Raw genomic sequence first — 115,343 nt, 5'->3', positions numbered from 1 at the left:
CCTGGGAATCGAGCAACGCATTTTTTAAATGGTGAAAGCGACGCTCATCGCTATTGGCGCAGAATAAATCCTCAGCAAAAATATCGTCTTTAACACTACAATTTAACTGCCAGGAGTGAATGAGTTCTTTTAATTCTTGTAATTGTTGATCAGTGCAACGAGAGGCTGGGGCGATTAATTCAACTAAATCACCAGGCTTGAGTATGGGTAAGCTGTTCATTTTTTATATCTGCTAGAAAGTCATCATACTATATTAAAAGCGTTTTACTTAACTTTCCAGGTTCTTCACAAACTAAGCGTGGTAATAAATAACCAGGCACCAATTGTTGTAATTGCTGGTAGATGGTCTGAGCTTTAGTAAATGGCATATCAAAATGAGCCGCACCTTTAACTTTATCTAAGGTGTGTAAATAATAAGGAATCACTCCATGGCTAAATAAGGACTGGCTTAAGGATGCCAAAACCTGCGCCTCATCATTAATTCCTGCCAACAATACTGACTGGTTCAATAAATGACACTCTGCTTGCCGTAAGTCACGAAGTGCCTGCGTTACCGTGTCATCGTGTAATTCCTGCGGGTGATTACAATGTAACACCATCACTTTTTTAAGTTGGGTCGTTGTTAATAAACGTAAAAAGTCTGCATCGATACGTTCGGGAAAGACCACAGGAATACGGGTATGAAAACGTAAGGTGTGCACATGCGGAATCTGTTCTAATTGTTGCACCAGATCAGCAATAACCACGTCAGCGGCTAAAAGTGGATCGCCTCCACTCAAAATGACTTCTGTAATACTTGCATCCTTCGCAATGTACTCACAAATGTCTTTAAAGCCCTGGCGCCCAGGATTATTCTCCTGATAAGGAAAGTGGCGTCGAAAACAAAATCGGCAATTAACCGCGCAAACCCCGGTTAAAGTGAGCAGCACGCGCCCATGATATTTATGAATTAAACCTCTTAAGGGATTGCTCTCTCGTTCTTGCAAAGGATCAACCCCATACTCCATTGGTGAGATCATTTCTTGGCTTGTCGCTAAAACTTGCAACAATAAAGGGTCTTGAGGATTCCCTTTTTGCATTCGCTGGGCAAATGCCATAGGAATACGGCTGGCAAATTGCTCTTCAGCGGATAAACATCCAGCAGATAAGGGTAATTCCAGGTAGGTTAATAAATCAGCAACAGAAGAAAAACCTTGTGCTAATTTTTTTTGCCAACTTAAAGAGGTATCTCGCATTAATTACACAGACTTGATAAACTGTGCGAACTTTAACTAAAACCAGCAAAAATCTCAACACTGTGGAGTCCTAATGGCAATTTATAGCACCAATGAATTAAAAAATGGCCTAAAAGTAATGGTCGATGATGCCCCATGCACCATCCTTGATTGTGAATTCGTAAAACCAGGAAAAGGCCAAGCCTTTACTCGCATTAAAATTCGTAACCTCAAAACGGGCCGAGTCGTAGAACGTACCTTCAAATCAAACGAGACCTTACCTTCTGCTGATGTTGTTGATATGGAAATGCAATATCTCTATGGTGACGGCGAGCACTGGCATTTCATGGTTCCCGATAATTTTGAACAATATGCGCTAACCAAAGAAATTCTTGATGACGCCGCACTATGGTTAAAAGAACAAGATATTTGTATCGTTACTCTGTGGAACAATGAACCCATTCAAGTGTTACCACCAACATTCGTTATTCTGGCAATCACCGAAACTGATCCTGGACTAAAAGGCGATACTTCCGGTGGCGGTGGAAAGCCTGCAATCCTGGAAACTGGCGCAGTAGTGCGTGTACCTTTATTCGTACAAACAGGCGAATTAATTAAAGTAGATACACGAAAAGGCGAATACGTTTCCCGTGCGAAAGAATAAGGATTATTCAAGCTACGCCGGGCTATCTGCGTGGCAAGAAAGCTTCGGCTCCCGCGATTAAGCCGCGGGAGTTCAAATACTCTTAAGTTAAGGTCATTAGCTGACACTCACTCAGCATGATGTACTTAGCTAAAGTAAAAATACCTAAGCCTATAGACTCAATAAACATTATAAGAGTCATACATACCCCAGTACCCCACATCACCTAAGTCATCATAACCGTAGTAATACGCGTCATTCCAATAGGGTCCACCATAATTACCCACGGTATAAACAGTACGAGTAGGATATGCACGCGTATAGTAAACCGTTTCTGTTGTAACACAGCTTGTTACTAAGAGCATTGGTGCTACCATAACTAAAGCAATGATTAATTTTTTCATGGTTCCATCCTATTTCTATGATTCTACACCTAATTAATACTAGTAACGATGATGATGGTGGCGATTATGATGCCAGCGATCCCAATGTCGGTGATGTCTATGATCCCAATGCCTATAATGCCCATGACGATACCCATGGTTATGATGCCAATAAGCGTAATGAGTACCCTCTACTGCTCCCTTATTGTAGTTAACAGAGCGCAATTCGGGATTAGGAATAAAGGAACTAGACGCAGCGAATCCTGGAGTAACAAACAGCAGTAATGAACTAATAACAAAAGAGAAAATAAGCTTTTTCATAATAACCTCCAAGTCAATTAGCACTCCCTCTTTGTGTATTATAATTATACAACTAGATTCCATGTTTAGCAAAAAAGGTTGCATCATTCAGGATACGAATACAGATAGGGAGGAAAAAACGTAATTCCAAAACTGTTCATAAAAGAAATACAGGTAACGACTTACCGAATTCTGAGCCGCTACTGAATGAACGTTGGAGGTTTATGCTGAGCTTAAGGCGTCCTACTATGGCTCATGTAGGCTGGCACACCACTCATCAAACTAACCTTCCTATCTGAAACTATTTAATGGTTCAGTTAGGTCCAGTCATTACCCATATGTTTAATACTAGACCAATATCGAGGGCATTGTAAAATTTTTGTGCAATAAACGACCCGCGACTTGTTCTTAATGAGGGAGCAGCAACCCGTATTAGGCGACACGAATACGGGCTCCGTTGCAATTTATTCTGGATGTCTGAATAGGTGATTGGCAGATGCTTGTACCGTTGGCATGATAATCATTTGTTCTATATCAACATGTTGCGGCCGGGTAATGCAATAAAGAATGGCATCCGCCACATCTTCTGCTACCAGCGGATGGAAGCTACCGTAAAAGTCTTTGGCTCTTTGTTTATCATTCCAGCGCACCTCACTAAATTCAGTTTCCACCGCTCCTGGAGCAATTTCCGTAACCCGAATCGAGCTTCCCAACAAATCAAGCCGCATCGATTTTGAAATGGCATGTACGGCATGCTTTGTCGCGGCATAAACATTGCCATTAGGATAGCATTCATGGCCTGCAATAGAGCCTATATTGACTATATGCCCTCTGCCACGAGCCATCATCACCGGAATAATGGCACGACTGACATAAAGTAATCCTTTAATATTCGTATCAATCATCGTATCCCAATGTGCTTCAATCCCTTGCTGCAATGGTAAGGTATCAAGGGCTAAACCGGCATTATTGATTAAAACATCAATTCCTTTCCATTGGCTGGGTAAGGAAGACAATTGTTTGATTACTTGCTCATGATCACTTACATCCAAGGTTAACACATAATGCTCTTTACCTGATTCTTGAGTTAATTGCTGCGCTAACTCCTGTAAACGCTCTGTGCGCCGAGCAGCCAAAATCAATTGAGCTCCTTGCCCTGCACAATAATGAGCACAAGCTTGACCAATGCCACTCGATGCACCGGTGATTAAAATAATTTTATTTTCTAATAAATTCATTAGTTATGATCCTTACACTGCATATTTTTGAAATGTCTATTAGCTTTTATTAGAGTTCTCAATGGGTAGAACTTAATGTAGTCATCAAATGCATGACCTCCTCATCAGAAGTCTGGCTAAAATCATCATACCATAACCCAACAGCATAAAAATTAGCGGGCTGTAATGGACAAATTATTTTATTAACCAAGTCGGCCATCTCAGCACAGGTAGACCTCGCTGCAACGGGAACCGCAACAATAAGTTCCGCAGGATTTTGTTGTTTTAATGCTGCAATTGCTGCGCGCATGGTATATCCCGTAGCAATCCCGTCATCAACCAGAATAACCGTTTTTTCACTAAGCTGCAGCATAGCTTTATTCGCCCGATAAACCTGCTCTCGACGCTCTAACTCTCGCTCTTCTTTCTGCAATACGTCCTCAATTGCGTCGCTGTTGATATGCAATCCCTGAACTACTTCCTCATTAAAAACCACCACACCTCCAGAGGCAATCGCCCCCATGGCATATTCCTCATGCCCCGGAACCCCTAATTTGCGCACAATAAAAATGTCCATTGGTAAGGAAAGTTTTACGGCAATTTCATAGGCAACGGGCACCCCTCCACGAGGCAATGCCAAAATAATACTGTGCTCTTTTCCGGCATAGTCATGCAACAAGTCAGCGAGAACCTGTCCGGCTTGCTGCCTATTCGCATAGTTCACCTTCTACCTCCGGGAAATTATTCCTTAATTCAAAGTTTAGTATATGCGAACGCGCGAACCCTTTCTGTGCTATATTTGATCAATAGATTGGTGGCAAGGAAAGCTCAAACTATGAACATCACTGAAAAGATTATCCATGCGCACCTGCTGGATGGAACAATGGAAGCAGGCAAAGAAATTGCCCTAAAAATGGATCAAACCTTGTGCCAAGATGCCACGGGTACTCTCGTCATGCTTGAATTAGAAGCCATCGGCCTGAAGCGCACGAAAGCAGAAGTTTCCGTACAATATGTCGACCACAATTTGATTCAAGAAGATAATAAAAATCCTGATGATCATCTGTTCCTAGAAAGTGCTGCCAGACGTTATGGCATTTACTTTAGCCGCCCAGGAAATGGCATCAGTCATGCTCTACACATGCAAAACTTTGGTCTTCCAGGAAAAACCCTAACCGGTTCTGACAGCCATACTTGTGCCGCAGGCTCTATGGCGATGTTGGCCATCGGTTCAGGAGGGCTGGAGGTTGCCATGGCGATTGCCGGCTACCCTCTTTACATTAAAATGCCTAAGGTCCTTGGTGTTAAATTATCTGGGAAACTGCCCGATTGGGTCAGCGCCAAAGACGTAATTCTGGAAATGCTGCGCCGCTACGATGTTAAAGGTGGTGTGGGTTACGTTATTGAATACTATGGCGAAGGAGTCAAACATCTTAGCGCAATGGACAGACACGTCATTGCCAACATGGGGGCTGAGCTGGGAGCAACATCAACCTTGTTTCCTTCCGATGAAATAACTAAAGAATTTTTAAAAAGCCAAGGACGTGAGCAGGACTGGGCTGAACTAAATGCCGATGAAGATGCCACTTATGATAAAGATGATGAAATCGATTTATCATCACTAGTCCCTCTCATCGCCAAACCAACTAGTCCCGGTAATGTCGTTCCAGTTGCAGAAATAGCGGGAGAAGAAATTTATCAAGCCTATATAGGTTCCTCAGCAAATCCTGGTTATCGTGACTTTGCCATTGCCGCACAAATAGTAAAAGGGAAAACCTTAAAACCAAATATTTCTCTCGATATTAATCCCAGTTCCCGTACGATTTTAGAAGAGCTAGTCCAAGAAGGACATTTAGGAAGTCTAATCCATGCAGGTGCCCGCATTCACCAAGCAGGGTGTAATGGCTGTATTGGTATGGGACAAGCGCCTGCTACCGATAAAAACAGTTTGCGTACCGTGCCACGTAATTTTCCAGGTCGTTCGGGAACGATGGAGGATAAAGTCTTTCTTTGTAGCCCAGAGACCGCTGCCGCTTCGGCATTAATGGGCGTTATTACCGACCCAAGCACCTTAGACATGACTTACCCTCAAGTAAAGGTACCTCATAAAACGGTGATAAATCGCGCCTGTATTGAAAAGCCGTTAGCCTTAGCCGAAGCCCAAAAGGTTAAGCTCATCAAAGGACCTAATATTGTGTCTTTGCCCGAGCTAGCCCCTTTACCCAACTACTTAAAAATCCCGGTATTGTTGATTGTGGGGGATAATATTTCGACCGATGAGATATCGCCAGCCGGAGCCAAGGTACTGCCTTATCGCAGTAATATTCCTAAAATTAGCGAATATACTTATACGCATGTCGATGCGGACTATGTGGGCCGAGCCCAGAACCACCAACAAGGTCATGTAATTATTGGTGGGGAAAATTACGGTCAGGGCTCGAGTAGAGAACATGCGGCTTTAGCACCTCGTTATTTAGGCTTGCGTGCCGTGATTGCTAAGAGCTTTGCGCGAATCCATTGGCAAAATTTAATTAATTTTGGCATCTTGCCTTTAGTATTTAAAAATCCTAAAGATTATGACGCCATTAAATTAGAGGATGTGGTCGAAATTAGGGGCCTGCCTGAGCTTCTGGATAAAGAGGAATTCACCATAAAAATTAATGGGCGGGAGATTAAAGTGCAGCAAAGTATTTCTGCTCGACAGAAAGAATTATTGCAGTTGGGGGGATTAATTAATTGGGTGAAACAGGATTTGCAGAAAAAATAGCAAACATCAGCCCACTGCAATCCGATTTGCTTGCTGTTTAAAGAAACCCCTCATGTGAACAACTGACTATTGGTCACATCTTCCCTACGCCGCAGGATGCACTAATTCAGCACCGCTCCGGCAAAGATGTCTAGAAGAGTCAGTTGCCTGCAAGCAGACTCATTTAAATTATGGCTCCATTAATCAAATGCCAATTTAGGTCCTAAAGGGACTATTTGCGTTGGGTTAATGGTTTTATGGCTGTAATAATAGTGTTGCTTAATTTGTAAAAAATTAACCGTTTCACGTACTCCAGGATGATGATACAAACGCTCTAGATAGGATTGAATGGCATTGTAATCGCTAATGCGTTGCTTGTTCGTTTTGAAATGGCTGTAATATACCGCATCAAAACGAATTAAGGTGGTAAAAAAGCGCCAATCGGCTTCAGTTAACTGATCAGCAATCAGATATTGATGTTTGGTTAAGTGCCGCTCAAGTTCATCGAGCAAAGTAAATAATTCATGATAGGCAAGCTCATAAGCCTCTTGCGTAGTCGCAAAACCACATTTATAAACGCCATTATTAATGCTGTTATAGATACGCTCATTTAATGCATCAATTTCGGGTCGTAGATGCTTAGGGTAAAAATCCTGGGTATCACCCGTCAGAGGGTTAAAAGCTTCATTAAATTGGCGAATAATTTCTGCCGATTCATTATTTATAATCGTTTGCTCTTTTTTATCCCATAAGACCGGGACCGTAACCCGTCCGGTGTAATCCGGATGTGCTTTCAGATAAATCTCATATAAATAACACAATCCATAAAGCTTATCGCCGGTAGCATCCATTCCGGATTTAAACTCCCATCCATTCTCCAGCATGTGTGGATGGACAATCGAAACATCGATGTATTCATCAAGTTTTTTGAGCTTGCGGAAAATTAAGGTGCGATGAGCCCAGGGGCAGGCTAAAGACACATACAAATGATAACGTCCCTTTTCTGCAGGAAAACGGGCATTAGGCTCATGACTAATTGCGGAACGAAACTGCGTTGGCTCACGTTTAAATGCGCCTTTAGTTTTATCGGTATCATACCAAACATCCTGCCATTTTCCCTCAACCAAAAGTCCCATGATTTATTCCTTATACAGTCCGTAAAATAATATTTAGATAGTATAGTTTGATTTCAGTTCCTTAGTTAGCCTGCTCTTGCTCATTTACTTATACTGCTGCTAATATCATTATTTCCGCGGATGCCCTTCGGTAAGATACAACTACCATATCCCTTTCTGTTACAGCAGCATCATACCAACACAGCTAACTAAGGATAGATAGATGAATAAGATTTCATTCAAAAAAATGATATTAATGGCTCTGATTTTTGTCGCAAACGCCGAAGCTTGGGCACAAGAACTCGTTGAAATATCAATTGATGCGATTAGCGTGAACAATGGTACAGTTGCCACCCGCCCATGCCCCAAAAAGATACAAGGTAATTGCCCAGCCGGTGTCCCCAGTTCGTGTATGATGGTTTTTACCCCCTCGGTTTTTGCCGGAACATTAACTATTACCAATAACTCAGGAAGAACCGCCTTAAATGTCACAACGAATCAAGATTTTATTAGTTCTTATGACATTTTCCAATCCCCACAAACCGGACTTGCCAGTATCGCCCCGCACTCCTCAGGGACCTTAAACTTTTACGCGAGTGGTTTCCCGATAGATCCACCAATCGAAATCGAGGTTAAGGGCAGTAATACGGCATCAGCATGCTTTAGTATCCAAGTTATTTCCTGATTTTATCTCACCAATCCCAGCTCTAATGAGCTGGAGGTTGGCTCTTTAGATTCAACGGATTAATTCCTCCCGAGGCCATGCATGCGCCGATAGTATCGCTAGCTCGCTCAGAACTATGAATGCAACCCGATTCGTTGGATGTATAATGCATATCGACCGGATTACCAATAATAGCGCGAATAACCCGGTCCCCCATTCCTGGCATCCCAGCATGCATTACTTTGCGGTTATCGATCACCATCATATCGCCTTTTTTCCACAAACATGAGGAATAATTAGTGCGCATCAATTCAGCAAGCTCCTTGACTTCTTGCTGAGTGAAACAACTTCCGACTTTAATTTCATCAATACCGGATAAATCCGTTTTCCTTTTGGCCATAAACTCTACGGCTTTATTCCTCACGATTTGATAGGAATTCTTAGGAGATTTGGCCAAAGCGATCGCTCCCATAGCCACAGATTCGATTGCCTGAAAAACCGGGCTCGGTAATTTCCAAAAAAAGCGATGCCAAAACCATTCCTTGCCTTGATAATCATTCATAAAACGTTTGCGCAATTCATCGTTAAGGGTGGGCAATTCAAACAAATTAAGCTGCATGGCTTTTTCTTTGGTCAGCGGATGTTCAAACACACTGGGTTTATACATTAAAACAAAACGCTCCTCTCCTGCTCCAGCTACCGGAAGCTCGAAATAGGCACAAATTTCCTCTACTTTTTCTGCCGTAATGTGGTAACGTTCGGCAACCTCGGAAACTAACCACTTAGATACAAAATAGGCATGCTCTTCCAATTTATTTTTTAAGCCCTCAGACAACTGGCGGTAAATTTTTTCTGTATTGATGATGCCGGTTTCCCCTCCTAAAGTAGAGGGCTCCATGCAAAAAAAGCCAATATAGCCAGGCACATCTGCGGAATAATAATTCTCCGTGTGAAAGCCGCCCAGATATAAGGTGCCTCCCGTTTTATAAACTGAATTCGTATGCAAAACATACTTGAGATCACCAACATGCGTACGCCCATTTTCTGACATAAAGGCTTCGCTTATCCCATGAAAATTGGGAAAACTCGTCATTGCTTTTTCAAAATCCTGGTCGGAGTTAATATCAAAGCCACGAAAAAGTATCGCCCCATACTTGGCAATGTCCACCCCTAATTGCTCCGCATTCGCCGCCAAAAACTGCTGTAAAAACCCAGCCGTTTTTATATCCTGTGCCTCAATCACTAAAGGCATTTCCTTCTCATCAGACAAAATAAAACGCTCATCATCCCGAAGAAATCGGGTACATACACCTGTATATTCATACATTAGCAACCCCCTATGACTATCCCTATAAAAAAAATATAGCACAAAAATAGAAGCTAACTTTTTGAAAAATAGTAGCTAAAATCTTATGGCGCTGGTCCCTAAACAGTAAATATCCTGACTGCTAAGGTAGACCTGGGGTTGATTTATCAAAATTTTTAGGGGATCCTTATCGCCCAACTTACGTCAATATGGTATGGAGAGAACAATGACTCAAGCTATTCCAAATGGATTTCACACACTGACACCTTCTTTTATGTTTAAAAATAGCAAAGCCGCTATTGAGTTTTACCAAAAAGCCTTTAATGCACAAACAATAAGCTTTATGCCCAGTATTGATGGTGATGGAACAATGCATGCCCAACTGAAGATTGGCAACTCCATGATCATGATGGGCGATGAGATGCCCAGTAATGAACAATGTAGCAAAAGTGCGGAGACACTGGGTCAGACTCCTATCAGTATGTATGTCTATGTGGATGATGTTGATAGTGCCTTTAAACAAGCAGTTGATGCTGGGGCTCAAGTAACCATGCCTATAGCTGACATGTTTTGGGGGGACCGCGTAGGCCAAGTAAAAGACCCATTTGGCTACAGTTGGATGATAGCAACCCATACGGTTGATCTAAACAATGAGCAACTTAAACAGCGTGCCGATGAGTTTTTCGCTGCTTGGCAAAATAAAAAATAGAGTAACGATGAATTACACTGATTATGGTTATAGAATAAATCAAATTACCTCCGGTTCAGGACCTAACTGGCTCTTTTTGCCAGGAGGCCCTGGTTTGGGTTCAGAATATTTGACCGAGTTTTGTAAAAAACTACAACTACCCGGAGCTATTTTTGTATTGGACTTCCCTCAAGATGGAACCAATACCGCTCATGGTGAATTAGACCTGGAACGCTGGAAATCTGGGCTTAAAGATCTACTGCAATCCTTTACTAATCCCATTCTGGTTACTCATAGTTTTTCAGGAATGCTCGTCATGATGATGCCTGAGCTGGAGGAGTTATTGTCAGGTTTAGTGCTCATGAACACCACGACGCAAAATACTTTTTTTCCGCAAATTAGCGCCATGCAGGAAAAGCATAACTTGCCTGATCTAGTACCCGCAGCAAGTCAGTATCATTTAGAACCCTCCGATGAAACGTATAAAGAGTTTTGGCATACTTATAAGCATTATTGTTTTACAGCAGACGAGCTCTCTGAGGGCGAAAAAATGCTCCCTTTGTTTGCCTTCAATAATGCCGCCTATCACTATGCAGTGGAGCATTTTTATACTGATTATGCATGTAAGTGGAGCCCTCAAAGCATCCCGGCTATGACCCTTGCTAGTGAAGAAGATTATATTTGCCCACCACAAATTTTTCTTAATGATGAGCGCTTTCAACGCCCTAACATTATGAACAAACTGATTCCCCATGCAGGTCACTGCCCCTGGGTTATTTGTTTTGAGCAAGTCCAGCATTGTTTTGATGATTTTGTTACCACGCTGGGCCCTTTAAATGCTTAAAGGGCATAACGTATTTTGCTGACAGTTGGATCAAAACCATATACCGACCTATATCCCGCGGACGAACCGCGGGGACGTAGAGCCAGCCGAATTAAAACAGCAACCAAGTCAGGTTATTTACCTAATACATAAGGGCGATAAACCGGTTCCCAAATGTTTGCAGCAAGTTCTTTTTCAAATTCGGTTTCATTAATACCTGTTAACCCCTCAGCAATCGCTTGCTTGCCTACTGCTTTTGCTACCTCATAGCTAATAGATCGCAAAGCCGATAATGGAGGTAAGAGATTTGCCGTCTTATCGTTCCGTGCTGGAGAACATTCAGCAAGCGCAAGCGCCGCCGCTTTAATCATGCCATCAGACACATGTTTTGCCTGGGACGACATTATCCCCAAAGCCAAACCAGGAAAAACATAGGAATTATTCGTCTGGTCAATGTGATACTCTTTGCCCTGGAACGTAACCGGGGCAAAAGGACTACCGGTGCCTATTAAGGCGCGACCATCAGTCCAATGCAACAAATCCTCAGGTGTTGCTTCACAGTGTGAGGTAGGGTTAGAAAGCGGGAAAATAACTGGACGTTCGGTATTTTGCGCCATGGCTCTTACTATTTCTTCAGTAAATGCGCCAAACTGGGTAGAAACACCAATCAAAGCAGTTGGCTTCACATTACGAATCACATCAAGCAATCCGATTTCATCGCGATTAGCGAGCTGCCATTCATCAATTTCCGTGCGTTGACGTACAAAGGATTCTTGAGATGGACTTTGACCTTTGCCTCCTTCAACCAACAGGCCGTAACGATCTACCGCATAGATGTGTTTACTCGCCTCTTGCTCGGTTAAGCCCGCTTCAACCATGGCCGCACGAATCAACTGGGCGATTCCCTGCCCAGTCCCCCCAAACCCAAAGAAGACAACCCGTTGTTCGCGCAAAGGAATACCGGTGACATTAATCGCCGACAATAAGGTTCCAGTTGCCATAGCAGCAGTACCTTGAATGTCATCATTGAAAGTACAGAGCTGATTGCGATAATGAGCTAAAATCTTCGCAGCATTGCCACCAGCAAAATCTTCCCATTGCAGCAGAATGTGTGGCCAACGCCGTTTTACTGCCGCAACAAAGGTATCAATAAATTCGTCATACTCAGCCCCGCGAACTCGCTTGCTTCGCCAACCAATATACAAGGGGTCATTTAGACGTTCCTCATTATCAGTTCCTACATCAAGGAGAATAGGCAAACAATACTTTGGATGAATGCCTGCTAAAGCCGTGTACAAGGCCATCTTACCGATAGGAATACCCATTCCACCGGCCCCTTGGTCCCCGAGCCCTAAAATGCGCTCTCCGTCACTTACTACAATGCATTTAATCGAGTCATAACGCGGATGTGCGAAAATTTGGTCAATCTTATCTTTATTGGGGTAACTAATAAAAAGACCTCGGGGTTTACGAAAAACTTCACTAAACTTTTGACAACCTTCGCCAACCGTCGGTGTATATACAATCGGAAGCATTTCTTCAATATGATGAGCAATTAAAGAATAAAATAAGGTTTCATTGGTATCTTGAAGATCACGTAAAAAACTGTACTTTTCCAATTGGGTTGGCAACTCGGAAAGTACGGCATAACGGCGACTCTCTTGATCTCCCAAAGACCCCACATGAGGTGGCAACAAACCATGCAAAGAAAAGATATCTCGTTCTTCCTGGGTAAATGCGGTGCCTTTATTTAACAAAGAGTTATTCAATAAATCGTATGCGGTTAATTTGGTTTCAATGCACGCTTTTGAAGCATGTTTTTCTTGATCTGGAGTGCTCATGTCTAAAGTCCTTTTATAGATAATCTTTTCTCGATAATGTGTACTCATTCCAGAATAAGCATAGCTCAAATTTTAACCTCTATCCCACCAATTAGCGGAAGTATCTTGGCTTGAAATTGAACAAACCCAACCCCCTTCTCTACTTAACCTTATGTGAATCACTAAATTAAGGTGATTACCTTGGGGAATGACATGACGGATGAAAAAACTGAGCCGCCGAAAAACTTAAGACACAGGGGCCTACTCAATTCGCTACTCCCGCAAAAAACAACAGGACACTTAGGCTATGACTTCATAAAATGATCATAAATGGCTCGGCTGGCTAAAGCGATTGCCCGGCTTCTAGGGTAATCGCTAGCAGAGCGTGATTTGACATAAACCGCGATGGCAATATGCCCTTTATTATGAGGTAAAGTAATAATCCCCACGTCGCTCACAAAACGATAAAGCTTCTTAGAACCTGAATAATTTAAATATTTAGGTTCATAGATAGACCAAGTACCGGTTTTATGTGCCACTTTAATTCCAGGAGGTAACAAGCCTCTAATGCGGCTTCTACCAGTTCGACATTGCTCCATGATCTTCATCAGCAATTGAGTGCTCGATGCGGAGAGCGCTTGGTTTTTATAGACTTTCACCAAGAGTTTAGCCATATCATTTGGCGTCGTTGTATCCCGAGTATCTTTTTGAAAACGCTGCCAAGCCTTCTGTTTGTCTTTAAGGGAGACACGATTAAAAGCACGCTCCCAAGTCACAACAGGTGGACGTTGTTTTAGCAGGGCATGATCCACATGATTGGTATCTACAAACATTTCCATGATGGAGCGATTAACATAGATGTCTTTAAAGCCGAGAGCAGCCATACGTTTTTTTACGGCCTCAGGCCCCTTCGCGGCATGTAACAATGAATCACTAGCACTATTATCACTGTTGATCAGAGTGTATTTTAATATTTGTTGCAAAGAAATATTAATTTGTTTCTTTTCAAACATATGATGTAAATAGCCTGAGCCTGGAACTGAGTTTTTAGAATTCAGTTTAATCGTCCGACTTAATGATTCCTTTTTCTCATCCACCAGATGTAAAAAGGCTAAGGCAATGGGTAATTTAATGGTGCTTGCCATAAAAAAGCGCTGATTACTATTGTGCGCAATCATCCTATTTTTCTCGATGTGAATGGCGGTGATCCCCATTACTAAATTAGATTGTTTCTCAATATCCTTAATTTTTTTGGTCAGTGTTGCCTCTGCATTTACCGCCCAGCAATTCACAGAAAACAACAGGGCACAAAATCCATATAAGCTATTCTTTAGCTTTAAAATCTCAAATAATTTGATTTTCATACAGTAGTTAATCCATTTGTCATTATTTAATTATTTTTACTCTCTATTCATGCATATTTAAACATTCTTAACAAGAGTCTGCTTACTTTATACACTTTTAACAGACGCAATATTTACTCTTGTATTTTTATTGCAAATTGCGGAGAATAGCGCGCCTTTTTGACTAATGTTTTATACATGCATTAAGAACCATTTAGGCTCTAAGTTACTTGATTACAGGGTATTTTGGCAATTGATTTTATTAGCCCTACTATTCTTGCCAATAGTTTTAATATGTGCTTTTTAATTAAATAGGATGTTGTTATGAAAGAACAAGTAATTCTTACGCAGCTCAGTGAAATTCAAGAGAAATTAGATAAAATCACCCAATTAAAAAAAACGCTCGAATCTCGTTTTTGGGACAATTCTGAAGTATGCCACGATGTTAACGGTCTTCCCCTTTCAAATGAAAATATTCAAAAAGCAGTGGAACGGCTTGCAGATCAATTAATAGAAAAACATCCTGATGCATTCCCTACCTTAGTAGGTTTAATGGACGGAGCGCATCCGTTTTTTGCGGCATTACATATGGAGTTAACCAAACGCCATTACCATTTCCAATACACAACCATGCAAACTACCAGTTACGAAGGAATGCAGTCTGGTGCATTGAGCTTTACTGAGCCTAAGGGTATTTTAACTAACCGCTTAGTTATCATTGTTGATGATGTTTGCGATAAAGGTAAAACCGCTGAAGCAGTGAAGAAACGACTTGGTGATGAGTATCCGAAACAAGTACAGCTCATGGTTCTGGTTGATAAAAAACAATCAAGAGACATAGAGCCAGACTTCGTTGGATTTACCGTTTCTAAAGATGCCTTTATTATCGGCTACGGGTTGGATTTTGATGGTTTAACACGTAATACCGACTGTATTAAAACCATGAATCAAACGATGTTACCTACGGAACTAGAGAACGAACATTTAAAAGAAGAAAAAAACCTCTGCGCTCAAATTAAAACATTGCATAAACAATTAAAAGAACTACGTGAAGAGAACAACAAAGCCTCTTCCTCCAAGCCAGGCTTCTTTGCTACAACCGAGATTACGCCACCTACTGATAATGCGGTAACCGAACAAAGCACCTTCGCCGTGTAAAAAAGCTTTTTTCCGGATTATCGCCACTACAGCCATAATCCGGAAATAATTCCTGAAGATCCACTTATAATGAGAATACTTTGTTGAGGGACAACGCGACCTCATGGCTAACAAGGCTTTGGCGGCTATGAAAACTCAAGGTACCTGAATTAAAGCCTTGGTTCATTTTGGGTGCAAAAGCAACGGTTTTTTCTATTGTATAATTTCCGGTGAACGCACAGCTATAATTTAACTTAAAGAACCAGGAAGAGTTAACATAATAAGCCATCCCTGCCTGTACTGCCCCGCCCCATATCCATTTATTTTTAAAAATACCCTCACTACTACCAAGATAATAGGCAGAGTCCGTATCCCCAATGTCGCTGATTTTTTGTTGGGTATTAAGTAATGTAGGGCCGATACCTACATAAATAAAACTGTTTTTATAAGAGCGTCCAATAAAGGCTGGCAACCTTAAGGTATCATTCACTTTAGCCTCGATGGCAGCAAAGCTTATGGTATCGGTCGTACTTGCCGCAGGATCAGTTAAATCAATCGCCTGTATAGAGCCCGGCGCTCGAATGTTTAAATTAGTGTATTGGTATAAAAACTCCAGTCCCCACAACCATTCACTACCAGGGAAATGTTTAAAATAACCAGCGTGGGCTTCAAGGGCAAAATCTTCCGCACTATTATGGAACGACTCCCTCGCTCCAGCAAACACCCCCAGGGGTGGCAACCCTCCCGTTACATTAAGCGTTCCTAATAAATCTGCATTCAAGCGCACCACGTTATAACTGCCACCAAGCCCAATAAAAAGCCCCGTGTGAGCCGACGCTGCAGAAACCGCTCCTAAAGTACCTGCAAACGCTAATGAACTCATTAACCCCCAAACCAACAAACATAACTTAAGCTTCACATTAATCTCCAGAAAAATTGCGGCAACCTGCGGCGGTTTCATTTATATGGTTTTAGAAATAACAGTTATTGCCCTTATTATTCGGGCAGTTACATTTACCAGAAAAGGTAATTTGTTGGGACGTATTAATCGATTGCACCGTACTGGTACAAGAAGGATTACCTCTAATGGTGATTTTTGCCCCAGGAAATACTAGATATTCAGGCCAGGGAGCATCTGCTAATGGGCCTTGATTGCCAGTACTGCTCATCACCATATTGGCATTTTTACCGGTAACGGGATTAGTTTGTGTGATAATGAGCGTATAAGGATTGCCAAAACCAACGATGGTAAGCAAAGCGCCGCCAGAAAAGCCTTTGCAACCAGGGTCAGCAACCATCACGTTATTCGGAACTAAACCCGCCGCCTTTTGGTTGCAGTTGGTATCAAAAAGGCCATAATGCCCCTCAGCCGAACTCACTCCTTTAACGGGTTCATCATAGGCTTCAAATGCCAAAACACCGATGGGATACCCTGAGTTGGCGACAAAACTGCTACTCGTTCGTTGATAAAGTGCTTGATAATAAGTCACCGCATTAGCAACCGATGGTGCACAAGGACCAGGGCTATTGCATGCATAAATTGATGTACTGCCCTGAGTTGCCCACCCGGTTTCCGCCGATAAAAGTGCTCGCCCTAATGGGGTATAAAACGGTTGTGGTGGTGCGGTTGGGTTTGCCGGCGGGTTCGTTGAACCAACAACACGAAGATAATCCCAAGCTAATGAGTTATTTAACTGGGTTGTCGTTAAGGGCTGGGTCCAGACCGCTGATGCCGGTGTAAGCCCCCATTGAAAAGGATAAGGATCAAAGGATAAGGGGGCCGTGGCTGAATAACTGTTAACTAAAGTGAGCATGTCTTGCGAAATCGCAGAACTGGGAGTAGTCAAATTACCACTTACCAAAGCAGAGCCCACAGGAGTAGTGAGTCCTGCGGCTGTTAAAGTACTTTGCAACGCGCTAACCGCGGAAGTAAGGTAGCTCACGTTTGAGCTCGTGGGATTATTGCAAGGTGCAGTTGTATTCCCTGCCTCACAATAATTTTCGTGCCCTGCAAAAACCAGAATCACCGTATTTTGGAACACTTGGGTACCCACGCTATTAATTACCGTATTCAGTTCGCTCTGCGCGCAAGGAATATAATTTTGCGCCGCAGGGGCTGTAGGGCAACCGCCAGTATACGCCGAATCCGTCGCTTGCTGCGGAATCACTGCTTCGTAAATGACCTTCATGCCTAAAGCATTGGCCTGGGTGATAATATCCACCCAAGAATAATCCGTTGTTTGATAGGAGCGAACCGTGGTAAATCCAGCCGCTTTTAATTGAGAAAGCTCCGCATAAACATTGGTAATTGCTTTACCCGCGGTATTCGTACCCACATAAAATACATCATGATAATTAAGCAGGTTCCCATTAGGATAATGATTGGGTTGATAATCCACCCCCACTAAACCAGAAAATGAAGTGGCTGACGCATAAGTTACAGCAAAAATAAGCGAGACACAGAGTAATGCCTTTTTACCCACATGCAGCATGTTGTTCGTCCTTGTAATAACCTGGTGACTATTACCAGGATGCTTTTTATTGAAAACCTGATTGCAAGCAACCAGGTCACATTCTATGTACTCTTTTTTAGCAATACTCCTGTAGCTATTTTATTAATTCTTTATAGTACTCTTCACCAAAACCCAATGCGACTATTTTGCCATCTCTTTCCAAAACAGGTCTTTTGATTAATGAGACATTAGCGATAATAAACGCTATTTTTTCGTCTAAATCCAAGGCTTCGTATTCCTCTTTATATTTTCGGTAAGTGCTCCCTCGTTTATTAACCGGAAGCTCACCGGCAAAAGTGCTCCAGTGTTTTATTTGCTCGGCTGTAGGCGGTGTTTTTTTGAAATCGATAAACTCATACGCAACTTGGTTTTTTTCGAGAAAATTACGCGCTTTTTTTACCGTATCACAATTAGGAATTGCAAACATCGAAATCATTATTCAAAATCCTGCTATTTTTATATGGCGCTAATATTATAACGTTGGGCTCACTTCTTCTAGAACAATTTAATCGCAAATTGCCAGCACGAGTATTGAGTAAACTATAACTTGGGTGTATAATTTTGAGCCAATTCCAGCCATGAACATGCTATGTCCAATATCTATCACCGCGGAAATTGTGTTTACCCAGGGGCTCCCCAATTAGAAAAACCTTTGCGGGACACCCAAAATTACTTTCGCCGCTCCAATTTCATCCTGAAAGTCGAATCACTGGTGCCAAGCGCTAAGGTTTTTCTATGACATCAAGTATTATCAAACATCCTGCACTTACTTACTCTCAAGATATTCAAGATATTTGCAGCCCTCTACACCATCTCGATATAACCTATTTCGGCCACGCCCAGCTTACGGAAAATAATCAATTTTCAGCAGCAAGTACTAATCCTGATTTTTTTGAGCATTATCTGAAACACGAATACTACAATGCGGATCTACACACCATCGATTTAGGACAACAGCATAATTTTATTACTTGGGATACGATCGAACTGAATGGCTTGTGTAAAATGATGGAAGAAGAATCTTTAGCTTTTGGTGTTTTTCATACCTTCACCATTATTGAAAACACAGCCAACCTACGAAATTATTATCATTTTGCAACGCACCTCCCGAAGCCAGAAATAAATCAATCCTATTTTTCTAATCTGGACCTACTGCAAAAATTTATTACCCACTACAAAGAACAAATTAGTCATTCAAAAACCTTATCCAGCATTTATCAGGTCCAATATGAACTTGACTGCCCAGTTTATGACACGCCACACGATGACCTATATGATGAGCAAAGAAAAATCTTTCTTAATGCCATCACCCCTAATAACAAAAAAAATTTTCAACACAGCCTCTCGCTAATTGAAGAAAGAAAACTAGCAGCCCATTTCTTGAAAGCACATAACATTACCCTAACCAATCGTGAATGCGATTGTCTATTCCCCAGTCTAACGGGAAAATCTGCCAAACAAGTTGCCTATCAACTAAGTATTTCTGCACGCACCGTTGAGGAACATTTAAATAACATAAAACTGAAATTTGGCGTATTTTCTAAGACCCAATTAATCGAAACAGTTATTGCTTATTTATCCAAGATGAAGATTTAAACTAGACTTCACTCAAAATAAAGAGCGCTCGCTGGGCACCTTGGTGAAACCAGACATTCAGCTAAATATTCGGTCACTTAACCCCAGAAAGCGACATTTCTAGGGAAGAGGTTCACTAAACCAGAGAGACCTAATTTTTATGCGGCATAATCCCGCAAAAGTACACAGTGACTTGTAACCATCATCTTGTATTTTCATTTGAGCGGCGACTAATAAACTCATTTAACAGAGCAACAAAACGCTCAGGCTCCTCTAAATGAGGATAATGAGCGGATTTATAAAAAGTTGTTATGTTTTGTTCGTGGGACACCGTCATGTCATTCCCATTAATAACCAGGTCATGAAATCCATTTATCCATAAAGTAGGCACTTCAAGCTTAGCAATATCAACTGAAAAATTAGACTCGTTTGCATAAAGGTCCTCTCTTACGCTACTAAACGTTTCTGTATTCAGAGGTAAATCAATCTTTTTTTGCGCGTCTTGGGCTTGGCTATAACATTGCAAATTAGCCCAGTATAAATAAGGTCTATTCTTATTTTCTTGAAACACGGGAGCAAGTTGTTCTGAAATATCCCAAAGATTACTAACATCAAAGTTATCCAGGTTATGGAACACTTCGTTATATAAGTCCAAGTTGCGTTGCTTCAAATAGGCGAGATCAAGCATTAAGTTATTCAGGCGAGGAGTTAATATAGATTTAGCCGTAGAAATAAAAATACCAGGAATAAAAGATCCCTTACTTTGATAGTAATCACAAAGTAATTTAGCTCCATAGCTATGACCAATTAAGGCAGAGATACTTATATTGTATTGTTTCGCAAGATATAGAATTATTTGGTGTAAATCATTGAGATTGTCTTGATGCAACATTTGCTTAATAGAGTGAGCTGACCTTCCACAATTACGTTGATCATACACAATAATGTTATAGCACAAAGAGTTAAATAAATTATGGTGCTCAATAAAATACTCAATGATTCCACAATTAAGGCCAGGCCCCCCATGGATAAAAAAAACATAGGGCAACTCAGGAGCTTGAGTAAATCTAGCGATATAAAACTCAGGATGGGATAAAATATCTTTACTATAAACGTTCACTATCAGCCTATTACAATTGTGTACAAGATGAAGCATATGATACCTTCGCGGGCAGCAAATGCGCATCCAGCCAGCCTGATTTAAAATAAAGGAATACATTATCATGTTTTTTCACACATCCCAGAAATTGCCTCGGGGAATTTTTAAAGCCTGTGTTGTACCCAGGCCTATTGCCTGGATCAGCTCCAAGGATACTGAAGGTAATCATAATTTATCTCCTTTTAGTTATTTTAATATTGTCTGTGAGGACCCACCGATGATTATGTTTGCGACCACTGGTTCGCATAACGATGGTGGAGCCAAGGATACGCTAAAAAATGTGGAAGAGACTAAAGAGTTCACCGTAAATCTAGTCAGTTATACCCATAAAGAGGCAATGAATATTACTTCACAGGATTTTTCGCGAGAAACGAATGAATTTGAGGTCGCAGGGATAAAACATTTGCCAGGAGAACTCATTAAAACACGTAGAGTCAAAGAATCTCCAATTAGTCTGGAATGTGTATATCATGAGTCAATTCAATTACCAACACCAGCTGATTCGAACTTAATTAATCGCATGGTTATTGGTAAAGTAGTTGGGATCCACCTTAATCCTGAAATTTTAACTCAGAATCAGCGAATTGATACCAATAAACTTAATCTTATCGCTCGATTAGGATACAACGCCTATTCCAAGGTCGAGGCGGATTTTGAGTTAATAAGGCCTTGTGAGTTGTGATTCACTAAAGGATTAAAGATAATGACAAACGATTTTTCAGATAATGACTATGCTCCTATAAAACTAACTAACCAAACCCATCCACGAATCAGAGTATACCCGCAATATTACAAATTGGGATTTAGTGGTGTTCCTCATGTTTATGGGCGTAGGGCGGTTCTGCTGCGGTTACTCAATGTGCTTGAGCTACTTCCTGCCGAATATGGTCTGCTTATCTGGGATGTGTATCGTCCCCGAGAAGTACAAGGTGCTTTATTTACGTGGATGAGGAATGAAATTAGGAAAAAAAATCCGCAGTTGAGTGATGAAGAAAATTATGCCGAAACCAAGAAATATATGTCGCCCTCATCACAGAGAGGTGATTCATACTGCCCTCCTCACTTAAGTGGCGGTGCCATAGATCTGACCTTATATGATGTTGCTACGGGCATCGAATTGGAGATGGGAACCGCCTTTGATGATTGCAGTGAAAAGGCTGATCGCGACTATTTCAATCAACAAATCAATTTATCTGCTGCAGAAGTGAGTATCAAAAAACAGCGCAATCTGCTGAGAGGTTTAATGGAAAAAGCCGGTTTTACTTCTTATCAGCATGAATGGTGGCATTTTGATCTTGGGACTATTTTTTGGAGTAAAGAAACCGGGAATGCTCCTCTTTTTGGGCCATTATTTGGCGATGAAGAATGGCCCAGCAATTAAACACCCTGTATGTCTTTGATGACTGAGCAAGAGCCTATATAATCCTGGTACTAACTCAACCCTAGCCAGGCACAAGGATACACATGTTTCAATCAGCTCTCATAATTGCCCTCATGATGTTTAGCATCGTTACGCAAGCAGCCCTGCCTGCTGATCCCATCCAGCGTTGTTTGGATGTTAGACGCTTCGCGGACTTTACTACTCGGCAAAAAATGGCCGCCAAGGAGCCTGGGGTGTTGCGCTTTAAGTTTCATAAAATTTCCGTATCCGAACTCCCATTAGATAATCCTGTGGGCAATATGAATGAAATCATTGATGCCTTAAATCATCAGATTGCCAATTGCACTAAAAATCGGGGCGAATATCAGACGGTGGCGATTGCAGGCCATCGCTTTACCCGTCAAGAATGGTGTATTAATACCAATAAAAAGCTCCTCACTTTTGCCAAGGCGGCTCGAGGGGATTTTCAAAAATATTTAACCAACCTTAAAACCGAGTTTGACTGGTATAAAAGTGAGGGCTGGCCAGAAAACCATGCAGGCTTTAAAAGGGGTGAGTTTCAATTTACTGCTTATTACGCGCCAGCCGCGGTGGAAGCGCGGAGTAAACGTGGAGGTGCGTTTTTATATCCACTCTATGGCAATCCAGGAATAGTCAATGCAGCAGCCGAGAGCAAGAGACTTAAGTTAAAAGGCCCTCTATGTGGTGTGGACCCACTCACCAAAATACCGCGTGGATTTTGTATGAAAAATGCCAATGGCACCTACTCAATTATTCCAGACCGCGAAGAAATTGAGCATGGCGCCTTACCCGCCAAACACATCCTTGGTTATGTTAAAGATGCAAATGACCCAGCATTTTTAATGCTTGAAGGCTCCGGTTCATTAATACTTGATGGCAAGTTAATTCATATCAATTACGATGGCTTCAATGGCAGACCGCGCACGATGTTAGGCCGTATAGTCCAATGCGCCCAAGACCCAACCTGTGGTGGTAACCTCGATAACATCGAACGTTGTGCTAAAGATCCTAAGTGCCATGATGAAGCCAAATTACGTTGTAATGTATCTAAAGAAATCAAACAAAGTGCCGCCTCAGAAAAGCAAATTCGCCAATATCTGGATAACCCACGTAACCGTGCCAAAGCAGATAACTTGCGCAATCGTGATCAAAGCTATGTTTTCTTTGTTAAAGAAGAGGGCGGACCTTATGGCTCAGAAAATATTTCGCTAACAGCCCATGCTTCCTGTGCAACCGATCATAGAGTCATTCCGGTAGGTATGAACTTTATTTATAACTGCAAAAAAACCACCTCCTGGTGTGTAGCTCAAGATACTGGTGGCGCCATTGTCGGAGCTCATGTGGACGTCTACAAGGGTGAAGGGGATCGCGCTGGTGTGGAAGCAAATGAATTGAATCACACCGGCTCATTGTATGTGGCCTTACCAAAACGTAAATAAGGAAATGGGTAAATTGGGGCTATTTTATAGCCCTGCTGCTCCCCACTGCAAAATTTAACTAGAGTAACGTATGACACGGAAAGACGTGGCATCTTGAACTTTCTAGTTTCCTAAAAATGATGCGTGCAGCATATCCAGGATAAAGCGCTCACACTGCTCTAATTGTGCTAAGGCCACAAATTCATCGGCACGATGTGCTTGTTCAATACTTCCAGGACCACAGACAATCGTTGGTATCTGCGCTTGTTGAAATAATCCCGCTTCAGTGGCATAAGCAACCTTTAATATTTCAGAGCGATTACTGACGGCTTGAGCAGCGCGTACCAGTGCTTCCGTAGGCGAAGTATCTAAACCAGGAGCATTCGCAATAGTATCCACCACAACCTTAGCCTGCGATTGCTCTTCACGCATAGCGGGTTCTAACTGCTCTGCAACGTATGCCAAAATAGTATTATGGAGTACGTCCGGATTGTCTTGTGCCAAGTTCCTAAACTCAAAAACAAACTCACATAAACCGGGAATAGTATTATAAGCATTTCCACCTTTAACCAAATTAGTAGTTACGGTCGTATAAGGCACATCATAGGCATGATCTTTAGCCCCTGTACTTTTGAAACGCTGAGCGATGGAACGAAGATAGCTAATGAGGCTTGCCGCATGCTCAATGGCATTACATCCTTGAGCAGTCAATGATGAATGAGCGGCAACACCATGAACTTGGCACCGATAAACGCGTATTCCCTTATGACCTATAACTGGCAACATGAGCGTTGGCTCACCCACAATACAGGCTTTAGGTTGATAATTCAGTGCCCGCATTTTGTCAATTAAATGCGGTGCCCCCAGGCAACCCACTTCCTCATCATAAGAAAAGGCAAAATGAATAGGGAAAAGAAAGTTTTGCGCTTTCAATTTAGGAATAAGCGCCATAACAACCGCAATAAAGCCTTTCATGTCGCAAGCACCACGCCCATAGACTTTATCGCCAATGACAGTTGCTTTAAAGGGATCCGTTGCCCAATCCTGCCCATCCACCGGAACTACATCTGTGTGGCCGGACAAGACAATGCCCCCCTCGCGGCAGCCATTTTTTCCCGGTAAAGTCGCCAATAAATTAGCTTTGGGCTCTTTAGCATCATGAATCAAAATCGGCTCAAGATGCAGCTCATTAAAGGCATTCGCTACATAATCAATGAGTGGTATATTTGAATTACGTGACGTTGTATCAAAAGCAATGAGTTTCGTTAACCATTCTAATGTTGTCATAATAACTCTTTGTTTTGGCAATATACCAAGCAGCAAGAAGCTTAGACTTATTGCGACGAAGTTAAGTAAGGGTCAGTAACCGAAGCGGAGCATCATCTCAATTCCCAGAATCCACAGAGATTCATCTTAAAGTAAAAAAGTATAAGCGTGCAATGATGTTGTTACCTGAAAGGCATCGCTTCCAGAGTACAGGGCGCGAAACAGGCTACCATGTTTAGGCAGAAACAGCATTTTCTAAACGAGCTCTATATCTTTTATCTTCTTGATATATTTTTACAATTCGCCAACTATGGTAGAGTGTAAACGCATATTTCCTAACTAAGGGACTGGTATTAATTTATGACTCAATTAAATGATTTGATCAAACCAACTTGGAGTGCAGAAAGAGCCTTAAACAAGGCATGGTCTATCCTCACCGCAGAGGAAAAAGAAACCATCCAAAATCGCATTGATAAGATATTTTATAATGAAATACCATTTCAACTAGAGCATGATAAACTTATCTACATTCATTTATTCTCATTATTTGCCCAATTAGAAACCATTGGTTTAAGAGGCCTAATCAGATCCCTTGACAAACTTCAAGGCACTGAGTTGTATCAACAAATGCGCCAGCAAATTACAGATGAGATTTTTCATGCGACGATGTTTACCCGCCTGGCCTTCCAGCTATCGGCACCTTATGCATTACCCCTAGGACATCAAAAGAGCATCAATCATTTTATATCCTCCATGGACAGCGAAGAGGATTTAGCAACCTCTTTAACTTTAGTCAATCTAGTTGGAGAAGGTTGGGTCGAAGAGTTATGCGTTGCGATGACTGAGAAAAATATTGCTGTTAGCGTTTTTGAGGCAGTGCTGGCCGATGAAAGCAGGCATATGGATGAATATGATTTATACCGCCAGATTGGCTTGCCTAATAAAGACTATTTAAAGAAAAAATTAGCTATTTTTGAAAATGAATTAATTAATACCGTATTCGCACATGAACAGTATGTTACCACCCTTGGTATTCTTTTAGGCAAGGAGGGTTCATTGAAGTTGATGAATAATATTAATCAAAAACAACACACCATGCTGAAGCAGATAGGCATCACCCCCTCTACCCATTGGCAATTGTTTATGGAGAGTATGCCCTTATTGTTGCAAAACTTATCCCATGATTATGAAAAAGACACGCCGGTGGAATTGACCAATGTGCGTAAGTTATTGTCAGCCTTATGGAATGATCCCGAACTACCAACTGAGTCAGCCATTTTTAGCATTAATGTGAGCCCGGTTTGTTTCTTCGAAAAAAAATTTAAACCAGAAACCATCACTTGCCTGATGTTACAAGCATTAAGCAAGGCCTGTTATGATAACCCGCAGGCAAGAAATTATATTTTCAACCATAAACTGTATAACTCACACGACAGCCATGTAGCGCTTGCAGTAAAGATTCCCGGCAGTGAGCAATTAGGCGCGATTGAGTTTACCAATTGTCATGAAATGACGATGGCGGAATTAGCACAGCATATTCAGCATGACATGACCATCATGACCTATTGCTATAAAAAAACCCAAGCCCTACAAAAAGAACATCCCTTTTTAAATGAGGTAGTAAACCGTTTGCTGACTCCTCGCCATGAACGCACTTATCGTGATTTCTTATTTGCAAGACCCGCTATTTCATTAAGTAACATTGGTCATTGGGGTTATCAAGCAGCTATTTCGCCCTTGTTTCCCAGTGAAACCTTTAAATTAACCTTAACCGAAATTGAAAAGAAACAGGTTTGGAATAAAGCAACGCAGCAATTTGAAGCACAAGACATATTGCCTGTTGGTTTAAGCGTTGACCATCGCGTGTTTGATGGCAATATCCCTCTGCCCCATTACATGCAAGATGCCTTTGATCTGATGTTTGCTGATATGGAACAGGCTAAACCCAAGCCTTTATCCCGGCCATTTGCCAACTTAGATAAGTTTATCAAGTACAGTAATACACTCTTGGAAAATGATTTGGAGTTTGGATTCCTTTATTTATTTTCGCTCATGCATGTATGGAAAAACGATATTTCCTATGATGAATTGGCAAAAAGGATTGAGGAGAGTTATCGCAGGATAAGAAAGAACCTACCGCAAAGTGAAGGACAAGTTGGTTAAGACCTTATGCAACCGTTTTCTTTTTATCATCAGCACTTAGAACGTGTAAGCAGAAGTTTCAGCTTTTGTATTAGCCAATTAACTTCTCCGACTAAAGAATGGGTGGCATTGTGTTATTTGTTTTTGCGTGTCGTCGACAGCATCGAGGATGCAAACTGGGAGGATAGGCAAGAACAAAATAAATCGTTTGCGGTATTCAAATCATTTCTAACAGAAAAGCCATCTAATGAACAATTCATTAAATGGCTTGCTAGTTTTCCAGCGCAATTACCAGCGGAAGAGAAGCAACTCCTTTGCGATCTTCCCCTCTTATTGGCGGATAAAGATAAATTACCCGCGCCCGTAAGCAGCGCATTGATCCATACGATGGTGCAAATGATGGAGGGAATGCAACACTTTCTGCATCATTATAGGGTTGAAGACAAAATTCTCTTTCCATCGCTCGTGACCACTAACCAGTATTGCTTTTTTGTTGCAGGAATCGTTGGCAAATTACTGTCACAAATTTTTACTTACGCCATTGCTGATTTTCAATGGACGACCAAGCTATTGAATCAATCATTTCATTTTGGCCTGTTTTTACAAAAAGTTAATATCTTAAAAGATAAAATAGAAGATGAGGCCTGCGGGCGTTATTTTGTTGCGCCGGGGACCAATTTACAAGAGAGTATGGGCATCAATGCCCAGCATGCGCTTGCCTACCTCAAAAGTATTCCCATCATTGTCGGACGCCCCTACCGTTTATTCTGTGCCTGGTCTCTGTTTATTGGTTTAGCCTCTTTACGCTGGCTAGCTCAAAAAGGTAGCAAGATTAAACCGCGCGAAACTTATTATGTAGTGAATCAGGTTGCCCTGTTAATTGATGATAATCAGGCGCTAGAGAAATTGTTTTATAGTTATTTACCAAAGCAAGAAAGCTTGGAAAACAATTCGCCATCTACGGCATCGATGCCCTCTTGGTTTACTCATATTTATACTGAAGAGCAAGAACCTATTGCTTGGTTTGAGCTTGGGGTCCTTGCTTAATGATGTCTTTATGCGGCATCGTGGCCCCCTGGTTGCTTGCTATTGCCGCTTAGACACATCAACCCGGAGATCCGGAGACGAAGGAGTAGAGTCAGTTGCGTGCTACCAGGACTATCTTTACTTTGCCTTATTCTTTGGGTGCTGCTGCTACAGCAGATAAATGCTTACGGCGCATAAAAAGACCCAAGGCGACAATGGCAATAATTAAAATTGGCACAATTAAAAGAAAGATATGGGTTTCCATCCAGGCAATACAGATAGCAAATAAACCCAGTACAATTCCTATAAACAGAAAAGTTGATTCAATATAAATACCTGCCAAAAAAACCGCTTGCGCAATGAGGGTCATTACTCCTAAGGTTCCGAGAAATGGGCTGATAATTCCTATGTCAACATAAATTGACATGATATAAACCGAACCAATTAGTCCCAACCAATGCAAAATTTCATGCCACAGCAGAGCGGGTGTTGAAATAGCATTCATACGCTTAAGATAAAAACTCAATCCCAAGGCCAGTAGCGCAATAATAACGGTGGCGACTTGCCAAAACTGCCAGGCACCTGATGCTTTCATATTGGTCAGAATCAATCCGATAAATGTGAGCAGAAGTATGATGATTCCCACAACAAATCGAGCGGTCCATGGGTGTAGCGAATTATTATTTTCCATTAGAATAACTTCTCCTATAAGTCTTAACCTGTCGTGTTAAAGGGGGAGATAGAAAGAGTAAGCCAACTATTCCATCCTGAGGCTCTGGCCTGTGCATCAAACTCTTTATAACCTTTGATATTAAGCAAAACCTGTACCTGTTTAAATACTTTTAAATACCCAATTTGGGGGCCGGCACTAAATACGCGCGATTTAAAACACCCCACAAAATTACGATTCCCCCGATCACAAGACAATTGTTGGTAGATATACCCCACTGCGCCTACTTGCGTTTTTTTAGCAAAAAATTTAGAGGCACTAAAATCCCAGTGCATATCAACACCATTTTGATAATGGGTACGCTTATTTTCAAAATTATAAGTCCAGCCTGCTACCGAAGAAAACTCATACCCGGATTCAGGGTTAAAATAGGTATAGCCCATACCGCCATCAAGACTGGGATGATTCGAGCCCAAATTCGCCAGTCTTTTGGCATCATAAGCCCCAACTGGCACACTCTCGGCAATGTAAATCATGAAATTATGAACCTGATGATTCCAGCGCAAACTAGCTAAAGGCGCTAAATCGCCAACTGAAGTTACCGAATCAGTGCGCGACTTTCCCAAAACAAAACCGGAGCCAAACCCCAGATTTCCCAGAAAAGTACCATTGACGGTGGCTTGACTGCGGCCATAAGGGACCGCCATGGCGATCATTGCCTGCCCGTTTAATATTTTCTTTTTAAAGGTATAGCTGGGAATAGCAAAATATAAATCCACCTCCGCATTGAGATCAACATTCAACTTTCCGGTAAATCGCTGACGAATATTGCCTAAAGTGACCTGACGGGCAAACGCAACTTCAGAGCCTGCACTCACCGAAGAATGGTAATACACTGATGCCAGGGAAAGTCCAGGCTGTAATGGCGCCGCTGCCAAAGTTCCAAAATACCCAGGAACCCAAAAACTAATTCCCCCCTCATCAGCATATAAGCTTGGGCCATATAAGCCCAAGAGCATAAAATAAAGGAACAGGGCGTATTTTTTATTTCTCATACCAAAATCCATTTTATTTATAAAGTTAAACACCTCGTTGTGAGGTGATGGCTATTTTTTAGGCTCGCTCATGCTGATTGCACAACGAAATCCTATATGCTCCATGCTCGTATCCGGAGAGGATTTCATGCGTGCAGCAACCCGATATCCAGAACAATAGGACTCATTGCATAAATAAGAACCTCCACGTAATACGCGTTTCGGCATCGTGGGCTCATCAGGATCATAACTCTTTTCCGGCCCCTGAGGATCAACTACTTTCTGGGAGACGATTGTTTGGTAATAATTTACATGATACCAATCAGCGACCCATTCCCAAACATTTCCAGCCATGTCATACAAGCCATAAGCATTAGGAGCAAAAGAACCAACGGGCGCTGCATAATAATATTTATCACGTAGCGTATTTTTATAAGGAAACTCCCCTTGCCAGGTATTTGCTTTAACCTCACCTTCATCGATGGGTTCATTACCCCACGGATAAATTTTATTTTTTAAGCCTCCACGCGCAGCCCATTCCCATTCTGCTTCACGTGGTAAGCGTTTACCAACCCAACGACAATAGGCAAGTGCATCATCCCAAGAAACATGAACTACAGGCTGTTTTAATTCTTCTATTTTACTGTCTGGCCCATGCGGGTGACGCCAATCAGCTCCGGGCATCCAGGTCCACCATTGGGCAAAATTATCCAGCGGCACAGGATGATTAGGCGGAGAAAAAACTAAAGATGCAGGTACTAACACACTCTCATCCGGTTTAGGTGTATCAGGAGGAAGCTGTTTTTTTAAAAGCTCCCAATCGGGTTTGGTTTCCGCAGTGGTAATATAATGCGTTTTATTAACAAACTCCGTAAATTGGGCATTAGTAACTTCATATTGATCGAGCCAAAAACTACTGACACTTACCTGATGCTTAGGTAACTCATCCCTTCTGGCCTGATGATTGTCACCTCCCATCATAAAAGTCCCTGCAGGAATTTTTACCATCCCTTTTAGTAGAGCATGCTTTGCTTCGGTAATTGCCGGTGTTTTATTGGCATTCGCTGCAAAACGAGCAGGCGTTTTATTGCATGAACAGGGAGATGCTTCAGATTGAGCCATCAGCACTTCAGGAAATAACAGGCCACTTTGGAGTAGCAGAAAGAAAAAACTCTTTTGGATCAAGGAAGACATAAATAAAGACCTTAGTAAACACAACAAAGCCCGAGCAGCAAACTCAAGCTTTGTTCTTTAAAGACTACTTAAATTCATCAGGAATAATTTTCGCAAGCCCTTCACCCCAAGGGTTATAAGGAACGTTAGGATGCGTTTTCAACTCATCAAAAAAGTTAATCAGGACAGGATTAATATAGACTCCAATCCAACCACTATCTTGGCCGGAGTTACGGCCAGGCGAGGTTTGATTACCGCCAGTGGGTGCAGCCCCGTTAAAGACCACATCATATTGCTCCGCAGGATCCCACCATAGGTTATATAAAGCCCCAATCTTTAATGGTTTTTCTGGGCCTAACCAAGTGTCTTTGGCGGAAAAGACCATTTTGAAATTTTTAACCCGAATACCACCAAATTGTAATCCATTAAAGTAAATGAAGCTGTCGCGTTTGCCCGGACCTTTACTTAATAATGAATCACTTAAATCAATTCCATCAAAAATAATCGGCTTATTATTGTTATCTTTCCACTCATGGGTAGGTGGTTCAAGGCCGGCTAGTTTGGCAAAGGTTGGCCACCAATCCATATGGGAAAACATGTCCATATTTACCAGACCTGGTTTGATATGTCCTGGCCACCAAGCAATAGCAGGAACTCGGAATCCCCCTTCAAAGGTAGAGCCCTTCATACCACGAAATGGCGTATAACCGGCATCAGGCCATGCATCAATCCAAGCCCCATTATCGGTAGTCCACACAATCAAGGTATTTTCTGCAATACCCAAATCTCTAATAGCCTGAATGATTTGCCCACTATTGTCATCCAGCTCCATTAACGAATCCAAGTAATTGCCCCCCCCAGGAGATTTGCCTTTCCAACGTGGAGAAGGATTATTGGGGTTGTGAACTTTTTGGAAGTTTAAATAAACAAAAAATGGATTGGCATCATGAGCATGCGACTGAATCCACTTAATGGCATCAGCACGCATCGTATCATCGCCGGTAGCCAAATCATTAAAATCAAATTTTTCTCTAACTACTTTAGGTGCTTGCCCTGCTTTCCCTTCAAATTCGGAGAGTACCGCCAACTGGCCCCAAGTTTTTTGAAATTGCGGATCATGGATGGGAAAATTAGGATGTAAATCAAGATTATCATAAGCATAGACCCCCGCATAATACGGAAGCATATGATACATTTCATCAAAGCCATTAGCCGTGGGGAAATTTTCTGGTTTGTCGCCCAAGTGCCATTTACCAAACTGCACGGTAGTATAGTTTGCTTGCTTTAAAAACTGCGCAATAGTAGGAGTTTCTTTAGTTAACCCATTGGGATCTCCTGGGGCTAACACACCAGAGAGAGCAGTTCTAATGGGTATACGCCCCGTAATGAAAGAAGCCCGCCCCGCAGTACAACTTGCCTGGCCGTAATAATTAACAAAGCGCATCCCTTCTGCCGCCATGCGATCGAGATTAGGCGTAGGAGCTCCACGCATCGCGCCGCCACCATATGAACCTAAATCACCCCAGCCCACATCATCAGTCATAATGACAATAAAATTAGGCTTTTTCGTCTCTGGTGGCGCAGCATAAATAGGAGTACCAATAATAAATAACAACGAAGAACCACACAAAAATTTAATTAGGTGTCGGCATCTATTCGCTCGGTCGCATCCAATCATAAAATTTAATCCTTCCTTTGATTAAAATATTAAAATGGCTTTATTTTATTATTTTGTCAAATTAAAAATCCCAGCTTATTAATATTTATCTCTGCGCTGAGTTTAATAATAAAACAGGTATTTCAACAGACATGGAAAAAGATATGCGAATGTCATCATTGCCCTCACGGGAATGATGACATCCAACCCGTTTAAGCTATTTTTTTGCTAAGTTCAGCAACATGGCGCCCTTGGGAACGAGCAATTTTCTTTTCAATTTCTAAGGGAGTACGGCTGCCATCTGCGCCGGCAATGGTGCCTGCACCGTAAGGTGAGCTTCCACGCATTTCACTCAACTCAAACAAGCTTGATTCACTATAAGGAACCCCGGTTATCAACATCCCATGATGGGCAAGCGTATTCCAAAAAGAGGTAATCGTAGTTTCATTTCCGCCCCCGGTACCGGTAGACACAAAAACGCTTCCTATTTTACCAATTAATTTCCCTTGCACCCATAAGCTGCCCGTTTGATCAAGAAAGTTACGCATTTGTGCAGCCATATTACCAAAACGAGTAGGTGTGCCAAAAATAATGGCATCATAATCAGCTAACTCTGCAGGACTTGCGATTGGGGCTTGTTGATCAAACTTTACCCCTGCCTTTTTGGCAATTTCATCAGGCATGGTTTCGGGTACGCGCTTAACCACCACCTCAACCCCAGGAACTTCTTTGGCCCCTTCTGCCACCGCATAAGCCATTGTCTCAACGTGACCATAGCTTGAATAATACAATACTAGTACTTTACTCATATTAAATTCCTTTTACTCATAAAAATGCAATTAGCAGAATAGCCGATACTGACTTTGATGTCTTGTAGGAAATTATTTTTTTCCCACATCTTTTTTTTCGCACTCATCAACTGCTTCATAAATAAACTATAGTGGTGCAGTCGAAGGTTGCGATAAAGGTGTTTTTTCGTCTATTTTTTCACTTAAGGGCAAAGTAAAAAATCGAGGGGAAGCGGTATTTTTTATGTTTCCATAAGATCCCGTACCGGCCATAATACCTCCATCAATATTATATTGTGAGCCAGTAATAAACAAAGAATCATCGGAGGCTAAAAATACCGCAAGGCTTGCAACCTCACTGGCTTGCCCCATCCGTTTTAACGGAATGCTATCCGCATATGCTTTTATACGTTGCTCACGCCCCTCATCTAGACCAAATTCCGCATCCCACATTTCCGTCAGAATAGCAGCAGGGACAATAACATTGCAGCGAACCGGATATCCCTTCTTTGCACAATGGATAGCTACGGTTCTAGTAAGATTCAAAATAGCGGCCTTACTTGAGGCATATGCCACATTTGAGGGAATCCCAACTAAACCCGAGCGCGACCCCATGTTAATAATTGACGCGTTGGCGCTGTTTTTCAAAAGTGGCATCATCGTTTTACAACCGAGAAACGCTCCATCTAAATTAACCGCATGCACCGTGCGCCAATCATCAAGAGAACAATTTTCTATATCTTGAGGCTGCGCTGATTGAGGAGCAGAATCAATACCGGCATTGTTAACTAATACATCAAGCCGTTGGTATTTGTTTTTAATATATTCAGCGACTTTTTGCCAATTTTGTTCGGAGCTAACATCCAAGCTTAAATAATCACTTGCTCCAATTGATTGAGCAAATTTCTCCCCTTCAGCCGATGATAACCTGCCGGTGACAATGACTTGAGCACCTTTCTTACAAAAAGACTCAGCAACAGCAAGACCAATTGATTTTGTACTACCCGTAATTAAAACTATTTTATTTTTTAATTTTGGCATCGTTATCAATCCATGATTTGTTCAATTAGACAAATCATCTTAGCAATAAGTGTATGCTCTTTCCACTCGCATGATACGTAAAAATAAGGGATAATCACCCACTTCTTTTACTTGAATTTTTGAGGTTCAGGATGCCTTTTATTAGTAGTAGCACTGAGAGATTCAATGATGAAGCCAGTCAAACCGCATATAACGACTATAAAAAATCCCTCTATGCCCAATCGTAAGATAAATTATCCTGGATAAATCTATTAGACACCGTTGTTTCTCCCAAACTCAAAAACAATGACATTCATTACGATGCATTAGTTGCATTTACCAAGTCAATGAAGGCCAAGGGACTTTTAGTCACAGAAGCATTATTACCGATTCAGCTCGAGTTATTTGAATATACGATTAAACAATACCCGCTAGTAACCGAAGAAAAGAGAAAAGCAGCCATCCAGCTCATAGGCCACCTCAATAATATACTCTTCAATAGCGTTCTTGAAAATCATATCGTAACGATGGAAGATGAAGCACTAATGCTTGCTTTTATCACTGTTCCTGCGAAAAGTATTGAAAATAAACTAAGGGAAGAACACATTATAATCGATGAAATATTGCTGTCCGGCCTCATGGCATGCCGCCAGCGTTATGTCGATTTATTAAGCGAGCACCTGCTGCATTTGGAAAATACCAAAAAAATTGCTTCACACTTCACCCTAGAAGAACAATGCTCGCTTATCGCAAGGCTTGATGGTATTAAACTCGTTCAAGAGAAATCAAAAGCCGTTTCCGATTTGGAGAAAACAGTGGCTGGATTGCCAACTCCCCACCTCATATTTGCCCCACAACTAAAGAAAGGGCTTATGGAGGCGACGCTCGATTTGAACTTAGCCTTAACAGCGGTATTTTCTGAAGAGTTTTTGCTGGAAGAAAACTTAAACAACTTAAGTATGACACCTTAATTATTGCATCGCTCATACCCATCAATACCCCTCCCGCCCACAGGAGAGGGTTATTCCTTTAAATTTGATTTAAATACTATAACGTAGACCTACCGCTCCTAAGTTGTAGTTTTGCGAACCGAATTTCACTAACCAGCTGCTTGTCGCTGCGTGGGTGGGATAAACCGTTGACCCGAAGGTATAGTGGCTGCTTGCAAGATAAAGCCAGCGATATTCACCAAATATATCTATATGGGAAGTTAGCTGGGCACTTAAACCCGCTTTTACCTGAGCAGCAAAGGTAGTATTCGAACTATTTCTATTGGAGTTATAATGATTAATACCAGGCTCACGCGGGGAAACTTGCAGAGAATCTGCGTCTGCAATAGATAAAACGCCAGCACCAATACCAGCTCCCACATAAGGATAGAAAATAGCCTGGTTTGCAAGATGAATGTTTGCCACAGCATTGATAAGGAATACACCAGTGTTCACCGGATAGGTTGCTAAAAAATCACGCTCCAAACGTTGAAGCGTATTGTAATTTACTGCATGACCAGTGAACGTAGCTTTGCCAAGGTAATATCCTTCTAATTCAGTCGCAGGTGAGATTCCTATTCGTGAATTGAATAAGTTTATCGCAGACCATTGATATCCTACATGTCCACCAACCAGCCCGACAGTTCCACTATCAGCTCTACCAAACGCATCAACTGCCAAGGGACCGCCGACTGCTTCGGGGAAAAAAACGGTTCCAAACTGCTTAATACTCACTTTATCTGCAGCACCAGCACCACCAAAAGCGCTCACATATATTTTTCCTGGAGTAAGCACAGTAGCCCCCATGGTACCAGCATATCCTTGGTAACTGCTTATAAACAATACCGCCATTATTGCGCCAGTGATTTTATTTAATGTCATGCAAAACTCCATGCAAATAGTTATAAGTCCGTTTATATGAATAAGACAGTGGATGAACTTTTCAATAAAAATGCTACGGATTTTTTATATCATTGTCAATTTTGCATCCCATTTTTGATGGAATCGGCCAATCAGAGTAAAATAGGCGCTGACTGAGCTTAATTTGGCAAACTATGGTGCAGGAGATGGCAGACTTTCCTGCATGAGCTCATCTCGTTCAACAGCATCATTATTCCAGCAATTTATAGCGGCATGATATCCATATAAAGGGAATGCAAGCGCCAGCATTAGCGCTAATCCAACAGCCAATTTGCTTAATAAATAGTTGGAATTTTGACCAACTTTTACCACACAAGATATATTTAGGTCAAAAGAAAACAGCGTAGGAGAGAGTAACAATAGCTCTAAGTAATAGGTGTGTCACAAAAAATGTGCCATGAAACATTATCTTAAACAGTGAGATGTCGGAGGAGAACCCCCCTCAGTCAGTAATACTTTTATCATATGAGTGCGATTTACATTATCGTGCACTTACTCTTTTTTTCGCTCGGGGGTAAATTTTCCTGTACCGCTGAGAATAAACCTAGTTGCCCTAAAAGGTTGCTGTATACCTCCCTCATTCCAAGATTATCTTCTTCTCGGAGTTGACCCCGAAGTACTTTCGCCGTTTCAGGTAAAGAAAGGCATTCTTTCTCTAATTCAATAAAGCGAACAACGTCTTCGCTTTTTGTTTTCAATTGCTCAATGAACTGTCGTTTATCTGATTCATCCTTAAAAAATTCCAGTCGTTGGGCGATGATTATGGTATCGCCGTTGATGCATGCGATGGCCCCATACCCCTCGGGAATATTAATGCGGTCGATACCCTCATCATCAAGTTCTATTGCCAATTGAGCGGCAAGAATTGGAGCTTTTAAATGATTTTTTTTATTTCTAGGGTTTTGCATCACGGCCACAAAGGAAAATCCTTCCCCAACCCCTTGCAGAAAAAGACTTACCCCCGGTCTAGTTTTATCCATACTCGCACTGGTCGAGTGATGCAGCACAAATTGATTATCTACTTTTCTTTTTGCAACAATAGCATTACAGGGAGAAAAATCTCTTGAAAATACATTAAGGCCGACTCGTGTACCTGATATTTCCGCTTCATATCCACGATTACCCGCATTGCGCAATAATTTAACTACCGCATCCAGATAATAGAATTCCCGACTAGCCACTTTACCATCAAGACCGATCTCTAGTTCCTCGATCAACTCAAGATGCGCCTCACAGAAAAGAGACACCGGGGCATCAGAAACTAAGGTATGATCTTCGATGTAATAAATCTCGCGTTGGGAGTCCGTGCCTATTAACAGGATTGCATGCTGTTCATGCTGCTTAATTTTTTTGATTTTATTTGACAGATCATCATTATTTGCAAAAACATACAGAACATAATTTTTATATGCCAGCTGCTGCTCGACAATTAGGATCGGCACAAAAATACAGGCTAGCGGTTTCTCATGCTCAAGCAATACCAATGGCTTATCGTCATCATCCGTGCATTGAACTGCTCCATTAGAGTCTGTTGAAAGAACCATTAATGAAGGATATTTATTGTGTGGCATAAATGGCTATACCTCCTTGCTGTATTATTCCATTTGGAAATTGCATGACTGGCAGTGAGCCAATTATAGCACAATAAAAACACACATTAATCCATTGCCGATCTTACTGCTGCTTTTATTGCTTGAGTTACTTCATGCTTCCACACTACAATTAGCTTATACTAATCACAGTGGATGCTTATGTTCCAAAAAATAATCCTATTAGCCTTTGATATAGACGATGCCTAATCGATCCCTCCCTTCAAGATGAAATCCGCTACATTGGGGAAAGTAAACAATGGCGTCAAGTGATTGAGGCGCTACAAAAAGAATGCGCACGGCAAGACATTATCTTAATTCCTGTACTGATCACGGCTAAAGTTGCAGAGGAACCCGATAGCACTGTTGACTTCCTCTTCGCGGAAATGGGAGATCTTTTTTGTGGTAGAAAACAAAATGGACAACCCTATGAATTCAAGCGCCCTAAGGACCAGTATACGGCCATGCGCCATTTTCAGGGAAAGATATACCATGAGGTATATAATAATGCAGATCCTCGCTTTAATCGCATTGCATCGCTAGCCCCAATCCCTTTGGAAGAAGACGAACAAAATACATCTCCTCCAGTACATATAGTAGGTGCAACTCATCCAGAAGGCCCTCAAAAGCCCATGTTTTACATCATATTGCTCAATTTTTATCAAGTTAGCTCGGAGAACGTTTTTCTTATTGATACTCAGGAAAATAATCGGAAGATCCTGAAGGAACGATTTGGTGATACGACCATACCTGTTTATATTAAATCAGGCCCATCACGCGAACTGGAAGCGGTCATTACTAATTTTTTATACGCAGTGAAGCTTGCTAGCGCAATAATTACGGAAGGAGCAAACTCCGTCTTTCTATAGTACACCTTCCCAGGAAACGGCCGATGCGCACCATTTAAACAGCCATCCATGCGATAACAAATGGAGCAGAACTGCAAGTCCTACTACTCAATTTTTTCGAGCAAAAACAGGGGCGTTTTACCGCATTTATTAGTGAGAGAGCAGATAGTTTAGCACAGGCATCTACTCTGTCAGCCACGCCGACGCAGGAATAATGATTAATTATGGATGTTATGGGAATGTCTTGAACAGTAATTGGTGGAGGCGGCGGGAATCGAACCCGCGTCCGCAAATCCTCTGCCTTCAGCTCTACATGCGTAGCCTTGTCTTTTAATTTAACTGTGCATTCTCCGACGGGCAGGATTCTACACAGCGATTCCCTGAATTTCGTAATCTTAATTCGGGAGAAATTAAGACACTAGCTTATCTTCTATGACCGTTGATTCGATACCAATAAGCGAGCTCGGTCAACGGGATACCGGGTTTATAGGCCGGTACACAGTGGCTTATCTATAACTACGGATTAGGCAGCGATAGCTTCACCAGCAAAGTTTTCATCGTTTGCATTTATATTTATTTGAGCCTGATTTACGAGAGATCTCATTCTCGGCATGCACCTCTGGTTTTGCAACCCACGTCGAAGCCAGGTCGCCCCCAATTTGTACACTTTAATTATAACATAAAATATAAAAAGATTGGCATTATCTTTAAAATAGCAATAAAAAATTGTCGCGCGCTGAGAGTCTCGTGGGAATTTTTAACTAAAGATAGGAATATCTCCTGCGAATTCCTGGCTTTGCCACGGGAGCTATGGATGGGGCAAGCCTCTGTGGTTCCCGTGGTCAAGCCACGGGAATTCGGTAAAAAAGGGGGGCTTCACTGGGTTCGCAATGACGTACAGCGAATGCAAATTATCCCTGAATACCTTTATGTCGCAGTAAGGCATCGACCGTTGCTGGGCGTCCACGAAAATCCTGGAATGCTTCTGCCGCTTTTTTGGAGCCACCTACCTCTAAAATAGCATGCAGGAAATCATGACCTGTTTTAGGATTAAGTACCCCCTCCTCTTCGAAACGGGAGAAGGCGTCACTGGATAATACTTCAGCCCAAATGTAGCTGTAATAACCTGCGGCATAACCCCCACCAAAAATATGGCTGAAACTATGCTGGAAGCGGCTGTAAGGAACAACCGGTACAATGCAAGCATTGCTGCGTACATCCGCTAAGACGTCACTGACGAAGGATTCGTTATTCGGCTGGTATTCCTGGTGGATACGAAAATCAAATAAGCTAAATTCCATTTGCCGTAAGGTGGCCATTGCTGATTGGAAGTTCTTGGCAGCCAATAAACGCTCATAAAGTACTTCAGGTAAAGGCTCTTGAGTGTCCACATGGGCAGTGAGGCTATCCAAGGCACTTTTTTCCCAGCACCAGTTTTCAAAGAATTGACTGGGTAACTCCACCGCATCCCACTCCACGCCATTAATTCCTGATGCTCCCAGATAATCAACTTGCGTTAACATATGATGCAAGCAGTGGCCAAACTCGTGGAATAAGGTTTCTACTTCATCATGGGATAGCATGGCGGGTTTATTTGCTGATGCTTTGGCGAAGTTACAGGTTAGAGTGGCGATAGGTAATTGGATGCTGCCATCGTCTAATTTTCTTCGGCTTTGTAAGGAATCCATCCACGCACCACTATGCTTATTGGGTCTGGCAAACAGATCGGTATACACATAGCCCCGTACTTGTCCGTGGTCATCAACTACACAATAACATTGTACGTCTTTATGCCATACATCAACGCCTTTAATCTCCTGGACCGTCATCCCATAAAGGATTTTCAATAAATCAAATAAGCCTTGCATTACTTTAGGTTGAGGGAAATAAGGGCGTAAATCTTCTTGTGACAACGCGAATAAATCTTGTCTTCTTTTTTCTGATAAATAACTGATATCCCAAGGTTGCAGAGGGCCCAAATCCCATTTGCTGGCAGCAAAATCTTTGAGGGCAGCAAGATCACCTTCTGCTTGAGGATGCGCGCGCTTAACCAAGTCATTCATAAAGCCCATGACTTGCCCTGTAGAGTCAGCCATTTTAGTGGCTAATGATAATTCCGCATAGTTATTAAATCCTAACAGCTGCGCTTGCTCATGGCGTAACGCAAGTATTTCATTCATGTTAGCCGTATTATCAAAAGTACCCGCATTAGGCCCTTGATCCGACGCTCTGGTTACGTAAGCCTGGTATATTTCCTCACGTAAAGCACGGTCTTCAGCATGGGTTACAATGGCTTGATAACTCGGAGCTTCTAAAGTGAAGATGTAGCCATCAAGGCCTTTTTCAGCTGCCAATTCTCTGGCGGTACTTAATGCATGCTCAGGGATACCCGCGACACGTTGAGGATCGGTAACATGGATGGTGAACGCTTGGGAAGCATCCAAAATATTATGTTCAAATTGGTTAGAGAGCTCATCCAAACGCGTTTGAATTTCTTCAAAACGCTTTTTATCTTGTGCCTCAAGAGCAACTCCTGACAATTCGAAATCAAGTAGGCTGTCTGCGATTAACTTTTTCTGGGTGACATTTAATGGATGCGTATCAATCGATTTAATTGCCATATACAAATCATGATTCTGTCCCATTGCTGCTTCGTATGCGGAAAGCAAAGGCAGGCATTCATCGTAACAATCACGTAATACAGGAGAATCCATTACCGAATGTAGATGTGAGAATGGCGACCAAAAACGCTCCAACTCATCATCCATATCCTCGAGGGGATACATTAGGTTATCCCAAGTGTAGTAATGATTATTCTTGATGAGGAGATCCACTTGCTCTAAATGGTTCTTTAACATTCCTTCAAGATGAGTTTTAAATTGCTCTGTATCAATGTGGCTAAATTGTGGTAATCCAACTGGCGCTGACATGCTTTACCTTTAAAATTAATGTAAGTAACAAAAGCATAGCATTCAATTGATAAAGGCTCTAGAGCTGATGAGACAGAACAACCAGGTTCTCTTCATCATCGGCCGGCAAATCCAATGGTTGTTCTTTTGTGGCGAAAAAGCCCAGCTTTTTTATACCACCCGAAGGTACTTCAATGATGTCGCGAGGTCTTTGCTGGTTAATCACCGGTGCTAAGGCAAAATTGATTAAACAAATTACCACGAGGCAAATGGCCCCCGTTACAGCAATTGCAGGCATGGTGGCAAAGAAGGGAGCCCCACAAGCCATAGCTAAGAAAATTCCGGTGGTGGTTGCCACATGGGAGCTAAAACGCAATAACTCAAAATTTATTTGTTGATCCAAAACCCGTAACTGCTGACTGATTTCCTCTCGCGCGGCGGCATCAGTGGTGGGACTATCAAACAGGTCTTGGTATTGGCGGCGCATCTCATACACGCGATTGAGCTCAATGTATGCGCGTATTGCTGCTAAAATCACATCATAACCAAAAAAAGCAATCGACAAATAGGCCGCAACGGGAGCATAAGCCCCAGTTAAAAGATAGCCATTAACATAGCCTAAACCAACCCAGGCAATGTCATTACCTAACTCAAACCAACGTCGTAATAATTGTCCCTGAAGACGTACCTGCCAACCTAAATCTTTTTCTGCTTGCCCCATCCAAAAACCTGGCAACAGATGTTTTATCAGCAAGCCAAGATTAACAGCTAAACGTGGCGCATAAAACAGAAAGGCTAAATGAGGTAAGAAGGGGTCCGTACAATGCCCAAAATCGCGCATAATGTGACGATACCAATCGGCACTACAATCCAAGGCGGCAATAACATCTAAAGCGCGCTTCGAACGGACTAGTAATAAGCGATATAAATTAACGTCAAGGGTTCGCTGGCGTACCTGCTGAGAGAAGGATGATCCTACGGTGATTGGTTCAATTTTACCATATTGTTGTGGCGGCGGATGCTTCAGTTCGATTAAGATTTCACGATAAAGATTTTTCTGAATACGCAAACGTTCAACTTCTCGCGGAACAATTAGATAATTTTTATAAACCTCTTCTAATAGTTCGGCTAAGAAAATAGCGGAAATCAACTGCTCAACTAGTTGTTGTTCGGAAACAAATTTTTCGCCGGATAAATTAATGCGAATCTGCTGTCCAAGCAGACTGTACTCCATATTTAAAACAAGATGAGAGGGAATAATTTCGCGATAAAAATCAACTCCAAGATCTTGAAGCGACTCAGAGAAGGTCCAATTATCAGGGTTGGGATCGGTAATCCCAAGTTCGTAATTGGTAAACAGTGTATTTTGTAATCGTCTAATAACTGGATTCATGACGTCCGCAAATAACTTAATGGATATCAAATAACTACATAATTATGGTGCATAAAAACAAATGAGCAAGATAAAAATGCATCCTGATTGTATCAAAAATTACACAATAAGTAAAATTACCATGTTTATAAATGCACTCCCCTGTCTCTAAAATTGTCATTTATACTCACCTTTAACACTTATATCCTAGATCCCAATACAACTTCAACTATTCTTTCGAAAATACTCTTACTAAAGAATGATTAAAAATGATTGTGTTTTCTTGCCGATTAATGTCTTCTGAGCGACAATAGCGCACCGAACCCAGCGCATGAAGAGAGCACATGAACTTGTCACAAGAATTAGCAAATGCCGTCCGCATTTTAAGTATAGACGCTGTTGAACAAGCCCAATCCGGACATCCGGGAATGCCTTTAGGTATGGCTGATATTGCAACGGTATTGTGGAAAAAGTTTTTACGATATAATCCGAAAAACCCGCATTGGTTTAATCGCGACCGTTTTGTCTTGTCTAATGGCCATGGCTCGATGTTGCTTTATTCATTGTTGCATTTAACAGGCTATAATCTATCTATCGAGGAGCTTAAAAACTTTCGGCAGTTAGACTCCAAAACTCCAGGCCACCCAGAGTGGGGGCATACGCCAGGGGTAGAAACCACAACCGGGCCACTAGGGCAAGGTTTAGCAAATGCAGTAGGTATGGCCATAGCAGAAAAAGCGTTAGCCAGTCATTATAACCAAGACGAATATGACCTGGTTGACCATCACACCTATGTGTTTTTAGGTGATGGTTGTTTAATGGAAGGGATTTCTCATGAATCCTGTTCTTTAGCTGGGACGTTAGGACTGGGTAAGCTTATTGCATTTTATGACAATAATGGTATCTCTATCGACGGTAAGGTAGAGTCCTGGTTTACTGATGACACCGCCGCTCGCTTTAAAGCCTATAATTGGCAAGTTATTGAAGCGATTGATGGCCATGATATGACGGCAATTGAACAAGCAATTATGCAAGCGCGTGCCAATACCAGCCAACCCACGCTGATTATTTGTAATACGGTTATTGGTCTGGGCTCCTCTGTTGCCGGTAGTGAAAAATCACATGGCTCCCCCTTAGGTGCTAAAGATATTGAAAAAACTCGCGAATTTTTCCATTGGCATCACGCGCCCTTTGTTATTCCTGAAACCATCTACCAACAGTGGAACCATGTGGAGCAAGGCGAACGTAATGAACAGGAATGGTTAAGCCTGTTACATGAGTACCAACAAAAACGTCCACTCGAACACCGTGAATTTTTACGCCGTATTAATGGTGATCTTCCTGATGACTGGCAAAGCCATAGCCAAGCATTCTTAAGCCAATGCTTACACAATGAAAAAGCTATTGCCACACGTAAATCATCCCAACAATGCATCGAACATTTTGCCAGTTTATTACCCGAAATGTTAGGTGGCTCTGCTGATTTAACCGGTTCTAATAATACCGATTGGTCAGGTAGTAAAGCCATCAGCCATGAGGATTTTAGCGGCAATTATTTATATTACGGAGTACGTGAATTTGCGATGGCTGCCATTATGAATGGAATCGCCGTTCATGGCGGGTTTATTCCTTATGCGGGCACCTTCCTGGTTTTTGCTGATTATGCTCGTAATGCGATACGCTTAAGTGCCTTAATGAAGCAACGGGTAATTTATGTATTTACCCATGATTCAATTGGTCTTGGCGAAGATGGCCCAACCCATCAACCGGTTGAACATGCAGCAATGTTACGCATGACTCCAGATATGACCGTTTGGCGCCCCGCAGACTTAATGGAAACTGCCGTTGCTTGGCAAACAGCCTTAGAGCATCATAATGGCCCCACATCCTTACTGCTTTCCAGACAAAACTTACCTGCCTTACCACATCAGGAAAACGCTGCCGAATTAATTAAAAAAGGCGGTTACATCCTTGTCGATTGTGAGGGACGTCCTGATGCCATTTTGATTGCGACTGGTTCTGAAGTGCAATTAGCATTGACTGCTGCAGAGCGAGTAAAATCCCAAGGATTAAAAGTGCGCGTGGTTTCCATGCCTTGTGCCGAGCTTTTCTTAGCGCAAGATATAGGTTACAAAAATCAAGTATTACCGAAAAATGTGGAAGCACGCATTGCAATTGAAGCGGCAAGTACTGCTTATTGGTATCAATTTGTTGGTTTAAATGGTGCCGTTATTGGTCTCGATCGTTTCGGCCTCTCTGCTCCAGCAACCCAAGCCTATCATTCCCTGGGAATTACTGTAGAGCGAATCGTTAAAACATTAGAAACATTAACTGCAAACTCAAACTAATTATAATGTAAACCGCTGCGCTTGAAGGGCAGCAAAGGAGAAGTAGTATGACTATACGTGTCGCGATTAATGGCTATGGCCGCATTGGTCGTTGTATCCTAAGATCTATTTTTGAATACAACCGACAAAATGACTTTGAAGTCGTTGCGATCAATGATTTATCAGGGATTGAAATTACCTCCCATTTAACCCGCTATGATACAACCCATGGTCGTTTTCCTTGTGAAGTAACTACTGAAGGCAATATGCTGATTATTGATGGCCATGCAATTCAGATTACTGCGGAACGTAATCCATTAGAGCTGCCTTGGAACGAATTAAATATTGATTTAGTTTTTGAATGTACCGGACATTTTACTGATCGCGAATCAGCAATGAAACACATTACTGCAGGAGCGAAAAAAGTATTAATCTCGGCTCCAGGTAAAAACGTGGATGCAACGGTTGTCTATGGCGTTAACGACCACCTATTGAAAGCTAGCGACCTGGTGGTTTCTAATGCTTCTTGTACCACCAACTGTTTAGCCCCAGTAGTTAAGCCATTAAATGATGCGCTAGGTATCGAACATGGTTTATTAAATACCGTACATGCTTACACCAACGACCAAGTACTTTTAGATGGCAGTCATAAAGACTTGCACCGTGCTCGTGCTGCAGCGCATAATATTATCCCTACAAAAACCGGTGCTGCGGCTGCTGTAGGATTGGTTTTACCTGAATTAGCAGGAAAACTAGATGGCTTTGCAATGCGTGTACCCGTAATTAACGTTTCGGTAATTGATCTAACCTTCACTGCCCATCGCGAAACGACGGTTGATGAAGTAAATGCTATTGTGAGTAAAGCACAAAGCCATGTATTGAAAATCAATGATGAACCTTTAGTTTCATCTGATTTCAATCATAATCCTGCCTCAGCTATTTTTGATACCACGCAAACAAAGGTATTTGGAAAGTTGGTAAAAATAGTGGCATGGTATGATAACGAATGGGGTTTCTCCAATCGGATGTTAGATACAGCGCATAAGATGATGAACTGCTAAACCCCTTGCGGAGATAATAATGAATCTGATCCAAATGAGCGATGTAGAACTTTCTGGTAAGAGAGTACTAATTCGTGAAGATTTGAACGTGCCAATCAAAGAAGGGATAATTACCAGCGACCAGCGCTTGCAAGCAGCCTTACCCACCCTGAAGGCTGCTTTAGCAGCTGGGGCTGCGGTGATGGTCCTATCGCATCTTGGCCGACCAGAGGAAGGCAAATTTGAAAAACGCTTTTCTTTAGCCCCAGTTGCTGAATACTTAAAGCAAAACTTAAATTACCCAGTCCATTTTGTTACTGATTACCTTAATGGCGTGGATGCTCGTCCTGGTGAATTAGTGATTTGTGAAAATGTCCGCTTCAATCCCGGCGAAAAAAGCAACAATGAGCAACTGGCGAAAAAGCTAGCCAGCCTTTGTGACGTGTTTATCATGGATGCCTTTGGTACCGCACATCGCGCCCAAGCATCTACCTATGGCGTAGCCCAATTTGCTCCTATTGCGGTAGCAGGACCCTTACTAGTTAAAGAGCTCAATGCACTGGAAAAAGTTTTGGAAGCGCCAAAAAAGCCCATCGTTGCCATTGTTGGTGGAGCTAAAGTGTCTTCAAAATTGACGTTATTGCGTCAATTAGTTGGTATGGTTGATTACCTGATTCCTGGAGGGGGTATTGCCAATACCTTTCTGAAAGCTCAAGGCTTTGAAATTGGAGTATCGCTTTATGAAGAAGATTTACTTGATGAAGCACGCGCCATATTGAAGCTCGCCGAAGAAAAAGGTTGCCGCATTCCATTACCTACTGATGTTGTGGTGGGTAAAACCTTCAGTGAAAATTGCCCAGCCTATAACAAGTCACTGCATAATGTTGCTGCTGACGATATGATTCTCGATATTGGTCCCGTAACTGTAAGTGACTATGTCGACATTATTAATGAAGCCAAGACCATTATTTGGAATGGACCTGTCGGCGTCTTTGAATTTGCCCAATTTGCTTACGGTACGCGTGCTTTAGCAATTGCCATTGCCGAAAGCGATGCGTTTTCGATTGCTGGTGGTGGTGATACTTTAGCTGCAATTGATTTGTATGATCTCAATCAGCAAATATCTTATATATCCACAGGAGGCGGAGCATTCCTGGAGTGTTTGGAAGGTAAAACACTACCAGCCGTTGCTATTTTGCAGGAGCGAGCACAACATGTTACGTCAAACTAAAATTGTTGCCACCTTAGGCCCAGCCAGTAATGACCCAGTAACACTGCGTGCCATGTTAACCGCTGGGGTTGACGTGGTGCGTATCAACTTCTCCCATGCAGATGCTTCTGCCGTAGAGTTGATTGCCTTGGTGCGTCAAATTGCCGAAGAGTTAGAACAACCGCTCGCAGTAATGGCCGATTTGCAAGGCCCAAAAATCCGCATAGGCCGTTTTAAAGATAAATCCATTACCCTTCATGAGGGGCAGGATTTTACTTTAGACTGTGAGGATACCGATGAATTAGGTGATGAAAGCTGGGTTTCCGTCGCTTATCCGAATTTAGATAAGGAACTGGCTGCAGGTGATTTTTTACTGATCAATGATGGTTTAATTGAATTACAAGTAAAACAAATTTACGGCTCAAAAATTCATTGCACAGTTATTGAAGGTGGTGTTTTAACCAATCTAAAAGGCTTAAATAGAAAAGGCGGAGGCCTAGCAGCCCGTACCTTAACGGAAAAAGATAAAAAAGATCTACGTACTGCACTGGCGGCACAAGTAGATTACATCAGCCTCTCCTTTGTAAAAGATGCTCAAGACATTCGCAACGCTCGTGCTTTAATGCAAGAGTATGGTGGACTACCTACTCCCATTATTGCCAAAATTGAGCGCAGTGAAGCTCTGGCACGTTTAACAGAAATCATTCAAGAATCCGATGCCATCATGGTTGCGCGTGGTGACCTAGGGGTTGAAGTGGGTGCTGCAGAAGTACCGGCCATTCAAAAACATATTATTGGTCAGGCGCGTCGTTTGGATAAAGTAGTAATTACAGCAACCCAAATGATGGAATCGATGATTAGCAATCCACAACCAACGCGTGCTGAAGTCTCCGATGTGGCCAATGCCATCCTAGATGGAACCGATGCGGTAATGCTTTCGGCAGAAACGGCTAGTGGACAGTTTCCGGTAAAAGTACTAACCATGGTGAATAAGATTTGCTTAAGTGCGGAGAAGCATGCAAGTTTTTATTATGATAGTACGTCTGCAACCTGTCATTACCAGCGTGCTGACCAAGCAATTGCGATGGCGACCATGCATGCAGCGAATCATTTTCCGATTCAGGCGATTGTGACCCTTACCGAATCAGGAGATACCGCAGTATGGATTTCCAGACAGCAAAGTACCGTACCTATTATTGCGATATCAGCCAATAAGCGCACTATTGGTCGTCTTAGTTTAGTGCAGAATGTTGTGCCGGTATTTATGGATTATCATCGCTTTACCGCAGACAATTTAAACCAACAAGTTATTGATGAATTACTGGCAGCTCAGCATATTGAAAAGAAAGGGTTTATTTTGTTAACGCGCGGACGAGCTATTGGTACTCCGGGTGGCACTAATAGTATGGAAATTATTAAAATATAGACTTCAATCATTAACTGATCATTTTGTAGATACTGTGTTCAAGCCACGGTAATTCGAGTGAGGTGAGCATATTGAAGTGGTCCAGAGTCTACCGCGGTTAAACCGCGGTAATTCGGGAGATAAGAGCCTTTGTTGCACTCAAGCAACTCGGCGTTTAATTTACTAACGTATGGGCCATTTTACCTGTGTTTTTACGCCAGGCGATTTGCAACATGACCAATAGTATCCCGGCAAACATGCCCGAAACTAGAGACACCATGAGCATTAATCTTTTCCGAGGTGCAATCGGGTCAATCGGAACAGCCAGAATGCCGTCTTGATGAAAGACTGAAACCTTATCGACATCAATCTTAAATGACTGGTAAAAAGCGAGCTTCGCTTGCAAGTCGCGTAAGTTAGGGATGAAGGCATCATCCGAGGTGCGTTTTGATAAATTTTTTATTTCCGCCTGCATCATTTCCAGCGTGAATGGAGACTCATTAGCATCATTCATTATCGCCTCATCATCCCAAAAAGTACGAGCACTGGCTAACTGCAGCGTATGTACTTTCTCTTTTAGCTGGGTAATGCGGTCTTGGCGTTTGGCTCGAGCCGTTTTGCGGGCAATGTCGATTTGATGGCGTAAATTATTTACCAACACGCTATTTTGCTGCTGCATGTCTTTTAGTAAAGCATTTAAGGATTGAGACTTTACTACACTAATAAATTGCGTTAACCAGGTGGTTACCTGCTGGGCATCAGTCCCCTGGATTGCGATGGTGTATTTTACAAAACGGTCATTCGTTTTTTTCGGGTCAGGGACAACGGCAAAAATGTGCGAAAAAGCGCGATACAGTTGAGTGGTTGTATGCTTCTCTTTGTCACTTGTGGGTAATGCGGGTACATAATAATGTTCGAAGAAATAGTGTTTCGCCTCTTCCGATTGTAAGACGTCATTAAACACATTATTAACGTCTTTAACCGTGAGCGGTTGTAAGGGCGAATTATCCCAGGAGCGTCCTTGATTAAGCTCTGCAATCTCCCCTTCACTTGCCGAATAAAGTTTAATTTTAGCCTCATAGACTGGCTTACTAAAATAAATAGCGGCACAGCCTAAGACGAACCCAAGTACGGCGCATAAACCAATCAATACCTTGTTCTGATAAAAAATACGCAGCATGTCCATCAAACTCAGATCAGGGTTACCACCAATACCTGCTGTTTGCATCGTGAACTACTCCAGTCGTGGATTAACTTAAAGGATGTAGGCGGATACTAAATAGTAATGCCTCCTTTGTCAAAGAATAGGCTTTAGTGGCTGTTGACAGAAAGGAAAAATTACGTATTATCATCCCTTAGTGCAGGCAGTATGTAATCGACTTTTCGCAAGCCAGGATTGAAGTGAGTTTTAAAAAAAATCTTATTGCTAATTATGCCAGTCAGATTTATATGACCTTGGCGGGCATACTCATCTTACCTTTATACCTCAAATACATGGGGGCAGAGGCTTATGGACTCGTTGGTTTTTTTACCGCCTTACAAAGCTGGTTTAATATCCTTGATTTAGGTTTAAGCCCCAGTATTTCCCGGGAAACCGCACGCATGCGTGCAGGGGCAATTAGCGCACAAAACTACCGCGAATTACTGCGAGTACTGCAGTTACTGTTTTTCATTATTATGCTCCTTGGTACAGGAAGCTTATTTTTATTGGCTCCGTATCTGTCTCATTCTTGGCTGCAAGCGCACACCATGCCTGCCCATGAAATCCAGGTTGCCTTAGAATTAATGGCCGCCAGTATTGGCTTACGCTGGATGTGTGGTTTATACCGCTATACGGTAATCGGTGCGGAACGTTTTGTGTGGTTAAGTTATTATACTTGGGTCTTTACTACATTACGTTACGTAGGCGTCTTATTAGTTTTAATCTATATAGGCACCACACCCTTTTTATTCTTTCTCTATCAAATCATTATCTCTGCTTTTGAGTTACTCTTCCTTGCCAGCAAGGCCATTCGCGAATTTCCCAGTCTGCCACAAGGACAAAAACTCTCATGGAAGTTCGCCGCTCTGGTAGCAAGCATCAGGCCGATTCTGCCCTTTGCTTTAAGTATTGCAATAACTTCTTCTATTTGGATAGTCATCACGCAAACGGATAAATTGATTCTTTCTAAATTGTTATCCCTGACCGAGTATGGTTATTTTACCTTAGGCGTACTGGCCGCCAGTGGCGTGATGTTGTTTAGTGCGCCATTTAGTATGGTATTGCAACCACGTCTGGCTAAATTGAAGGCTGAAGGTAAAGATAAAGAGTTACTTACTTTATATCGACAAGCAACTCAGTTTGTTGCATCCATTACGATTCCGGCCAGTATTGTTTTAGCTTTTTTTCCCGAACAGGTACTGTGGTTGTGGACAAATAACCTAAATGTGGCTACCGCCACGGCACCGGTCTTACGTTTGTATGCTCTGGGTAATGCGACCCTGGCATTTACGACCTTCCCCTATTACTTACAGTATGCCAATGGCACCATGCGTTTGCATCTGATTGGCAATAGCTGTTTTGCTCTGGTGCTCATCCCATCCATCATCTGGGCAACCCTGCATTTTGGGATGATTGGGGCGGCTAAGGTTTGGTTCTTAGCAAACCTTAGCTTCTTCCTCATCTGGACTGCCTTTGTACATCGTCGCTTTATAAAGAATACTCATCTGCGTTGGCTGTGTGTGGATTTGCTGCCTGTAGTGTTACTTTCTCTACTGACAATTGCTACATTGAATGCTGTGCTTGCAACACCAGATGATAAGTTCGCTTGGGTGGTGAAGATTGGTTTTATTTCTCTGAGTTCGGTGTTGTTGAATTTATTGTTGGTTAAGTTTTCTTTTGTCGTTGCCCTGTTGCGCAAGTTTTTTGACGCACGAGTACGGGTTAAAAAGCCTTCTTCGTCTACTTGGTCTTGAGATGCTTTGTGTTTATATAAATGCAGCCATTGCGAACACTGAGAGGCACTCCAGAGCGATGCTTCATTAGCGTACTACCCTGGTTGCTTCACTGCGTTCGCAAGACGGAATTGGTGAAGCATGACCTAACTATTGTGCTTCCCACCAGGCTTGGAACATTAGAACATTCCATAGTAGTGCTGAAAAGTTTCCTTTCCCATGCAAATGTTGCTGCCACATCAAGCGTATTGCGGTGGAATTAAAAATACCTTCTTTTTGCAAGCGTTGCTCATTGAGTAAGGTCTCCGCCCACTCACGTAGAGGGCCACGTAACCATTCTGCTAAAGGAATGGAAAAACCCATTTTCGGACGCTCGATTAAGGAACGAGGGACGTAGCGATCTAATAATTGGCGTAAGGGCCATTTACTTTGCCCATCACGTAACTTCATCGACAAGGGTAAGGTCCAGGAAAATTCGATTAGACGATGATCTAAAAATGGAACCCGGGTCTCCAAAGACACGCCCATTGCGGCGCGGTCAACCTTAACTAAAATATCGTCTGGCAAGTAAGAAACAAAATCCATCGCCATCATTCGATTTACATCATCAAGTTGGGATAAATCAGCGTGGTGTTGGTCCATAAACACGTCAGGCTCAACTCCTTCAGAAACCAATAAAGAGTAAGGCTTGTCATGATGAGAAACCAAGCGACGATAGGCTTCATTCACCGTAGCACTGGCCAAGACATAAGCACCTTTATGCACTTTGCTGCCGACTTGTGAATAACGCTTCACCCCAGGCAAAACTGAAGAAACCCGATCCCAGGTTCGCGGTGAGATTTGTCGCATTAGCGTCGCAGCCCCCCGGCGTACAGGCAAAGGTACTTTATTAATTTTATTCCACAACTTTGAGGTCATGGTGTAACGGTTGTAGCCGCAGAATAATTCATCCCCGGCATCACCACTTAAGGCGACTGTAACTTGTTGCTTCGCTAATCCTGAAACTAAAAAAGTAGGTATTTGTGAGGAGTCCGAAAAAGGTTCATCATATAAGTTAGATAATTTGGGAATGACCGCTAAGGCATCGTCAATCGTTACATACAGCTCGGTATGTTGGGTTCCCAAATGATCAGCTACCGCTTTAGCATACTTGGCTTCATTATAATTGGTTTCATGAAAGCCAATCGAAAAAGTGCGTACCGGTCGTGAGGATTGCGCTTGCATTAATGCCACCACAGTGGAGGAGTCAATACCTCCAGAAAGAAATGCACCTAAAGGTACATCAGCTATCATTTGTTGGCCAATCGCCTCTTTTGCTAAACGCTCTAGCTCATCAACAGCCTCATGCGCATCCCCCTGAAACGGAGAGGAAAAACCCGTCAATGCGGTCTGAGTTGCGGACCAATAATTTTTCACTATCGGCTGGGGATTTTTTAAAGAAAGCTGTAAGTACGAGCCCGGAGCTAATTTATAAATGTTTTTATAAATTGAATGAGGAGCTGGAATGTAGTTATGGCGCAAAAAAAGCGCCAAGGCATCAGGATTGAGTTCCTTTTTAAAATCAGGATGTACCTTGAGTGCTTTTAATTCCGAACCAAACAGAAAGGCTTCATTCTGCCACCCATAGTAAAGCGGTTTTTCACCGGCCCGATCCCGCCCTAAGGTTAAGGTCTGCGATTGTTTATCCCATAGAGCAAAGGCAAACATCCCAATACTGCGTTCAATTGTTTGTTCAATGCCCCAGGCCTCAAAGCCTGCCAGCAAGGTTTCGGTATCCGAATGGCCACGCCAAGTTGGCAGAGCCAGTTCCTCTCGGAGTTTTAAATGATTGTAAATTTCGCCATTAAAAACAATCATGTAACGACCATTAGCCGAAGCCATCGGCTGGTGGCCTGCGGGAGATAAATCCACAATAGCCAGACGGGTATGGGCTAATCCAATGCCTGCTTGAGCATCAAACCAGATTCCCTGATCATCAGGACCTCGATGTGCAATAGACTGACACATAGCAAACAACAATTGCTCTGCCCCAGATGCCCAATTCGTACGAGATAAAATTCCTGAAAATCCGCACATTAATGAGATAACTCCTCAATATCTCGATACAACGCATAAAAGCGTTCCCGAGCTCTGTCTATAGAAAACTGGTCGCGTACGCGAATAGCAGCCTTTTCACCTAAGAATCGGCGCTGCTCCGCGGGCATACAAATCATTTTGGTTAATCCGGCCGCCAAGGCCATCGGATCATCTGCAGCAACGATTACCGCAGTATCACCGGCCAAAACCTTAGCATCGCCAACATGGGTGGCCACACAAGGCAAGCCCATAGACATAGCCTCGCCTAAACCATTAGGAAAACCTTCGGTTCGTGAGGGCATGCAAAATACATCCATTGCCGCCAGGCACTCGGGAATATCATGACGCTCACCAAGCAAAAGAAATGATGAGGTTAAACCAAAAGAGTCCAACTGCTTTAACAATTCACTGTTATTGTAATCACAACCACGCCCGACTAATAAAAAACGGACATTGTGATTATGCGCGCGCTCCAAAAAAGCGACGGCATTAATAAAAACATCTTGTCCCTTATCCAAATGTAAGCGGCCCACACAACCGACAATAAAATCATCTGTCCCCAGTCCAAGCTCATGGCGTATTTTGGTTGCATCAATTTGCCGTGCATCAAAACGAGCAAAGTCAAAGCCATTATGAATAACCCGCATTTTTTTCTCATTATATCCATAAGAAACATGGGTGTTTTTGGCGGCTTCCGCGACACAAATAATTTTCTTAGGTACCAGATAAGAAAGTAAGGCACAACAGCGCATCAGCAAATAGGTCATTCGACTATTACGAGGTACATCCGTATTGCGAATACCCCAAATCACATTGCGGCAACCTGCCATACGAGCCGCCAAGCCACCAAAAAAATCCGCATGGTACATCCAGGTTTGGATTATTGCCTGTTTATGGCCTTTGAGGAGCTTAACCAGAGCACAAAAGTGAGCCGGAATAGCGGTGACACGATTAAAATTAAATGCATGAACCGTGAAACCTTGCTCTTCTAAGGTTTTCCCGATAGTACCCAAACCACTAAGCGAAATAACTAATACATTGTCTCTAGAATGAGGATCTGACAGTAAAAGACGCTTGAGCATCTGCTCAGCGCCACCAACTTCTAAGCCAGTGATAATATGGATAATCTTATTTGGGTTAGTCATTTGTATATCCTATTCACATTCATAGAGTTAACTAGTTAATACATAAGACTGAAGATGTTGTTTTGGCTTACAGCGAACCCGTTCATAGCTAAGAAAAATTAAATACACTACGATGAAAGGCAATTTATAGCGAACCATAGTTCCCACATTGCTCACGATTAAGCCATACATACACATCCCGGAAAGGAAAAAGCAAAACCACATTAGAGTTTGTTTTGGTAGTGCTTGATAAGAACGCCATGTAAATACCACCAGTACAGCGACAATCGCAATATTTTCCACAGCTTGTAACAGCTGTAATTTAGTCTTTGCCATCCACGGTAATGGGTAAAATAAGGCTCGAAACAGTCCCAAAACGACCTGCCAGATGCAATCGGCAAAACTAACAATAGCCTGGTAATCCGTCAACTGACCACCATCTTCTAAATACATGCTTAGTCGGTAATATTCAATCTTATTAACCATAAAGGGAAATGCTAAATAAAACAAAGTACCTAAGGCGACAAACAGCGCTAACAAATGTTTCTTGGTATAATGCAGATTGCTGTATTTATCAAAAAGGTACATGGCTGCAAAAAGTACCACTAATAAGGCATTTTGCATTTTTATCTGCAGCAGCAAAATAAGGAAAATAAGCGTCAATAAGTACCAGCCTCGCATTAAAGTCCATAAGGACATCAACATCATGGTGCAAATCAACATATCACGCAAACCTAAGGAACTGTATAAGATTAAGCTAGGATAAAATAATAAAAACCATAAAACCCACCCCCGGAGTCTCAATACCGCTGAAGTCCAAATAAATACGGAAATCATTAAAAACTTATTAAAAAAGCCCAGGCTATTTACCGTTTCAACAAAGGGTAGGGGAAAAAGAGCATACATATAAGCAGCTTCGGTGACTCGTGAATTATAGAAATTCGCGTTGTAGTTAAACTCTCTGATGGCACTTAACATACGCCAATAAGTAAACTGATCGGGCATATAGCGAGGATCAAATAATACTCCATTCAAACAAAAGGGAACAAAACTGAGAAGCGCCAAAGACAGTGCATGCGAAGCCTTAATTTTACCTAATAAGTACGCGGCAAAAATAATCATCAGGCATACCAATAGATTAGGCAAATCCCAAATCATGACTTACATCCTCGCGTTGGTAAAGAGAGCTCTTTGTAAATATTAAGATGTGCATCAACAATCCGCTCTATAGCAAACTCGCGCTCTGCCAATACGCGTCCCGCATTGCCTAATTGTTGGCGATAAGCATGATCTTCAATTAATTGTTTCATTGTTAAGGCCAAGGCCTGACTGTCACGTGCGGGCACTAATACCCCTGTTTGGTTGGGCTCAATCGCATCACGGCAACCGGGTACATCGGTGGTGATTACCGCCCGCCCACATGCGGCGGCTTCAACCAAGACCTTGGGTAAGCCCTCTCGATAAGATGGTAACACTACCAGGTTTACTTGCTCCATTAATTGGGCAACATCTTCACGAAATCCCAAAAGCTCAACTTCACCTTCATTACGCCATTGAGATAACTGCTCTTTATCGATGCAGGCAGGATTGCCCTCATCAATATCGCCAATTAACAAAAACTGGGCCTCAATGCCCTCAGCTTTAAGCTGCTTGGCCGCCGCCACATATTCCAAAACCCCTTTATCTTTTAATAAGCGCGACACCATCGCCACCACAATTTTATCCGTGCGCTCTGGTGAAGCTTTATAAATATTTAGATCCACGCCGGAGCCACGAATCAATATGGTTTGATCCACCGTGCAGGTCGCATTTTGCAAAAAGACTTGGCGGTCATCAGGGTTTTGAAATATTACCTTCAGATAAGCATGTCCTAAGGCAAGTTTATATAATTGACTGACTCCCTGACGCAACAGCTTGGTCTTGGTTTGCTGCGAGGTAAATAAATAGCCTAAGCCAGAAACTGCAGCGACCACCGCAGGAACTCTCAGTATGCGTGCAACTAAGCCGCCATATAAAATCGGCTTAATCGTAACTAAGTGTACCAAATCGGGTTTCACTGCACGCATCAAACGATAAAAAGCAAATAAGCTTTTTAATTCCAACACCGGATTTTTACCACTCCGGGATAAAGGAATCGCATGAAAAATTAATCCGGCAGCTTTAATCTGCGCACTAACGTGAGCTTCAGGAGTAGCGACATGTACCTCAAATCCATTTTCTTTAGCCGCAATAGCTAAAGGTAAACGATGAGAGATAAAAAATGCTGCATCATTAACTATGAACAACAATCGCCGCTCGCTCATCTTGCTCCTATAAGCGTAAATCGCTGTGTTCAGCGGGGAATAGATATTTCAAATCATAAAGCACATGCTGCGCTTTACCAAAAGAACGGAGCGCGGTGATGCCCATCTCTTTAAACTGTTGGTGAGCAACAGCGATGACAATTCCATCATATGCTTGTTGCTCCGGTTGTTCAAGCAGGCTTAAATCATATTCGTGAGCAACATCTTCCGCAGCAGCCCAAGGGTCGCACACATCAACCGCAACATTATATTCTTTGAGCTCATTGATAATATCAATCACACGCGTATTACGAATATCTGGACAGTTTTCTTTAAAGGTTAAGCCCATAACTAAAACTCGGGCCCCTTGAACATGAATACGCTTTTTGACCATGGATTTAATTAATTGAGAAACTACATATGCTCCCATGCTGTCATTTAAGCGTCGACCGGCGAGAATAATTTCGGGATGATAGCCTATCGCTTGAGCCTTATGCGTTAGATAGTAGGGATCCACGCCAATGCAGTGTCCGCCCACTAAGCCGGGACGAAAAGGTAAAAAGTTCCATTTAGTCTCAGCAGCTTTGAGCACCGCCTCAGTATCAATGCCTAATTTATTGAAAATAATAGCCAACTCATTAATCAGTGCAATATTCAAATCACGCTGTGTATTTTCAATAACTTTTGCGGCCTCAGCAATCTTAATGCTCTCAACCTTATGAGTTCCTGCCACAATAATTTGCTTGTAGAGCTCATCAACGATTCCGGCAACTTCAGGTGTAGACCCTGAGGTTACTTTCATAATGTTGGTGATCCGGTGTTGTTTATCACCAGGGTTCACGCGTTCAGGACTATAACCGGCAAAAAAATCACGGTTAAACTTTAAACCAGACATCCGCTCAAGAACAGGTACACAAACTTCCTCAACCGCCCCCGGATACACCGTGGATTCATAAACAACAATAGCTCCAGGTTGCACTATGGAGCCCACCAGTTCACTGGCCTTAATTAAAGGGGTAAAGTCTGGGCGCTTGTGTTCATCTATGGGAGTAGGTACGGTAATGATGTAGGTATCACAAAAAGCAATTTCCTGCACATTAGCAGTTAAATATAAATGGCGCGCTTCAAGTAATTCAGCACGGCTTACTTCTAAGGTACTGTCATGCCCTTGTTTTAACTCACTTATGCGCTCAGCATTAATATCAAAGCCCATGACTGAGCGTACTTTGCCAAATTCAACTGCCAGTGGCAAACCTACATAGCCTAAACCGATTAGTGCAAGTTTTCGTTCATCAACCGATGTTAACATCAAAATTTCATCCATTCTTTATGGGTTGCCCCTATTCATCATACTTCTATGTTGACTTGTTGTTTTATATTTTGACTCTTAGATACTGCATAATAATCAAGATACCACGTGACAAAATGCTTTACACCTACCTCCACAGGAGTTCCTGGTCTATAACCAACATCCTGCATTAAGGCGTCCACATCTGCATAAGTATCAGGCACATCACCAGGCTGTAGAGGCAATAAATTCATTTTGGCTTTTTTACCTAAACATTCTTCTAGAACCTCAATGTAGCGAAGTAAAGGTACAGGGCTACTGTTACCAATATTGTAAACTCGCCAAGGTGCTGCACTCGTTCCTGGATCAGGAGACTCCCCTGCCCACTCTAAATTGGGTTGTGCCACTCGATCATGGACGCGGATTATACCCTCAACAATATCATTTATATAGGTAAAATCGCGACGATGATTACCAAAATTAAAGACATCAATAGGCTCATCATTAAGAATCTTACGTGTAAAATTAAAAATTGCCATATCGGGACGGCCCCAAGGACCATAAACAGTGAAAAACCGTAGTCCAGTTGTCGGTAACTGATAAAGATGGCTGTAGGTGTGGGCCATTAATTCATTAGCTTTTTTCGTTGCCGCATACAGACTTAAAGGATGGTCGACATTATCATGCACCGAAAAGGGCAGGGTTTTATTCGCCCCATAAACCGAACTTGAAGACGCATAAGACAAATGTTCAATATGATGATGGCGACAACCTTCGAGAATATTCATAAACCCAACGAGATTACTGTCAATATAAGCATGGGGGTTTTCTAGTGAATAACGCACCCCTGCTTGCGCCCCCAAATGGATTACCCGTTGGAATCCATGCTCAGCAAATAATTGCGCAATAAGCTCTCTGTCAGCAAGTTCCATACGAATAAATTTAAACTGGGAATAATCCGCTAATTTTTGTAACCGCGCTTTTTTCAGATTCACGTCATAATAATCATTAAGATTATCAATCCCAATCACCTCATCCCCGCGTTCACATAATTTTTGTACTACATGAAACCCAATAAAACCTGCGGCACCAGTTACCAAAACCTTCATAAAACCATCCTTAACCTATCCGTACTCTCAAGCCTTTTGCGTGAAAGAGTACAGAAAAAACAGTAGCCTCGTTAAATGCGATTATCATAGCAAGGAGCTCATATATTTCATACAGATTGAGGGTGTAGATAAGTGTTTTATTTGCTTTTTTTTGAAGAAACCTGCGCTTACCAGCAACCAATGATAGTTACTTATAGATACCGGGGTCAAACCGCGATAATTCAAGTATCAACCTATCTTGTAGGCAAGCAGACCATTCTTATGAAAGTATGGGCAGCAATTGCGGTTTCAATGCGGCAAATAAATAACTGGAACCCACTTCGGATAAATGATTGTCATCACTATAGTAAGGCTCACCTTGAGCATTCAACGAATGACAAATCCTCTCATTACAAAATACCGAATAGGGGTCGAAGAAATAAGTTTGCGGAGTATGTTGCGCAAAAAATCTTAAAACCTTATTGATATTAATTGCCTTAATATTGGATTCAGCAGGGGTATCAATTTTTGCCAAACAATTACTCTTTGAGAAACTGGGACGTGTTAAGCAGGCAAAGGGATCTTTAATGCCAGCCCCAGGAACATCACCTAAAATAATTAATTTTCTATCGCCAATTAGTTGTCGCAATTGCGCAAGCTTAGCTAATAAAGGCTGATAATCCTTACGGTCACTGCTCATTAAATCAATATGCCATGCCTGTTGATTGCTTAAATCCTTAGCCATTAAAATTTGGAATAACCAGTATTGTGAAACAATCAAAATTGAATCTGGCTTTTTCTGTAATTGTGCTAATCCCTGTTTTAATACATTGGGGCAAATCTTATTCCAATCATCACCTGGAGTGGTTCGGGATAAATCAGGAAGAATCAAACAACTCGAACCAGCCATGTAGATGGATTTACGGTAGGGTTTTGCAATTTCATTGGCTAATCCATACTGAAGCATTTGTGCATGGCTATCTCCCAGTAAGACAATATCGGGCGAATCATCTTCAGCTTTATAAGTCCAGCCAAACGGGTAAGCAAAGCCTCGGCCGCCAAAATGCGCCTTATGATAATCCTGCGCAATTTGCCTTGGGCTAAATTGTGAGCCCTCTAGTGTCGGTAGCCGCCACAATATGCCTTGACTTAAATACAACCCAAAGCCACAGCTCGCGGTTAAAGCAATGCCGGGAAGCCATTTCAGAATTAAGGTTCGTTGTGCTTGCCGGCCCTGAGTTGGCGTATGCCTAAATGTTTGCTCAATGAAATAATAGCTAAACAAAGCGGCCAGTAAAGAGCAAAGGAAAAGGATTAATTGCATCCCAATAGTGCTAATTTCTGTGGCACTTACATAAGAATAAAATACCAGTATTGGCCAATGCACTAAATACATTGAATAGCTGATTAAGCCTAAACCCACAGCAAGTTTATTGTTAAAAAGCTGGCCCATATACCGAGCATTTCCACCATAAATAACCAAGGCAGCACCCAGGGTTGGAATTAAGGCATTATACGAAGGAAATAAAGTATCTTTACTAAAAGTAAGCACCGCAAAGAGCATCATCCCCACGCCGAGCAGACAGGCCAGCTCGGTGAAAAACGACCGCTTTGGCTTGTACTTAATAAGCCAAACCATCAGGGCCCCAATACAAAACTCAAAAAAGCGAAAAGGCATCAAATAAAATACGGCAGTAAGATAGCTCTTTTGAAAGAGTAAATTTAAAGCAAAGCTAAATAAGCCTAAAACAATAATTGTCAAAGGCAAAAATCGCTTGTTTAACTTGGTTGCAACGATAAATAAAATAAATGGCCAAACAAAATAAAACTGTTCTTCAACACCTAAGGACCAGGTATGTAATAAAGGCTTGTATATTGCGTTCGCATTAAAATAGCCGCTTTCAAATAAAAAGAGGCAGTTAGAAACAGAAAAGGCAGCTGCAGCTATAGTCCGTCCTAAAGCACGTAAATGACTTGGTGCCAGTAAAATAAGTCCGACCACCAGGCTACAGAGTAAGATGAAAAAGAGGGCTGGAAAAATACGTTTTATTCTGCGGCAATAAAAGTTGGTAAAATTAAAGGTACCGGTTTGCTCCACTTCATGCACAATTAGACGGGTGATTAAAAAGCCACTAATGACAAAGAAGATATCTACCCCAACATAACCACCAGTGATATGGGCCACGTTTAGGTGAAATAATACGACGGCAATCACTGCAAAAGCTCGTAGTCCATCGATGTAGCTTATGTATTTATTTTTATTCTTTTCTAACATGCTTAATCCATAAATCAGGCTATAATGCTAACGTTAAAAGCCTCCTCCCGCCTTCAGCGCCTATCCTAACTCATTCCCGTTGCGGGCGAAGCCCCTGATAAGTGCCAGGATGAGAGTAACGGGGAGAGGTCAACAGCCCAACTACTCTTGGCTTAAATGGGTTCGTCGCTCATGCATGGTTTCAACACTATTGATTACCGTCTGCCGACAAATTTCCCGCATCACCGGAATCTCTTCTAAGGCCACACCATCATGAATGGAGTAGGCAATTAGAAAACTATCTCGCCAAATCTTTTCATTCAAGCGTTCTTTGGATTTCATCCACAATGCAATCCACAGGAAATGAAATTGCCATTTATCCCGATGATGTTCCATTTCTTCACGAAATACTTCAGAGATTGCCTTTTCTAAGTTACAGACACGGATGCCATCGACAAAGCTACTGTTATGATTCACTATTTTATCGATTAGCGGATTTTCTATATACCAGGATTCCGTAAAGGCTTTGCTTTTTAACCAAGACTTTGAACGCTGTAAGGATTCGCTAATTGCCTCCGGTGTAAATGGCGTTATTTGCACACTCAATTGTTCAAAAACATCTTCTAAATCCAATTGATGTGGGCGTAAACGTAAGCCTAATAATTCTTGGATTTCCAGGAAATGCACATGCGGAATGTCACCATGCGCAAGGGTTTCTGCAAGAAAATGCTCAACCATCATAATGAAATAAGGTAAATCCACATCACGCAAAGTGACGTTTTCATCAAAAGCTTGGCCGTAATATTCTTTCACTTCCTTGGCGGTCACCACTGGAGTCATCCACGCATCTTTAATGCCTATATTAAACTTGAGTAATAATCCGCACAGCCGATTTTTTCTATTTTTGCGTGCATGAATAAAAATACCTTGGGCTCCGGTGCCATCAACTTCCGTTGCTTTAATGTGTACGGTCGCTTTTCCACTATCAGGAGCAAAAACCACTCCTTTTTTACGTTGAATTTTTATCCAACTATTAAATAGTGGGTGATAATGTTCTGGGTACCAATACATTATATTTTGCAGGCGCGATAAAGAGGCGGAAGAAAAGGTAACCTGATCAATAATTTGTCCCAAAGTAGTAATTGCTGTATCTCTTACCTCGGCTTTAGGATGCAGTAAGGTAAATAAGGCAATATCCGCCCCCTCTTCAATACTGTATAAATCGATGATTAAATCAGTGAAGAAGTCCGCCGGCATAGCATAGCTTTGGGCGAAAAAATTTTCGGCTATTTCAAAGACGCTGAGGTCCGATAATTCATGAATCAAATCACGAATAGCATCTAGATGTGAAGGCTGTTCCTCGCCATTAAGTAATTGATCGTCAAGGGGATCTTCTTCTTGATTGGCTAAATCAAAATAAGCATTTTTTAAATCTTCACTTAATTCAACATGCGCCTCATAAAAGGAATTTAAAATGGGTAACCAAAAACTTAAGCTGTGTTTTTGTGAATAAATAAGCTCTGCTAAATGGTCCATCAAATTCACTAAGACCTTGGCGCTTAGTTTATTATTGGCCTCAGCAGCACCTTGCAACTGAGCAACACAAATATCTAGGGCAAAAATGCAGGCTGAATAAACAGCAAGCCCCTCGTCCAGGTTTTCCTCAAGATTATTAATAATATCGACGAGCTTAAAAGAGAGTTCTGGTTGTTGAAAAAACAGCATATATAATTGAGGGTCTGGATCTGCCTTTTGCTCAATTAATGTTGCCATTTCCGTAAGTAAACGTTGTAATTCTACCGAATCATTGGTCATATTATTTTAGGTACCGGTCTTGAGTTTCCATGTTCATCAATAGCGACAAAAATAAAAACACCTTCAGTCACTTGATAAGGTTCGCTTTGCGTTGTAGCCGGCAAGGCCCATACTTCCACATTCATGGTCATTGAGGTGGTGCCCTGTTTCACGAGAGTAACATAGCAACTGATGAGATCGCCAACATGAACCGGTTTTAAAAAGGACATTGAATGAATAGAAACTGTTGCTACTCGCCCAACAGCGAGTTTTTTTGCCAAAACGCCAGCGGCTAAATCCATTTGCGATACGATCCAACCACCAAATATATCACCGTTAGCATTCGTGTTAGCAGGCATTGCCAAAGTTTGGATGGTTAATTCGCCTTTTGGGGAATGTGTCATAGGTTCCACCACTTATTAGTTATGTAGGTCTGGGCTTTTACTATCCCCTCACCTGCTCCACAAAACGAAACACCGTATTCGTAGGCGAAATCGTAATCTGGCACATAGCCCATATTACGCTGCGCGAATACGGGCTATGCTCATGCTTTAATTGCGCTTCAGCTTTGCTAACGCATCTGCCATAGCCGTGTTAAACACCGTCTTTTTCACGGGTTCAGCCTTTTTAGCCATCTCAGGTTTCTTACGATGTTCTGAGCGAGCACCATCAGACTGCTTTTTCGTCTCTGGAGCCTTTGCTTTTTTCTTCATAACTGGAGCAGTAGCTTCTTCTTCCAAACGCATACTTAAACCAATACGCTTGCGCTCTTTATCCACTTCAACCACTTTAACCGTAACGATATCACCCGCTTTAACTACGGTGCGGGGATCAGTAATGAACTTATTGGTCATCGCAGAAATATGTACTAAGCCATCCTGGTGAACCCCAATATCAACAAAGGCACCAAAGTTAGTGACATTACTCACCACACCTTCCAGAATCATGCCTTCATGTAAATGGGCAATATCTTCAACACCTTCTTTAAATTGTGCTGTTTTAAACTCTGGGCGAGGATCACGGCCGGGCTTTTCCAATTCACGTAACACGTCACGAATGGTAGGAAGACCATATTGGTCATCAACAAATTGCGCCGCATTCACGCTATTTAACGCATCTTTATTGCCGATAAGCTCTAAAATTGCGACCTTTTTATCCGCAATAATTTTTTCTACTAATGGATAAGCTTCAGGATGAACACAAGATGCATCCAAAGGATTATCGCCATTCATAATACGTAAGAATCCTGCTGCTTGTTGGAATGCTTTTTCACCCATACGGTTAACATTCTTCAGTTGCATGCGGTTACTAAATGCACCATGCTCATCGCGATATTGGACAATATTCTTCGCTAAAGTCTCATTTAAACCAGAGATATGCGATAACAAAGCTGCAGAAGCCGTATTCACATCTACGCCCACCGCGTTCACGCAATCCTCAACAACCCCTTCAAGGCTACGTGCTAAACGAGCTTGGTTTACATCATGTTGATACTGACCAACCCCTATAGACTTCGCTTCAATTTTTACTAATTCCGCCAAGGGATCTTGTAAACGACGCGCAATTGAAACCGCGCCACGTAAGGTTACATCTAAATCAGGGAATTCTTGTGCTGCAAGTTCAGAAGCAGAATAAACTGAAGCACCCGCCTCACTAACGACGATTTTAGTCAGTTTTAAGTCTGGGTACATTTTAATTAAGTCAGCGACCAAACGTTCAGTTTCACGTGAACCAGTTCCATTACCAATACTCATTAAGTTCACTTGATGCTTCGCAGCAAGCTTCGCTAGATCAGTAATTGACTGATGCCATTCGTTTTGAGGGGCGAATGGATAAATCACCGAAAAATCTAACAGTTTTCCAGTCGCGTTAACCACCACAACTTTTACCCCAGTTCTGATCCCAGGATCAAGGCCGATGGTAATTTGTGGACCGGCAGGCGCGGCAAGGAGTAAATCACGCAAATTTCTGGAAAATACTTTAATGGCTTCTTCATCAGCCATTTCGCGTAAACGAGTTAATAATTCCAACTCAAGCTTAGTGAATAACTTCACTTTCCAGGTTAAACGAATCGTTTCTAATAACCATGGATCTGCTGCTCTTTGCTGATCGGTAATCTTAAAGTGAGCAGCAACTTTAGTTTCGCCATAAGTCAAATCGGTCTCAGGCAAAGTCAGGCTAACTTGTAATACACTCTCGCGACGGCCACGGAATAAAGCTAAAGCACGGTGAGAAGGAATTTTCTTAATGGGTTCTTCATATTCAAAGTAATCTGCAAATTTATTCACAGTTTCCTTTTTCTTCGAGCTACCCACCGACTTCACAACCGCATGCTGCCATAAGTATTCGCGTAATTCATTAATTAAATCTGCATCTTCAGCAAAATGTTCCATTAATATGTGACGAGCACCTTCAAGAGCAGCTTTAGCATCTTCGACACCGGCTTCAGCATTAATAAACTGCATCGCATGAGCTTCTGGATCCAAAGAAGGATCATTCCATAATGCATCCGCTAAAGGTTGTAAGCCTGCTTCCACCGCGATTTGCGCTTTAGTACGGCGTTTAGGTCTATACGGCAGATATAAATCTTCAAGACGAGTTTTAGTGTCTGCGGCAAGAATGCTTTTCTCCAGCTCTGGAGTCAGTTTTTCTTGGTCACGAATGGACTGCAAGACCACCTCACGGCGCTCATCCAACTCACGCAAATAAAGTAAACGTTCAGCAAGAAAACGCAATTGCGAATCGTCCAATCCTTCAGTAGCCTCTTTACGATAACGTGCAATAAAAGGCACTGTTGCTCCCTCATCCAGCAAACGAATCGCTGTTTCAACCTGCGCAACTTTAACTTTAAGTTCTTGCGCAATAATTGACGCTGACGTCAACATTTCTTGAGTCATTTACATCCCCGAATACATGATAAAAATCGCGACATTATTACTCAACAGTTACCGATTTGGCAAGGTTACGTGGTTGATCCACGTCCGTACCTTTTGCAACGGCAACATGATAAGCTAATAACTGCAACGGAATGGTGTACACTATAGGTGCAATCCAGGAGCCGCAAGGAGAAACCTCGATCAAACGTGCTCCATTTGCCTTCCACGCATGTGCTCCATCGACAAAAACAAACAACTGACCACCACGTGCACTCACCTCATGTAGATTGGATTTCAACTTATCCAGAAGCTCATCATTGGGCGCTACCGCAATAACGGGCATATCTTCATCAACTAAGGCTAAAGGACCATGCTTTAACTCTCCGGAAGGATAAGCTTCGGCATGGATGTATGAAATTTCTTTGAGCTTGAGAGCACCTTCTAAAGCGACCGGATATTGCACCCCGCGACCCAAAAATAGTGCATGGGCTTTATTAACGAACAAAGCAGATAAGCCTTCGATTTCGTCATTCATTTGCAATACCTGCTCACAGCAACGTGGCAATTCTTGCAATTGTGTCAGGACCTCTTCTGCGCGCGCGTCATGGCAAAGAGCTGCTGAGAGCATCAAAAATGCCGCTAATTGGGTAGTAAATGCTTTGGTCGACGCAACGCCAATCTCAATACCCGCACGGGTTAAAAAGACACAATCGGCTTCTCGTACTAAGGTACTGGTTGCCACATTACAAATTGCCAGACTAGCAAGATAATTTAAGGATTTTGCCTTCGTTAAAGCCGCCAGCGTATCTGCGGTTTCCCCTGACTGAGAGACCGTAATAAATAGGGTATCCTTAGGGACAACCACATCACGGTAACGGTATTCACTAGCAATTTCAACTTGTGTTGGTAATCCAGCTAAGGATTCTAACCAATATTTAGCAACCAAGCCCGCATGATAGCTGGTTCCACACGCAACAATGTGGATTTGCTTCACTAAAGGAAACACATGGGAGGCACGCTCACCAAAGCTTGCTCTAAGCACATCAAGGCTATTCACACGGCCTTCAACAGTATCAGTTAACACTTTGGACTGCTCAAAAATCTCTTTGAGCATGAAATGGCGGTATCGTCCTTTACTCACGGTTTCTGAATCGCTACTTAACAGATGCGTTGGGCGCTCTACTGGAGCCTTGGCTGCATTGTAAATAGTAACTTTTTTGGCTGTAATTAACGCACTATCGCCTTCTTCGAGATACATAACCGCTTGCGCAAAAGATTTTAATGCCAAACCATCGGATGCGATAAAGTTCTCACCAATACCTAAGCCGATAACCAAAGGACTACCTTTACGCACGGCAACGAGCTCAGAGGGACGATGTTGGTGGATAACACCTAGGGCAAAAGCACCATGCATTTCAGTCGCGGCAGTTTGTACGGCTTCTAATAAGTTTTCCGATTGAAGATAGTAGTAATGCACTAAATGCGCTGCAACTTCGGTATCCGTCTCTGAAGTAAAGACATAACCTTTAGCGGTTAACTCTTGACGCAAATGATCATGGTTTTCAATAATACCATTATGAACAAGGGCGATTTCGCCATGTGATAAATGCGGATGAGCATTCAACTCTGAGGGCTTGCCGTGAGTAGCCCAACGGGTATGCGCTATTCCCGTATTCCCCGCCACAGCGGTTTCTAACATGGCATCAGCCAAGTTTTGCACTTTACCTTGAATTCTGACACGCTTCAAATGCGCGTCAGCGTCAATTACTGCAATTCCTGCAGAGTCATAACCACGGTATTCCAAACGCCGCAAACCTTCCAACAAGACCTTACTGATATCCCTTTCAGAAACAGCACCCATAATTCCGCACATCACCAGCTCCTCGTGTTAACACTTGCTAACGTATAATATTCCCAAAGACTCTCACTGCGCGATTAGGGTTTACGCCAAAAGCAACCAACCATTCGCACTAAACCAAGCATTGTAAAGTATCTTGGGGGATAAGTAGAAAAATCAGAATTATGCCACAAACATCTCCAAAAAGAACTAAGCCTATTTATGTAATAAGGGTAATTTTAGAACACAATGAGGATTAATCCACTAAAAAGCGAGAATTTTGGAAGCTATTGCAACATAAAACTCAGATTAGGGTAGCTTTTCCCTAATCTGAGCCCCAGCTATTTAATCAAGTGGGTTTTTACAGGTTACACCATAACCGTGATACTTCATGTCCTTACATACTTCAAAGGCAAGATAAGCATGTGCCCGAGTACTTGGGTGAATCTCATCCCAGAATAAATAACTTTCAGGTTTGTCACAGACCGTGTAATTCTTTTCACCCGGCGCAAAACTGCTGTCTCTGTATTTCAGTACTTGTACGTAGCGTAAAACAAAGTTGTTGGCAAAAGGGGAATTATTGAACTCATGGTACATTGGCAATTTCACATCAATACAGGCATCAGTCGTGTTAGTAAATCCATAAGTTTGTGGATCATTTAAGGCGCGCTGCATGTATTCACTCATATCCACAAACATAAAGTCGGAATCAGGATAGAGTTTCTGCCATTCTTGAATGCGGGTACGTAAACGCTCATTGTGTTGATCAACGGCAGCATTTAACACGTCGCGGTCGGTAGTTTTCACTACCCGTGGAGTATCGCCGATATGCGGAACGCCCATGATAACAAAGCGACGCGCCCCAGCCTGCATTAATTTATTTACTGAAGAACCTAAGCCAGACAGAACATTATCGACATAAGTACTCATTACTGAAGTATTGTAATTATCTTCAAAGAATAAAACGTTAATGTAATCGTTACTTCCAGCAAACAGGAAGAATACGGTTTCATCGCTAAGCTGTTGGTGTTCTAATAAGTACGCTTGCACAGTCAGACCCAGGCTTGGAGGTACTAACTTACCTACAACCAGATTTTTAATCGTACCAAGGGGATGGCGAATTAAGTTCCAAACCGTTAATTGATAGTCATAAGTTACCGCCCAGCTACCCGCAAAAGAACGGTTTAAATAAACATCTTCATCGTTTTGATTTACGGAAATCATCTTCGCTAAATATTCATTCCAAACTTTACCGTTAGAGAATCTGGAATTCCAATAAGGCTGGCCAGGTAATATGGGTACTAATCTAATTTTACTAACTAAATTAGCAATATAAGGTGCGAGCTCTTTGTCAAAAAATTCAGTAACTACGGCCATACCTGATTCTAAAACCATTTGCGGTACGTAGTATTCATCAGCGAACTCAACCATTTTATTTAATACAAAGATCTTGAATGGTGCGACTAGGAATGCAGGATCATCCTCCTGGCGGAGACTTTTAAGTAAGTGGGTGGTGTTACCTATATCAGACATGCTGTCACCAAAAAGCACTATAGATTTCACAGGCTTAGGGGCGGCAACACTGACTAGGGGAATGCACAAGATTAGTGCGAAAAACCAACGACAAACACGGGTATAATTAACCATATTATCTCCTTATAAAATCTGTACACTTCGAGTACAGATGTCCCTGATAACTTCTCCGTGACATTCCTAATGCCACCATCCAATTTATTACAAGAAGTTATTTGTCTTTGTATATAACAGTATGATCACTGGTTAGTTTTTGTCAACGCATTTACTCAACTTTTCATGGCTTCCAGAAGAGAACAAATGCGTTCTCCTCGTTCGGCAAAAAATCCGGCAAATATCAATCTAAAATCATCAGCAAAAATGTGATTTGCTGTATGTGTTTTATTCATTCCTATTGATTAAATAGTGATTAAATGTTAATTTTTGGCGATGATTTTGGCTACATCCCAGGCAGTTCAATGCAAGAAATAATCATCGCCTCTTTTTATAAATTTGTTTCCATCGACGATTATGAATCAATGCGTGAGCTATTATTAGCGCAGATGAGCAGCTACCAAATCAAAGGAAGCATTATCTTAGCCGCCGAAGGAATTAATGGGAGCGTTGCTGGTGTGCGTGAAGATATGGATGGTTTTTATCAATGCATGCGTCACGATGCCCGTTTAGCTGATTTACGCTTCAAAGAAACTTTTGACAAAGAAAATCCTTTTGAAAAGGCCAGAGTAAAATTACGCACCGAAATTGTTTCGATGGGCATTTCCAATGTCGACCCACTCAAAACTGGGGGTACCTACCTTTCTCCAGAAGAATGGAATGACTTAATTCAAGACCCTGAAGTCATTCTTATTGATACTCGCAATGACTACGAATACGATTTGGGTACCTTCAAAAATGCGATAAATCCCAATACGGAAAACTTTAGAAACTTTCCCGAGTATGTAGAGCAGCATTTACTTGATAAAAAAGATAAAAAAATTGCCATGTTCTGTACTGGCGGTATTCGTTGTGAAAAATCAACCGCTTATTTAAAAGATTTAGGCTTCCCTGAGGTTTACCATTTACAAGATGGGATTTTGCACTATATTGAAACCATGCCCAAAGAAAAATCGCGATGGGATGGCCAATGCTTCGTATTCGACAATCGAGTAGCTGTTGACGCAGACTTAGCACGGGTTTATCCTCAACTGCCATTAGAATACCGACATAACCACAAGAAAAACAAGGAAAAATACGGGCCTTAAATTATGACCAGTAAAAAACAATCCGATTCAACAATTGTAATGAATCGCAAAGCAGGCTTTGATTACTTCATTCAAGAACAGTTCGAAGCAGGACTTGCCCTTGAAGGTTGGGAGGTTAAAAGCTTGCGTGCAGGCAAAATTAATTTGTCCGATGCGCATGTGATTATCAAATATGGCGAAGCCTTTTTACTTGGCGCCCAAATTCAACCCTTGTTAACGGCCTCAACCCATTCAATTCCCGATCCAACGCGTACGCGCAAACTCTTATTAAATAGAAAAGAATTGAATACTTTGATTGGCAGTGTCGAACGTCAAGGGTATACGATTATCCCCTTATCGATGTATTGGAAAAAGAATAAAATTAAACTCAAAATTGCCCTGGCGAAGGGTAAAAAAGAGCACGATAAACGAGATACCATCAAAGACCGCGAATGGAACCGGGACCGTTCACGCATTATGAAAAAAACAGGGAGAGAATAATGAATATAGGTGACTCGGTAGCAAATTTCGCATTGAGTGCAACCTCTGGCCTACAGGCTCATCTCAACGATTATAAAGGACAGTATGTTGTCCTTTATTTTTATCCCAAAGACTCAACTCCCGGCTGCACTACAGAGGGACAAGACTTCCGTGACGCCTATCCCCAATTTCAAGCTTTAAATACACAAATTTTTGGTATTTCTCGTGACAGCATCAAATCCCATGAAAACTTTAAAGCCAAACAAAATTTTCCTTTTGAACTAATCAGCGATGCAGATGAGCAATTATGTCAGCTCTTTGATGTAATCAAGATGAAAACCATGTATGGCAAACAAGTACGGGGCATTGAGCGCAGTACATTTATTATTGACCCTGAAGGTAAATTACTCCATGAATGGCGTAAAGTGAGCGTGAAAGGACATGTTGATGACGTGTTGCGCGTACTCAATTCATAGCTACATCCGAGCCCTAAGTATAGACTAGATTGCAGCATAAAGCGGTTTTAAAAATAAAAATATTCTTCTTGACTCAAGTACTTAGCCTTAGCACAATTAGAGATAAGACAAAGAAATTTTTTTTCTGTGCTGTAACGCTGTTATAAAAAACAGTTTTGTTTGATAACTGAGGTGAATCATGGATACTAGCAACATACAAAAAAAACTGTTTGTACTTGATACTAACATTTTAATGCACGATCCAACCGCGATTTATCATTTTGAAGAACATGATATTTATTTACCCATGGTGGTTCTAGAAGAATTAGACAGCCATAAAACCGGAACGTCTGAGGTCGCACGTAACGTAAGACAAACTAACCGGATGTTAGTGGAGTTGATGAGTAATGCCTCTCACGCCCAAATTGCCTCCGGCTTACCCATCCCTAGCTATATTAATTCAGACAAACGCTCCAGCAGTGGAAAACTCTATTTCCAAACTGATGAGTTTGACATAGTCGTACCAACGACCCTTCCTGGCCACAAAGTAGATAATACCATTTTGGCAACGGCCTTGGGTTTGCAAAAAAAGTACAGCAACAGCAAGCAGGTAATTATTGTTTCTAAAGACATTAATTTACGGATTAAAGCGGGAATATTAGGTATTTCCGCTGAAGATTATTACAATGACCAAGTTCTTCATGACGTTAATTTATTGCATCGTGGCTTACATATCTTAGACAATGATTTTTGGGATACTCATGCCAAAGACATGGGGTCATGGCAAGAAAGTGGCAAAACCTTTTATAAGGTGGCCGGCCCGTTAATCAGCCAATGGAATCCTAATGACTGCCTTAGTACTGAAGATAATCAATTTCAGGCCATAGTGAAAAAATTGGATAAAGACCAGGCAATTATCCAATTAGTACGGGATTACACCCAAGCAAAACATTCCGTCTGGGGAATTACTGCCAAAAATAGAGAGCAAAATTTTACCCTAAACTTGCTACTGGACCCCGATATTGATTTTGTTACCCTGCAAGGTCCTGCAGGTACCGGAAAGACCTTATTAACCATTGCGGCGGGGCTTACTCAAGTTTTAGATCAAAATCGCTATAATGAAATCTTGATGACGCGCGTCACGATTCCCGTCGGTGAAGACATCGGCTTTCTACCCGGAACCGAAGAAGAAAAAATGACCCCTTGGATGGGCGCATTAATGGATAACCTGGAAGTGCTGCATAGTTCACAAGTAGGCGGCAGTTTTGGACGCGGTGCGACTCAGGATTTATTGCAGAATAAGATTAAAATACGCTCACTCAACTTCATGCGAGGACGAACCTTCTTGAATCGTTACCTCATCATTGATGAAGCACAAAATCTAACTTCCAAACAAATTAAAACGCTGGTTACCCGAGCCGGTCCCGGAACCAAGATCATTTGTTTAGGCGATATTAAACAAATTGATACCCCCTATTTAAGTGAAACCACTTCAGGTCTCACCTTTGCGGTAGACCGCTTTAAACACTGGGAACATAGTGCCCATATGAGTTTAACTCGAGGAGAACGTTCAAGACTTGCATTTTATGCTGCAGAGCATTTATAGTATATGTTTTACGAGGATGTATCATGACTGACCAAGCCATCACTTTCGATGATGTTCTACTTGTTCCTTCTTACAACCACCACGAGTCCCGACGCGTGGTGGACACTACCAGCACCGACCGCTTAGCGAAACTCAGCTTAGAACTCCCAGTAATCAGCTCCAACATGGACACCATTACTGAAAGTAATATGGCTAATTTTATGGCGAGCAAAGGGGCAATGGGTGCGCTACACCGCTTTATGAGTGTGGAAGACAACATCAAAGAATTCCAAAAATGTACTGGAAAAGTTTTTGTTTCCATTGGCTGTACAACAGCAGAATTGGAGCGAGCAGAAGCGTTACGTGATGCCGGTGCTGATTATTTTTGTGTGGATGTTGCACATGCGCATGCAAAATATGTGGGTAAGACGCTGAAAAGTTTAAGACAAATGCTGCAAGATCGCTGCATTATGGCTGGAAACGTTGCAACCTATGCTGGTGCTGACTATCTAGCATCCTGCGGTGCGGACATTATTAAAGCAGGTATTGGCGGTGGTTCGGTTTGCAGTACGCGTATTAAAACCGGTTTTGGTGTGCCTATGTTAACCTGTATTCAAGACTGTTCACGTTCAGACCGCTCAATTGTGGCGGATGGGGGTATTAAAACTTCCGGGGATATCGTTAAAGCCCTAGCCTTTGGCGCGGATTTTGTCATGATTGGTGGTATGTTAGCGGGTACTTCTCCGACTCCCGGCCAAGTCATCGAAAAACAAGATGGTACGAAGGTAAAACGTTACCGTGGCATGGCATCCAAGGAAGCCCAAGAAAACTTCTTAGGACAGATGCACGAGTGGAAAACTGCGGAGGGCGTTGCTACTGAAGTAGCCTACAAAGAAAATGCTGACGTCATTATTGGTGACATTGTTGGCGGTTTAAGATCTGGCCTGACTTATGCGGGAGCAGATACGATTAGTGAGCTACAACGTAAATTAAATTATGTCGTGGTTACCCAAGCTGGGCGTATTGAGAGCTTGCCACATAAATTATTTGAAGTGTAATTCCCTCCCCTATTAAGGGGGATACAAATCCCCCTTAATCTACCTAAGCTTCTTATTTTATTCATTATTTAAGTTAGGCGACCAAGCCAGGACGAAGCACTTGCGTAAAATAAAGTGCGTGATTTACATGCTAAGCCCTCAATTTTATTTTTCTCAGAAATTTACCAAAAGGACCATACAAGAGGAAATTATATTCTACACTTATATTAATGATAATAATGCTTAAAATAAGTACTGTTATTGAGGAAATTAAGATGGCAAATCCCAAAATTGCACAGATAAATAATGCAGATCCTAATGATCCCCGCGCTATGTTAGGTATTGGTCCCGACGCAGATAAAGCTGCGGTAAGTAAAGCCTGGAGAGAAATCTCGCGCGAGATTCACCCCGACCGTAATTTAGATGAGCACCAACAAGCTACGGAAGCAACGCAAAAGCTCAATAATGCACGAGATTTTATAATTGCCGAATTGCAAAAATTAGAACAATTAAATACGGCCTCCCTGGAAAGCACTTCATCAGCACCACTCGCAATTACCGATGGCCCGACGCAAAAGCCTGAGGCAACAGAGGAGGCGACCTTTACACCTCAAGATCAGTATGAGCAAGTGATAAAAAAATTAAAAGATAAGTTTGCCGCAGACGAGTCTGCTACCCTCACTAGTGAGGAACTCGATGAAGCCACTAAAGCTCATAACGCCGCCAATACTTTTGCCGCGGAGGTTCTTGACCAAAAATACGTACAATTAGATCAACAATATCAAGAAGCTCTGGGTAAATATGAGGGTAAACGAAGCGAACTTGAGGCGGATTATCAAGCAAAGATAGAGAATTTGCAGCAACGGTGGGCTGGCGAAGAGGGCATGACCTACGATGACTACAAAGCCGAACATGAAAAAATTAACACTCAATACACCAACGATAGCACCGCGAATTCTGAAGAATTCCAAAAAGTTCAAAATGAAAATTCTGCCGCTAAGGATAAAGCTTATAACGATTATGTGCAAACCTGTCAGGCAAATGATCAAAAACATTTAGAGCTTTCTCAACAGTGGGACAAACAACTTGCCGCAGAGAAGACAGCAGTAGCGAAGGACGATAAGGAAGAACAAAAAGGAGCCAATACTGATGAGCGTATAGGTCCACCCAAAGAGCAAGATAAGGATAAGAAGAAACATAAAGATCCGTTAATGGAATTGGTTGAAGAGCTTAATGATTTTGTCAAACAAACTAACAAGCAAATTACCGATTTTTTCAAAGAGAAAGGCAACGATGCCTGGGATAAACTCAAAAATACCGGTCCCATGAAGACATTAGCTGGTGCCCTTGATGAAGCAAAGCAATTTGCCAAAGATAAAGTAGGTGAAAAATGGGATCAACTCAATGAGTCGGATGCAGCAAAAGCATTAAATTCCGCTAAAGATCAAGTGTCTGCGCTGAAAGACAAAATTGGTGACGCATTTTCCAATGCGATGAATTCGGCTGCGAATGCTATTGCTTCTGGGATACATAATGCAGTAACCCCCAAAGCGCAGAAGGACACCAACCAACCGGAACTGCAGGCCCCCTCAGATGGAGCAACAACTAATCTGGTGACCGAATCAAGAATAAGTAATGTTGACCCCAAAGGCAGCCTTGCTCAAAATAACCTGCTAACCGCACCCAACCCTACACCAGAGACACCCAATGCGCGCACTAGTCCTACAAAACCGTAGAGTACATTACTGCGATGCACTCTCAGTATTTCCGAATGTCGATTTAATAAACCGACTCACTAATGCAACAACTGTCTTGAAATTAAATTCAAGACAGTTGTGACTTTTACCTAGAGTTAGGTCTGTGACAGGTAACTAATTAATTACATAAAATTTTAACGGGGCATATCCCCGTGGTTCTAACGCAATTACATCGCGTTGGATAAACCTGAAGAAAGATCGTTTTCCATATCAGGACTAGGTTCTGGGGCTTTGCTGTTAGTTTGCGCATCCATATCACCCATTGAGTCAGATAAAGCTTTCATCGGTTCATCACTCGTACTGGTTAATGAGTCCGCCGGGGTATCCATCTTTGCACTAATCTCAGCCTCAGCTTCGGCATCCTTAAACATTTTGCCTACAGCTTCTAAAATAGCATCATCTTCATTCGCAAGTTCAGGTTCAGCATTGGCCTCATCTAGTTCGTCAATCCCATCATTTGCAAAGGTATCATCCGCAGTATCCTCTGGTGCCTGCGCTTGCACATCATCCTGAGCATTGGGGGTTGGCGAGGTTATGCCCTTCACCGCATTTGCAATTGAGTTTGCAGCCATGTTCATCAATTGGGAAAAAGCACTATTAACGGTATCTTGTAAACCTTTAACAAAGTCTTTTGCATCATTTACTTCTTTAGAATCAGCTATTTTATCCACCTGTTCCCCAACTTTATCTTTGGCAAACTGGCTTAATTCACTCATCGCACCATTTAAGGTTTTCATGGGTTCAGTATCATTCAATTTATCCCATGCTTCTTTACCTTTATCTTTAACAAAATCAGTGATCGCACCATTCACGGAAGCAACAAAACTATTGAGCTCTTCTACGAGCTCCATCATTGGATCTTTATGCTTTTTCTTTTTGTCGTCATCCGCGGCGGGCTTCGGAACAGGTGAATTATCATTAGTGGCAGCTTGTTTTTCATCCGCATCAGCATCTTCCGTCGGAGCATTTTTCTCCGCCTCATCCGCTGCTTCTTTAGCCGCAGCCTCTTCATCAGCCTGCTCAAACATATTAGCTACAGCCTCAAGATTGGCATCATCTTCATCTTGCGCTGTCTTTTTCGCGGCTTCTTTTTCTGCTTGTTCAAACATATTGTTCATGGCTTCAAAGGTTTCATTTTCCTCAACCTCGGCATCAGCATCTTCAAACATCTGACGTGCAGAATCTAGTGCTTCATCCTCTTTTGAAATTTCGTCTTTTCCGGTACCCATCGCATCGACCCTCGATAAACTGCCTTAATATAAAGATAGCACACACTGTACAACAATGTACCAACCAACTAAGATATAGCTTTAGCTCTTCCATTTTTGACTACTATTAATATTGTAGATAATATCAAGATTAGCCGTTTGATAAATTATTCAGACCCATTTTTACATTAATTTTGCAATGAAGGCTCTATGAATAAAAACGATTTTCGCTATTTTCGTCAGGGGAAACAAGTAGATGATTTAAAAGAAGAAGATTTTTCTCTTATTAAGTCAGTTTATAATCACAGCCACAAAAATGAACGAGCCCTTTTGCTCTTGCATGGATTTTCATCTTCCCCAGCGGTATATCGGCTACTCATCCCCCAATTAAAAAATTATGATGCGGTAATGTGTCCAGTTCTTCCTGGCCATGGACAAAGTATTGATGCATTCTCCCAAATAACCTCTGCTGATTGGATTGAGGAAGCCACTAGAGCCTGTGAAGAATTATTCAAAACCTACAAAAAAGTTGATGTAATGGGGTTATCGCTCGGTGGTTTACTCGCATGTAAGCTCAGCGAACGGTTTGCATTTAATCATATGTTTCTTTTGGCACCCGCCATAAAACTGCAGATGAATTTACGTTCTAATTTAAAACTAGCCAGCCTGTTACAAAGTTTAGGCTTTAAAGAGTTACGGGGTGCAGCAGGAAATCTACGAAGCAATGCCCAGGCGGAAATTTCGTATAAGCGTTTGCCACTTAGGGCTATTGAAGAGATGTTTAATTTGGTTTTGCAACATCAATGGATCCCTCCCAATGCTCCTGTTGATCTTTTCTTAGGTGTGCATGACGAGGTGGTACCTTCCGATGCAATCGAACATCTATTTCAGGATTTACCCAATGTTTCCATACACTGGCTGGCAAATTCAGCACATGTGCTCCCCTTGGATAATGATCTTGAGCAAATCGTTGCTTGCGTTAATAAGCGATAATTAGGAAGCTTATTCGGCATCCAAGAATACCTTGCTTTAAATGGCGAACATAGAGATACCGCGGTCAAGCCGCGGTAATTCGAGAATATTGAGACGATGATGACTAAGGAAATTGTTTGTTATAGCGATCGAAGTCGCGGAGATTCAAACGATCCCACTCACGCATATCTAATACGGAACCATCATAAGCCATAAAATCTTCGCGGGTATTAGGCAGATTATAGTAAAAAATATCGCTGGCATCGGTGGCAAGCGTGCTTTGATGATTCACTGAAGAAATTTCGGCTATCGAATGGTCATGAGTTCTTACAAAACTACGCTGCGCCCGTAAATAACGCCCTTTGAACTGTGCCCTTCCCCATAGCTCAACATCCAAGCGCTTCGCAGTACCCGCTAATTGGATACGAGCTCTGTCTTTAGCGCGAATGGTTAAACTATCACTCTTAAGCCAATACATGCTGAACCAAGCATCGCTTTTCATATTAAGCGTAGTAATATTAGCTACACCTGATAATTGCACTTTGGGTGAACCTTGCAGAAAGCTAATCTTTACATCCGAACTATTAACACCACTGATTTCGGTAAAGCCATTACCCGCAACCACGAGCTGATGCAAGCCTATAGAGCCACCGAGCCGTGTAGTTCCGGTATTAGCGATAAAGAGATCCAATGAGCCGGTATGTAATTGACTGCCCGTAATGGTTCCCTCTCCTTTAAAACTAAAACGAGCTAGGTAGGGTCCTTGAATGTCGGCATGCACTACCCCATGATGCGGGAAGCCTTTACCTAAAACTACGTACAAGGTATTTAAAGATACGAATACCTTTACCTGCTCTAAATCACGAGGATCTCCTCTTAGCACTACCTGAGGTTTACGATAGCCAGTATGCAATGTGACATTGATTTGCCCTTGAGCCTCAACCTGAGAAAAACCAGGTACTGGCTTATATTGGGTGGTACTTTTATAAATAGTTGGCTGAACAACCGCCGGGGTTCTTTTAACGCCATGATGGGCACAAGATGCCAATAAAAGGGCAATTAAAATTAATGAACCATACCGCTTCAACATAATCATCATTCCTGGATTTATAATCCCTCTACATTAGAGGAAGTTCTCTCAATGTGCAAGGCGGGAAATTCGCTTAACTATAGAATTTTGTTACTGTTTTTTCTGCGGCAGCAGCATCTTGCGTATCCTGCAGAATGACCGCTGCATTCAGTGCTTAACCTCGATTACTTTTTTCTCCAGTCAAGGAGAGGATAGCACCTTTGGTGAAGCTAGAAATTTTTACATTTGTAGGACAGGAATCATGGTAATGATTATTAGGCGCCTTATCCACTAAAGACTCTAATGGTTCATCGGCAGGAATTAATGCGGGAAGTTCAATATAAATATCGACTAATATCCCCCGCTTACAGCCTAGATAAACTTTCCCCGCATTTTTACTTCCCAGGGTTTCATCAAGCATTTTGCGTAATGACATGCGACTTACGGTTTTACCGGAGCGTTCGCTTATATAACTTCCAAAAGCAGATTGGTCCATCTCCGTAGCCAATCGCATGGCCAGAGTAAAATATTGATCGGCGCTTAATGCCTGGCAGCTCCCATGCTTATTCCATTCATGTCGCTCCAAACAACTCCCATACTTATAACTAGGCATCATTGTTTCTAAGCTTTCAGCCACATCAGTAGATAAATCAAGGGGAGCATAATCACAATGATTGTTGCGTTGAGCAACACCACAAAAACCATAACTTTGCCCACAAGCATTCTGGTTGGGCCATAAACCGTGTAAGGTGAGATGACGTGCTTGATAAGAGTTTTTAGATAAATGTGAGCATTCAGGCTTGCCAGCTTCATAACCATAGGTTTGGCAAAAACCCGGCTGGGAGCTAAGAGCTAAGACATTAGAATCAGAAAGCCCGGCATTCATATCGCAACTACCCGAGGCATTTACACTCAAGGAAACAAAAAACAAGCAGAAAATGCTAGATTTTATCATTGCTTACCCTCCGAAAGAGCTTGATTTAGCCATTATACATCAGGCTATTTCGAAAACCAGTCTTTCTTAAATCAAACTAAGCCCATGATATTTAATGATAAAATTTTGAGCTTGAGGTGTGAAATATTGGCATATAAGCTTGGAAAATTATTCATCGCCTGGAGGTAAGACTCTACCTCCAGCGATGCTTTTAGCTCAGAGCACCGGTTGAAAATCTCCGTCAAAGATATCATTTTTAGCGGTTAAGGATTGAGACTCATGCACCCTTTTACTTTTAAAGAAGGCATGATAGTCCCTAGAGGATGCCTTAGTGTCCTGAAGTAAAGCACAGAAGTCCTCATATTCTTCTTTATCAAAGGGTTTTACTTCCAGCATTTTCTCATCAGGGGTAAAGGAGGAGCTAATTAACAGATTAGAAGCCATCGCCAAAGCAACTCCTCCTGCAAGCGCGCCTAAACCGATACCCAAGGGCATGAAGACCAAACAAGAAAAAATTGCCGCGGGTATGAATGCCTCCAAAGTGATGGAGCGGATTAAATGTGCGATTTGCAAACTAACCGTTTGTTGTTGGTGCTCTGTTCTGGCATCCAGTCTTTTTATTTCCAAAAACAGCAGTTTCTTTGCATTATCAGACAAATCTAATTGTCTAAGAAATACCTGAGACTTCAATAAGCCAACCTGTGCCATGAATTCGTCTTCATTATCTTGTAAAGCAGACTGAGTCTTATGAATTTCGATGCCATTCTGAACGGCATTATTGATAACCGTCATGGCAAAACAAACTACCGCACCAATTACTCCCAGCGAAGAAGCCAATCCCGCTGCAATAGGAACAAAAGGCATGGTCATTACCATAAATGCAGCCATTAAGCCTGTGGCGTAGGCAATATTGGTATATAAACCGATTTTTTGCAGCGTCCAATTGCTGATGCATTGTTTTTTCTCACGCTCCAAAGCATTTTTTTGCATTTCCAATTGTAGCTTTTGAGCTTTGCTGTCTTTATCATCGCCACTGAATTTGTTTATTTCCGTGTTTAATTGCAATAGATCCTGTTCGTATTGTTGGAGCTGTGCATTATGCAGTGCTTGTTGCTCTGAAAAATCCCAAAGTGCGACACTGGTATCAAATAACAATAAAGCGACTGTTAGCGCATCGCCCGCGACGCCCAATACGCCTTTACCCGTCAACCAAAAGAAGCACAGTAAATTCGCCGTTGCCCATAAAGAATCATTCAATAAAGTAAATTTGCGTTGGGTCCATTGGGTGCTGAAACGGTTGGACCAACCTTCATCAATTTCTTCTTGGCTCATCCACGGGTGCTGCACGGTATGTTTAAGTAATAAAAAGAAATTCATTGAAAAACGAAAATAATATAAACCCCAGCTTAAACAACCGGTGTAAGGATCGGGGATTTTAGCGATATTTCCAGCTTGCTCGACATTACGAAAGCCATCAGGCACCAAACTCAACAGGGTTTTTAAAAATGAAGAGCCCCATACCCAATACAAACGCTTGCCGTTTAAAGCGCCGGCATAGTCTCTGATGTTTTTGCATTTTCCCGAGTCTGCTAATTGTTGCGCAAATTCCTCCCCTAGAGCAATCCCCAAGTATTTGACCACCTTGCCATCCGTAAAACACGCTTGCTCAGGTGCTTTAGCAATTCGCTCTTGCCAGGCGGGATTAAGCTTATCCAACATCCTTTCACAGTGTTTGATCTGGCCGTTATAATCCGCTTTATTTTCGGTTTTTTGATGCAGTAACTCATATTCTTTTTGTGCGAGTAACAGTAAATAGGCAATTTGCAGATCATGGGTTCGCTGAGCTTTTTTCTCTGGACTCATATACGAAATCAAAATTTCATCCGTATCCGCTAGAATACTGTTATAGAACGTTAAGGGTGTAAGAAAACCACCATCAACAGTATAGAGACTCTCGGCCAGCAATTCCTGTTTATGACGTTTCAGCAACTCTTCATGGCGTAACTTAGTCTTCGCATTAAGCGATTCAATAAGATAGGATTGAAGAATTCCGCTGCTTGTTGTCATAATGTCACCTCTAAAGTTGAGTAATTCCTGGCGACTCATTCTTTCTTTTAATAATAGTAGTAGTAAAAAAAATAAGTGTGCTCTTTTTTATAACATAGCAATCATTTTGGTAACAAGCGAATATTGTATCGATTTACACATTTGATACTAAAATTTTCGCTATCTTTCATATATTAGCCATAAAACATTCAAGGGCTTAAGAAAAGTCAACCACTTTTTGTGAACTATGGTAAAATTACCGCCAATTACCCAATTTGTTCGAGAACGCATATTATGAAAAAAGCGGTTGTACTGTTATCAGGTGGCTTGGATTCGACAACCTGCCTTGCACTAGCTAAATCACAGGGTTTCGAATGTCATGCGATGAGCTTTTCCTATGGGCAAAGACATACCGCTGAATTGCTGGCAGCAACCCGCATCGCCCAACATTATCAAGTAGCAAGCCATAAAATCGTTAACTTAGACACCGACTTATTTCGCAATTCAGCTTTAACTGATGCCTCGCTCAATGTTCCCGATTTTCAAGAGAGCTCTGATATTCCGGTTACCTACGTCCCGGCGCGTAATACTATTTTCTTATCGATGGCTTTAGGTCTCGCTGAATCAATTGGTGCCCGCGATATTTATATTGGGGCAAGCTCCATCGACTATTCTCATTATCCTGATTGTCGTCCAGAATTTATCGAGGCATTCCAAACTTTAGCGAATTTAGCCACCAAAGCCGGAGTTAACGGTGCCCCCTTCACCATTCACGCCCCTTTACAACATTTAAGTAAAATTAAAACTATTGAATTAGGCCTAGGGTTGGGCGTTGATTACAGTTTGACGGTGTCCTGTTATCAAGCAAACGATACCGGCCAGGCCTGTGGGAGTTGCGACAGTTGCACCTTTAGAAAACGCGGTTTTTCTGGTGCCAAAGTCAGTGATCCAACCCGGTATCAAGAATCTCAGCCCTAACCTCAGGCACCTTGGCTAAGGCGAGCTACTGCGGACCTTGGCTTTACACTTTTGTTACAACAAATTGAGCATTTTTGATTCACGCCCTAACGAATCATTGTTATGATTTGTGATGATTTATAACTATCATGGAGCGAATATATGGGACGTTTAAGAGACTTTGCCGTGGGTGCAGTAGAACTGCCAGGTACTATATTATTTGGCATAGCTAAGCTAATTTTTGGCTCTACCGAAAAATATAAAGACGGTAAAGTTAAAATAGACAGAGAAGGGAAGCCAATCGTATTTGCTGGGCTTTTAGGTCTGATTTTAGAAGGCGTCGGTGCGTTGGGAAGAGGAATTTCTTCTTTTATTGACAGCCATAAAACTGCAATATCTGCGGCTTTTTGGGCATCTTTAGCTATTGGTGGAGCCGTGGGCTTAACTCTGTACTTATGGCCTGCAGCGCTAACCTTCGTAGCGGATTATGCTATTTATGGTTATTCCATCGCGGGCATCGTTGGCGCTGATCCACTACTGCAAATGGGCTTTGCCGCAGGTCTGGCGTTTGCCGCAACTTCAGTAGCTAGCTGGACGCTCACCTTAGTCGCTAATACCATCTCGGCGCTAAAAAATGCATGTAATCCCCAAACTGAACAGCCAGAAGAGAGTCCGGCAACACAACAAGTAAATCAAGAAAATGGTAGTCCTCGATTGATGCAGCGTTTAAACAATCCAACGGCACCAAAGCAAGTCACCCTTGTAGAACCTGTACATATGGGCTCGATACACACACTTGCCAAAGAAGAAGATGTAATGGCAGAAGCTGAAGAGTTGGTTTTACCGACTGGATTGGCAGCCAACTAAACTAAATAGAGATGTTTGCACAATAATTACTTAAAACGCGGCTTAAGCCGCGTTTTTTATTCTCATCCAGTTTACTGCAGCAATTAATCCCTATTTGCGTTATAATCGGGCGTTTTATACCTAGGACATACTATGGGTGATGAGGAGTCATTGAACATGTCAATAAACCATACAGAACGTAAAATGTTAGTCACTAGTGCCCTTCCCTATGCGAATGGACATCTGCATTTAGGACATTTGGTAGAACACATTCAAACCGATGTCTGGGTGCGCACACACAAAATGCTAGGTATTCACTGCATTAGTGTCTGTGGAGACGATGCACATGGCACCCCCATTATGTTAAAAGCGGAACAAATGGGTATTACTCCTGAAGCCTTAACTGCAGAAATTAAATTAAGCCACGAGCAAGACTTTAAGCGTTTTGCCATCGACTACGACTGCTATCATACAACCCACTCCCCTGAAAATCAGGAATTAGCTGCTGCTATTTATGAAAAACTGCAGGCAAATGGCTGCATCGTTAAAAAAACCATTCGTCAGGCCTTTGATCCAGAGAAACAAATGTTCCTGCCTGACCGATATGTGAAAGGAACCTGTCCTAAGTGTGGCGCAAAGGATCAATATGGAGATAATTGTGAAGTATGTGGTTCCACCTATGCGCCAACTGATCTGATTGATGCCGTCTCGGCAATCTCTGGGGCCAAGCCCATAGAAAAAGATTCAGAACACTATTTCTTTGATTTACCTCGTTTTGAAAGTTTATTAAAAGACTGGACTCGCAATGGCCATCTACAAACAGAAGTAGCGAATAAACTTGATGAGTGGTTTGCTGCCGGCCTAAAACAATGGGATATCTCGCGTGACGCTCCTTACTTTGGTTTCCCAATTCCTGGTACTACCGATAAGTATTTTTATGTTTGGCTCGATGCGCCGATAGGCTACATGGCAAGTTTTAAAAAATACTGCGATGAGCAAGGCCTTTCCTTTGCGGAGTTCTGGGATAAAGACTCTCAAACCGAATTATATCATTTCGTAGGTAAGGATATTGTGTATTTCCATGCCTTATTCTGGCCTGCGATGCTTGCTGCCAGTGATCATCGTCTACCTACTGCGGTATATACCCATGGCTTTTTAACCGTCGATGGGCAAAAGATGTCTAAATCGCGCGGAACGTTCCTGGAGGCGCGTGCCTATCTGGATCATCTACATCCTGAATATTTGCGTTACTATTTTGCGGCAAAGCTCAATGGTCGCGTTGACGATTTAGATTTGAATTTTGAAGATTTCACCAACCGTATTAATGCCGATCTAGTGGGTAAAGTAGTGAATATCGCCAGCCGCTGCGCCGGGTTTATTAATAAACGATTTGAAAATCATTTAAGTAGCAGCCTAAGTGAGCCGCAATTGTATGCGGAATTATTGGACATGCGTCCCGCAATTATCGATGCTTATGTAACACGTGATTACGCACGCGCCATTCGCCTCATTATGGATTGCGCCGATAAAGTAAACCAATACATTGACACGCATAAGCCCTGGGTACTGGCTAAAGAGGAAGGTCGTTTACCTGAAGTTCAAGATATTTGCACTATGGGTATTAATTTATTCCGCGTGCTCATGACTTACTTGAAGCCGGTATTACCCCTGATGGCACAAGCTGCAGAACAATTTTTAAATTGTGAACCATTAACTTGGGCCGCAATTGATGCTCCCTTGTTAAACCATCAGCTGAATCCTTTCCAACCCTTAATTACTCGTGTTGAAAAAGAAAAAATAGACGCCATGCTCGAGCAATCCAAACAGGTGACTAATGCCCTCAGTTAAAGAAATCGATGCACTTTTGCCACAAACGCAATGTGGCGAGTGCAATTATTCCGGCTGCTTGCCTTATGCCGAAGCCTTGGCTCAAGGCAGCGCCACCATTAATAAATGCCCACCTGGCGGAGTAAAAACCGTTAAAGCGCTCGCGTCATTACTTAATCTTGATGCAACACCATATCTTGATGAAGCCATAGCCAATACTCGGGCGCCATCAGTAGCAGTCATACGCGAGGCAGATTGTATTGGTTGCACCAAGTGTATTAAAGCCTGCCCTGTCGATGCCATTATTGGCAGTGGTAAGTTAATGCATGCCATCATCAGTCATGAGTGCACTGGTTGTGGCTTATGTGTACCCCCCTGCCCGGTGGACTGCATTGAGATGGTAACCCTAGCAGGGCCAGATTATGACCAAGATTTAGCACGCCAACGTTTCAATGACAAACAAACCCGCTTATTACGTGATGAACATCAAAAGCAGCAAGCTTATCGAGAAAAACGGTTGTTAACTAAAAACTCGGCCAATCAGTCACAAGACGTTAAAGCCAAACAAGATTACATTCAACAAGCCCTGGCTCGCGTTAAGGCAAAGAAGACGCATGAATAAGCAAAAGATTCGAGAAATTTTTACCCGTTTTCGTGAACAAAACCCGCATCCGACTACGGAATTAGTTTATCACTCAGCCTTTGAGTTATTAATTGCCGTTATTCTTTCCGCCCAAGCAACGGATGTCAGCGTCAATAAAGCTACTGTGAAATTATTTCCCGTAGCGAATACACCGCAAAGTATTTTAGATTTAGGTTTAGAGCAATTAAAAGAGTATGTAAAATCCATTGGCCTTTATAATAGTAAAGCACAAAACATCATCAAGACCTGTGCCTTATTAATCCAAAAGCATCATGGCGAGGTTCCCAGACAACGCGAAGCGCTCGAAGCCTTACCTGGCGTGGGGCGTAAAACGGCAAATGTGGTATTAAATACTGCTTTTGGTGAACCAACCATGGCCGTAGATACTCATATATTTCGCGTCGCCAACCGAATTGGCATCGCTAAAGGTAAAACCCCGCTGGCAGTTGAGCTAGGGCTACTCAAGAACATCCCTGCAGAGTTTTTACAGGATGCTCATCACTGGTTAATTTTGCATGGACGCTATATCTGTACTGCACGCACACCGAAGTGTGGTGCCTGCATTATCCAAGACCTCTGTGAATTTAAGGATAAAAACCTTCCACAAATGCCCATATAATTCACTAACTGACCATCTTTTATCTTCTTAATCATGAAATTTTTACACTATGTAAAAATGATTGTTTAAGGGTATAGCATTCCGCAAAATTTGCCCCTAGAATGAATTTTCGATGTTTCAGGGAGAAATATTATGGGATGGTGGAATACAATTGTAAATGGAGCCCAAGTAGCAAAAGATACAATTACCGATACAGTAAAATGGGTTTGGGATTGGACCTATACCCCTACAGTCAAAGTCACTACCTTTGCAGTAAACGTAGTGTTTTCAACCTTAGAACAAGCGCAAGCTTTAAAAACTTCAGTTCCAGCACTAAACTCAGAACAGTCGTATAAAATAATTAGAGCAGCAACCAATATCGCTGTTTACCAGATTATGCCATTAATTGCAGTCAATATGGTAAACAGCTCCTTACAAACGGCAGTTAAAACGGGACGTGAGCAAGAAGAAGAAGCGAACCTTTTATTCAATGCCATGGTGATTCCGGCTGCCACTGCCATTGATTGGGCTGTTTGGGCATGGACCACCCAACGTTCCTCCCATATGCTCGCCCAAACTTTAGCCATTGATACCATGGGTGCTGCTGCGTTTAATACGACCAAACCCAAACCCAAGACTCCTAATAAAGAGCTCACCCCCTGCGAAAAGGAGCATTGTAATTTAAAACGTAAGGTAAAAGGCTCGCTACGTGAATTCTTCGTTTTATTCTTAAATGATTTATTAACGGGGGGAGTAAGTTATTTACCCTATGCCGGTGAAATAGTCGCTTTAATACTAAAAACCGGTTTTTCCGGCGATCTAATTACTCGCGGTGCCAACTTAGATCTTTGCGAACGCCACCGTGCGTCAGCAGAACGGTCGAAAATATGGTCTTTAGGCATCGCCTACATGGTTACGGAAATGCTGTTAGACAAGGCCTTGGAATCAACTGTTGGCATACCGTCTTATGCAGTCCATAGAACCATGCGTCACATGTTAATGCTATTATTTATTAATAATGCAACCCATATGAAAATCGACTATGTCGCCCCAGGAAAGTATGAATTATTAGACCCAGTCGTCACCTATGGGAAAGCCACCGGCTTTCTTGCGGATGTGATTATTTCTGGTTCTAAAGCCGAAATTGCGCGACTATTTCAACCCCAACCCAATAAAAAACCCTTTATTTCTGTACCCGATATTTTAAAACGGCTAACCGCGATCCTAAATAGTGACTTGGAGCGACTAGACAAGCCTAAACCCAGTCATTTAAAGATAGTTGCCAAGAGAATTGCTCCCAGCATTTATTACGATTCCAAAGCAGCCATTAATGATCCAGTAATCCGTATTTTCTGGCCAGACATGCACGAACTTGGGCTTGATATTATCGATATTGTAAAAATGGCCGGAATTCCTGTAGCCAATCTGACTCAATCGCACATCCCCTTAGTTGCGGCAACTATCAGAAAAGCGGTGCCCGAACTCTTGTATCAACGCTACGGCATCTCTCCAAAAGTCACCAAATTTCTTATAAGCTTATGTTCTGATGAGGATTTTTGGAAGTTTGTACAAGCCTTGCAGCAATGGTTGCAACGCCACGACTTACGTGAAGCCACTCCATTGGCAACGGCCAGTGATTCGCAACTCTCTGCACTACATGAACCTCGTGAAACACCTCCACCACTAACCAAACAGAAAAGTGATAACCAACCATTGCGGGCATTGACCACGGATGCACCGCCATTAGTCGACTTAAAAATTAGTTCGGGACAAAGTCAGCGCGAGTTAAATCTTTTTGCGCCTCATCGCAGACCCATTACCAAGAGAGAAACGGATCCAGAACCATCGACATCAATGTCTTTGAATAAAGTCTTACAAAGCGATTATTTTTAAATAATCATTAGTTAGAATAAACACTGAATGGCTACAAACCTTGGCTGGGCTGTTAAAGCCCAGCATGCATTGAGTACGCAGACCTTCCTTTAGACGTCACAGCTCCAGTCTGCATTAAAATACATAAGAACAATTATCTTAATTAAAATCAATACGTTAAAGAATGAGCACGTGCTACTGCTGCGCAGACTTATTGCTATTTAATGTACTCTAGTGCTATATTTGCGCGCGGATTAGCCCATTAAAATACACCATTCAACCTATTCAGAATATGAATCAAACATTGTCCACCCCAAAAGCACCAGGATTTCTTTGCTTAACTATAGGTATAGTTACCTTCCTGACCTTACTTATTAATGTTTCATTTAAAATTGTCGTATCAAAAGGATTGGTGTTTTCTATTCATGCAATTATATGCCCTATTATTGCCGGTTTGTTTCTTATCGCATTACGTAAATGCACGCAGAAAGAACAACGTCATATATTAAATATTTCGCTCATGTCTTTATACGCTTTTTGTCTTGGGGTTTATGTATTAATTAACCTACCCACTGTAGGGCACATGCGGGAAAATCCGGTCTATCAAATTGTATTTGATGATCTTCCCAAAAAATTCTTCGCCGTAACCATTTCCTTTGTACTCAGCTTTTATGTGCCTCATCTCTTATGCAGTACCAGAACGAAGATTTTGTCTTCAACAAAACACTGCATGCTATTAGCACTATTTGGTGGTTTGAGCTTTTTTATTTTGAATTTTATCCTTTTATTTGCAGGCGAGCATCTCCATAATTTTAGCCAAATTATGCTCGATTCCTTAATGATTGCCACATCCTTGCTGTTAGTTATAGGCATCATCTATTTAGTGATTTATTTAAAATCCCTGAACATTCCATTAAGCCTACCACACCAGAGCGAACCCTTCCCTCTGTGTTACTATTTAAGTGGTATTGCGGTCGTAATTATGTTGATTTGCCTGGCCTGCGAGTATCGTATCGTCACCTTGGTTAATCGTCACTGGATTTTAGCTGCCAGCGCCTTATTCTTTCCTGTTACCTTGGCAATTAGCACCTTGATTGGTGAGTTATGGGGCTATCAAGCGAATTTAAAATTAAGCGTGATTATCATCGCCTCTCAAGTACTTTTTGATATTCTATTATCGGCCATTGTGATTCTTCCGTCGCCTTGCTTTTGTAACTCAGAATCCTTTTACCAATATATTATGATGCGACGATTGCCGGCAACGTTTCTAACCTTATCCGCAACCTTTATGAGTAATGCCTTGTTGCTGCACTATCTGAAGCGTCATGCGGTACAACGGCCTTTACGCATCCTGATTGCCAATGTCTGTGCTAACTCATTATTATGTTTAATTGATTACAGCTTATTGTTTGGTGGGATTTATTCTTATGAGCAAATTATTAATTTAGTCGTTAATGTTTGGCAATATAAATTGTTTATCACCATCTTGTTACTGCCTTTGATTTGGAAATGTTGTAATCAAATTGAAAAAAATGTCAGTAAAACTGTAGCCCGTATTCGCACAGCGTAATACGGACTCAACTTAGTAAATGGATTAATCTTTTTTCTCTGGGCGCTTCCAACCATACATTGTCTTTTGTTTGGATTCCGTCAAAGTCAATTCACCGGGTGGCACATTCTTACGAATGGTACTGCCCGCACCGACAGTGGCATTCGCACCGACCGTTACTGGAGCGACTAATTGCGTATCTGAACCAATAAAAGCACCATCTTCGATCACGGTCTTATGCTTATTTACGCCATCGTAATTACACGTAATGGTACCGGCACCGACATTAACTTTTTTCCCTAGTTGCACATCGCCTAAATAACTCAAGTGACTGGCTTTACTGCCTTCATCAAAGACCGCCTTCTTGGTTTCCACAAAATTACCAATTTTACACTGTGCCGCCAATTGCGTCCCGGTGCGCAAGCGAGCAAAAGGCCCTATCGCGCATTCCTCACCAATAGTACAGCCTTCCAATACACTGTTGGCATAAATTTCCGTCCCAGCGCCCAGCGTTACATCAGTCAACACACAGTTCGGTCCGACAACACAGCCATCCCCTAAAGCTACCTTGCCATTAAAAACACAGTTCACATCGATGAACACGTCTTTACCGCAAATTAATTCTCCCCGTAAATCAAAGCGATTACCATCCGCAAGAGCAACCCCTTGCAGCATCAATCGCTCTGCTTCGCGACGTTGCCAGATACGTTCTAGTTGCTGTAACTGCAAGCGATTGTTAACGCCATTAATCTCCGACACATCTTTAGTTTTTAGCGTGTCAATCATTGCCTCATCGGCGACCGCTAAGGCAATGATATCGGTTAGGTAGTACTCCTGTTGCGCATTTTTATTGCTTAAACGAGGTAACCAATGCGCTAAATATTCTGCTTTTGCGCAACAAATGCCCGTATAAATTTCTTTAATATTCTTTTCTTGCTCATTTGCATCTTTTTCTTCTACAATGGCATAAACTTTGCCTTGAAGATCACGCATGATACGCCCCAAACCAAAAGGGTTTTCAAGGTGGGCAACTAAAAGTGCCAAAACGGATTGATGAATATCTGCTGGTTTGCTACATTCAACTAACGATCGAAGGATATCGGCTTGAATTAGTGGCACATCAGCAGATAAAACAAGAACTTGTGCTTGTGGTGGGATATGAGGTAGCGCTTGCATTAATGCATGCCCGGTACCTAATTGTTCTGCCTGATGGACCCAATGCACAGGTAAGTCAGGGAGTGAGTTCTTAATTTGTTCACCACCATGACCATAAATAACATGGATTGCATCAGGGTTTAATTGCTGTGCAGTTTCCACTACTCTAACTAACATGGGCTTTCCAGCAATAGGGTGAAGCACCTTAGGAGTATTGGAGTACATTCTTTTACCCTGTCCTGCAGCTAATATTACGACGTGTAGATTCATGAGATTTGTTATTCCCTAGGTTAAAAACAATAACAGGTATGCAATGAAGCAATTTTTACGTTATCAGTAGATTAAGTTTTGTTTATGATAAACAAATTGCATTTAAAGGAGTAGAGCAATGACGATATTTGTTAAAGCAGCTAAAGATCTAATTAATCGAGTTTTACTTAAGTCGATTGAAGACTCCATCGCCGAAGATAAAAGCTCCCTTTACAAATGGTTTAGAGATACCGAACTTTCTGAAAAACAACGGGAGCTAACTCGCGGCTTGCAAAAAGAAATCGATGACTTCAAGAATCTGGAGTCTGATGAAAAAAGCCTTGCCGCGCTAAAGAAACTCATTACTGATACCGATCTAATTGTAGAAGAGCAGCGGAAACTAAAAAAATGGCCCCGAGGTCATCTTAATGAAACATTGACCGGGATCAACTCCACCTTAGACCGATTTTATAATCTGATTTCCAGCAAAACCTTTAAGCTTGTTGATTTAGCAGATAATGCTGAACCATTCAATATTCTTTGCTTTTATGCCACGTATTATTTAGGTGAAAATATTATGTGTCCAATTGAAGAGGATATTTTTACCAAAGCACTTGATGCCATTGCGAGCAAAGTGTCTGCCTCCCCCATCGAGATCAGAGCTCAAAAAGAAGACTGTCTAATTAAAAATCTTATCGATTGTAAGAAAAAAATCAATGGCTCAGACACCGAACACGATGAGTATGCCGATCTTTGCCTAATCTTTGTTACTGATGCAATCAAAGCGATTATGCGGGAAAATGCCGAAATTTGTGAAGAGTCAAAGCCTGTTGCTTCATTACCTATTGTGTCATTCTCTGGACTGGGTCTCAATGTTAAAGCATCGCCGATTAAACCCAGCAGAGGGCGTTTAAGAGTAGCAATGGAAAATGCGAGTGATGATATAAAAGATTTGTGCGTGGAAAGCAAAGCCAAAATTGCCGTCTCTCTGTAATAGAGCCGGTTATAAAATATAGTTCGATTTATTAGCCGTCATTGCAAGAAGCCAGTTAGGCGGCCCCCTGGGAGTACGCAGCAAAACCCTGGTTTGCTTCACTACGTTCGCAATGACGACTCGAAAGCTCAAATTATAATTGAAGCTTAATCTATCTTTTTATCAGCGAATTATCGCGGCACAGAACCCTAAATTGCACCCATATTCGCCCGAAGAAAGACCCCCATTAAGGCAGCAATTCCCCACAAAGGTTCATTTCCATCATGGTTTTTATTTGCGGGATCTCTAGTTTTTTACTCAATAAATAGAGTAACTTACAGTGTGCGGCCTCCGGAGTCATATCATGACCACTAATAATCCCGGCCTGCTTCAAGGTATGTCCGGTAGCATATTGATCCATTTCCACCCGCCCTTCCTGACATTGGGTGCAATTGACAATAATGACTCCACGCGCACAAGCATCTTTAAGCAAACGCAAAAAACGGGGATCATTATTTTGTGCATTCCCCGCCCCATAAGTTTCCAAAATTAAACCGCATAACGGCTGATTTAAAATATAAGCTAACACATCAGAAGCAAAACCAGGAAAGAGCCGAAAATTAGCGATGAATTGCGGCTCAACGATTTGCAAGCGAAATGGATTGGCAGAAGGCTGTAATAAAAGCTCATGGTGGACTTTAATATCAATGCCTATAGTCGCTAAATGCGGATAGTTGGGCGAGCCAAAAGCGTTAAATCCTTGCGCACTAATCTTTTGCGTACGATTACCCCGCAATAAATGCTGATTGAAATAAATGCATACTTCATTAATTGGTTGGTGCGCGCAAAGCCAGAGCGAAGTAACAATGTTATCGATTGCATCATTACGCACCTCCGATAAAGGAATCTGAGAACCCGTAATAATGACCGGCTTAGCTAAATTCTCCAGCATAAAGGATAAGGCTGATGCCGTGTAAGCCATAGTATCGGTGCCATGAAAAACAATGAAGCCATCAAACTCATCATAATGATCGGCAATATCTTTAGCGATGCGATTCCAATCGCTTACAGTCATATTGGAGGAATCGAGTAAGGGGTGATATTCCTTGATCGTATATTGGGGTAAGTCCTGATGCTTTAATAATGGAATTTGCTTTAAAGCAGACGCAACATATCCCAAGGCAGGTTCATATCCCTTTTCAGTTTTAATACAACTGATCGTTCCCCCGGTGTTAATAATTAAAATATGTTTATTCATGCAGACTTTAAAGTTAGGTATTTATCCTAATTATATATCGAACCTGAACAAGGTTAAAGCAAAGTGCTCCTTGTTTTCTTCCTCCAGAGAATCAGCTGACACCTTAATTAGCTTCATTCTTTCAAGATTTTAGTAATTATTATATTTTTTTTAATAATAATGACAGATTTAATTGCCAAGTTCTTGCAGTTTATGGAAAAATCAAGGTATTAGCGATTTAGTCTAAACAGTGACATCATGGTGATTGATCGTGCCGGTTATCGGTTGAATGTAGGTATTATCCTAGTCAACGACCAAAACAGAGTATTTTGGGGAAGAAGAAGTGGACATGATGCCTGGCAATTTCCACAAGGTGGACTAGCTGCAGGGGAAACATCAATCCAAGCCATGTTCCGAGAGTTGCATGAAGAAATAGGATTGGATAAAGAAGATGTTGAAGTTATCGGTTCTACTAAGCGTTGGCTTAAGTACCGACTTCCGAAACAATATCTGCGTCATGGCAGTGAGCCCTTAGTAATTGGCCAAAAACAAAAATGGTATTTACTAAAGCTGGTTGCTAGTGAACAAAAAGTAAAACTGGACCTGAGCGATTCACCAGAGTTTGATAGCTGGCGTTGGATCGATTTTCATGAGCCAGAAGGGCAGGTTATCTTTTTTAAGCGCCAGGTTTATTCTCAGGCCTTAAAAGAGCTAGAACCTTTATTAAAAAAAAATCGTCGTACTCCCTACGGTATGAAACGGAAAAAGAGGTAATCATTGGCGTAGATGCTTAAGGTACTGAAACGAATAGTTCAAGAAGTCACCGCAGCCCAACAGCTCTCTGAGGCCCTTGGTATATTGGTGCAACAAATTAATAAAGCCATTAATGCCGAGGCCGTCTCCGTTTACCTTATTGATACCAAACATGCTGAATACGTTCTCATCGCGACCGAGGGCTTAAATAAGCAAGCCGAGTCCCGAGTACGTGTTTCCCTCGACAGCGGCTTGATTGGCCAGGTAGGGCGACGTGAAGAACCCATTAACCTGGAAGATGCTCCTTCCCATCCTGATTTTTACCATCACTCCTTATTAGGTGAAGAACGCTTTAAAGCCTTTCTCGGGGTGCCCATCATTCAACATCGTAAACTCTACGGTGTTTTAATTATTCAGCAAACCGAACAACGCTGTTTTGATGATACGGAAGAATCCTTCCTAATTACGCTAGCTGCTCAGCTAGGCGGTATTATTGCTCATGCAGAAGCCACCGGTGAGTTAGCCGAATTAACCCAACCCAAGCCGATGGGTGGCGTGGAAAAAATTGAATCCACCTCCACATCTTTAGCTGGTATTGGTTCTGTTCCAGGCATCGGTATTGGTACCGCAGTAGTAGTCTACCCCCCAGCCGATATTGATGCTGTTCCTCGCCATCCAGTAGAAACCCTAGATGAAGAAATCAGCACTTTTTATGAAGCCTTAGAAGCCACTCGCGATGACATGCTGCGCTTAGGCCGCCGCATGAAAGCCGTAGTTGCAGAAGAAGAGCATGCTTTATTTGATGTGTATTTACGGATTCTGGATAAAGACAGCCTGGGCGCGGAAGTCGTCCATGTAATTCGCGAAGAAAAAATCAGTGCGCAGGCTGCTTTAGCCACGGTAATCAAAAAACATGTAGCGCAGTTTGAAAGCATGGAGGACTCTTACCTGCGAGAACGTGCCAGTGATTTTCGCGATCTGGGTCGACGGGTATTGGCCGCCCTACAATGGTCCCAACATGAAGAGTTAGTGTATCCCACCCGTACCATTTTGATTGGCGATGAAGTAACGGCCGCAGCCTTGGCTGAAGTGCCTGAAGGTTGCTTGGCGGGTGTTGTTTCCGCCAAAGGCTCCAATAACTCCCATGTCGCTATTTTAGCGCGTGCCTTAGGCGTGCCCACCGTGATGGGAGTTCGTGGCTTAAAACTGGAGTATGTTAGTCGTCGCGCCATTATTGTCGATGGTTATTTTGGCCAGGTACACGTTTCGCCATCGAAGGCCATACTCACTGAATTTAAACTTTTAGAACAAGAAGAACAGGCGCTCAATCAAAGCCTGGTCAGCCTGCGCGATAAACCCGCCGAAACCACCGACAGTTATAAGATTTCTCTACAGGTAAATACCGGACTGGCGATGGATGCCGGTCTATCGATGAGTGTGGGTGCAGAAGGGGTTGGTTTATACCGTTCTGAAGTGCCCTTTATGAGCAGGGATCAATTCCCCTCCGAAGATGAACAAACCATTATTTATCGACAAACCCTCAAAGCATTCGCTCCACGTCCCGTGACCATGCGAACGCTAGACATTGGCGGCGATAAAGTTTTACCCTATTTCCCTGTGGAAGAAGATAATCCCTACTTGGGTTGGCGCGGTATACGCGTGACCCTCGATCACCCCGACGTCTTCCTCATGCAGGTGCGGGCGATGATGCGGGCCAGTGAAGAGCTCAATAACTTGCGTATTATGCTGCCTATGGTCACGACCCTAAGTGAGGTAGAAGAAGCAACTTATCTGATTGACCAGGCCTATGCAGAATTGCTGGAAGAAGGGTGTAACATTGCCAAGCCTAAATTAGGGGTGATGATTGAAGTGCCGGCCGCAGCCTACCTGGCACGTGAAATCGCTAAGCGGGTCGACTTTATCTCCGTGGGTAGTAACGATTTGACCCAATACTTTTTAGCAGTAGATAGAAATAATGCGCGCGTCGCCAATCTTTATGACTCCATGCATCCTGCCATGTTACGTGTATTACTTAAGGTTGTTGAAGGAGGCCATGCCGCCGGGGTTGAAGTCAGTATTTGCGGTGAAATGGCCAGCGATCCTTTAGCGGTAATTTTATTAATCGCGATGGGTTTTGATACCCTAAGTATGAACTCAGCCAGCTTACCGCGCGTAAAATACGTAATTCGTAATTTTGCAATTGCTAATGCGCGCAAAATACTTGCAGAAGTACTGGAGTTTGAACATCCCGCAGAAATTCGCCTGCATTTAGAAAAAGCTTTGGAAACCGAAGGCTTAGGGGGCTTAATTAGAGCAGGGAAATCCATATAGTGACGCTAGCACTTCTTCATGGAGTCATTTACTTATTAATTGGCGCCTTTACTGGAATTGTTGCGGGTTTATTTGGAATTGGTGGTGGTTTAATTGTCATTCCAAGCTTAGTCTTTGTCTTTCAGCAAATGGCGGTAATTCCGCATGAGATGCTCATGCATGTAGCCGTCGGTACTTCTTTGGCCATCATGATCATTACCTCGCTGGCAGCGCTCCGATCACACCACAAGATGGGTAATATTCTCTGGCCAGTAATACAAAAATTATGGCCTGGCTTAATTGTAGGGACTATATCAGGCTCGGCGCTGGCAGCAGTGATACCCAATGCCTGGCTAAAAACATTCTTTGGCATTTTTTTACTTTTTGTTGCCCTCAAAATGTTGTTCGATAAACACCACGAACATGCTGAATCATTTCCTAAACTATGGATAATCTTTCTCATCTGTTTTTTTATCGGCCTTATTTCAGGATTGCTCGGGGTTGGTGGGGGAATTTTAATTGTTCCCTTCATGACCTCCTGGGGCATCCCCGCACGTAAAATTGCGGGTATCTCCAATTCCAGTGCCTTTACCATCGCGTTGATGGGCACGCTCATCTTTATTATCACCGGCCTTCATGAAACGACAGCAATACCCTATACCCTAGGTTATGTTTACTGGCCCGCCATTCTTTTAGTTGGCGCGGCCAGTAGTATCTTCGCCCCCCTAGGCGCGAAGTTGCATTACAAATTACCAGTCCATCAATTACGGTATGGCTTTATCGTTTTGCTTATTTTAACCTCATTAAAAATGCTTCTTTAAAGGAATTTATCGCTTATGCTTCAGTACCCTTACATTAATCCGGTTGCTTTTTCACTCGGACCCATTCAAGTCCACTGGTATGGCTTGATGTACCTCATTGGCTTTGCTAGCGCCTGGCTCCTCGCTCATTGGCGCATGAAACACTACAAATTAAATTGGAATTCCGACCAGATTAGCGACCTGATTTTTTATGCCGCCCTCGGCGTCATCATCGGTGGACGTGTTGGCTACATGCTCTTTTATGATTTCCCAGTATTAATCCATACTCCTTTGTCCTTATTTAAAATCTGGGAAGGAGGCATGTCTTTCCATGGTGGCTTGTTAGGAGTTATTGCTGCTTTATGGCTGTTTGCATGCAAATACAAACGTCCCTTCTGGGAAGTCGCCGATTTTATTGCACCTTTAGTTCCCATCGGTCTTGGCGCTGGACGCGTTGGTAATTTCATCAATGGTGAGCTCTGGGGACGTGTAACCGATGCTCCTTGGGGCATGGTGTACAGTCATGTTGACCCACAGCCTCGTCACCCATCACAAATCTATGAATTTGGTTTAGAGGGTATTGGGTTATTTATCTTAGTCTGGTGCTATGCCAGCAAACCCCGCCCTGCTGGCCGAGTATCAGCGGTGTTTCTTATCGGTTATGCGGTATGCCGTATTATTGCGGAATTTTTCCGCCAACCAGACCCTCAATTAGGTTATCTTGCCTTTGGATGGCTAACTATGGGTCAAATTTTATCTGTTCCTATGATACTATTGGGCCTTTTTTTATGGTGGCGAGCTGAGCGATGAAAACATACTTGCAATTATTAGAGCATATTTTACAACACGGAACGGAAAAAACCGACCGTACAGGGACAGGAACCTTATCCGTTTTTGGCCATCAAATGCGTTTTGATTTACGTGAGGGGTTTCCTTTGGTTACCACCAAAAAGCTACACATGCGCAGCATCGTGCATGAGTTACTGTGGTTTTTAAAGGGAGATACCAATATTGCCTACCTCAAAGAAAATGGCGTCTCCATATGGGATGAATGGGCAGATAGCAATGGCGATTTAGGCCCGGTCTATGGCAAGCAATGGCGCAACTGGCCCACCCCCGATGGCCGTCATATTGACCAGCTCAGTGAGGTAGTGGAACAAATCAAAAAGAATCCTGATTCTCGTCGTTTGCTGGTCAGTGCCTGGAATATAGGCGAATTGGAGCAAATGGCCTTAATGCCCTGCCATGCCCTGTTCCAATTTTATGTAGCGAACAACACCCTATCATGCCAATTGTATCAACGCTCTGCCGATGTCTTTTTAGGCGTGCCCTTTAATATTGCTTCTTACGCACTGCTCACGCATATGGTGGCAGAACAATGTGGACTAGAAGCTGGGGAGTTTATTTGGACGGGTGGCGATTGTCATTTGTATTTAAATCACTTAGAACAAGCACGTACCCAATTAAGCAGGGAGCCATTCCCTTTGGCTCGCTTACATATCAAACGGAAGGCAAGTTCCCTATTTGATTATGTTTATGAAGATTTCGAGTTTGTGGATTATCAATCCCATCCTGCGATTAAGGCACCCATTGCTGTGTAGTCGTATCTTCCTCATCGTCGTCACCTGTTCTTAAAGAAAATTCTGGAGAAGAATGGGTGCTTTTTGCGGGCGAGGGGTTTGGTGTCTGGCTTTCGACATAAAAGCCCGGCGTAGAAGGAGTACTATGAGTACCTGATGTCATTTTCTTAGGTGTCGTACTGTCGACATAAAAAAAGCCGGGTGAGGGAGGCGTCTGATGATGTGACGTTGGCTTAGCTGCATCCCCCACAAAAAAACCAGGTGAGGGAGGAGCACTTGCGGTTTCTCTCCCCTTTTTAATTGGCGTCGTGGGAGGGTCTGCATTTACTCCGATTGTATTTACACCGTCATTACCTCCATAGATATAAATATCCTGATAAGCCCCCCCATTGCCAGCATCCGCAGACAAAATTGGCTCCTGCTCTGTGGGAAGAGTCGAACTCCCACAACAAAAAATTTTCTTTAATATTTCAAATATAGTCATAAAAAATAATCCTCTAAAATGAATAAGTGGTATAGATAGGAAGGACAACCTTGAGCGCTCACGAGATAAGCGAATTTCCTCATTGCCAAGCAACCCAGAACGATACTTCGTTAAAACTCCGTACTGGGTGCTTCACATGGTGCGCAATGACGGCCGGTGTTTTATTTTAGTTTAAATAAAAGCCATACCCGGTGTACACTGACGAATTAGATTGCCCTTAGCGATTTATCGAATTGCAGGTCAATATCATTCACTTTATTTTGACCTTGGGTTGCGTTATACAAACCATGTCCGCGAACTAATAAAGAGACAACGATCACAGCTAAACCTATCCCAGTTAAGGCAATAGCTATATTAGCCAGAACTACCTTTGCATAATTACGGTGAGTAGACATTAATTCATCATGAGAATGCAGCTTCTGGTGAAACGCCTTTTTAAAAGCTTCTTCATTGCGTGCCTCAGCCGCGTTTGCATAATAGTTCTGTAAATCCTTGGTCAACTCTACAGCCAACTGCATGGCTGCATCTGCTTTTTTAGGGCATGTTGTTTTTAAGCCCAAACCGTAAGTATGCATTGCTTTAATACTTGCCCGTAAACGGGTTAATTCTGCAGGTGCCTGCCAAGCATCAAAATCATAATTATCCAGTTCTTGTGGAGCCGATTGTGGCTGAGCTTGTAGATTCGACGAAGTAGAATCACTACTTATTGACTCTTTCGGTTCCTGTTCTGGAGCTAATTCTTTAGATGGCAATGAAGTATCGGTCGATAACTCTTGCGTATCTTCTGAGCTCGGAGCAGGGCTCAGACTGCTTGATTCTTGCCATTGCGGTTCAAAACGCAACCCGTCACCAAACAATGGAGGCATAACGGTAGATAACTCTTCCTCGCCTTGAGCGCTATCAATATCATCAAGATTACTTTGCAGGGGACCAGCCCATTTGCTTAAATCAGCATCAGGCAATACTGTTTGATAAGCAGTAGCAGCCGCCTGAGTAAAAATCCCCCATTGAACAAAAGACTCATCGTCAACAGCCACGGGCCAGCCATAAACATCAAACTTTAGCTCCCGTCCTTGATACGCCACAGGTAGATTTGCGTCGTTTTTGTCCAGAAATCTCATTAGCACGTGATAAGACAAAATACGAGGATCAATTTCTTTCGCCTTTGAGGGGTCCTTCTCATCAATTACAATCGTTGGGAAATTTTGCTTTAAATGCCCAAGATAAGTGGTAAATGCATTATGAATTTGCTCTGCAGCAGCTGCTCTTGGCTCATCAGCTGCGAGCCTACCGTTAATATCTCGGTAGAGTCCCCCAACGAATTTATTGGTGGAAGCGCTACCATGAAAGCTCAACTTTTTTCCTGTCTTTTCTGTTTTCTCTTGCATAATTTCAATAAATGGCGTTGATTAAAAGCGCGGAGTGTACTTTATTAGGAGCTCAATTAAAAGCACAAAGCAAAAAATATGGGCATAGATAATTATTGTAAATTCAATATGGTTATAAATAGTCAAACTTGGTCTCAACGTACGCAGCCTTTCGTCTTTGTAAAAGAGGCACTGTTATCATGTTAAGAAAATATCATCCTGCACGGGGTGAGGAAATCCTGATGCAAGCAGGGAGCCAGATGCAGAAGCTCCCTCGCTACGCTCGGGATGGCGTTTTGACAGTGCTCACTAGAGCCACTTGAGGATTTGCGGGGGGTTGTGTGTGGTAGCTAAAGTAGGCGTTGCAGGCCAACCAAGAATAATCGGCACCACAGCGGTCATATTTTCAGGTATTCCTAATTCACTTTTCCATTCAGGTAAATTTAACGCAGGAACTGAAAAACCGATAACACAAGAAGCAAGGCCAAAAGTCAAAGCAGAGAGCATTAAATTTTCAGCCGCTAACCAACAATCGGCACTGACAAACTCACCTTTAAACGTACTGCAAATAACAATTAAAGTAGGCGCATTATAGAAAACATTGAATTCTTTTTGTTGCACTACTTGTAAAACATGCTCTTCCTGCAAGTCATTATGTTGTTTGGTGCTGGTGAGCACCTTGGCGCTCGCGGAGATACGGTCTAATAAAGATTTATCCTGCACCACCACAAATGCGCGCGACTCTTCATGCAATGCAGATGGGGCATGGGCAGCTGCATCCAAGAGTTGATTTATAATCTCTGCATCAACTTTTTGGGGTAAATAATTACGTACTGCGCGGCGATTATATATCGCATCCATTACATCCATTTTGCTGCGCTTTATTGATTCTGCCTTTTCCATCATCGGCTCCTTAGCTTTTTCTAGATTATAGCATACCGTTCTTAAGCGCATTGGCATAAATCCTTAAATTGCCATTGCGCGCTTTACAAGCTGGCGTTGCTCTAATAAGCTTTTAACATGAACTTGATTTGCAATGGAGTTGACATGTCATTCTCGATGTATGAGCTCACTATCCCCGTGATGCTACGCAATTTAGGTATTCTTTCTGAATATATGGATAAAGCCGCTGCTTACGCGATTGAAAAAAATATTGACCCCTCCGTTTTAATTAACACCCGTCTTGCCCCGGATATGCTTCCTTTGTCAGGACAAATTCAGCGCTTTAGTGATAATTGTAAAGGGGGAGTAGCCAAACTCGCAGGCATACCCTCTCCGCGTTTTCCGGATACGGAATCGACTTTTGCCGAACTCAAAGAGCGTCTGACCAAGACAGCTGGTTTTTTACAGGATATTAAACCTGAACTACTTAATGGGGATGATAATCGCCTTCTTGAAATCAAAGTACGCCAGGAAAGTATTTCTGTGAGCGCCCGTACCTACCTATTGTCGATGTTGCTGCCAAATATATTTTTTCACCTCACCACCACCCATGACATTTTACGCCACAATGGTATGGATGTTGGAAAAATGGATTATTTAGGGTATTCCCGTTAAGCAATACCTGATTAAGGAGGTGCTCAAGAGCAATTGGAGCCACCAAGCGCCTCGATAGCTCCACGAATAATGCAAAACTATTGGCGTCTTAGCCGCTCAGCATCCATTCAGAGCCGATACCTATTATGTTATTTGCTCGCAGCAAAATAAATACGAATACTCTCGGGTAATGGTACCGATTTATTTTTAGTATAATCGACCCACACCACTTTACAGCTGCCTTGAGCCATTAAGACTTCATCCTGGTATAAATCATGATCCATCATCATACTGGAATTACCCATATTGTATATTCTGGAACGTAAAGTTACGGTCGTCGGATACACTACCGGTTTTAAATAAGTACAGGCAACATGAATAACCACCGGCCCCATTTGCTCAGTCATCTGTATATTCAACTCACGTAACCATTCAATACGCGCCTCCTGAAAATAGTCAAAATAACGTGCATTATTTACATGCCCTAAAGCATCCATATCGCCCCAAGCAATAGCGAAAGTTTTTTCGTGTACGGTAATTTTATTTTCAGTCATGATAAGTCCATAGGATCAACATCCACATTCCAGCGAATACCATTAGTTAATCTATTCATTGTTAACCACTCTCGAACTTGTGTCAAAGCGCTCTTTAATACTTTGCGAGACGGCGACTTAATTAATAATTGCATGCGGTATTGGTTGGCTTTACGGGGTAAGGGCGCGGGGGCTGGTCCCATAATCGTTAAAGGGTGATGGAGCATTTGCTCTTTTGTTGCACGCAAAAAATTTAATACGCTAGTAGAGATTTTTCCTTGTGCACGAATCACCGCAAGATAATGATAAGGGGGTAGCTGCGCTTGCTGGCGAGTAGCCAGTAGGGCATCGGCAAAGGGCTCATAGCCTTGCTGAATTAATATATTTAATAAGGGATGATCCGGTAAATGGGTCTGGATGATGACTTGCCCCGCCTGTTCGGCTCGCCCTGCTCGCCCAGCCACCTGAGTGAGTAGCTGACCTAACTGCTCCAAAGCACGGAAATCCTGGTTATATAATCCCGAATCAGCATCCAGCACCACCACGAGAGAAAGGCGTGGGAAATGATGCCCCTTAGCCAGCATTTGGGTGCCGACAATCAGCTGCGCCTCACCGCGTTGGATCATCTCCAAATGGTCATCTAAAGCATGCTTTTTACGCACCGCATCACGGTCAATTCGCACCACATTCGTGTCTGGAAAATAGGCGCTTAAAAACTCATGCACTCGCTGGGTTCCCGCCCCTACCGGAATCAACTCATGGCTTTGGCAACTGCGGCAATGCTCGGGAGTGCGTTGAGTCAGCCCACAATGATGACAAACTATTTGCCCAACTTGTTTATGCAGGGTTAAATGACTATCACAGGCTCGGCAATCCGCCATCCATCCGCATTGATGGCATAGTAAAACCGGGGCAAAACCGCGTCGATTAATAAACACTAAAACCTGATTTTGCCTTTGTAAATGTTCTTTAATTACATGCAAGGTCGGAGTGGCCAACCCATGCTGTAAAGTTTGTGCGCGCAAATCAATCAGCTGGTAATGCAGGGGCGTGGTAGATAAAGCTTTATGAGTCAATCGTAACCGCTGATATTTATCGTGTTGGCAATTATATAAACTTTCCAAACTCGGGGTTGCCGAACCCAAAATAATCGGGATATTGGCTAGATGCGCGCGCATTAGCGCGGTATCACGCGCTGAATAACGCACCCCTTCCATTTGTTTTAAAGATGCATCATGCTCTTCATCAATGACGATTAAACCTAAATTAGGCATAGGAGTAAAAATAGCCGCTCGAGTACCAATAACCATTTGCGCTTTATTTTCTTTGGCTAATTGCCAGGCAACTTGGCGTTCAGACTCATTTAAACTGGAATGAATTACGGCAATAGTCTCATTAAAGCGTGCAGTAAAACGAGCCAGTAATTGTGGGGTTAAGCCAATTTCAGGCACCAATACTAAAACTTGTTTGCCTTGCGCCAAAACCTGAGCAATTACCTGTAAATACACTTCCGTCTTACCGCTACCAGTAACCCCCTGCAATAAAAAACATTGATACTGCCCTAACTGTTCACTAATAGTAGTAACTGCAACGGCTTGTTCCGGGTTCAAAGGTAATGGATGCGATGGCATCGTACGGGTCTGGGTAGGTAACATATCCTGTTGGGATAAATCCACTACTCCTGCGGCTAGTAAATTAAGCAGCTGGCTTGAAGTAAAGCCCTGTTGCACCAGCGATTGCTTGCTAACGGGCTCATTATGGCTGGCTAAAAAGTCGACCAGCAATAATTGTTTGCGCGCACGTGTCGGCACTATTTTTCTTGCCTCATCAACGGCCAGCGCTAATTGGTAAAAATCTCCCTGAGGTAACTGGCAAGCCTGCCCTAAGCGATACTTTTTCGGTAAGGCCAAAGGCAAGACCTCAGATAATGCGGATTGATAATAGGTCCCTATCCAAGAACATAAGGTTAATAAATCCTCGGGGATTAACGGCTCACTATCAATTACCTCACTAATGCTTTTTAAAGATGTCGTTACTTCTGCTAATTCAAGTTTGCCTACCACAACTCCCAAGCGGGTCTGCTTGCGAAAGGGCACCCATACCCGCCCGCCAATACATGGGCTAAGTCCGGCCTCAGCTTCATAATCAAAAAAATCACGGCTGGTATGAGGAATACAAACCTGATAAACCGTTTTCATGCCGGTCTTTGCCATTCATGGCTTGCAGATTGTCCAGGGGCTGAAAAGACTTTTACCACCACTTTATCAATACGATGACGGTTTAATTCTTCCGTATCTTTAATTAACTCATTCACAAACCAGCGTGATAATTCTTCTACCGTAATGTTGGTTACCGGCAGCATGGTCACGTCTTCTTTGAGAAAGGGGATTTTTTTATGGTTAAAAGTAAAATAGTAATACTCTTCATCTTCTGCGTATTCTAAAAATGGCGAAAATTGTGGCATTAAAAAGGTTTGATTCAAATGGCTACATAAGTGATGAATACGCTTTTTGTAATAACGATAATCAAAGGTCATGCCATTTTCTTCGACCCAAGTGGTTAGGGCAAGGTAAACGCCATACATATGGCCATGCAAAGGCTCGCGCTCAGTGGCAGAAAAAATGGTGGTGTGCCCGGCCGAAAACTTCATCGATTCTTTCTGTAACTCGACCGTAGTCAGGTATTTTTGTATCTTCATAAACTCACTCGTTTATCTAATAGTTGAAACCCAAGTAAATCGATGTCTATATCCTTATTTAATGCGATTACTTTAAACAATTCACCCATCTCACTGGGTAAGGTCAATTGTTTAATTGCTTGTTTTGCTTTGACTTGTTCTACTTCATCATCCAGTGTATTAATTAAGCCGAGCAAACCGTTGGCGAGCAAAAAAGAGGCTTGGTCAGTATAGCCTGCAACATGAAACCCCGCCTGCTGTGCCGCTTCCGCTACATGCGTAAAGTCAACATGTGCAGTAATATCCTGCGCTCCGGGATGCAATAAAGGATCCGGATGACTCTGGTGTTGATAATGACACATCAAGGTTCCCTGGCGACGGTCCGCATGATAATACTCATGACGCGGAAAGCCATAGTCGATTAAAAACACGGTCCCTTGATTCAAGCTGCGGTAAATATTTAAGATCCAATCATCAATAAACAGATTCACCTCCGACAGATAAGGCAACGTTGCAATAGTTAAGCGTTGCTGGATGTACTCTTGTAGTGGTGAATTGTCGCAGGGTTTAAAGACTTCTTTTAATTGCTGCTGCTCGTCTAGGATAACATAACTTTCGAAAATACCGTCTTCGTTTAGCATAAAACGATGCACCGGCATAGCATCCAAGACTTCATTCGCCAACACCACCCCGTTAAAAGGAGTCTCCGGCCATTGCTCTAACCAAATAACTTTATGAGCTAAGTGAGGAATTTTTTGCTGCACTAACTCCGTCTGTCGATGGCGTAAATTGGCACTCACTTCCAAAATATAATAATGTTCTGGCAAGCAATTAAGCGTCTCTAATTGCGCTAATAAAGCCACACACAGTGCTCCACTTCCGGCACCAAATTCAAGAACCTTAGGCGATTCCAGCACCTGCATAATTTGCTGACATTGATTCGCCAGCGTTTGTCCAAAAAGCGGAGTTAACTCAGGAGCTGTAATAAAGTCCCCATGCTTACCTAATTTTTGCAAACCGGAACTGTAATAGCCTTCTCCCGGAGCATATAAGGCCAATTGCATGAATTCCACAAAAGGAAGCGCTTGCCCGTCACTAAGCCGTGCATGTAATGTTTGTTGTATACTCATAACTTATTAATAATGTCGTTAAATATTGCCATAAATCCTTGGCATTTTTTCTAAAAAGGGGAACATACATTGTATCCAATAAACACACAAGCGGCAAAAATAGCTTTGGTCACTGGCGGCGCTCGTCGTATAGGCGCTGCTATTGTGAAAAAACTGCATGGTGCGGGATATAAAGTGGCAATTCATTGTCGTTATGCCTTCGCCGAAGCACAGGAGCTTGCGGAGCAATTAAACGAGCAACGCTCAGATAGTGCCATTGTTTTACAAAAAGAATTAACTGAACCTCATGCTGCACAGGAATTGATTACCGCCGTGAGCGCTTGGGCAGGACAATTGCATTTGCTGGTGAATAATGCCTCGGTTTTTATACGCAACGATTGCCATCAAACTGAAGAAGCGAATTGGGAGCTTCTTTTTAATGCCAATGTAAAGGCTCCTTTTTTATTAAGCCTTGCCGCCCGTCCGCTGTTAGCGAAGAGTGCTGGTGCAATTATCAACATTACGGACATCCATGCGGCAAAGCCGCTTTCTGGCTATTCGGTTTATTGCCAGACAAAAGCGGCTCTGGAAATGCAAACTAAAAGCCTGGCCCGAGAGCTTGCCCCAGAAATTCGCGTCAATGCAGTTGCTCCCGGTTCGATTGCCTGGCCAGAGAATGAAAATAGTTTGAACCAAGCGATACAGCAAAAAATTATTGCGGAAACACCATTAAAGCGGCATGGGAGTCCGGAGTTTATTGCACAAGCGGTGTTGGCTTTGGCGGAAAATTCCTTTATTACAGGTCAAATTTTACAGGTTGATGGGGGTCGGAGTTTAAGTTAATTAGGAGAGCGGTTATTCACCTGGGCGATTTTGCGTAGCGTCGACTCCCCAATCAGTGTCACCTGGTTGCTTGCAGCCAGGTGACATCTAATAATATTTCGCGGCTAAGATCTGTTTAACCCAAAGACCCAATAAACGCCTCAATCTCCAGCAACGAACCCAGCTGATAAAATTCCTGCAACCAAGTAGCATTGAGATTCTTGCCGAAATAATAGCGCACCAAAGACTTACTTTGTAAAATAGCCTTAAACTCATCTTCCAAAGCTGCCAAATCCCGTAAATGGGTCAGAAATAAATCGGCCCTTTCCACCCCACTTATATGAATGGAGCGTTGTTCCAATAATTCCTGGTACAGCCAAGGCTGGCCACTGCCAGCACGCGCAATCATGAAGGCATCACAAGCACTAACCTCCACTGCCCGCTGCAAACTCGCAATCGAGTCGATATCACCATTAGCGATTACCGGTATGTTCACCGCCTGTTTAATGCGTGCAATTTGCTGAAGATTAACCGCTACATCATAATCATCAACCCAACGTCGGCCATGTACAATTAAAGCATCGGCCCCTGCCGCGGCAATTTTTTGCGCCAAAATAACATCGTCGTTGCTATCTTGAATACGAATTTTAACCGTAAGTGGAATTGTAATCGCCGCTCGCACCGTCTTCACGATATCGGCTAGGCGCTCTGGTGTTTCTAATAAAGCACTCCCCGCCCCCTTCTTACGAATCTTAGGCTTAGGACACCCACAATTAATATCAATCAGGTCCGCACCATAAGCCTCTAATTGCACTGCAGCCTGGGCTAAAACCCTAGATTCAGTTCCCGAGATTTGATAGGCTAAATATCGCTCTTCAGGTGAACGATAAATATAACGGGAATTGAGGTCATGACGATGCACCACATCCATTGCTGAACTCATTTCGGTAACGCAGTATGCTGGAGCGCTATAACGATTAAATAAAGTCCTGAAGGGTGCACAACTGTACCCTGCCAATGGACCCTGAATTAAACGGTGAGGTACCGTAAGAGAACCTATTTGTAGAGGACTATTAATAAAAGCGTGCATCAAATTAAATCAAAGCTATAATGACAACAATTTTAACATTATTCTGCAAAAAATCGAACTAACCAGGAACATGCATTAATTATGGACAAACATTATTTATCCCCATTGGAGTTACTGAGTATTGCAACCCAACATGCTTATGCCGCAGATAATCTCCTACAACAGCTAGATTACGAAGCCATCGGCTCACCTAGAGCCTTATTCATCCTCACACCCATTACTTCCTTAATGTACCACGCGTTTCAATTAACCTTAAAAGCCTATTGCTTGCACGAACAACGTCCCATTAAAGAATATAAAAACTTAATGGAGCTGGTTGAATTAAACGGTCATTTGGGCTTTTCTCGTCAAGAAATTGATCAGCTAAAAATGCTATCTCGACAACAAGCCTTCCATAAAGGCTCAGAATATGACCTCTGGGAAAATCAGCAACAACTCCATGTCTTTTGCGAAGAAATTATTTCTTTGTACCAACGCTTACAACTGATGATGCCATTGGAATTACATCCCGATTACCAATAGAAAAACCAAGCCTTGATGCCACCGATATCAATGCTACTTTTTTTGTAAGCACTTGGCATCACTTGAATTTCACGTTAGGATAAGTTTTTTTAAACCTCGGTAGGTATCGCCATGGAGCAAGTAAAAGACCACACAGTTGTCGATTCGGTACAACAACAAATAGCGCAGCTACGTCAGCACCTTAATGCGCAGATTTTGGGACAAGAAGGCTTAATATCTCGTTTGTTGATTGCCTTATTGGCAGATGGTCATTTATTGGTAGAAGGGGCACCTGGTTTAGCAAAAACCCGTGCAGTTAAAGAATTATCCGATGGAGTTGAAGGTGATTTTCATCGCATTCAGTTTACTCCGGATCTGTTACCTGGCGATTTGACCGGGACTGATGTTTATCATCCGCAAAATGGCTCTTTCGTATTTCAACCAGGTCCAATATTTCACCACCTTCTATTGGCAGATGAAATCAACCGCGCTCCAGCTAAAGTACAATCGGCCTTACTGGAAGCGATGGCGGAACGACAAGTCACCATTGGTGGAAAAACCTATCCCTTGCCAGAATTATTTCTGGTCATGGCAACGCAAAACCCGATTGAGCAAGAGGGAACCTATCCCTTACCTGAAGCGCAATTAGACCGTTTCCTGATGTATGTGAAAATTGGTTATCCAGATGCTAAGGTTGAACAAGATATTTTGGCTCTATCACGTCGAGAAGCCTTAGGGGCTGCGATGGCCTCCCCTAAGCCAGTCTTCACAAAATTACCCCAAGCCACCTTATTTGAGGCACGCAAACAGGTACTGAAAGTACATACCAGTGAAGCCTTAGAAAATTATTTAGTACAACTGGTCGTCGCCACCCGTAACCCCGGAATATATGATGAAGAGTTAGGGCGTTGGTTACGTTTTGGTGCAAGCCCACGTGCAACCATTGCTCTGGACCGTTGTTCGAAAGCACATGCCTGGCTTGCGGGCCGTGATTATGTAACGCCAGATGATATTCATGTGATAGCTCATGATGTGTTGCGCCATCGCATTTTATTAAGTTTTGAAGCAGAAGCTGAAGGAATCAGTAGTGACGACTTTATTGATTCTCTATTACGGTTAGTCGCTGTTCCGTAACATGAGGTTTTTATGGCTGATGGAGTTATTGCAGAATTAAATGAATTGATTGACTTGCGCCGTTATGCGCAATCAATTCGCTATCAACCCGAAGGACGGGCGATTCGTGCTGGAAATCATCTGTCCAAATTACGTGGTCGCGGCATGGACTTTGCTGAGGTACGCCATTATCAAGCCGGAGATGAAATTCGTCACATGGAATGGCGGGTTACCGCCCGTACTGGCAGACCCCATGTGAAAATTTATCAAGAGGAACGCGAACGACCAGTGGTGATTCTGGCTGATTTCAACCCCTCCATGATTTTCGGTACCCGAGTCGCTTTCAAATCGGTAGTGGCCGCTCGTCTAGCCGCCATGTTGGCCTGGACGGTAATTAAACAAGGCGATCGGGTGGGCGGGTTATTTTTCTCTGCAACGGAGCATAGTGAATTTATTCCGCGTGGACGTGATTCCGGAGTTCTTCCCATGCTAGCTGCCCTAAGCCAATACACCGAACAAAGCGACACTCAACGTGAAGCCCCCCCACCCTGCTAAGTGATGCTCTATTACGTTTACGCCGCGTGGTTAGGCCAGGCAGTATTTTGGTGTTGATCAGTGATTTTTATACAATGGATGAGGAATGTGAAAAGCATTTAAATCGTTTACGCAGCCATAATGATATTATTGCCTATCATATTTGCGACCGGGTGGAATTAGCGCCTCCCAAACCGCAACAATATGCCATCACCAATGGACAGCAGGAATTACTGCTGGATACACGTGTACGCTCGGTAAACGAAGCATATCAGCAATATTGCCAACAAAGAATAAATCTGTTGCAAGAACAATTTAAACGCTTACACATTCAATACGTACAAACCACGGCGGATCTTGATTTAACGCAACTGGTACGTCGTACTTTCTCCAGGAGGTCTCGTGGCTAATCAGAGCGACCCTTTAGCTCAGCTTAAAGACATTCATTTGCCGGATGCCATTAGCTGGTGGCCACTTGCACCGGGCTGGTATGGCCTCATTACACTAGTCGTTCTGCTCATTGCCGTGTTGGCGGCATATCTTTATCGACACCACAGTTATGCCTTAGCCAAAAAGCAAGCCTTGCTTTTATTAGCAAACTATCACGAAGACTATGAAAAAGAACATAATACGTCAAGCAGCAGCGCGCAAATTTCAGAGTTATTGCGCCGGGTTGCCTTAGTCTATTATCCGCGCACTGAAGTAGCCAGCTTGCATGGCGAGGCTTGGTTGCAATTTTTAAATCAAACCAGCACAGGAATAGACTTTAATGCTGTACGCACACTCCTGTTAGATGCGCCTTTTAAAGCCGTCGATACGGGCATGGATCTAAATCCCTTGTTCAGCCATGCTCAGCGTTGGATTAAGCAAAGGGGAGTACCATGTTCACATTAGTCAATCCCTGGGTTTTATTACTCATGCCCTTACCCTTATTATTCTGGCTGCTCATGCCCAAAGCCAGGCTGCAGCTGCCTACGGCCTTAAATGTGCCCTTTTTTAAGGCAATGGCGGGAATTGCTAACCAGCAGCAACGCTCACTTAGTGCACAATCGTCGTTATTACTGCCTGCACTAATCTGGCTATTGCTCGTTTTTGCCTTAGCAGGTCCACGTTGGATTGGTGAACCCAAACCGGTTGAGCGTGAGGGCTACAACATAATGATGGCCTTAGACTTATCAGGCAGTATGGAAATACCCGATATGATGCTGAATGGGCGACCTGCCAGTCGCCTGAGTGTGGTTAAAAACGCCGCAGAACAATTTGTTCAAGCACGAGCTGGTGACAAAATAGGCCTCATCTTATTTGGTAGTAACGCATACCTGCAAACGCCCTTAACCTATGATCGACAAAGCGTTTTACTACGCCTTATCGACGCAACCGCGGGTTTAGCGGGAAAAACGACCTCCATTGGTGATGCCATTGGTTTGGCTGTCAAACGCTTGGAACAAGTGCCGCAACAAGGGCGGGTTCTTATTCTCTTAACCGATGGTGCCAATAACTCCGGTGTGCTTGAACCTCTTAAGGCGGCCGAGTTGGCAAAAGATGAAGGAATAAAAATATACACTATTGGTTTAGGGGCCGCAGCCGATCCACGAGCGCTAACCAGTGCTTTTCTCATGCAAAACGCTTCCGCAGATCTGGATGAAGATACCTTAAAAGCAATCGCAGCACTAACGGGCGGACGCTATTTTCGTGCCACCGATATGGCTAGCTTACACAGCATTTATGAAACCATTAATCAATTAGTAAAAGTAAATCAAGAGCAAGCAACCATCCGCCCACAAAAAGACTATTATCCATGGTTTGTTGGCGTAGCGCTCCTGCTCTGTCTTTATTGGCTGGCAAGTCAAGCTGATTTGCGAATCAAAGCTCCTGTAACTACAGCAAATCCGGAGGCCTTAAATCATGATCGCTGATTTTCATTTCTTAAGACCCTGGTGGTTACTCATGATTATCCCCTTACTAGGACTCGGCTTTGCCAGCTGGCGCCGCCATCCTAAACTGCATGCATGGGCAGAAATTTGCGATCCCCATTTGCTTCATCATTTGCTACAAAAGAAAGGACAAGGTCGGCGAATGGGGGCAATTTTTTGCTTATTGCTCAGCATCCTCTTTATGATTATCAGTATTGCTGGGCCCGCCTGGCATAAGTTACCGGTGCCAACCTATAAACCCATACAACCACGCGTCTTAGTACTGGATATGTCCGAAAATATGCTGGAAAAGGATTTGAGTCCTAATCGTCTAAGCCGTGCTAAATTTAAGTTACGTGATTTATTTGCACGTAAAGATATTGGTCAATTTGGTTTAGTTGCCTTTACCAGTGAACCTTTTGTCGTCTCTCCGCTTACCGATGATGGCCAGACCATTAGCGCCTTATTATCTTCATTAACTCCCAACATCATGCCAGTAACCGGCCATAATTTGGAAAGTGCGGTAGCTGAAGCCGCGTTATTAATTAGGCAAGCCGGTTATAACCATGGGCAAATTCTCGTATTAACCGCAGATTCCCCATCCACAAATGCCATTGCAGAAGCCAAGAAATTAGCCGCAGCAGAAATCGTCACCTCCATTATGCCCATTACGGCTGACACCAATTTAAATCCATTATTTCAAGTGTTTGCAGAGGCGGGAGATGGCCAATTGTTAAGATACACTTCCGATGCTAGTAATTTAGATCAATGGATCGATGCGAGTGAGCAAAAGCAATTTGCCTTGAGTAAAGAGGATAATATTCCATTATGGCGTGATGAAGGGCGTTGGTTTTTAATCGCTGCTTTATTATTACTGCTCCCGGTCTTTCAACGTGGCTGGCTGCAAAGGATCGTAGTATGATGCGTTATTTAATTCTTTTATTTACTTCATTCCTGTCCTTATCAGCCCAAGCCTGGCAATGGCAAGACCTGTGGTCTACTGCGGATCAGCAAGGGCAAGAGTTAATGAGTAAGCAGCTGTATAAAGAAGCTGGGGCCACCTTTAATCGCAATGACTGGGCTGCAGCTGCAGCTTATCGTGCTGGAGATTATCAAAAGGCCAGCGAACTTTATCAAAAGCAACAAGATGAACAAGGTTATTATAATCAAGGCAATGCTTTAGCTCACTTGGGTAAATATAAAGAAGCAATCGCCGCTTACGATAAAGCCTTAGCCAAAAATCCTGAAAATCAGGATGCCCTGGTTAATCGTAAGTTACTTGAAAAGCTTTTAAAGCAAAACCCCGAGCAGAAAAACCCAAATCAGCAAAAGCAAGACCAGCAAAAGCAAGACCAGCAAAAGCAAGACCAGCAAAAGCAGGACCAGCAAAAGCAGGACCAGCAAAAACAGGACCAGCAAAAGCAGGACCAGCAAAAACAGGACCAGCAAAAGCAGGAACAGCAAAAGCAGGACCAGCAAAAGCAGGACCAGCAAAAGCAGGAACAGCAAAAGCAGGACCAGCAAAAGCAGGACCAGCAAAAGCAGGACCAGCAAAAGCAGGACCAGCAAAAGCAGGACCAGCAAAAGCAGGATCAGCAAAAGCAGGACCAGCAA

99 protein-coding genes, 1 other RNA gene and 1 pseudogene (1 of these 101 running past the window's edge) are annotated in these 115,343 nt (G+C 42.5%); 48 read left to right on the top strand and 53 right to left on the bottom strand.

Annotated features, from left to right (window positions below; translation table 11 throughout):
• Together ACD661_RS14310 and epmB are read right to left on the bottom strand one after the other, a co-directional pair.
• Positions 1 to 220: the beginning of a S66 peptidase family protein gene (locus ACD661_RS14310; protein WP_400188547.1), read on the bottom strand. The gene continues 683 nt to the left of window position 1, outside the view; only the first 220 of its 903 coding nucleotides appear in the window; the start codon lies at positions 218 to 220; its stop codon lies off the left edge, out of view.
• Positions 221 to 248: 28 nt separating this feature from the next.
• Positions 249 to 1,235: an EF-P beta-lysylation protein EpmB gene (gene epmB / locus ACD661_RS14305; RefSeq protein WP_400188546.1), complete on the bottom strand. Its 987-nt coding sequence runs from the start codon at positions 1,233 to 1,235 to the stop codon at positions 249 to 251.
• Positions 1,236 to 1,308: 73 nt separating this feature from the next.
• On the opposite strand from epmB, the gene efp reads away from it, so the two are divergent.
• Positions 1,309 to 1,878, top strand: a complete 570-nt coding sequence (gene efp, locus ACD661_RS14300) for an elongation factor P (protein ID WP_400188545.1) — start codon at positions 1,309 to 1,311, stop codon at positions 1,876 to 1,878.
• Positions 1,879 to 2,036: 158 nt separating this feature from the next.
• Here the strand turns inward: efp and ACD661_RS14295 are convergent, their stop codons facing one another.
• The 4 genes from ACD661_RS14295 to ACD661_RS14280 all read right to left on the bottom strand — a co-directional run bounded on the left by ACD661_RS14295 (position 2,037) and on the right by ACD661_RS14280 (position 4,481).
• Positions 2,037 to 2,261: a hypothetical protein gene (locus ACD661_RS14295; RefSeq protein WP_400188544.1), complete on the bottom strand. Its 225-nt coding sequence runs from the start codon at positions 2,259 to 2,261 to the stop codon at positions 2,037 to 2,039.
• A gap of 39 nt (positions 2,262 to 2,300) precedes the next feature.
• Positions 2,301 to 2,561, bottom strand: a complete 261-nt coding sequence (locus ACD661_RS14290; protein ID WP_400188543.1) for a hypothetical protein — start codon at positions 2,559 to 2,561, stop codon at positions 2,301 to 2,303.
• 443 nt (positions 2,562 to 3,004) lie between these two features.
• Positions 3,005 to 3,778 (bottom strand): SDR family NAD(P)-dependent oxidoreductase, encoded by a 774-nt coding sequence (locus ACD661_RS14285; protein ID WP_400188542.1) that lies wholly within the window; start codon positions 3,776 to 3,778, stop codon positions 3,005 to 3,007.
• A gap of 58 nt (positions 3,779 to 3,836) precedes the next feature.
• On the bottom strand, positions 3,837 to 4,481 hold the full coding sequence (locus tag ACD661_RS14280) for a phosphoribosyltransferase (protein WP_400188541.1): 645 nt from the start codon (positions 4,479 to 4,481) through the stop codon (positions 3,837 to 3,839).
• 111 nt (positions 4,482 to 4,592) lie between these two features.
• Between ACD661_RS14280 and ACD661_RS14275 the strand changes: the two genes are divergently transcribed.
• Positions 4,593 to 6,524 carry an aconitate hydratase gene (locus tag ACD661_RS14275; RefSeq protein ID WP_400188540.1) on the top strand — a complete coding sequence of 644 codons (1,932 nt, stop codon included), beginning with the start codon at positions 4,593 to 4,595 and terminating at the stop codon, positions 6,522 to 6,524.
• Positions 6,525 to 6,703: 179 nt separating this feature from the next.
• Here ACD661_RS14275 and ACD661_RS14270 read toward each other — a convergent pair whose 3' ends face one another.
• Positions 6,704 to 7,639: a glutathione S-transferase family protein gene (locus tag ACD661_RS14270; protein ID WP_400188539.1), complete on the bottom strand. Its 936-nt coding sequence runs from the start codon at positions 7,637 to 7,639 to the stop codon at positions 6,704 to 6,706.
• Positions 7,640 to 7,841: 202 nt separating this feature from the next.
• Here ACD661_RS14270 and ACD661_RS14265 point away from each other — a divergent pair, with 202 nt between their 5' ends.
• Complete coding sequence (locus tag ACD661_RS14265) at positions 7,842 to 8,303, top strand: hypothetical protein (RefSeq protein WP_400188538.1); 462 nt, start codon at positions 7,842 to 7,844, stop codon at positions 8,301 to 8,303.
• Between the two features lie 22 nt (positions 8,304 to 8,325).
• On the opposite strand, the gene ACD661_RS14260 is transcribed toward ACD661_RS14265, so the two are convergent.
• Positions 8,326 to 9,609, bottom strand: a complete 1,284-nt coding sequence (locus tag ACD661_RS14260) for a TauD/TfdA family dioxygenase (protein WP_400188537.1) — start codon at positions 9,607 to 9,609, stop codon at positions 8,326 to 8,328.
• Between the two features lie 205 nt (positions 9,610 to 9,814).
• Here ACD661_RS14260 and ACD661_RS14255 point away from each other — a divergent pair, with 205 nt between their 5' ends.
• Both ACD661_RS14255 and ACD661_RS14250 read left to right on the top strand, forming a co-directional pair.
• Entirely contained in the window at positions 9,815 to 10,297 is a 483-nt protein-coding gene (locus ACD661_RS14255) for a VOC family protein (RefSeq protein WP_400188536.1), read from the top strand.
• 7 nt (positions 10,298 to 10,304) lie between these two features.
• Positions 10,305 to 11,120 carry an alpha/beta fold hydrolase gene (locus tag ACD661_RS14250; RefSeq protein ID WP_400188535.1) on the top strand — a complete coding sequence of 272 codons (816 nt, stop codon included), beginning with the start codon at positions 10,305 to 10,307 and terminating at the stop codon, positions 11,118 to 11,120.
• Between the two features lie 113 nt (positions 11,121 to 11,233).
• Here the strand turns inward: ACD661_RS14250 and ACD661_RS14245 are convergent, their stop codons facing one another.
• Positions 11,234 to 12,940, bottom strand: coding sequence for an NAD-dependent malic enzyme (locus ACD661_RS14245; protein WP_400188534.1), 1,707 nt, complete (start codon positions 12,938 to 12,940; stop codon positions 11,234 to 11,236).
• Positions 12,941 to 13,224: 284 nt separating this feature from the next.
• Positions 13,225 to 14,283 (bottom strand): class A beta-lactamase, encoded by a 1,059-nt coding sequence (gene bla, locus ACD661_RS14240; RefSeq protein ID WP_400188533.1) that lies wholly within the window; start codon positions 14,281 to 14,283, stop codon positions 13,225 to 13,227.
• A 303-nt stretch (positions 14,284 to 14,586) separates the two neighbouring features.
• Between bla and ACD661_RS14235 the strand changes: the two genes are divergently transcribed.
• The gene (locus ACD661_RS14235) at positions 14,587 to 15,420 is read left to right on the top strand and encodes a phosphoribosyltransferase (RefSeq protein ID WP_400188532.1); all 834 of its coding nucleotides are present in this window, start codon (positions 14,587 to 14,589) and stop codon (positions 15,418 to 15,420) included.
• Positions 15,421 to 15,484: 64 nt separating this feature from the next.
• Here the strand turns inward: ACD661_RS14235 and ACD661_RS14230 are convergent, their stop codons facing one another.
• The 3 genes from ACD661_RS14230 to ACD661_RS14220 form a co-directional block, all read right to left on the bottom strand.
• Positions 15,485 to 16,318 (bottom strand): hypothetical protein, encoded by an 834-nt coding sequence (locus ACD661_RS14230; RefSeq protein ID WP_400188531.1) that lies wholly within the window; start codon positions 16,316 to 16,318, stop codon positions 15,485 to 15,487.
• Between the two features lie 52 nt (positions 16,319 to 16,370).
• Positions 16,371 to 17,891 (bottom strand): glycosyl hydrolase family 17 protein, encoded by a 1,521-nt coding sequence (locus tag ACD661_RS14225; RefSeq protein WP_400188530.1) that lies wholly within the window; start codon positions 17,889 to 17,891, stop codon positions 16,371 to 16,373.
• A gap of 115 nt (positions 17,892 to 18,006) precedes the next feature.
• Entirely contained in the window at positions 18,007 to 18,348 is a 342-nt protein-coding gene (locus ACD661_RS14220; protein ID WP_400188529.1) for a Spx/MgsR family RNA polymerase-binding regulatory protein, read from the bottom strand.
• Positions 18,349 to 18,647: 299 nt separating this feature from the next.
• Between ACD661_RS14220 and ACD661_RS14215 the strand changes: the two genes are divergently transcribed.
• Complete coding sequence (locus tag ACD661_RS14215) at positions 18,648 to 19,508, top strand: helix-turn-helix transcriptional regulator (RefSeq protein ID WP_400188528.1); 861 nt, start codon at positions 18,648 to 18,650, stop codon at positions 19,506 to 19,508.
• A gap of 181 nt (positions 19,509 to 19,689) precedes the next feature.
• On the opposite strand, the gene ACD661_RS14210 is transcribed toward ACD661_RS14215, so the two are convergent.
• The gene (locus ACD661_RS14210; protein WP_400188527.1) at positions 19,690 to 20,607 is read right to left on the bottom strand and encodes an alpha/beta fold hydrolase; all 918 of its coding nucleotides are present in this window, start codon (positions 20,605 to 20,607) and stop codon (positions 19,690 to 19,692) included.
• 103 nt (positions 20,608 to 20,710) lie between these two features.
• On the opposite strand from ACD661_RS14210, the gene ACD661_RS14205 reads away from it, so the two are divergent.
• From ACD661_RS14205 to ACD661_RS14195, 3 genes are all read left to right on the top strand, one after another.
• The gene (locus ACD661_RS14205) at positions 20,711 to 21,328 is read left to right on the top strand and encodes a flavin reductase family protein (protein WP_400188526.1); all 618 of its coding nucleotides are present in this window, start codon (positions 20,711 to 20,713) and stop codon (positions 21,326 to 21,328) included.
• A gap of 21 nt (positions 21,329 to 21,349) precedes the next feature.
• On the top strand, positions 21,350 to 22,027 hold the full coding sequence (locus ACD661_RS14200; RefSeq protein ID WP_400188525.1) for a M15 family metallopeptidase: 678 nt from the start codon (positions 21,350 to 21,352) through the stop codon (positions 22,025 to 22,027).
• Positions 22,028 to 22,110: 83 nt separating this feature from the next.
• Positions 22,111 to 23,487 carry an MltA domain-containing protein gene (locus tag ACD661_RS14195; RefSeq protein WP_400188524.1) on the top strand — a complete coding sequence of 459 codons (1,377 nt, stop codon included), beginning with the start codon at positions 22,111 to 22,113 and terminating at the stop codon, positions 23,485 to 23,487.
• A gap of 102 nt (positions 23,488 to 23,589) precedes the next feature.
• Here the strand turns inward: ACD661_RS14195 and argE are convergent, their stop codons facing one another.
• Positions 23,590 to 24,753, bottom strand: a complete 1,164-nt coding sequence (gene argE / locus ACD661_RS14190; protein ID WP_400188523.1) for an acetylornithine deacetylase — start codon at positions 24,751 to 24,753, stop codon at positions 23,590 to 23,592.
• 339 nt (positions 24,754 to 25,092) lie between these two features.
• Here argE and ACD661_RS14185 point away from each other — a divergent pair, with 339 nt between their 5' ends.
• Both ACD661_RS14185 and ACD661_RS14180 read left to right on the top strand, forming a co-directional pair.
• Entirely contained in the window at positions 25,093 to 26,895 is a 1,803-nt protein-coding gene (locus ACD661_RS14185) for a 2-oxo acid dehydrogenase subunit E2 (protein WP_400188522.1), read from the top strand.
• 6 nt (positions 26,896 to 26,901) lie between these two features.
• A complete protein-coding gene (locus ACD661_RS14180; protein WP_400188521.1) occupies positions 26,902 to 27,921 on the top strand; it encodes a squalene/phytoene synthase family protein in 1,020 nt (339 codons plus the stop codon).
• A gap of 127 nt (positions 27,922 to 28,048) precedes the next feature.
• Here ACD661_RS14180 and ACD661_RS14175 read toward each other — a convergent pair whose 3' ends face one another.
• From ACD661_RS14175 to ACD661_RS14150, 6 genes are all read right to left on the bottom strand, one after another.
• Positions 28,049 to 28,591: a hypothetical protein gene (locus tag ACD661_RS14175; protein WP_400188520.1), complete on the bottom strand. Its 543-nt coding sequence runs from the start codon at positions 28,589 to 28,591 to the stop codon at positions 28,049 to 28,051.
• Between the two features lie 23 nt (positions 28,592 to 28,614).
• On the bottom strand, positions 28,615 to 29,625 hold the full coding sequence (locus tag ACD661_RS14170) for a SphA family protein (RefSeq protein WP_400188519.1): 1,011 nt from the start codon (positions 29,623 to 29,625) through the stop codon (positions 28,615 to 28,617).
• 51 nt (positions 29,626 to 29,676) lie between these two features.
• A complete protein-coding gene (locus tag ACD661_RS14165) occupies positions 29,677 to 30,798 on the bottom strand; it encodes a formylglycine-generating enzyme family protein (RefSeq protein WP_400188518.1) in 1,122 nt (373 codons plus the stop codon).
• A gap of 64 nt (positions 30,799 to 30,862) precedes the next feature.
• Positions 30,863 to 32,455 (bottom strand): arylsulfatase, encoded by a 1,593-nt coding sequence (locus ACD661_RS14160; RefSeq protein WP_400188517.1) that lies wholly within the window; start codon positions 32,453 to 32,455, stop codon positions 30,863 to 30,865.
• Positions 32,456 to 32,646: 191 nt separating this feature from the next.
• Positions 32,647 to 33,243: an NAD(P)H:quinone oxidoreductase gene (wrbA, locus tag ACD661_RS14155; RefSeq protein ID WP_400188516.1), complete on the bottom strand. Its 597-nt coding sequence runs from the start codon at positions 33,241 to 33,243 to the stop codon at positions 32,647 to 32,649.
• A gap of 126 nt (positions 33,244 to 33,369) precedes the next feature.
• Positions 33,370 to 34,263: an SDR family NAD(P)-dependent oxidoreductase gene (locus ACD661_RS14150; RefSeq protein WP_400188515.1), complete on the bottom strand. Its 894-nt coding sequence runs from the start codon at positions 34,261 to 34,263 to the stop codon at positions 33,370 to 33,372.
• Between the two features lie 326 nt (positions 34,264 to 34,589).
• Between ACD661_RS14150 and ACD661_RS14145 the strand changes: the two genes are divergently transcribed.
• Complete coding sequence (locus ACD661_RS14145) at positions 34,590 to 35,213, top strand: hypothetical protein (protein WP_400188514.1); 624 nt, start codon at positions 34,590 to 34,592, stop codon at positions 35,211 to 35,213.
• 69 nt (positions 35,214 to 35,282) lie between these two features.
• Here the strand turns inward: ACD661_RS14145 and ACD661_RS14140 are convergent, their stop codons facing one another.
• Entirely contained in the window at positions 35,283 to 36,113 is an 831-nt protein-coding gene (locus ACD661_RS14140; RefSeq protein ID WP_400188513.1) for an outer membrane protein, read from the bottom strand.
• Positions 36,114 to 36,628: 515 nt separating this feature from the next.
• Positions 36,629 to 37,723, bottom strand: coding sequence for a hypothetical protein (locus ACD661_RS14135; protein WP_400188512.1), 1,095 nt, complete (start codon positions 37,721 to 37,723; stop codon positions 36,629 to 36,631).
• A 287-nt stretch (positions 37,724 to 38,010) separates the two neighbouring features.
• On the opposite strand from ACD661_RS14135, the gene ACD661_RS14130 reads away from it, so the two are divergent.
• Complete coding sequence (locus ACD661_RS14130; RefSeq protein WP_400188511.1) at positions 38,011 to 38,610, top strand: hypothetical protein; 600 nt, start codon at positions 38,011 to 38,013, stop codon at positions 38,608 to 38,610.
• 235 nt (positions 38,611 to 38,845) lie between these two features.
• Here ACD661_RS14130 and ssrA read toward each other — a convergent pair.
• From ssrA to ACD661_RS14115, 3 genes are all read right to left on the bottom strand, one after another.
• Positions 38,846 to 39,245: a transfer-messenger RNA gene (gene ssrA, locus ACD661_RS14125) on the bottom strand.
• Positions 39,246 to 39,500: 255 nt separating this feature from the next.
• The gene (locus tag ACD661_RS14120; RefSeq protein ID WP_400188510.1) at positions 39,501 to 41,519 is read right to left on the bottom strand and encodes a M3 family metallopeptidase; all 2,019 of its coding nucleotides are present in this window, start codon (positions 41,517 to 41,519) and stop codon (positions 39,501 to 39,503) included.
• A 58-nt stretch (positions 41,520 to 41,577) separates the two neighbouring features.
• Positions 41,578 to 42,891 carry a hypothetical protein gene (locus ACD661_RS14115; RefSeq protein WP_400188509.1) on the bottom strand — a complete coding sequence of 438 codons (1,314 nt, stop codon included), beginning with the start codon at positions 42,889 to 42,891 and terminating at the stop codon, positions 41,578 to 41,580.
• 323 nt (positions 42,892 to 43,214) lie between these two features.
• On the opposite strand from ACD661_RS14115, the gene tkt reads away from it, so the two are divergent.
• Genes tkt through pyk form a run of 4 tightly spaced genes read left to right on the top strand, consistent with a single transcriptional unit; the run spans position 43,215 to position 48,873 of the window.
• Positions 43,215 to 45,218: a transketolase gene (tkt, locus tag ACD661_RS14110; RefSeq protein WP_400188508.1), complete on the top strand. Its 2,004-nt coding sequence runs from the start codon at positions 43,215 to 43,217 to the stop codon at positions 45,216 to 45,218.
• A gap of 47 nt (positions 45,219 to 45,265) precedes the next feature.
• Positions 45,266 to 46,258 carry a type I glyceraldehyde-3-phosphate dehydrogenase gene (gap, locus tag ACD661_RS14105; protein WP_400188507.1) on the top strand — a complete coding sequence of 331 codons (993 nt, stop codon included), beginning with the start codon at positions 45,266 to 45,268 and terminating at the stop codon, positions 46,256 to 46,258.
• Positions 46,259 to 46,277: 19 nt separating this feature from the next.
• On the top strand, positions 46,278 to 47,468 hold the full coding sequence (locus ACD661_RS14100) for a phosphoglycerate kinase (protein WP_400188506.1): 1,191 nt from the start codon (positions 46,278 to 46,280) through the stop codon (positions 47,466 to 47,468).
• Positions 47,452 to 48,873, top strand: coding sequence for a pyruvate kinase (gene pyk / locus ACD661_RS14095; protein WP_400188505.1), 1,422 nt, complete (start codon positions 47,452 to 47,454; stop codon positions 48,871 to 48,873). Before ACD661_RS14100 ends, pyk begins: the two co-directional genes overlap by 17 nt.
• Before the next feature lie 154 nt (positions 48,874 to 49,027).
• Here the strand turns inward: pyk and ACD661_RS14090 are convergent, their stop codons facing one another.
• The gene (locus ACD661_RS14090; RefSeq protein WP_400188504.1) at positions 49,028 to 50,080 is read right to left on the bottom strand and encodes a Wzz/FepE/Etk N-terminal domain-containing protein; all 1,053 of its coding nucleotides are present in this window, start codon (positions 50,078 to 50,080) and stop codon (positions 49,028 to 49,030) included.
• A 173-nt stretch (positions 50,081 to 50,253) separates the two neighbouring features.
• On the opposite strand from ACD661_RS14090, the gene ACD661_RS14085 reads away from it, so the two are divergent.
• Entirely contained in the window at positions 50,254 to 51,807 is a 1,554-nt protein-coding gene (locus tag ACD661_RS14085; protein WP_400188503.1) for an oligosaccharide flippase family protein, read from the top strand.
• 129 nt (positions 51,808 to 51,936) lie between these two features.
• Here ACD661_RS14085 and asnB read toward each other — a convergent pair whose 3' ends face one another.
• The 12 genes from asnB to plaC form a co-directional block, all read right to left on the bottom strand.
• On the bottom strand, positions 51,937 to 53,862 hold the full coding sequence (gene asnB, locus ACD661_RS14080; RefSeq protein WP_400188502.1) for an asparagine synthase (glutamine-hydrolyzing): 1,926 nt from the start codon (positions 53,860 to 53,862) through the stop codon (positions 51,937 to 51,939).
• Positions 53,862 to 55,007 carry a glycosyltransferase family 4 protein gene (locus ACD661_RS14075; RefSeq protein WP_400188501.1) on the bottom strand — a complete coding sequence of 382 codons (1,146 nt, stop codon included), beginning with the start codon at positions 55,005 to 55,007 and terminating at the stop codon, positions 53,862 to 53,864. Before ACD661_RS14075 ends, asnB begins: the two co-directional genes overlap by 1 nt.
• Positions 55,008 to 55,034: 27 nt before the next feature.
• Positions 55,035 to 56,144, bottom strand: coding sequence for a hypothetical protein (locus ACD661_RS14070; protein WP_400188500.1), 1,110 nt, complete (start codon positions 56,142 to 56,144; stop codon positions 55,035 to 55,037).
• Positions 56,141 to 57,289, bottom strand: coding sequence for a glycosyltransferase family 4 protein (locus tag ACD661_RS14065; protein WP_400188499.1), 1,149 nt, complete (start codon positions 57,287 to 57,289; stop codon positions 56,141 to 56,143). The genes ACD661_RS14070 and ACD661_RS14065 overlap by 4 nt, the downstream gene beginning before the upstream one ends.
• A 7-nt stretch (positions 57,290 to 57,296) precedes the next feature.
• Positions 57,297 to 58,577, bottom strand: a complete 1,281-nt coding sequence (tviB, locus tag ACD661_RS14060; protein ID WP_400188562.1) for a Vi polysaccharide biosynthesis UDP-N-acetylglucosamine C-6 dehydrogenase TviB — start codon at positions 58,575 to 58,577, stop codon at positions 57,297 to 57,299.
• 38 nt (positions 58,578 to 58,615) lie between these two features.
• Positions 58,616 to 59,665, bottom strand: coding sequence for an NAD-dependent epimerase (locus tag ACD661_RS14055; protein WP_400188498.1), 1,050 nt, complete (start codon positions 59,663 to 59,665; stop codon positions 58,616 to 58,618).
• 259 nt (positions 59,666 to 59,924) lie between these two features.
• A complete protein-coding gene (locus tag ACD661_RS14050; protein ID WP_400188497.1) occupies positions 59,925 to 61,919 on the bottom strand; it encodes an acyltransferase family protein in 1,995 nt (664 codons plus the stop codon).
• 141 nt (positions 61,920 to 62,060) lie between these two features.
• Positions 62,061 to 63,713, bottom strand: a complete 1,653-nt coding sequence (locus ACD661_RS14045; RefSeq protein ID WP_400188496.1) for a hypothetical protein — start codon at positions 63,711 to 63,713, stop codon at positions 62,061 to 62,063.
• A complete protein-coding gene (locus tag ACD661_RS14040) occupies positions 63,710 to 64,096 on the bottom strand; it encodes an acyl-CoA thioesterase (RefSeq protein WP_400188495.1) in 387 nt (128 codons plus the stop codon). Before ACD661_RS14040 ends, ACD661_RS14045 begins: the two co-directional genes overlap by 4 nt.
• Positions 64,097 to 64,243: 147 nt before the next feature.
• Entirely contained in the window at positions 64,244 to 66,589 is a 2,346-nt protein-coding gene (locus ACD661_RS14035; RefSeq protein ID WP_400188494.1) for a Tex family protein, read from the bottom strand.
• 37 nt (positions 66,590 to 66,626) lie between these two features.
• On the bottom strand, positions 66,627 to 68,441 hold the full coding sequence (gene glmS, locus ACD661_RS14030) for a glutamine--fructose-6-phosphate transaminase (isomerizing) (protein WP_400188493.1): 1,815 nt from the start codon (positions 68,439 to 68,441) through the stop codon (positions 66,627 to 66,629).
• Positions 68,442 to 68,750: 309 nt separating this feature from the next.
• Positions 68,751 to 70,052: a lysophospholipase/glycerophospholipid:cholesterol acyltransferase PlaC gene (gene plaC / locus ACD661_RS14025; protein WP_400188492.1), complete on the bottom strand. Its 1,302-nt coding sequence runs from the start codon at positions 70,050 to 70,052 to the stop codon at positions 68,751 to 68,753.
• Positions 70,053 to 70,396: 344 nt separating this feature from the next.
• On the opposite strand from plaC, the gene trhO reads away from it, so the two are divergent.
• From trhO to ACD661_RS13995, 6 genes are all read left to right on the top strand, one after another.
• On the top strand, positions 70,397 to 71,179 hold the full coding sequence (gene trhO / locus ACD661_RS14020; RefSeq protein WP_400188561.1) for an oxygen-dependent tRNA uridine(34) hydroxylase TrhO: 783 nt from the start codon (positions 70,397 to 70,399) through the stop codon (positions 71,177 to 71,179).
• Positions 71,180 to 71,182: 3 nt separating this feature from the next.
• The gene (gene smpB / locus ACD661_RS14015; RefSeq protein WP_400188491.1) at positions 71,183 to 71,659 is read left to right on the top strand and encodes an SsrA-binding protein SmpB; all 477 of its coding nucleotides are present in this window, start codon (positions 71,183 to 71,185) and stop codon (positions 71,657 to 71,659) included.
• Positions 71,659 to 72,114: a peroxiredoxin gene (locus tag ACD661_RS14010; RefSeq protein ID WP_400188490.1), complete on the top strand. Its 456-nt coding sequence runs from the start codon at positions 71,659 to 71,661 to the stop codon at positions 72,112 to 72,114. Before smpB ends, ACD661_RS14010 begins: the two co-directional genes overlap by 1 nt.
• Before the next feature lie 178 nt (positions 72,115 to 72,292).
• On the top strand, positions 72,293 to 73,699 hold the full coding sequence (locus ACD661_RS14005) for a PhoH family protein (protein ID WP_400188489.1): 1,407 nt from the start codon (positions 72,293 to 72,295) through the stop codon (positions 73,697 to 73,699).
• Between the two features lie 23 nt (positions 73,700 to 73,722).
• Positions 73,723 to 74,736 (top strand): guanosine monophosphate reductase, encoded by a 1,014-nt coding sequence (locus ACD661_RS14000; protein ID WP_400188488.1) that lies wholly within the window; start codon positions 73,723 to 73,725, stop codon positions 74,734 to 74,736.
• A gap of 254 nt (positions 74,737 to 74,990) precedes the next feature.
• Positions 74,991 to 76,451: a J domain-containing protein gene (locus tag ACD661_RS13995; RefSeq protein ID WP_400188487.1), complete on the top strand. Its 1,461-nt coding sequence runs from the start codon at positions 74,991 to 74,993 to the stop codon at positions 76,449 to 76,451.
• Between the two features lie 188 nt (positions 76,452 to 76,639).
• Here the strand turns inward: ACD661_RS13995 and ACD661_RS13990 are convergent, their stop codons facing one another.
• Complete coding sequence (locus ACD661_RS13990; protein ID WP_400188486.1) at positions 76,640 to 77,701, bottom strand: prolipoprotein diacylglyceryl transferase; 1,062 nt, start codon at positions 77,699 to 77,701, stop codon at positions 76,640 to 76,642.
• Between the two features lie 189 nt (positions 77,702 to 77,890).
• On the opposite strand from ACD661_RS13990, the gene ACD661_RS13985 reads away from it, so the two are divergent.
• On the top strand, positions 77,891 to 78,673 hold the full coding sequence (locus ACD661_RS13985; RefSeq protein ID WP_400188485.1) for an alpha/beta hydrolase: 783 nt from the start codon (positions 77,891 to 77,893) through the stop codon (positions 78,671 to 78,673).
• A gap of 103 nt (positions 78,674 to 78,776) precedes the next feature.
• On the opposite strand, the gene ACD661_RS13980 is transcribed toward ACD661_RS13985, so the two are convergent.
• The 3 genes from ACD661_RS13980 to ACD661_RS13970 form a co-directional block, all read right to left on the bottom strand.
• Entirely contained in the window at positions 78,777 to 79,742 is a 966-nt protein-coding gene (locus tag ACD661_RS13980) for a GIN domain-containing protein (protein WP_400188484.1), read from the bottom strand.
• A gap of 154 nt (positions 79,743 to 79,896) precedes the next feature.
• Complete coding sequence (locus tag ACD661_RS13975) at positions 79,897 to 80,676, bottom strand: ribonuclease T2 family protein (RefSeq protein ID WP_400188483.1); 780 nt, start codon at positions 80,674 to 80,676, stop codon at positions 79,897 to 79,899.
• A gap of 195 nt (positions 80,677 to 80,871) precedes the next feature.
• Positions 80,872 to 82,722 carry a hypothetical protein gene (locus ACD661_RS13970; protein WP_400188482.1) on the bottom strand — a complete coding sequence of 617 codons (1,851 nt, stop codon included), beginning with the start codon at positions 82,720 to 82,722 and terminating at the stop codon, positions 80,872 to 80,874.
• A 273-nt stretch (positions 82,723 to 82,995) separates the two neighbouring features.
• Between ACD661_RS13970 and queC the strand changes: the two genes are divergently transcribed.
• From queC to ACD661_RS13935, 7 genes are all read left to right on the top strand, one after another.
• Positions 82,996 to 83,679, top strand: a complete 684-nt coding sequence (queC, locus tag ACD661_RS13965; protein WP_400188481.1) for a 7-cyano-7-deazaguanine synthase QueC — start codon at positions 82,996 to 82,998, stop codon at positions 83,677 to 83,679.
• A 141-nt stretch (positions 83,680 to 83,820) separates the two neighbouring features.
• Positions 83,821 to 84,525: a hypothetical protein gene (locus ACD661_RS13960; RefSeq protein WP_400188480.1), complete on the top strand. Its 705-nt coding sequence runs from the start codon at positions 83,821 to 83,823 to the stop codon at positions 84,523 to 84,525.
• Positions 84,526 to 84,708: 183 nt separating this feature from the next.
• Complete coding sequence (metG, locus tag ACD661_RS13955; protein WP_400188560.1) at positions 84,709 to 86,352, top strand: methionine--tRNA ligase; 1,644 nt, start codon at positions 84,709 to 84,711, stop codon at positions 86,350 to 86,352.
• A complete protein-coding gene (locus ACD661_RS13950; protein ID WP_400188479.1) occupies positions 86,339 to 86,953 on the top strand; it encodes an RnfABCDGE type electron transport complex subunit B in 615 nt (204 codons plus the stop codon). Before metG ends, ACD661_RS13950 begins: the two co-directional genes overlap by 14 nt.
• On the top strand, positions 86,946 to 87,593 hold the full coding sequence (gene nth / locus ACD661_RS13945) for an endonuclease III (RefSeq protein WP_400188478.1): 648 nt from the start codon (positions 86,946 to 86,948) through the stop codon (positions 87,591 to 87,593). Before ACD661_RS13950 ends, nth begins: the two co-directional genes overlap by 8 nt.
• A 132-nt stretch (positions 87,594 to 87,725) precedes the next feature.
• Positions 87,726 to 89,465: a hypothetical protein gene (locus ACD661_RS13940; RefSeq protein ID WP_400188477.1), complete on the top strand. Its 1,740-nt coding sequence runs from the start codon at positions 87,726 to 87,728 to the stop codon at positions 89,463 to 89,465.
• 271 nt (positions 89,466 to 89,736) lie between these two features.
• Positions 89,737 to 91,014 (top strand): VUT family protein, encoded by a 1,278-nt coding sequence (locus tag ACD661_RS13935; RefSeq protein ID WP_400188476.1) that lies wholly within the window; start codon positions 89,737 to 89,739, stop codon positions 91,012 to 91,014.
• Positions 91,015 to 91,038: 24 nt separating this feature from the next.
• Here the strand turns inward: ACD661_RS13935 and glmU are convergent, their stop codons facing one another.
• Positions 91,039 to 92,418 (bottom strand): bifunctional UDP-N-acetylglucosamine diphosphorylase/glucosamine-1-phosphate N-acetyltransferase GlmU, encoded by a 1,380-nt coding sequence (gene glmU, locus ACD661_RS13930; protein WP_400188475.1) that lies wholly within the window; start codon positions 92,416 to 92,418, stop codon positions 91,039 to 91,041.
• Positions 92,419 to 92,536: 118 nt separating this feature from the next.
• On the opposite strand from glmU, the gene ACD661_RS13925 reads away from it, so the two are divergent.
• Positions 92,537 to 93,391 (top strand): hypothetical protein, encoded by an 855-nt coding sequence (locus ACD661_RS13925; protein WP_400188474.1) that lies wholly within the window; start codon positions 92,537 to 92,539, stop codon positions 93,389 to 93,391.
• 226 nt (positions 93,392 to 93,617) lie between these two features.
• Here ACD661_RS13925 and ansA read toward each other — a convergent pair whose 3' ends face one another.
• Positions 93,618 to 94,628: an asparaginase gene (gene ansA, locus ACD661_RS13920; RefSeq protein ID WP_400188473.1), complete on the bottom strand. Its 1,011-nt coding sequence runs from the start codon at positions 94,626 to 94,628 to the stop codon at positions 93,618 to 93,620.
• A 237-nt stretch (positions 94,629 to 94,865) separates the two neighbouring features.
• Between ansA and ACD661_RS13915 the strand changes: the two genes are divergently transcribed.
• Genes ACD661_RS13915 through thyA form a run of 5 tightly spaced genes read left to right on the top strand, consistent with a single transcriptional unit; the run spans position 94,866 to position 100,071 of the window.
• Complete coding sequence (locus ACD661_RS13915) at positions 94,866 to 95,381, top strand: RNA pyrophosphohydrolase (RefSeq protein WP_472975199.1); 516 nt, start codon at positions 94,866 to 94,868, stop codon at positions 95,379 to 95,381.
• A 12-nt stretch (positions 95,382 to 95,393) separates the two neighbouring features.
• Positions 95,394 to 97,691, top strand: a complete 2,298-nt coding sequence (gene ptsP / locus ACD661_RS13910; RefSeq protein WP_400188472.1) for a phosphoenolpyruvate--protein phosphotransferase — start codon at positions 95,394 to 95,396, stop codon at positions 97,689 to 97,691.
• Entirely contained in the window at positions 97,691 to 98,491 is an 801-nt protein-coding gene (locus ACD661_RS13905; RefSeq protein ID WP_400188471.1) for a sulfite exporter TauE/SafE family protein, read from the top strand. The genes ptsP and ACD661_RS13905 overlap by 1 nt, the downstream gene beginning before the upstream one ends.
• 15 nt (positions 98,492 to 98,506) lie before the next feature.
• Positions 98,507 to 99,280, top strand: a complete 774-nt coding sequence (gene lgt, locus ACD661_RS13900) for a prolipoprotein diacylglyceryl transferase (RefSeq protein ID WP_400188470.1) — start codon at positions 98,507 to 98,509, stop codon at positions 99,278 to 99,280.
• Complete coding sequence (gene thyA / locus ACD661_RS13895; protein WP_400188469.1) at positions 99,277 to 100,071, top strand: thymidylate synthase; 795 nt, start codon at positions 99,277 to 99,279, stop codon at positions 100,069 to 100,071. Before lgt ends, thyA begins: the two co-directional genes overlap by 4 nt.
• On the opposite strand, the gene ACD661_RS13890 is transcribed toward thyA, so the two are convergent.
• The 3 genes from ACD661_RS13890 to ACD661_RS13880 form a co-directional block, all read right to left on the bottom strand.
• Positions 100,049 to 100,534: a hypothetical protein gene (locus tag ACD661_RS13890; RefSeq protein WP_400188468.1), complete on the bottom strand. Its 486-nt coding sequence runs from the start codon at positions 100,532 to 100,534 to the stop codon at positions 100,049 to 100,051. The two genes, thyA and ACD661_RS13890, sit on opposite strands and share 23 nt — an antisense overlap.
• Before the next feature lie 206 nt (positions 100,535 to 100,740).
• On the bottom strand, positions 100,741 to 101,922 hold the full coding sequence (locus tag ACD661_RS13885) for a hypothetical protein (protein ID WP_400188467.1): 1,182 nt from the start codon (positions 101,920 to 101,922) through the stop codon (positions 100,741 to 100,743).
• A 288-nt stretch (positions 101,923 to 102,210) separates the two neighbouring features.
• Positions 102,211 to 102,804, bottom strand: coding sequence for a nitroreductase family protein (locus ACD661_RS13880; RefSeq protein WP_400188558.1), 594 nt, complete (start codon positions 102,802 to 102,804; stop codon positions 102,211 to 102,213).
• A gap of 144 nt (positions 102,805 to 102,948) precedes the next feature.
• On the opposite strand from ACD661_RS13880, the gene ACD661_RS13875 reads away from it, so the two are divergent.
• The gene (locus tag ACD661_RS13875) at positions 102,949 to 103,458 is read left to right on the top strand and encodes a DUF1993 domain-containing protein (protein ID WP_400188466.1); all 510 of its coding nucleotides are present in this window, start codon (positions 102,949 to 102,951) and stop codon (positions 103,456 to 103,458) included.
• A 128-nt stretch (positions 103,459 to 103,586) separates the two neighbouring features.
• Here ACD661_RS13875 and ACD661_RS13870 read toward each other — a convergent pair whose 3' ends face one another.
• Genes ACD661_RS13870 through ACD661_RS13855 form a run of 4 tightly spaced genes read right to left on the bottom strand, consistent with a single transcriptional unit; the run spans position 103,587 to position 107,777 of the window.
• Entirely contained in the window at positions 103,587 to 103,991 is a 405-nt protein-coding gene (locus tag ACD661_RS13870; RefSeq protein ID WP_400188465.1) for an acyl-CoA thioesterase, read from the bottom strand.
• Positions 103,988 to 106,168, bottom strand: a complete 2,181-nt coding sequence (locus tag ACD661_RS13865; RefSeq protein ID WP_400188464.1) for a primosomal protein N' — start codon at positions 106,166 to 106,168, stop codon at positions 103,988 to 103,990. Before ACD661_RS13865 ends, ACD661_RS13870 begins: the two co-directional genes overlap by 4 nt.
• Entirely contained in the window at positions 106,165 to 106,668 is a 504-nt protein-coding gene (locus ACD661_RS13860; protein ID WP_400188463.1) for a 6-pyruvoyl trahydropterin synthase family protein, read from the bottom strand. The genes ACD661_RS13865 and ACD661_RS13860 overlap by 4 nt, the downstream gene beginning before the upstream one ends.
• Positions 106,665 to 107,777, bottom strand: a complete 1,113-nt coding sequence (locus ACD661_RS13855; RefSeq protein ID WP_400188462.1) for a class I SAM-dependent methyltransferase — start codon at positions 107,775 to 107,777, stop codon at positions 106,665 to 106,667. Before ACD661_RS13855 ends, ACD661_RS13860 begins: the two co-directional genes overlap by 4 nt.
• A 69-nt stretch (positions 107,778 to 107,846) precedes the next feature.
• On the opposite strand from ACD661_RS13855, the gene ACD661_RS13850 reads away from it, so the two are divergent.
• On the top strand, positions 107,847 to 108,599 hold the full coding sequence (locus ACD661_RS13850) for a pteridine reductase (RefSeq protein ID WP_400188461.1): 753 nt from the start codon (positions 107,847 to 107,849) through the stop codon (positions 108,597 to 108,599).
• Between the two features lie 115 nt (positions 108,600 to 108,714).
• On the opposite strand, the gene ACD661_RS13845 is transcribed toward ACD661_RS13850, so the two are convergent.
• Positions 108,715 to 109,668 carry a tRNA dihydrouridine synthase gene (locus ACD661_RS13845; RefSeq protein ID WP_400188460.1) on the bottom strand — a complete coding sequence of 318 codons (954 nt, stop codon included), beginning with the start codon at positions 109,666 to 109,668 and terminating at the stop codon, positions 108,715 to 108,717.
• A gap of 81 nt (positions 109,669 to 109,749) precedes the next feature.
• Between ACD661_RS13845 and ACD661_RS13840 the strand changes: the two genes are divergently transcribed.
• From ACD661_RS13840 to ACD661_RS13810, 7 genes and pseudogenes are all read left to right on the top strand, one after another.
• Positions 109,750 to 110,190, top strand: a complete 441-nt coding sequence (locus ACD661_RS13840) for a hypothetical protein (protein WP_400188459.1) — start codon at positions 109,750 to 109,752, stop codon at positions 110,188 to 110,190.
• Positions 110,191 to 110,301: 111 nt separating this feature from the next.
• On the top strand, positions 110,302 to 111,303 hold the full coding sequence (locus tag ACD661_RS13835) for an AAA family ATPase (protein ID WP_400188458.1): 1,002 nt from the start codon (positions 110,302 to 110,304) through the stop codon (positions 111,301 to 111,303).
• A 12-nt stretch (positions 111,304 to 111,315) separates the two neighbouring features.
• Positions 111,316 to 112,226: pseudogene (locus ACD661_RS13830) on the top strand (DUF58 domain-containing protein).
• The gene (locus ACD661_RS13825) at positions 112,219 to 112,710 is read left to right on the top strand and encodes a DUF4381 domain-containing protein (RefSeq protein ID WP_400188457.1); all 492 of its coding nucleotides are present in this window, start codon (positions 112,219 to 112,221) and stop codon (positions 112,708 to 112,710) included. The pseudogene ACD661_RS13830 and the gene ACD661_RS13825 overlap by 8 nt, the downstream one beginning before the upstream one ends.
• Positions 112,698 to 113,732 (top strand): VWA domain-containing protein, encoded by a 1,035-nt coding sequence (locus tag ACD661_RS13820; RefSeq protein ID WP_400188456.1) that lies wholly within the window; start codon positions 112,698 to 112,700, stop codon positions 113,730 to 113,732. Before ACD661_RS13825 ends, ACD661_RS13820 begins: the two co-directional genes overlap by 13 nt.
• The gene (locus ACD661_RS13815) at positions 113,722 to 114,651 is read left to right on the top strand and encodes a VWA domain-containing protein (protein ID WP_400188455.1); all 930 of its coding nucleotides are present in this window, start codon (positions 113,722 to 113,724) and stop codon (positions 114,649 to 114,651) included. Before ACD661_RS13820 ends, ACD661_RS13815 begins: the two co-directional genes overlap by 11 nt.
• The coding region (locus ACD661_RS13810) for a tetratricopeptide repeat protein (protein ID WP_400188454.1) at positions 114,648 to 115,343 on the top strand (696 nt) is incomplete at its 3' end. The genes ACD661_RS13815 and ACD661_RS13810, both read left to right, overlap by 4 nt.

It is taken from the genome of Legionella lytica, from assembly GCF_044626755.1.
Lineage (GTDB): Bacteria > Pseudomonadota > Gammaproteobacteria > Legionellales > Legionellaceae > Legionella > Legionella lytica_A.
The sequence above is the reverse complement of the archived record's forward strand: the minus strand, read 5'-3'. Positions and strand labels throughout refer to the sequence as shown.

Coding starts and splice junctions, on each gene's coding strand:
- epmB (WP_400188546.1), bottom strand. CDS start 1,235: ATGCGAGATACCTCTTTAAGTTGGCAAAAAAAATTAGCACAAGGTTTT.
- efp (WP_400188545.1), top strand. CDS start 1,309: ATGGCAATTTATAGCACCAATGAATTAAAAAATGGCCTAAAAGTAATG.
- ACD661_RS14295 (WP_400188544.1), bottom strand. CDS start 2,261: ATGAAAAAATTAATCATTGCTTTAGTTATGGTAGCACCAATGCTCTTA.
- ACD661_RS14290 (WP_400188543.1), bottom strand. CDS start 2,561: ATGAAAAAGCTTATTTTCTCTTTTGTTATTAGTTCATTACTGCTGTTT.
- ACD661_RS14285 (WP_400188542.1), bottom strand. CDS start 3,778: ATGAATTTATTAGAAAATAAAATTATTTTAATCACCGGTGCATCGAGT.
- ACD661_RS14275 (WP_400188540.1), top strand. CDS start 4,593: ATGAACATCACTGAAAAGATTATCCATGCGCACCTGCTGGATGGAACA.
- ACD661_RS14270 (WP_400188539.1), bottom strand. CDS start 7,639: ATGGGACTTTTGGTTGAGGGAAAATGGCAGGATGTTTGGTATGATACC.
- ACD661_RS14265 (WP_400188538.1), top strand. CDS start 7,842: ATGAATAAGATTTCATTCAAAAAAATGATATTAATGGCTCTGATTTTT.
- ACD661_RS14260 (WP_400188537.1), bottom strand. CDS start 9,609: ATGTATGAATATACAGGTGTATGTACCCGATTTCTTCGGGATGATGAG.
- ACD661_RS14255 (WP_400188536.1), top strand. CDS start 9,815: ATGACTCAAGCTATTCCAAATGGATTTCACACACTGACACCTTCTTTT.
- ACD661_RS14250 (WP_400188535.1), top strand. CDS start 10,305: ATGAATTACACTGATTATGGTTATAGAATAAATCAAATTACCTCCGGT.
- ACD661_RS14245 (WP_400188534.1), bottom strand. CDS start 12,940: ATGAGCACTCCAGATCAAGAAAAACATGCTTCAAAAGCGTGCATTGAA.
- bla (WP_400188533.1), bottom strand. CDS start 14,283: ATGAAAATCAAATTATTTGAGATTTTAAAGCTAAAGAATAGCTTATAT.
- ACD661_RS14235 (WP_400188532.1), top strand. CDS start 14,587: ATGAAAGAACAAGTAATTCTTACGCAGCTCAGTGAAATTCAAGAGAAA.
- ACD661_RS14225 (WP_400188530.1), bottom strand. CDS start 17,891: ATGCTGCATGTGGGTAAAAAGGCATTACTCTGTGTCTCGCTTATTTTT.
- ACD661_RS14220 (WP_400188529.1), bottom strand. CDS start 18,348: ATGATTTCGATGTTTGCAATTCCTAATTGTGATACGGTAAAAAAAGCG.
- ACD661_RS14215 (WP_400188528.1), top strand. CDS start 18,648: ATGACATCAAGTATTATCAAACATCCTGCACTTACTTACTCTCAAGAT.
- ACD661_RS14205 (WP_400188526.1), top strand. CDS start 20,711: ATGTTTTTTCACACATCCCAGAAATTGCCTCGGGGAATTTTTAAAGCC.
- ACD661_RS14200 (WP_400188525.1), top strand. CDS start 21,350: ATGACAAACGATTTTTCAGATAATGACTATGCTCCTATAAAACTAACT.
- ACD661_RS14195 (WP_400188524.1), top strand. CDS start 22,111: ATGTTTCAATCAGCTCTCATAATTGCCCTCATGATGTTTAGCATCGTT.
- argE (WP_400188523.1), bottom strand. CDS start 24,753: ATGACAACATTAGAATGGTTAACGAAACTCATTGCTTTTGATACAACG.
- ACD661_RS14185 (WP_400188522.1), top strand. CDS start 25,093: ATGACTCAATTAAATGATTTGATCAAACCAACTTGGAGTGCAGAAAGA.
- ACD661_RS14180 (WP_400188521.1), top strand. CDS start 26,902: ATGCAACCGTTTTCTTTTTATCATCAGCACTTAGAACGTGTAAGCAGA.
- ACD661_RS14175 (WP_400188520.1), bottom strand. CDS start 28,591: ATGGAAAATAATAATTCGCTACACCCATGGACCGCTCGATTTGTTGTG.
- ACD661_RS14170 (WP_400188519.1), bottom strand. CDS start 29,625: ATGAGAAATAAAAAATACGCCCTGTTCCTTTATTTTATGCTCTTGGGC.
- ACD661_RS14165 (WP_400188518.1), bottom strand. CDS start 30,798: ATGTCTTCCTTGATCCAAAAGAGTTTTTTCTTTCTGCTACTCCAAAGT.
- ACD661_RS14160 (WP_400188517.1), bottom strand. CDS start 32,455: ATGATTGGATGCGACCGAGCGAATAGATGCCGACACCTAATTAAATTT.
- wrbA (WP_400188516.1), bottom strand. CDS start 33,243: ATGAGTAAAGTACTAGTATTGTATTATTCAAGCTATGGTCACGTTGAG.
- ACD661_RS14150 (WP_400188515.1), bottom strand. CDS start 34,263: ATGCCAAAATTAAAAAATAAAATAGTTTTAATTACGGGTAGTACAAAA.
- ACD661_RS14145 (WP_400188514.1), top strand. CDS start 34,590: ATGAAGGCCAAGGGACTTTTAGTCACAGAAGCATTATTACCGATTCAG.
- ACD661_RS14140 (WP_400188513.1), bottom strand. CDS start 36,113: ATGACATTAAATAAAATCACTGGCGCAATAATGGCGGTATTGTTTATA.
- ACD661_RS14135 (WP_400188512.1), bottom strand. CDS start 37,723: ATGCCACACAATAAATATCCTTCATTAATGGTTCTTTCAACAGACTCT.
- ACD661_RS14120 (WP_400188510.1), bottom strand. CDS start 41,519: ATGTCAGCGCCAGTTGGATTACCACAATTTAGCCACATTGATACAGAG.
- ACD661_RS14115 (WP_400188509.1), bottom strand. CDS start 42,891: ATGAATCCAGTTATTAGACGATTACAAAATACACTGTTTACCAATTAC.
- tkt (WP_400188508.1), top strand. CDS start 43,215: ATGAACTTGTCACAAGAATTAGCAAATGCCGTCCGCATTTTAAGTATA.
- gap (WP_400188507.1), top strand. CDS start 45,266: ATGACTATACGTGTCGCGATTAATGGCTATGGCCGCATTGGTCGTTGT.
- ACD661_RS14100 (WP_400188506.1), top strand. CDS start 46,278: ATGAATCTGATCCAAATGAGCGATGTAGAACTTTCTGGTAAGAGAGTA.
- pyk (WP_400188505.1), top strand. CDS start 47,452: ATGTTACGTCAAACTAAAATTGTTGCCACCTTAGGCCCAGCCAGTAAT.
- ACD661_RS14090 (WP_400188504.1), bottom strand. CDS start 50,080: ATGCAAACAGCAGGTATTGGTGGTAACCCTGATCTGAGTTTGATGGAC.
- asnB (WP_400188502.1), bottom strand. CDS start 53,862: ATGTGCGGATTTTCAGGAATTTTATCTCGTACGAATTGGGCATCTGGG.
- ACD661_RS14075 (WP_400188501.1), bottom strand. CDS start 55,007: ATGACTAACCCAAATAAGATTATCCATATTATCACTGGCTTAGAAGTT.
- ACD661_RS14070 (WP_400188500.1), bottom strand. CDS start 56,144: ATGATTTGGGATTTGCCTAATCTATTGGTATGCCTGATGATTATTTTT.
- ACD661_RS14065 (WP_400188499.1), bottom strand. CDS start 57,289: ATGAGCGAGCGGCGATTGTTGTTCATAGTTAATGATGCAGCATTTTTT.
- tviB (WP_400188562.1), bottom strand. CDS start 58,577: ATGTTAACATCGGTTGATGAACGAAAACTTGCACTAATCGGTTTAGGC.
- ACD661_RS14055 (WP_400188498.1), bottom strand. CDS start 59,665: ATGAAGGTTTTGGTAACTGGTGCCGCAGGTTTTATTGGGTTTCATGTA.
- ACD661_RS14050 (WP_400188497.1), bottom strand. CDS start 61,919: ATGTTAGAAAAGAATAAAAATAAATACATAAGCTACATCGATGGACTA.
- ACD661_RS14045 (WP_400188496.1), bottom strand. CDS start 63,713: ATGACCAATGATTCGGTAGAATTACAACGTTTACTTACGGAAATGGCA.
- ACD661_RS14040 (WP_400188495.1), bottom strand. CDS start 64,096: ATGACACATTCCCCAAAAGGCGAATTAACCATCCAAACTTTGGCAATG.
- ACD661_RS14035 (WP_400188494.1), bottom strand. CDS start 66,589: ATGACTCAAGAAATGTTGACGTCAGCGTCAATTATTGCGCAAGAACTT.
- glmS (WP_400188493.1), bottom strand. CDS start 68,441: ATGTGCGGAATTATGGGTGCTGTTTCTGAAAGGGATATCAGTAAGGTC.
- plaC (WP_400188492.1), bottom strand. CDS start 70,052: ATGGTTAATTATACCCGTGTTTGTCGTTGGTTTTTCGCACTAATCTTG.
- trhO (WP_400188561.1), top strand. CDS start 70,397: ATGCAAGAAATAATCATCGCCTCTTTTTATAAATTTGTTTCCATCGAC.
- smpB (WP_400188491.1), top strand. CDS start 71,183: ATGACCAGTAAAAAACAATCCGATTCAACAATTGTAATGAATCGCAAA.
- ACD661_RS14010 (WP_400188490.1), top strand. CDS start 71,659: ATGAATATAGGTGACTCGGTAGCAAATTTCGCATTGAGTGCAACCTCT.
- ACD661_RS14005 (WP_400188489.1), top strand. CDS start 72,293: ATGGATACTAGCAACATACAAAAAAAACTGTTTGTACTTGATACTAAC.
- ACD661_RS14000 (WP_400188488.1), top strand. CDS start 73,723: ATGACTGACCAAGCCATCACTTTCGATGATGTTCTACTTGTTCCTTCT.
- ACD661_RS13995 (WP_400188487.1), top strand. CDS start 74,991: ATGGCAAATCCCAAAATTGCACAGATAAATAATGCAGATCCTAATGAT.
- ACD661_RS13990 (WP_400188486.1), bottom strand. CDS start 77,701: ATGGGTACCGGAAAAGACGAAATTTCAAAAGAGGATGAAGCACTAGAT.
- ACD661_RS13985 (WP_400188485.1), top strand. CDS start 77,891: ATGAATAAAAACGATTTTCGCTATTTTCGTCAGGGGAAACAAGTAGAT.
- ACD661_RS13980 (WP_400188484.1), bottom strand. CDS start 79,742: ATGTTGAAGCGGTATGGTTCATTAATTTTAATTGCCCTTTTATTGGCA.
- ACD661_RS13975 (WP_400188483.1), bottom strand. CDS start 80,676: ATGATAAAATCTAGCATTTTCTGCTTGTTTTTTGTTTCCTTGAGTGTA.
- ACD661_RS13970 (WP_400188482.1), bottom strand. CDS start 82,722: ATGACAACAAGCAGCGGAATTCTTCAATCCTATCTTATTGAATCGCTT.
- queC (WP_400188481.1), top strand. CDS start 82,996: ATGAAAAAAGCGGTTGTACTGTTATCAGGTGGCTTGGATTCGACAACC.
- ACD661_RS13960 (WP_400188480.1), top strand. CDS start 83,821: ATGGGACGTTTAAGAGACTTTGCCGTGGGTGCAGTAGAACTGCCAGGT.
- metG (WP_400188560.1), top strand. CDS start 84,709: ATGTTAGTCACTAGTGCCCTTCCCTATGCGAATGGACATCTGCATTTA.
- ACD661_RS13950 (WP_400188479.1), top strand. CDS start 86,339: ATGCCCTCAGTTAAAGAAATCGATGCACTTTTGCCACAAACGCAATGT.
- nth (WP_400188478.1), top strand. CDS start 86,946: ATGAATAAGCAAAAGATTCGAGAAATTTTTACCCGTTTTCGTGAACAA.
- ACD661_RS13940 (WP_400188477.1), top strand. CDS start 87,726: ATGGGATGGTGGAATACAATTGTAAATGGAGCCCAAGTAGCAAAAGAT.
- ACD661_RS13935 (WP_400188476.1), top strand. CDS start 89,737: ATGAATCAAACATTGTCCACCCCAAAAGCACCAGGATTTCTTTGCTTA.
- glmU (WP_400188475.1), bottom strand. CDS start 92,418: ATGAATCTACACGTCGTAATATTAGCTGCAGGACAGGGTAAAAGAATG.
- ACD661_RS13925 (WP_400188474.1), top strand. CDS start 92,537: ATGACGATATTTGTTAAAGCAGCTAAAGATCTAATTAATCGAGTTTTA.
- ansA (WP_400188473.1), bottom strand. CDS start 94,628: ATGAATAAACATATTTTAATTATTAACACCGGGGGAACGATCAGTTGT.
- ACD661_RS13915 (WP_472975199.1), top strand. CDS start 94,866: ATGGTGATTGATCGTGCCGGTTATCGGTTGAATGTAGGTATTATCCTA.
- ptsP (WP_400188472.1), top strand. CDS start 95,394: ATGCTTAAGGTACTGAAACGAATAGTTCAAGAAGTCACCGCAGCCCAA.
- lgt (WP_400188470.1), top strand. CDS start 98,507: ATGCTTCAGTACCCTTACATTAATCCGGTTGCTTTTTCACTCGGACCC.
- thyA (WP_400188469.1), top strand. CDS start 99,277: ATGAAAACATACTTGCAATTATTAGAGCATATTTTACAACACGGAACG.
- ACD661_RS13890 (WP_400188468.1), bottom strand. CDS start 100,534: ATGACTATATTTGAAATATTAAAGAAAATTTTTTGTTGTGGGAGTTCG.
- ACD661_RS13885 (WP_400188467.1), bottom strand. CDS start 101,922: ATGCAAGAGAAAACAGAAAAGACAGGAAAAAAGTTGAGCTTTCATGGT.
- ACD661_RS13880 (WP_400188558.1), bottom strand. CDS start 102,804: ATGGAAAAGGCAGAATCAATAAAGCGCAGCAAAATGGATGTAATGGAT.
- ACD661_RS13875 (WP_400188466.1), top strand. CDS start 102,949: ATGTCATTCTCGATGTATGAGCTCACTATCCCCGTGATGCTACGCAAT.
- ACD661_RS13870 (WP_400188465.1), bottom strand. CDS start 103,991: ATGACTGAAAATAAAATTACCGTACACGAAAAAACTTTCGCTATTGCT.
- ACD661_RS13865 (WP_400188464.1), bottom strand. CDS start 106,168: ATGAAAACGGTTTATCAGGTTTGTATTCCTCATACCAGCCGTGATTTT.
- ACD661_RS13860 (WP_400188463.1), bottom strand. CDS start 106,668: ATGAAGATACAAAAATACCTGACTACGGTCGAGTTACAGAAAGAATCG.
- ACD661_RS13855 (WP_400188462.1), bottom strand. CDS start 107,777: ATGAGTATACAACAAACATTACATGCACGGCTTAGTGACGGGCAAGCG.
- ACD661_RS13845 (WP_400188460.1), bottom strand. CDS start 109,668: ATGCACGCTTTTATTAATAGTCCTCTACAAATAGGTTCTCTTACGGTA.
- ACD661_RS13840 (WP_400188459.1), top strand. CDS start 109,750: ATGGACAAACATTATTTATCCCCATTGGAGTTACTGAGTATTGCAACC.
- ACD661_RS13835 (WP_400188458.1), top strand. CDS start 110,302: ATGGAGCAAGTAAAAGACCACACAGTTGTCGATTCGGTACAACAACAA.
- ACD661_RS13820 (WP_400188456.1), top strand. CDS start 112,698: ATGTTCACATTAGTCAATCCCTGGGTTTTATTACTCATGCCCTTACCC.
- ACD661_RS13815 (WP_400188455.1), top strand. CDS start 113,722: ATGATCGCTGATTTTCATTTCTTAAGACCCTGGTGGTTACTCATGATT.